We start from the raw sequence: 115,343 nt of genomic DNA, 5'->3' as shown, positions 1-115,343 counted from the left end.
TTGGGATACTCTATCTGATTGAGCACATACCTCAGGCAATTGATCCGGGCACGTTTTTTGTCGTCTGAACGAATGACCGTCCAGGGACAGGCTTTGGTGTCGGTTGCCATGAACATGGCGTTTTGTGCTTTGGTATATTCATCCCAGAGACCCAGACTTTTGACATCAATCGGACTGAGTTTCCATTGCTTCAACTTATCAGTTTCACGTGCTTTGAAACGGCGGAACTGCTCTTCCCGACTGACCGAGAACCAGAGTTTGAACAGGTGAATTCCCGAGTTGACCAGCATGTTTTCCAGCTGAGGTGCCTCCCGCAGAAAGGTGTGGTGTTCGGTGGGACGACAAAATCCCATCACCGGCTCAACGACCCCCCGGTTGTACCAGGAGCGATCAAAGAAGACCATTTCCCCACTGGTAGGCAGGTGCTCGATATAACGTTGAAAATACCACTGCCCCAGTTCTTTTTCATTTGGTTTCGGTAAAGCGACCACGCGGGCACCGCGAGGATTCAGGTGCTCCATGAAACGCTTAATAGTGCCCCCTTTGCCTGCTGCATCCCGTCCTTCAAACAACAGCACGATGCGCTCCCCATTCAGCTGCACCCAGCGTTGCAGTTTCAGCAGTTCGATTTGCAGCCGGGTGATTTCACGATCATATTTTTTTCGCTTCATTTTGGAGGGATAGGGGTAGTTTTTGCAGAGGATCTGCCCCTTCTCGGCTGACTTGACTTTTTTCTGAATCGCTTCGGGAACGATATCCTCGGGAAGTTTCAGGTGGTAGGTCACCGGTAAGAGCGAAGCGTCCTGTGATTTTTTTTCAGACTTGGAACCCATGAAATGGCCTGTGTTTGAATCGGTATTGAAGGTGTGAGGACTGTTTTAGCGGTCTTCATTATGAAGATCTGATGAGAAAAAAGAAGCCCGTTCAGTGCAGATCGAAGTGGGTTACAGGAGTAGTTGGATTACGCCAGTGATGTAAGTGTTTTTGTGGAAGAGGTTTACGGTAAATGGTTTTGGGAAGTTTTCCAGCTGTCATAAGAATTTGTATTAACTTTCTCCAGGTGTTCCCTAACTTCCTCTTGCAGCAAAACAGCCTTTTTTTTAGTCTTCCTGCCACATTTCATTAGACTGTGTCCAGTTTTACTGCAGCGTCTCCAGGTCCATTTGGACCGAGTATATTAGATTGACGGACGCTATGGTTAAATGTGATGCGCTCTAGTTCTTACCCAGATACCAGTTTCAGAATTCAACTGCCGACCGTTTTACTGTTTTCACTGTCCAGTGGAGACTCAGGTCGAATCCAGCAAATATCTCAGGAAAGCAAAGCCGATATGTGGAGATCTATTCTCATCACAGGCATGTTCGTGATTGTGTGTGGCACTGGAGACAGACTCTGTTCCGCGCAGGAATTTCGAATTCGTACCACCGTGTATCAGCATCAGCAGGAAACAGATCCGATCATCGTTTCCCGCAGTGTTTCGATTTTCCATGCTGAGAAAGTTTATGATCACGTAGACGGATTAGGTGAAGTGACGATCTTTGACCCGATCCAGAAAAAACTGATTTTATTGAATGAGTCCCGGATGCTTAAAACGGTGATCAACTTCGATGAAATCAAGCATCTGTTAAATGTGGCAAGACATCAGACTCAGGAATATATTCACGATCAAATCAAACGGGAAGAATCGACGGGGAAAGCAATTGCCTCCCGGTTAAAATTTCAGCTGGATCCCACATTTGAAACGCAATTTGACGGCAATAAAAACCAGTTGACGCTGGAGAGTAAACTGATCAATTACCGTGTGCAGTGTGTTGCCCCTGATCAGAATGCCTCGGTTGAGAATTACCTTCGATTTGCTGACTGGATGGCGCGTTTGAACTATGTACTTCATCCCTACACGTTGCCCCCTGCGTCGCGAATTGCATTGAATGAAGAACTCAGGACCAGAAATCTGATTCCGATTGAAGTGGAATTACAGACGGACCTGGAAGAAAAACTGCACCTGCGAGCCGAACACAAAATTCACTGGAAGCTGGATCACAAAGACCGTGGTCTGATCCATCATTGGGAAACGCTTCGCAAAAACAAAGAAGTGAATTCCATTACTATTCAGGAATATCTCAGAAACCAGTTTGCCAATTTGCGAAAGTGATACCTGGCTGAAACGGTATTCCGTCGAAACAGGTCGCTTGATTTTGGACCTCAGCGTCTCGCGATGCTGGAGAAAAACTGGGTACGGTCTATTTACCAATCACGGGGATGGTCGCCGGTGGTTCATACCATTCGACTTTCTCTTCCAGCAGGTGGGAGAGTCGAGCCAGGTTCTCATTGAGGTAATCAATCAGTGCCTGATCTTTGTGTGGTTTCCAGTCGTACTGCAGTAATTCCTGGTAGGCTTCTTCAGGGGATTTCTTCTGAACCAGCATGCGATAGGCGGCGATCACGCCACCCGTTCGCTGGGCACCAGCTGCACAGTGAACTAAAATCGGTTTTCCTGCTTTTTCACAGCGCATGATTTCTGCAACCGCTTCGGCGTAATCTTCGACGTTTCCTGTGCCGTCTCCGATCAGATGCAGAACCTGATGGTCAATGTGCAGTTTCTTCGCCGTTTCCACTTCGGTTTTCAGATAAGGCTTCTGCAGATCACTGCCGTTGAGGGCGATGACTTTCTCGATGTTATTTTCGCTCAGAACTGGTTCGATCAGGTAGCTGGAGATCTGGCCGCTGCGATAGATTTTGCCTGGCTCCACGACGCCAAAGCGTTTGGCCACCAATCGGTCTTCCAGCACTTCTTCCCAGATCAGGACTCCCGCCCCGATCAGGGCACAGACAAGCAGGGTGATTTTGATCAGTTTCTGCTGCCGGGGGGACTTGCTGGCGGGTTGCACAACCGCTTCCTGCTCCGCGCTGGTACTCATTTTCATCCTCGCTGAATTTAGCACAATCTCGCTGAAATCCAGGGATTCCTGACCCCGGACCGCGACATTGTAGTGGAAGACAGCGTCATCTGAACAGAGGAAAATCAGCCTCTGTTCCAGCAGGAATCAGTGGTCGTCAAACGGACTGGCATTGGCACTGGGGAAGTATTTACACATCGCAATCCCCAGTCCGTACAGAAACAGGAGAGGCACCATCATCAGCAGCATGCTCATCGGATCTGCCGGGGTCATCAGCATCGAGATGATCGAAATGATCAGAATTGCCATGCGGGTTTTTTCAATGTAATCCTGCACTGTGAAGACAGAAATGCGTTCCAGGAAGAGCATGACCAGCGGCAACTGGAAACTGAGACCAAACATCAGAGGCAGGGTAATTGCGAAGCTGATCCACTCCGAGAGTCGAATCTGCGGATTGACGCCCAGCAGCTTGTTGAAGCCCAGCAGGAAGTTGAGCACAAACGGGAAGACGGCGTAGAAGCAGAACAGTGCCCCACCCAGAAACAGGAAAATACTGATTGGCAGGTAGATGTAAACATACTTGCGTTCGTGGGGATACAGTCCGGCAGCCACGAACAGCCAGATCTGATAAATCACCCAGGGGCTGGCCATCACCAGACCGGCAACGAATGAGACCTTGAGGTAGATCGTAGTAAAGGCTTCCTGCACAGCGAGCGTGACCGGCTCGGCCATGGTATCTTCCAGGTTATTGAGCCTGTGCTGATAGTCTTCCAGAATTTTCTGCAGCGCTTTGGTTTCCGCGGTCGGATTCTGTTGTGCATTCAGGCTGGTAATCAGCTCTTCGATGCTTTTCTGCTGTTCTTCTGATTCTTCCTGAGGCAGTTTATCCAGATTGTATTCTTTCAAGGCAGAATCAATCGGGGCTCGCACGACTGCGACAATCTTATGACCTATAAACAGAGCGAGGACCACACAGATTGCCAGTCCAATCAGTGCCTTCCATAAATGAATACGAAGTGCTTCAAGGTGATCCCCGAAGCTCATGGTAGATTCATCAAATAGATCGTGAGACTGTGGTTTCATCTGACTTTGCATTCTGGAGAGACCAATACCATACAGCATCACCACGATCTGCGTTAAACGGGATGAGCGGTAACGGCATCAGTAAAATGAGCGGGTACTGTTCAGAACAAATGGAATAATGTAACTGGCTCCTGAGGAATTCACGATGTTGCAGGAATGTGAATCAGGAGTACCCACTCCATTTGCCCGCTGGATGAGCAGGAGGGAAGAGCGGTGGTAACTAATACTATTGTAAACAACCAGATCGCGCTGTCAACCAGAGGCATTCGGAAGATGCAGAAATCAGGGAGTTGCCGGTTATGCAGGACCAGCTTCCATCGCGGGATCTCCTGCAGGATCGCCAGCGGGGTCGGCGGGGGCTTCCGCTGCAGGAGGCTGGATTGCCTCATCTTCAATAATTCCATTATGAACCATTCCCAGATAGAGCAGATTTCCTGCGATGAGGAATATTGTCCAGGTCATCATAGCGGGACCCATTTCTTTGTCATCTTCCGCATAGGCCCAACCTTTGCCGTAGGCATACACCGAAATGAATAAGCCGAGCATACATTGGCCGATTCCATCCCGCTGGTTGATTTTGACCAGTGTGGTTCCAAAACAGCCGAGAATGGTTAAAGAACAGATCCCTAATAGAACGTACAGCAGCATTTCAGGCATCATGGGAACGAGGAAATAGAGTGCGGCACCCAGCCCGCCTCCTGCTACCACTCCGATGCTGGACAGTTTCCAGCGGGCTGTAGGGGCGGCAGTCTTTACCTGTTCCGCTTTAGAAACATATTTGATTTCGTCAACTTTGGTAATCAGATTCAAGTCAGGTTTACAATGTACGGCCAGTAAACCATTCACCCTTGCGTTGTAAATTAATGTCGGAGCATAGAACAGGCAGGCTACCAGCCACAAAATAGAAGGGACAATCAGAATGGTCGGGTCAAGCTCTGCGGGGGTCTTGCCTGTAAATGGACCTTCGACAAAATCGCTGATCTTGTTTTCTTCCGCGTATTCCTTGGCACCGTTGTCTCTGGCAATCGACGAGTTATAGCGGACATTCGAGAAGAATGTATCTAAACCATCTCCATAGACGGCTCCAATTGCAGCCAGACAGCCCAGCGCGGGAAGTGTGGTAACGATGAATACAAAGCACCAGAAGAGAGCGGGTTTGAACAGAGTCAGAAACGTTTTTCCCAGTTTGTGCATCAGCCAGCCGGGAGTGGGATCCGCCACTGTCATGTGCGGAATCGCGAGCGGGAACATCATAAAGGTCGGGATGAATCCGACAGCAATGAGAATCGCTCCCACTGGAACGGACCCACTGGAGATGAAATAATAACCCATGGATCCAAGAATGGCCTGTGCAGGTAAGCTGAACAGGATCACCCAGAAAATGAATTTAATTCCCAGTGCAGAACAAAGGAAAAAATCGAAGTTGATGCGTTTCAGCTTGTCTTTTTTCTGTAATGCATACCGCACAACTTCTGTCTGAATAAACCAGATCCAACCAGGGATTGCCATGATGGAAACAAAGGCAATGAATCCCCAGAATGCACGGGGAGGAGTTCGATGGCACCACATCATCATGAAGATCGAGCAGAAAAATAATGTGCTCGCGATGGATGAATACAGGAAGGTTTTAACGGCCAGTCCTTTATGGTTTCCCAGGAATGTATAAGCGTCGCCCCAGGCTTTCGAATAAAATTCTTCAATTGCAGGGCCTTTGCGTTTTCGTTTTCGGCGTGTCGCCTCGCTCATACGGCCCGTGCTGAGATCAACGCCGCAACTCGGGCATTCCGTGTCCTCTTCTCCGACGTCGTGTCCGCAGCGGGGGCAGATTTTTGCTGCTTTGTCTTCGAGTTTATCAATATCCAGAGTGGCCAGAAAATCGTCTGTATCTGCGGGTTTACTCGAACTGCTGCGTTGTTTGCTCTGTTTTGCAGCTGTGACTTTGACAGGAGCGCCGCATTCTTTACATCGTACTCGTTTCCCTTCAGCTTCGTCTCTGACGGAAAAGGAAGTATTACACTCTTTGCAGCGGACCTTGATGGGCATGTAAGACCTTTGAGATGTTTAGTGAGATCCCTCGAAATCAATCCCAGTCAGCCTGCCCCCTGAAAGGTTTTGTTGTCCGATTCCGGATCTGGGGACACTATAAAGTCTGGCTGACTCTTTGCTTCCAATTATCAACAGAGCATGGGGTATTTCGCAAGTGGACAGTCATTGATTTTCAAATGAGTCCGTTTTTCCTCATAAGTGAAATCCAGATTAATTCAATAAGGGATCATGCTGTTTCACTTTGAGCAGCTTCTGCATCTCAAGTAATCGAGAGCGCGTATTCTGTGCCAGAGTCGAATGCTGGCTTCTGGAAAAACATTTTAGCGATCGATTCAGGCACCGTGTTGCGCTGCGGAAGCGACCTGCTGTCCAGAACAATTCTCCCAGATGGACCAGATCCTGTCCCATCAGTGGCTGGTTGTCTGTCTGTTTGTGGAGTTGATATGCTTTTCGGAAACAGAAGACAGCACGTTGATGATTTCCCTTCAGCCCCTGAACGATTCCCAGGTTCCCCCAGTCCGCAGCCTGAGATTCCGGATCGCCGTACAGTATCTCGCGTGACAGTGATATGTTCAGTAGTTGCTCTGCCAGTGAGTAATCTTCCTGCAGGATTGCGTCGTTCGCACGTCCCGTCAGATCACAGGCAGCATTATCCGAGAGCTGGTCCAGCTCTTCCTCAAGGGTCTGATGGTTTGCTGATCGCAGGTCTCCCCACGCAATGGAATATTGCTGAAACTGAGCGGCTAAATCGAAAAATTTCAGGTTTCGATAGGCGACTGCCAGATTATGGCAGACGACGGATCTCAGCTGGTTGTCTCCATGCTGTTGTGCAACATCAAGTACGATTGAGAATTGTTCAATCGAATCCAGATGCTCACCGGTTTCCAGTAGAAACTGTCCCAGATGCAGTTGGCGCGCCCACTCAGGGGCGTTGAAGTCACTCGAGAAGAAGAGGGCACGTGCTTCCCCCCGTTTTCCTTCAGAGACCAGCAGATGTGCCTGTTGTACGATCTGATTTAATGTATCCAGGCCTGCTGCGCGCGGTGTAGGGGGTAATGATTCTGGCACTGCGAACTCCTCTCAAGTTTCTGATCTTGGGTTTTGTAGATATCTGAAACGAGAGAGAGTGAGTGAGATGAGAATTTTTGAGGGAACGAATCCCCCTGAGCCTGATTGAGAGTTTCAGGATTTTCGGCTGTCAGAATTAACGATATTACCTATTTTAACAATTGTGTCAATTGAAAAATGATTCAAACTCAATCAACTTTGGAAAATCGTGATATCAGACCCTCTGAAACAGCTGTTGATTTCAGATTGAGGATGCTGCCAATATGGCAGCAGGATTTCAGAGGAGAGAGACTGTCCGGCAGGATTTGTGAGAGGAATGAATCAGGTCTGAAATCGATAACATCAAGATACTATTTATCTTATGGATTATTCGTTAGTTAGGCACGGCGTTCGCAGCTAGGGAAACCACGCTCCTGTCTGCACTGCAGGTATGAGTTGAGCATGTGTTGTTGTGGATTGGCTCGACCGCCACCACAGATCATAAAATTATCCGATGTGAAGACATTCGAGTCAAAATTAAAAATCTAGGAGATCCCAATGGCGAAGAAGGCTGCCAAAGCAAGTAAAGGCGCCCGGATTGTCCCTCTTGGTGACAAAGTCGTTCTGAAAAGAGAAGTTGCAGAGTCCACCACAGCAGGGGGCATTGTCCTGCCTGACAGTGCACAGGATAAACCACAACGAGGTGAAGTGGTTGCCGTGGGAGACGGACACGTCAAATCTGATGGAACCAAACTTCCATTAACCGTCAAGGAAGGGGATCGTGTCATTTTCAGTCCTTATGGTGGGGACGAAATCAAAATTGGCGGAGAAGAGTATCTGTTGCTCCGCGAAAGTGACATTTTGGCAACTTACTAAGTCGCCCCTGTTTTGTAATTAGCGGTAATCGCTCCCGATTCAGGTGAGCTGGTTACTCTTCCTTTCAAATTTCATACTGCGTACATGGAGAGATAGTGAAATGGCAAAGATGATTGCCTTCGATCAGGAAGCTCAAGAAGCGATGCGACGCGGCATCAGCAAGCTGGCGCGAGCAGTTCGAGTCACACTGGGTCCCAAGGGGCGTAACGTTATTCTTGAAAAAAGCTTCGGTTCCCCGACTGTAACCAAAGACGGCGTATCCGTCGCCCGTGAAATCGAACTGCCTGATAAGTTCGAAGATATGGGTGCCCGTATGGTTCGCGAAGTTGCCAGCAAAACTTCTGACATCGCCGGCGATGGAACCACCACCGCGACGATTATGGCAGAAGCCATTTACAATGAAGGTCTGAAATCGGTTGTTGCCGGTGTCAGCCCGATTGCCATGAAGCGTGGCATGGATAAAGCCGTCGAAGACATTGTGGACAAACTCCACAAAATGTCGATCGAATGCAAAAACAAAAAGGCGATTTCCCAGGTTGGTAAAGTTGCTTCCAACGGCGACGAAGAAATCGGTAAGATCCTGGCAGACGCCATGGAACAGGTTGGTAAAGACGGTGTGATCACCGTTGAAGAAGGTCAGAGCCTGCAGACCAGCTTCGAAGTCGTCGAAGGGATGCAGTTTGACCGCGGTTACCTGTCTCCTTACTTCGTGACTGATCCTCAGAGCATGTCCTGCGACCTGGATGACGCTTACGTCCTGGTTCACGAAAAGAAGATTTCCAACATTAAAGACCTGGTTCCTGTTCTGGAAAAAGTCGTTAATGCCGGTAAACCCCTGCTGATCATCGCTGAAGACATCGAAGGCGAAGCCCTGTCGACTCTCGTGATCAACAAGCTGCGTGGTACTTTCCGCTGCTGTGCTGTCAAAGCACCAGGTTACGGCGATCGTCGTAAAGCCATGCTGCAGGATATCGCCATCATGGTTGGTGGCCAGGCGATCTTCGAAGATCTCGGCATTCAGCTGGAAAATCTGCAGTTGTCCGATCTGGGAACAGCCAAGAAGATTTCTGTTGATAAAGACAACGCGACCATCATCGAAGGTGGTGGAAAGCCAGGCGAAATCAAATCCCGTATCGAACAGATTCGTCGTGAACTGGAAAATTCGACCAGCGATTACGACAAAGAAAAGCTGGAAGAACGGATTGCCAAACTTTCTGGTGGTGTCGCCCAGATCAATGTGGGTGCCGCAACTGAAAGTGAAATGAAAGAAAAGAAAGCCCGCGTAGAAGATGCTCTGCATGCAGTCCGCGCTGCTGTCGCCGAAGGCATCCTGCCCGGTGGTGGTGTTGCATTACTGCGATGCTCTGCAGCCTGCAAACCTACTGGTCTTTCTCAGGAAGAAAAAGTGGGTTACGAGATCATTCTGCGAGCCTGTCGTGCACCGCTGACCTCCATTGCCAACAACGCCGGCGATGATGGCAGCGTCGTCTGCGAAAAGGTTTCCGAACTGGAAGGCAACATGGGCTACAACGCCGCAACTTCCAAGTACGAAGATCTGGTCAAAACCGGGATCATTGACCCGACCCGTGTGACTCGATCTGCTCTGCAGAATTCAGCCAGTGTTTCAACCCTGCTGCTGACCAGCGATGCTCTGATCGCTGAAAAGGGCAAGGATGACCATGGCGACGACGACCTGCACTAAGAGCAGGCTTCGTCCCGTTTTTTAATAGATGTGAAAGCACCCGTCAGATGATTCTGCCGGGTGCTTTTCTTTTATCGCCTAGACCAGGTTCGTTCAGACTGGGGAAGACCGGACGAGGTTCTGGTGGCTGACTGGCTGGTTTTCGACCTTCGGGAGCCAGAATGTTAGAATGTGCGCATTGCGGATGTGTTTGGATCATTGTACCATTTGCATCGTTCGCAGATTCCGTCGAATTCGTTTGTTTAGTCCTTCATTTCCAGAAGATTGGTAGAATTTCGTGGCAAGAGAAAAAGTAGTTCTGGCATACAGTGGCGGTCTGGATACTTCCGTCGCCGTCAAGTGGATCAATGAAAAATACGACATGGACGTGATCACTTATACCTGTGATCTCGGTCAGGGTCGCGACGTGGATGGAATTAAGGAAAAAGCGATCAAAACCGGTGCTGTAGAAGCCGTCGTCGAAGATGTGCGAAACATGTTCGTCGACTTCTTCGTCTGGCCGTCACTGATGGCAGGCACCATGTACGAAGGCAAATATCCTCTGGCGACCGCATTAGGGCGTCCGCTGATCGCCCACCGCATGGTCGAAGCAGCCAAAGAGCATGGCGCAACCGCAGTAGCACACGGCTGTACCGGAAAAGGGAACGACCAGGTCCGGTTCGACGTTTCTTTCCAGACACTGGCACCACAGCTGAAAATTATTGCTCCTGTTCGCGAGTGGAAATGGACACGGACGGAAGAACTGCAGTACGCCAAAGAGCATGGCATCGAAGTCGAAGCCACCAAAGAGAGCATCTTCAGTATCGACCAGAACCTGTGGGGCCGATCTGTGGAAGCGGGCGTGCTGGAAGATCCGTGGGTGGCTCCTCCCAAAGAAGCCTACAAGTGGACCGTGTCTCCCCAGGATGCACCGGACCAGCCTGTGGAACTGGAGATCGAGTTCGAACAGGGGCGACCGATTTCCATCGATGGTAAAGAAATGGACGGTGCCGACCTGATCGCATACTTGAATACAATCGGCGGAGAGCACGGTGTAGGCCGGATCGACCATGTCGAGAACCGTCTGGTTGGTATCAAGAGCCGCGAAATTTACGAAGCACCTGCGGCCTTGATTCTGCACAACGCTCACCGCGAACTGGAATACCTGACGCTCAGCCGCCAGTCTCTGCGATTCAAAACCTTTGTCAGCCAGACCTGCAGTGATATCATTTATGATGGCCTCTGGTACAGTTCTTTCCACCAGGATTTGATGGGATTCGTCGAAAAGAACCAGCGTTTTGTTTCCGGAACCGTCCGAGTGTCGCTGTATAAAGGAAATCATACAGTAACTGGTCTGAAGAGTGAGCACAGTCTTTACAGTCCTGAACTGGCAACTTATGAAGAGGGCGACCAGTTTCCTCATGAAACCGCCCTGGGCTTCATCAGGATCCATGGACTGGCTCAACAGACTCAGGCACGTCAACAGTTATTGAAAGGGGAGCCCAGTTCCAAGCCAACCCGGATTATGCCCCCCAGTCAATCAGACAAATCCTGAGAAAACTGGTTACAGACGCTCGATCAACCTGTATCAGAACTCATAGGCTGAAATACTTTACACAGCTATGAGTGCTGATTCGGGCTCACTTTAACATATGTGGTCGCATGATGGATCAATCGACACAGAAAGGACGGACGATCGCAATCGGTGATATTCACGGTTGCGATGTGGCGTTGGGGACGATTTTGTATCACCTCGAGTTGACTCGGGAAGATACCTTTATCTGTCTGGGTGATGCGGTTGATCGGGGACCTGGTACCAAGCATGTGATTGAGATTCTGCTGGATCTCAAAGCGACCTGTAAGCTGATCATGCTCAAAGGCAATCATGAAGAGATGATGCTGGACGGCCTGCAGGGGGGGCACTGGGAATCCATCTGGCTGCAGCATGGCGGCAAAGAAGCGATTGACTCTTATGGCGGTCGCTATGATCTCATACCGGAAGAGCATCGTATTTTCATGGCGACGGCCCTCGATTATTACGAGACAGAAACCGATATCTTCGTCCACGCGACGGCAGTCCCCGGCGTTCCCCTGGAAGACCTGACAAAGCAGGAACTCCGCTGGGACCGGATTACCGGCGAGGAAGAGCCAGACCCTTCCGGACGTCGGATTATCTGTGGGCACACGGCTCAGAAATCAGGAAAGCCGCTGGTCTTTGATGGCTGGGCCTGTCTCGACACTGCTGCCTACCGCGGAAACTATCTGACCGCGATTGATGTGCACACAAATGAACTCTTTCAGGCCAAGCAGTCAGGAAAGTACCGCGACGGCAAAACACTGGAACGTTACCTGATCAAGTAACCGTAGCGCAGAAGCAGGATATTACCTGCTTCTGCATTCGAACGGGAATTCAATCAGTTCGTCAGGTGCATGACCACCATCTTTTCTTCGCTCATTTCCTGGATCGCATACTTGGGGCCTTCTTTACCGGTCCCGCTGTGTTTCAATCCGCCGTATGGCATTGCATCGGCGCGCCACTGGCTGGACCAGTTGATATGCAGATTGCCGCTCTCCACTTCACGGGCAAATCTCATGGCGCGATCGATGTCCTGTGTGAAAATTCCAGCTGCCAGTCCGTAGGTCGTATTATTGGCCATCTGGATGGCATGCTCGATATCATCAAAGTAAGACAGCGCCACAGCCGGCCCGAAGATTTCGTCTTTTTCTACCTGCATCTCAGGGCTGGTGTTATCCAGAATCGTCGGGGTGTAGATGGCTCCCTGGCGTGTGCCTCCCGTGACGAGTCGCGCTCCCTGGCTGATTGCTTCGTTGACCCATTGTTCGACGCGGGTCGCATCGGTTTCACGAACCATGGGACCGATTTTTGTTGCCTCTTCCAATTGATTGCCGGTGTGCAGGGCATCGACTTTTGATTTTAAGAGGTCCACAAAGTCAGACTTGATCGCAGAAGAAGTCAGAATCCGCTGAGCGGAAATACAGACCTGACCGGCGTTGGCATATCCGGCCATGCTGACTGCCGTCGCCGCTTTTTCCAGATCCGCGTCATCCATGATAATGACGGGACTGTTGCTTCCGAGTTCCATCGTGACTTTCTTCAAGCCAGCCATTTCACAAATTTTCGTGCCTACTTCGTAGCTGCCTGTGAAGCTGATTTTTCGAATTCGGGAATCAGTACAGATGGCGCGGCCAATTTCCCCTCCCGGTCCGGTCACACAGGCAATCGCTTCTTTAGGCAGACCAGCTTCCAGCAGCAGCTCTGTCAACTTGAGGGCCGACAGTGGTGTATCGCTGGCCGGCTTGATGAGGATCGCGTTTCCGGCTGCAATGGCGGGACCCACTTTGTGGCAGACCAGATTTAATGGAAAGTTGAACGGAGTAATCGCGGCCACGATTCCACAGGGGACGCGAAGTGTAAACCCGAGTTTGTTCTGTCCGCCAGCGTTCCCTTCGAGGGGAATCATTTCGCCTGTCATCCGCCGGGCTTCTTCGCCTGAGAGTCGGATCACTTCGGCACTGCGACTGGCTTCGACCTGGCTCTCTGCCAGAATTTTTCCCTCTTCCAGACTGATGGTTCGCGCGAAATCATCTTTGCGCTCCAGCATCAGTTCAGATGCTTTCTGGAGAATCAGGCTGCGGTCATACGCGGTCATGGATTTCATGATGCGGGCACCCTGCTCCAGAACAGAGACCGCTTTTGCTACATCGTCGCCACTCCCCTGGGGGATGGTGTCAATCACCGATTTGTCAAAGGGGTTGATCACATCGATTGTTTTAGAAGTTTCCTGCCATTGTCCCGCGCAAAACATTTTCATATTGATCAATCCTTCAGGGAAAGTGGTCGCGAAGTCATTCACAAAGATTCAATTTCAGAATAGACGTGCCGAGAGAATCTGACAACCCAGACAGGCAGTGGATTTCATAACTGTAGTGACGAAATTTACATAAGTGTTATATCTTTATGGCTTTAAGTCTGTGGTTTCCAGACAGAGATTGATCTTGGCATAAATGCAGGGATCTGGTAGAAAACGTCTGCTCATCAGGAGGCAGTTCTGTCTCTTTTCCTCTCTCAATCATCTGCTGTGGCGGACACATCGCGGCAGTGAATTACCTTCGACAATCTTTTCTTCATTCAGGTGGATATGATCATGGCCAACCTTCGATGTGTGGCGCCGTGGATGGTATGCAGTATCGTGCTGCTTTTTGCAGGTTCCGGTTGTGAAACGCTGCCGGAATGGGATTCTGAATCAATGGCCACAACTCACAAGGCGGAAAAACGAGTCAGCCGGGCAGAAGACTATCGTATGCGGTTTCAAACCAAGCGCGATCCCAAAGCATTGAACTGGATTCTGAAGAACCGCCTGTATTCCGGAATGTCCCGGAGCAGTGTGGAAAAAGAGATCGGCGAAGAAGGCGAACTTCAGGAATCTTCCAAGTGGCTCAAAGCCACCGGTGGAACATTTCGCACGACCGACGACGCTTATCGCTGGGGACCTGACGAAAGTGGACGCAGCGTTTACCTGATCTTCCGGGATGATGTGCTGGTCAACTTTGACCCCAAAGACTTTAATCTGGATTAATCGCAGTCGTTACTGAATCTGTACCAGGTCTTTTTCTTTTTCGCGATTCAGCCTCAACTGTCCGCAGGCAGCGTCGATATCGTCTCCCTTGCGTTTGCGGACCGTCACATTGACGCCCCCTTTCGCGAGTGTCATGAAGAAGCGATCAACGTCTTCTGTCGTGGGAGTCTGATAGCCGGTCTCCTGAACCCCATTCGCGGGGATCAGATTCACATGGGCATTGCGGTGCTTCAGCAGGCGTGCCAGTTCCTGTGCATGGGCGGGGCTGTCGTTGACCCCTGCCAGTAGAATATACTCAAACGTGACTCGTCTGCCGGTCGTTACGTAATAATAGTCAGTGGCATCAAGGATTTTCTGAATACCAATTTTGTTATTCGTGGGAACGATCTGATCACGCAGCGTGTCATTGGGAGCATGCAGCGAGACGGCAAGGATGTATGACTTGTTGACGTCAGCCAGTTCCCGGATCTTAGCCGGCAGCCCGACTGTAGAAACAGTGATTTTGCGGGCTCCGATACCCATGCCCCCTTTGTGATTCAAAGTATCAAGTGCGGGGATCAAGGCGGCCAGGTTCGCCAGCGGTTCTCCAATTCCCATGACCACGATATTTGAAATGCGTTCTTCTTCTCCGATCACTCGATCCAGGCGCAAAATCTGTTCGAGGATTTCCCCCATGGTCAGGTTTCGGGTTAATCCCAGTAACCCGCTTGCGCAGAAGACACAGCCCATGGCACAGCCAACCTGAGTACTGATGCAGACGGTGTTTCGCTTGGGCTCCCGCATCAGCACGCATTCGACGTGATGTCCGTCGTGAAGTTCGAGCAGCAGTTTTTCCGTGCGATCTTTCGAAGTCTGATGCTTGACGATGCTGGTTGAAAAGAGTCGAAAGTTTTCCTTGAGCAAGTCCCGAAACTTCTTGGAGATATCATGCATCGCATCAAAGTCATTGACGCGTTTGGTGAAGATCCAACGCCGGATCTGATCCGCTCGATAGGATGATGAGTCGTGGTCGATGCACCACTGCGCAAGCTGATCGCGGGTCAAATCTGTAATCAGGGGGAGCATAGCGACTTCCGACGTAGAAGTCTGTGGAATCTCATTTTCAGAAGGCAGCATTGTGAAGCTCAGGCACGTGGGGTTCGCAGTCAATCCAAAGCGCGGCGAACAGGTTTTGCAATTCATTGCGATTTCGAAAAACGCCCGAAATCTTGTTCAGGCTCACGGATCTCTGTAGGTATCATACCGGAGACCGGACCAGATGACTACTATTTGTGTGCGTACTTTTCTAATTCCCCAGCAGCAAACGCCCTGAAACCAGCTGTTTTACGGTACATTCGTCTCTTCAGGAGGAGCAGGAAAACTGACCACGGTCCCTTTATTCTTCTTTTGCACTGCAGGTACTTCATCCGCTTCGAGATCAAAGGAGAGTGCCGGGATCGGGGGCGGAGAATTCGGAATCGCTGGTAACTCGGGAGTAGAAAGATCCGGGATTGCCAGCGTTGGCAGTTTCGGAGCGGACTGTGCCTGCAATTGCTGCTGCTCGGGATTCAGTTGTGGCTGAGGAGTGGTTTGTGACATCTGTGGTGCATCAGCAGGACGTACAGGACTCTGCCGCACAATGCGTCGGCCGTCATCTTCAATCGCATTCCTGTGAAACGCGATTGTCTGTCCCTGAATTTCTGCTCCCACGATCCGGTAATGTTGGCCGGTCGGTGCCTTTAGCGCAGTTAACAGATTCCCAGAGTCCGGCTGGCTACGATCCTGTGGCGCCGTTGACAGCATCAGTTCCAGGCTGGAGCCATCCGGATACTTTAACCGCAGCCTGGGTTGCGAGTAGGCCACATTCATCGTTCCGAGCGGGTTCCCGAATTCCGCCACGCGCTCAAAGCGGGCGTGTATTTCATTTTTGCCGGCTGCCAGTCTTGGACGCGTATAAGTTTTATTTGCCATGATTAATTCTGCATTCGACATATGCAGATGCCAGTTACCGGTCGAGGCGATCACGATATCATCTGCCCCAAAATGAAGTTGAGGGTAGACGTACAGCGAAGAGGCGATCTGAGAAGCAGCGACAGGCGGCATCCTGTCTGCTCCCAGGAACATGGCACATTGAATCAATGTCGGCACGGGAACAGCCTGCACGATTTTGGGCTGGTTCAATTGTGCCATCATTTTCGTTTTATCGTTAGTGGCATAATAGAGTGAAAGCAAAGCGACCGAACTCTGGTTTGTCTCCAGATCGACATCCAGATTCCGTAGAATCGCTTCTTCCGCTTCTTCAGGTTGCTGATACTTCTGCAGGATGCGCGAGCAGAGCAGGTTCGCTTCCCAGACATCGCTGGAGTAGGTCTGAGATTTGAGCGCCATTTTCGCGGCGTCCGGCTGTCCCAGGTAATCGCGGATGCCGGCAAGATTCGCGGTCCCTGATGCCAGCATGTCATCTCGGCGGAAGTATCCATCGCCCAGGTTTGCCAGTTCGGTGTAAGTATGCGAGGCAGCAAAGAGCTGACCCTGGGCCTGCTGCGTGCGCGCCACATAATACCAGTACGGCGGGTAATGGCTCATAAAGCGTTCCAGGCGTTTTAAAATTCGCAGCCGGACGCGCGGGTTCGGCTCCTGCATCGCCTGATCCAGGGTCTCAAGGTCGTCATCACGAATCAACCAGTCATCAGGAATCTTTTTTTCCTGGGCCAGTTTCCAGAAGGTATCCAGAAACAGAGTGGAGCGGGAAATAACCGCTTCCATCCGTTCTTTATCGACTTTCCAGACGTCCAGATCTTTCTGGGCTTCGACATTTCGATAATCCCACCAGCTGTTGGCCCCGTTACGGATGGCACTGCCGAACTGCAGCGTTAACACATCGGTTGTTAATGCGAGGGCATTGGTGGCGATTTTCTGACGTGCGTGGTACTTGTGCTTATTCTTGAAGTATTCCCGTTCCTGTTCCGCGATCTCCACCTGACCGATTTCGTCCAGAACAGCAGAGTAAAGTTTGACGACTTTCTCGTCTCCGATACCGTTCAGATTCAGATTGTTCAGAATCTTTTCCCGCTCTTCGAACATGACCTCTTTCGTGCCCGATTTTTTGATACGGTAGAATGAGGCACGGCAGTAATTGAGGGCAATCGCCGTCTTACTGGCAGTCGGGTCAGGTTCGTTGCGGGCTTCCTCTGCGCGTAACAGAGCCAGGGCAGGGCCAATGAGAATCAAGGCCACCAGCAATCGAATTGTTGTACTTCGAAATCGAGTCGGCATGTGATCTCCTTAACTGCCGATCAGAATCAGTATTATGGCAGGAGTTTGGATAATGTCGTGGATGCTTTGCACATCAATGCAGGAAATTAATTTCATCTCCTTAAATCTACACGACGAATCTCATTCAGGTGGAAATTCCCTCCCTTTTTTAATGATTTTTCGAGTGGTGCAACGACTGATTGTCCGGTTATGTAAAATAGGCTGAGTCTGGTGCCTGGTTTGAAGTCAGCGATCTCTGCTTGTCACAAGCCATAAAAAAATCCCACAGATTTCGAGATGAAACCTGTGGGATAAAGTATGAGGTTTGGTTCGTTTTTTCGGTTCAGGCCGCTTTTGAGATTTGCGGTGTATCTGAATACAGCGTGGGGAATTGCGGCGAAGAGAGCCGTCCCAGACTTTGGGCGATTCCACGAACTACTGTTTCCTGTTGAACTTCCGTTAATTCCGAGAAGATCGGCAGGGCCAGACATTCGCTGGTGACCAGTTCCGTTTGAGGAAGATCGCCTGGTTTGCAGCCCAGGTATTCAAAACACTGCTGCAAGTGCAGCGGACGCGGATAATAGATTGCACAACCGATCTGCTTTTCGCGGAGATCCTGCAGTACCTTATCCCGTTGGCCACCCTTTACCCGGACACTGTACTGGTTGTAAACGTGTCGTCGATCGGGGAGAACTGTCGGAGGTTCGACACAGTCCAGCAGCTGATAGTGCCGGAACAGGGCATTGTATCGTCTGGCGTTTTCCTGACGCTCAGTCGTCCACTGATCAAGGTGACGCAGTTTGACACGCAGCACCGCTGCCTGCAGCGCGTCCAGTCGGCTGTTGATTCCGATTTCGGCATGCTGGTAGCCGCCCAGGTCGCCGTGAACCCGTAAGCGTCGGATGCGTGTTGCCAGATCTGGATCGTCTGTTGTTACTAATCCGCCATCACCGGCCCCACCCAGATTCTTGGTCGGGAAGAAACTGAAGCAACCAACCGTACCCAGAACGCCGGCACGGCGTCCACGATATTCAGCACCAATTGCCTGGGCTGCGTCTTCAATCACGGGAATGCCGTTGCGAACGGCATTGCGCCAGATCGGTTCCATATCGGCACATTGTCCGAAGATATGGACTGGCATGATGGCTTTCGTCCGATCCGTGATTTTGCTTTCAATAGATTCCGGACAGAGATTGAAGCTGACTGGATCGATATCTGCAAACACGGGGGTGGCACCGACGCGAGCGATGCAGCTGCCCGTTGCAAAGAAGGTAAAGGGGCTGGTAATGACTTCATCACCGGGACCGATTTCCAGTGCCATCAGAGCCAGCAGTAAGGCATCTGTACCTGAGGCAACCCCGATCGCATTTCGGGAGTCGCAATATTCGGCAATATCACACTCAAACTCGGCAACTTCGTCACCCAGGACAAAGGCCTGATCATCGAATACTTTCAGGACCGCTTCCTGAACCTCCGATTTGATTCTCTGGTATTGTGCGACAAGATTGATGAAAGGGACTGGGGTGGGGGTGTTGTTTGTCATTCAGCGACTCCATTCGCTATGGGAATCCGGGGAGTTCCGTGCTCAAAAACCGGTCAAACTGGTAGTTTTGAGAGATTTGGTACACCAAATTATCAGGTTAGACATTGAGAGATCGATTCTCTTGAGGGGGGTTCCATCCTGGAATTCTCAATCGTAGATCGATATTTCGTCGGTAGATTAGGTTGAGAACCCGTTTGTGTCAATATGTGTCGAACTGAAAACTGGATCGTGTGATTCGGGGCTCAAAACGGCCTCAGACAGCGAATTCGGCAATCAGCCAATGATTGCTCCGGGGATTGCCGATAGTAGTAGCATACTCAAGATTTAGAGAGATTTTTGCAGTCTTGACACGTGATTTTGCGAGATCTAATATGAATCGAGAGTTCGAGGTTGAAACAATATTCCCAAATCGACTATATAACACTAAATACCACTCCTGCCGATCCTTTTAAAAAGGCAGTTTTTGCAGGACTGGTAGTTTTTTGATAGCAGAAGCCTATAATCTCTGAAAAGGCTTCGAGCAGTTTTTGCCTATTTTTCAGAGTAATGTCCAGAAAGGAAAACTCATGGCACACGTGGTTACAGAGGCTTGCTTCAATTGCAAATATACAGATTGTGTCGTGGTTTGCCCCGTAGAGTGTTTCTACGAAGGGGAATCAATGGTATACATCAATCCCGATGAGTGCATCGATTGTGAAGCCTGCGTGCCTGAATGCCCGGTTGAGGCGATTTTTCATGAGGACAATGTTCCAGAAAAATGGCAGGAATATACTCAGATCAATGCTGAAAAATCACAGGAACTCCCTGTGATCACCGAAAAGAAAGAGCCTCTGGCTGATTCGTGATCCGGATTGATCATTGAAAATAAAATAAAACTCCCCATTACTGGTCCGGTAATGGGGAGTTTTTGATTAATCAATGACATTGAGTCGCTGTCCCAATTCGCGCAATACTTCGATATCGCTTTCGGGTCTGGTCGGACTGTGGGGGTGAGTCTGGTTTGTTTTAATCCAGCCCCGCAAGTAGAGAAACTGCGCCGCTGAGTGCTTATAAGCAGGGGAAGGGCTGCGGAAGGTGAAGTAGCCCAGGTATTGCAGTTGATCGTTCAGTTCATAAAAGGCGGGATCGCCGGCAGCCCAGAGGGCATCGCGTCTGGCAAACAGATCAGGGGCAAAGGTGCTCAAGCCCAGCAGGTAATCGCTGCCGTACTGGATCATATCGATGCCAAAGTCGTTTCCTGTGAAAACTTTGAAATCGGGGCGTTTCGCGTCACGCAGCTGCAGGCGTTCCCATTCCGGTTCCCGATGAAAAGAGGAATGCTTGGCACCGATGCACTGGGGAATTTCCATGAGTGCTTCGTAGGTATCCAGGTCGTAAACGGAGCCGAACGCCGCCAGATCACGGGTTAATTCGAAGCCGATAAAACGGTCGGTATTTTCGGCGATGGTCTGGTAAGAGGCGATAATCTGATCGGGTGACTGTTCTACCAGACCAAAGGACTGGAAGATCACAGGTATTCCCCCATGAGACTGAATCAGATCAATCTTCCTCTGGTAACCGGCGGCGTCAAAAGCGGCGCCAGGTTGATCGGAGACAAAGGCTCCCGCAACGAACGGGCCGCCACTCAGGGTCTGTTGTGTGACCTTCAAGACCTCAATAAAGGTCGGTTCGTCGATCAGATTGACATAACCTGTATCCATATTCACAGCAGGCGTGATGCCGACGCTGGCGGTTCGTGAAATATGAGCGGAAAGTGATTCGCGGTCGATTTCACCGGATTCCAGATAGGGGAGCAGAACGGCAGAGATCCCGGTAATTTTTCGTTTCGGCCTGATCATGCTGACGGGATCATAAACTGCGGGAGGGGCTGCTTCTGGCATTTGGTCGTTCCTTGCTATATATTGAACAGGTTAAATTCGATCGATGATCAATCAACTTTCAGGATACCAGATTGACGCTCAATCTTGGAGGCATTCATGAGTTTTCGGCACAGAGATTCCTGGGCTTTATTTTTCGTACTCTGTTTTACCGCATTCACCAGCAGCCCCCTGGTTGCTGCTGAAAAACAAAATCCGAATGTCCTGTTTTTATTCACGGATGATCAACGCGCGGACACGATTCATGCTTTGGGCAATCCCCTGATCAAAACTCCCAACCTGGATCAACTGGTTCATAGTGGTTTTGTCTTCAACAACGCATATTGCCTGGGCAGTAATTCCGGCGCGGTTTGTGTCTGCAGTCGAAACATGCTGCTCAGTGGACGAACTTACTTTCGCTGGACAGGACGCTATGTTTCTGCTGATAAACCGAATTTCCCGGATTCCATGAAAGCGGCCGGGTACTACACCTACCATCATGGTAAAAAAGGGAATACGGCTGCCGAAATTCATAAACGCTTTGATCAGTCGAAATATCTGAATGATAACCAGGCGCGAATGCTGGGGCAGCCTGGTAAAGAGATCGTTGATAATGCGATTGAGTTTCTGCAGAAGAAGAACGAGCAGCCTTTTTTCATGTACCTGGCGTTTGCCTGCCCTCACGATCCCCGGGTTGCTGACCAGGAATATATGGATCTTTATCAACGTGAAGAGATTCCGTTGCCCGCAAATTATCTGCCTCTGCATCCTTTTAATAACGGAGAGCAGGTAGTGCGCGATGAACTGCTGGCAGGCTTCCCCCGCACTGAAGCGGAAATAAAAAAACATCTCCATGATTACTATGCAGATATTACTGGACTGGATGGTCATATCGGGAGACTTTTAAAAGCCTTAAAAGAGAGTGGAGAGTACGACAATACGATCATCATCTTTTCTTCCGATCACGGTCTGGCGATTGGCAGCCACGGACTGATGGGAAAGCAGAGCCTGTATGAACACAGTATGAAGTCACCACTGATTTTTTCGGGACCGGGGATTCCGCATGGCCAGAGTGATGCGCTGGTTTATCTTTACGATATTTTTCCCACGGTTTGTGAAATGGTGGGGACAGACATTCCACAGGGACTGGATTCCGAAAGCATGTGGCCTGTGCTGGCAGGTGAGAAATCGCAAATCAGGGAGACTCTGTTTACCGCTTACAAAGATGTGCAACGCTCTGTGCGTGATGATCGCTGGAAACTGATTACCTATCCGCAGATTAATAAATCACAGTTGTTCGATTTACAGAATGACCCCCAGGAAACCAGTAATTTATTTGGACAGTCTGCCTGTCAGTCTCACACGGATCGTTTATGGTCGGCGATGAAAGACTGGCAGAAGAAAACAGGCGATACCAGTTCACTTGTCTCAGAGACTCCACAGGATGCTGCTTTCAAAGCACCCACGGCTGAGGAGCTTGAGAAACTGAAAAAAAACTGGCAGCCTAAAAAGAAGAAAACGAAACAGAATCCCTCACCTGAGAAAAAGTAACGAAATGACATCAGAAGATCGTCGCCCCATTCGATTGGATCAGTTCCTGAAATTTCAGGCAGCCGTGGAAACCGGCGGGCATGCAAAAGTCGTCATCCAGGGCGGCGAAGTAACTGTGAACGGCATCGTAGAAACGCGCCGCCGCAAACAACTCGCACCGGGAGACATTGTCGGATATGCCGGTGAAGAATGGTGCGTCGAACTGATTGACGAGAACTGATTAACGTGTGCTGCTGCGGTGGATGTTAAAGATTCCACCGATGACAATCACACAGACCATCAAGAGCAGATAATCAGTCGCCGTTGCGTTCTGCCAGGCATTGAGCAGATAATCCAGCCAGCCATCTATCCAGAGTTCCATCGAACGCCCCCCCGTTGCCGGCCCGCAACTTTCTATAGACTTATTAATTCTACCCCCGGATTTTGTCCGTGCCTGATCGAGTTGAAAATAACCCATGCGGAAGCATTGATGGTTGTGTTTTAGAAACGGGGACGCTTTTTCAATGCTTCAATTTGATTCAGCATTCCCTCTGAATTCTGGCTGTCAGGTGTCAGTCCGGTCAGTTGAGAGAGTGTCTTTTCGGCATCGCTGGTCTGAGCGTAAAACAGCTGAAGCTGGAGCAGTAACCTGAGTATCTCCGGCTGGTTCGGGAACAAGGCATTCGTTTGTTCCAGCAGGCTGAGTGCTTGGCCGGGCACGCCGTATGACTGATACCAGTCAACCAGTGTCACTACGTCCTGTAGCGTTTCTGAAGTGAGCTGTTCAGATTTTGCATCATGTTTTTTTTGTGGGATTTTTAACCGATGCTCGGTTTTTTCTTCCAGCTGGAGCATGCGCAAGGTGTGGGAAGCGTCCGTTTCTCCCGCAGTAACGGCATTCTTTAACTGTTGGATGGCTTCATCTGTACGGCCTTTCGCGAGATAAACTCGCGCGAGCAGGGAGTGTAGTTTGCCTTTCACTTCCGGGTATTCCGAGGACTGCTTCAGGGCTCTGACAAGTGTCTGTTCGGCATTCGTGATTTCGGATAAACGCAGGTAATTCTCAGCCAGTTGTAAATCAGAATGCTGATTTTGCGCTACAGGCTGCTCCTCTTTTGCTCCTGCCTGATAGCTGGCTTCCAGCGTCTCATGTGCGAGGTTAATACCTCTGACGAGATCGCGACGGAGCATCTTCTGATCCGGCATCGAAAAGGCCCGTTCGAATTCACGAACTGCTTTCTGATATTGTTTCGTTTTAATATACGACCAGGCCAGCAGGTTCGTCAGTCTGACGTCGGCAATCTGCTGTTGCTGCAGTGTGTCGACATAACTGATTAATTCATCATAGTGTGCGGCAGCAAACAGTTGTTGTGTATAGGCAACCTGAAACGCCAGACGATGAGGGAACTTTTCAATGGCTGCGCGTGCCAGCTTGAGAGAGTCATCGGGATGCCAGTATTGATTGCGAATCGTACCGCTGCGGTTCGGTTCCAGCTTGAGAATCATCACCCCCTGTTCGTCATAGACCGGTGTCATGCGATAAACGAGATCCTGATCAAGAAGATGCCAGGGGAATGCCGAAACTGTATCCCGACTGAAAGTGACGAGGTAATCCGCGGGTAAATTCTGAATCTCTTTGTGTAACTTTTCCGCATTCGTAATTTCAAAAAAGTTCAGCTTTTGATAACGATGTCCTGTGGTAGCGACATCAGCACGTCGTGTAATCAGTCTTGCATCGGGGTTCGTATTTTCTCTGATCCATGTGCCGGCAGCAGTCCAGTTACTGAACTGGTTCGGAGGGAGATGATCTTTGTAGAAATTCTGAGGGTCCTGGATCATTTTCAGATTCGCGTGAATCAATGCACTATCCGTTTTCAGTTGCCAGCCAGCCAGTAGCAACAGTAACAGTGAGCAGCCGGCAACCAGTATTTTGCGAATCACAGGTCGGGAAACTTCAAAGTGATTTGAAAATGCGACCCAGCCTGCAGGTAGAAAAGCCAGCACGACAGGTAGAAGTGGCAGAGTAAACCGCTGTTGCATCCAGGGCCAGAGGGAGAGGATTCCCAGGCTGAAGACCAGGTACCAGAACGTGACGGTTCCTCCCTGGAGACGCCGTTTGAACATCCCGTAACATGAGATCGCGAGTACAAGCGCACCGAGAATCAGATAAACCCCGGCTGGTCCGGGTAGAATATTGTTTTCATCAAGTATCATGCGGGAATAACGTGGCATTGTTCCAGGCATGTCAGGAAACAGTTTCTGGCAGAAGCTGTCGAAGTGAGTCTGGCATCGCTGCAGGATGCTGAAGACCGTGCCCACAAGGCCCTGTGATTTAATTTCCTGCAGGGCTACAGAGACATAACCGCTGTTTTTCAGCGCGGAGTTACGGAACATCCAGAAACCAGTTGCAGACAGAGAACAGGCCACACCAATCAGCCACTGCCAGCGGGTTCTGCGAAAGAGGGCCCAGACTCCGACGGCCAGAACCAGAGCAATACCGATCGTTCTTAAAAACGGAAGAAAAATCAGCAGGCAGGTAAACAGTACCAGTTTCCCTTTCCCGGGCGATTCGGGTTGAACAGCCAGCAGGTACAGAATTACCAGTGTGCAGGCCATGAAGGGAATTTCACTCATGACAAGGGTAGAGAAGAACAGGGTGTAAGGATTAATGGCGACCATGCCGGCGATCAGAATGGCAGGCCAGTAAAATCGATCCTGCTCCGGATTCTGGAGACGCAGGACATAGAGATAGAGCAGTGTCAACATCACCAGTCCTGTCAGCCAGACAGTGGCTTTTGCCAGGATGACATTGTAGGGGGCAATCAGCGCGGCCGGTGATAACAGCAGGGACATTCCCGGAGGGCGATGGGCATAGAGCGGCTCGCCGGGCGTATCGATTTCACGATACCCCGTTCCGTTGACCAGCGATTTGGCCATGATGACATAGCGGGCGCTGTCAGGTGTAAAGAAATAGAGCTGGTTCCAACGTGCGATCACCATACCTGAGAACATCAATAACAGGAGCAGAATGCTGATCTGATGCGACCGTTGTAATGACTGCCAGGGACCTTTCATGAACGGAATCAACTCATCAAAAAGAGTGCAGAGATCGAGAAACAGACAACGAGAACTCTGAAATAAGCAATTGTTATACCTGTTTCTGGCTGCGGAGAGATGCGGGAGTTACTTCTTGGCGGAATCTGAAAATCGAAACGGTAATACTGGTTGGAGATACTGCTGGACTGGAAAAAATGAATGGAATCAGGACCAGAAGCGCAGATTGGGGAGGTGTTTTGACTATTGACAGGTGATTTTTTGCAACGTGGTTGTTTTTTTGCAACATTTCAGAATCTGGCACTTCAGTGCACCTGCCGTTGCAATTTGAAGCCAATTCTTTCACAATTCGGGGCGCGTAGCGCGATCAATACACGGATTGTTCCGGGCTGCATTATTATCTGTTTCGATTATTTCAAGTTTATTACAGGTATTTCTCATGGATGACGAACGCTTTCGCTCTCTTAAAAAATCACTTCAAACGGTCGCTGAAACGGAAGAACTGGTCGGTTTTCTGGAAGAACAGGGGACATTCTCTTTTCCTGCTCTGGAGAACGGCCTGTTTCCGGCAGCGATTGCTCATGAATCAACCGGTTATCAGAGTATCTGGGTGCGAGATAATATTCATGTCGCACATGCGTTAAATGCAGTGGGCAAATCCGGACCAGCGTGCAAAGCAATCTCAACTTTAACAGAGTATTTTCTCAAGCACCGGGATCGGTTTGACCAGATTATTTCCGGACAGGCAAGTCACAGGGAAGTCATGAAACGCCCTCATATTCGCTTTGATGGCAATACACTGGGCGAGATTGATGAGAAGTGGGCACATGCACAAAATGACGCGCTGGGTTACTACGTCTGGTTCTATTGCCTGATGCTGACACAGGGAAAACTGGAACCCGTGTCGGGGACACTGGACTTACTGGCGTCCTTCGTGCGGTACTTCGAATCGATTCGCTTCTGGGAAGATGCAGACAGTGGTCACTGGGAAGAGGCCCGGAAGATTGAAGCCTCAAGTATCGGCACTGTGGTCAGTGGATTGAAAATGCTGAAGCGTTATCTGGATCAGAGTGAATCCTGGAGTCAGTTTTCTTATCTCGGAACTCCTGTTTCTGCGGACGCCGTCGACTCATTGATTCAACAGGGGCAGGCTGCTCTGGATGACATCCTGCCGGCAGAGTGTATTCAGGCAGATCCTTTGCTGTCACGCAAGTATGATGGTGCGCTGCTGTTCCTGATTTTCCCGCTGGGCCTGGTACAGGGGGAACTGGCTGAAACGATTATGGAAGATGTTCGATCTCATTTAATGGGCGAGTACGGAATCCGTCGTTACCTGGGGGATTCTTACTGGTGTGCCGACTACAAAGAAATGCTGGGCGAAGACGATCGCACAGTTGATTTCAGCGACGATCAGTCCAGTCGGGATAAACTGTTGAAACCCGGACAGGAAGCGCAATGGTGCATTTTTGATTCTGTCATGTCGGTGATCTATGGTCAACGCTTTCTACAGTCAGAAAGTCAGGATGATTTTGACAAGCAGCGTTTTCACCTGGATCGTTCACTCAGTCAACTCACGACCAGTGAATCTGTGTTTGGCCCGTATAAATGTCCTGAATCGTATTACCTCGAAAAAGGCCGATACGTGCCGAACGATATTACTCCACTGTTGTGGACGCAGGGGAATCTGATGATGGCATTGCAGCAGTGGAAACAGACTCTGAAGACTCAATCAGAAAAGTAGTTCGGAAGGATCTAAGACAGTAATTGCTGAATCAGACTGGTGTAAACAGACTGGTCTGATTGATTAAGTGCCTGCAGCGCGCGATGTAAGATTTGAAGCTGACGTGAGGTGACAGGCACGGGTGAATTTTGCTCGGGAACTTCCGGAATGAGTTTTTGAATCAATCGTTTCAGCAGGAGATCAATTCCTGATTTGGTGATTGAGGAAACAGCGATGGCACCGCTGGGAAGTGGTTGTTTCCAGCGGTGTGGAAGATCCGTTTTGTGAGCGACGATAATGGCATCCGGCCATTGTGAGATGAGTCGCAGGTCGTCTGCCTGTTCCGGCTGGCTGACGTCGATCAGAACGAGATTGCAATCCGAGGAATTCATCATCTGTTCTGCACGCTTGATTCCCGTCGTTTCGAGTTCGTCAGCCTGCTCGCGAATTCCCGCAGTGTCGGAAAACTGAACCGGCCAGCCTTCAATGGCGGTCGTCGCTGTGAGTACATCCCGGGTCGTGCCAGCTTCGTTAAATACAATAGAGCGTTCATAACCAAGGATCGCATTGATCAGGCTCGATTTACCCACATTTGGACGGCCGGCGAGAACCACACGCCAGGGGGAAGTCAGGTGAATGCCGAATTGTTCCCAGTGCAGCAGTTGTTCGATTTGCGATTGATATTGTGCTGCATCAAACGCTTGGCCCTCTCCAGGCAGAAGTTTTTCGAACGCTGATTTTAACAGGCCTTCTGACTGACGCAGTAATATTTCTGCGGTTCGAAATGTCGTCGCCGCAGTCAGTCTGTCCTGCAGTTCGACAGCCAATTCGGTACTGGTGAATTTCGCCAGCTGCTCCCAGCTGTTTCGTGAGCAGCCATTGATTTCCAGATCAGAGAGGATTCGCTCAACAGCAGCCATCCCACCGTGACAGTGGATGTCGACCGTATTCTGATCGAGCCGACAGATCACCAGATCCTCATTACTGCCTTGCCCCCAGAGTCCGTAGACAATTCGATTCAGCGGTTGTGCTTCCAGTGATTTCTGATTGGCGGCATGGAAGCAGGCATTGATCGCGGCAGCGACCGAAATCAATTCTCCCGTGACGCGGATTGTCGCGACGGCACCTCGACCGCGGGGTGTTAAGAGTGCGGCTGCGCAGGAATCTGAATGTTGATTTTCAATCGATGAAGGCATATTGATTTATCTGATCCCGCTGATTTTTTGTGCGACGATCGCCAGGCCCTGCAGTGTTAATAAGGGCTCGAACCGGACCAGTTCATCCAGGTGCGGCGCCAGCAAAGAGGAGCCTCCGCCAGTGAGCAGAACCAGTGGTGATTCCTGACTGCTGTGGAACAGGGAATGGTTCTGGAACTGGTGAATCAGTTCCCGTACTGCGCCGAGTTGTCCCCAGAATAAGCCGCTGCGAATCGCGTTTGTCGTATGTTTTCCCAGAACAACGGGTTCTTCCTGACGCAGATCAGCGACGGGAATGAGTGGCAGGAGTGCCGTATAATCGTGCAGGGATTTTGCCGAAAGTTCAAAGCCAGGTAAAATCGATCCTCCCACGAAGTGACCTTCCGACGAGACGACGTCCACAGTCGTCGCGGTGCCGGTATCGACGATAATCGCACCTTGGTTTTTATGACGCAAACTATTGGCGGCGACCGCGTTTAACAACCGGTCAATCCCCACTTTGCGCGGCTCGTCTACTTCAATGACCAGAGGGAAATCTTTTGTGTTGAATACTTCGAGGGGGGACGGAAGTGGAGCCAGTGCCCAGGCCGAAACGACCTTTTTGATTCCGCGTGGATTTGAACCAGCGACGACACTCTGGCAGTCTTCCAGAGGCTGATCGCCAAACCAGTTACTGATCTGCTCCCAGGGGACCGGCTCCTCAATAGCCGTCGAGACCGCGTGCTCTACCAGAGGCAGCTGCATGGGATCCTGAACGGGAAGGTCCGTTTGCAGAATCACAAATTTGATGCGGCTATTGCCGACATCGATGGCCAGTTGTTTCAATGAATGTGTCATGAAAGTCTACTTTGTCTGATACTGTTTACCATCAGACTAAAACAAAGTTCGGTCGTTCTCATCCGAATCCTTTTTGGGGGAACTGCTTTTGCGGCGTCCTGTTTTGGCAGGTCCCTTTGTGTCGATGGAAGCCGTGCTGTCGAAATCTTCCAGTACCGGGTTGCCATCTTCATCGACGCGGGTCAGGATTTCAATTTTCTGCTCGGCTGATTCCAGAGACTGGTAACACGAACGGAGCAGTTTAACTCCGCGTTCAAAGTGTTCCATCGATTCTTCCAGACCTGCGGTTCCTTCTTCCAGGGTGGAGACGATCTCCTGCAGTTCCGCCAGTGATTCTTCGAAGAGGGGTTCTTCTGTCTGTGCTGCTTTTTTCTTTGCCATAACTAAAATCTTTAAATATCAAAATGATTTACTGAGTATAAAAGTGTCAGGAATCCATCAGTCGTCTTCCCGGGTTTCCTGTATCTGGCTGATAATTGTGCCGTCGGAGAGGCGTGTGTGAAGCACTTCGCCGGACTTTACCTCACTGATTGATTTTACGATTTGTAATTTTGCGGGTTCATTGTCTGTTTCCCTGCGTGTGATACTGTATCCCCGGTTCAGAACTTTGAGGGGACTCAATGCATCGAGCGCCGAGGCCAGATGTCGCGTTTCCATTTGAAATCGGGAAATCATTTCACGAGTGCTGCGTTTCAGTCTGCGATCCAGTTCATCGGCCTGTGCAGCCCGCTGGTGAATCATATCGAACGGGCGGGTCAAAGCAGGGCGGGCGGCAATCGCATCGAGTTGCAGACGAACCTGTCGCGCGCGTTGTTTCAGGTTGGTGACGAGTTGGTTCTGCCAGTGCGTCAACGTCGCCAGAACATCGGATTGCAGTGGAACAGAGAGTTCAGCAGCTTCACTCGGTGTTAATGCCCGACGGTCTGCGACCAGATCGGCGATGCTGATATCAATTTCGTGTCCGACTGCGCTGATGATGGGAATTGGACAGGCAAAGATGGCGCGGGCTACCACTTCTTCATTGAAGGCCCACAGGTCTTCCAGGCTGCCTCCGCCGCGTCCGGTGATAATAGTGTCTACTCCGGGAATGCGGGCGGCAGTCTCTATTCCCGCGGCAATCTGTTCGGCGGCTCCCTCACCCTGCACGGCAACGGGTACGATGATCAGGTCGGCGGCTTTCCAGCGTCGTGTGATCACCTGCAGCATGTCGCGCACAGCCGCACTGGTGGGGCTGGTTACCAGGGCAATTTTTCGCGGGAACTGCGGAATCGGTTGTTTGTGCTCGGGATTGAACAGGCCTTCCGCTGCCAGCTTTTCCTGCATCTGACGAAACGCTAATTCCAGCGCTCCCACGCCCTGCGGCAGCAGTTGTTCAATATTGAGCTGATAAGTTCCCCGCGCCTGATAGACTTCGACCGGTCCGGCTGCGACGACTTCCATGCCATCTTCGATCTGGAACTTCAATCGTGAGGCAGTCCGTTTCCAGATGACGGCTCTGAGCTGGGCAGAGTCGTCTTTCAAAGTCAGATAGACATGGCCTGAGCTGGCGAAGGTGCAGTTGGAAATTTCTCCGACCACCCATGCGTAAGGGAAGTTCGCCTCTACCAGATTTTTAATCTGGCGAGTAGTTTCGGTAACGGAAAGTATTTCAGGTTCTGCAAGTGACATAAGCTCGCGATCAATTTTGAGAATCAGAAGATCAGGGGAGCAGTGAGTTCAGATAGGAAATGCCGCTGCGACAATCTTCCAGCTTTCGTTCACCTTGGGTGCGATCCACGGTCAGCCATCCCTGATAACCGGTTTCCAGGACCAGAGGCAGGAACTGATCCCACATGACCATGCCTTTCCCAAGGGGGACTTCAGAGCCTTCTCCATCCATTTCCCGCACGGCGTCGCGCAACCGGTAAGACTTGATCCAGGTATACAGTTCACGAATCGTTTTTTCAGGATCCTGGCGCGTGTAAACCATTTCAGCAGTATCAAAGTCGATGCCGATGAACCCGGCGGTGACATGAGAGAGTAATTCCCGGATGACGTCAGAAGAGTTCCGTTCACAGGCGATGCAGAGGTCGGTACCAATGTGTGAGGCATGTCGTGCGAGATCATTCAGGACCTCACAGATCATCGGAAAATGACTGTTGTCGGTAGACTGTATTGTTCCGGGATGAATGATCAGGCAGGGTGCTTTCATCCGCCAGGCGAATTCCAAAGCAGAGCGGATTTGTGAGATGCGTTCATCAAGGAATTCAGGATCAACGAGTGTGCGACGGGCCGGTAAGCGGAGGGAGGCGACAGACAGGTTAAATTCTTCCAGCAGCTTGCAGAACTGTCGTTCTCCGGAAGGACCAAATGAAGCAGGTGAAATTTCATTTTGAACGTCGAGTTGTACTCCGCGCGCACCGATCTGAGCGGCTGTTTTAATAGCGCGTTTGATGGGCAGACCAAAGCTGCGGGTCGCGACTGCGAGTTTAAAGCGTGACATTATTTTCCTTAAAGCAAGCTGTTTACGGTCATTTTAACTGTGCGGAATAACTGCGGCAATCGGATTGACTGGCAAAGTTTATCTAACTGTCTGTGAAAAGAGAATGATCTCTCCGCGTTATCAGATCAGGATCCGGAAAATGGGCTTTCTCACTCTCTTCCTGATTGAGATTCCACCAAAAAATGGTCGATCTTGATTAAAGAGAAACAATCCCGTTCGGAAACCTTCCATGATACTGTCATCGCTTGCGACCTGCTACCTTGCATTACTCGCCGGTTTACCTGTTGAGGGTAATCTCGTGGAAGATACGTTACCCGTTCTGTCTTATTCGTTTGAAACCAGGCAGGACCAGGACTTCGACGATCTGCCGGATGACTGGTCGAGACGCAAGGGGCCCGGATACCCGGAATATGTCGATGTGAGAATCGATCGCAATCTGGGGCATACAGGTCAGCAGAGTCTGCACATTGCGGTGAACGGGGGGCATGCCACGATTTATTCCCCCCCAGAAAAAATCGACGCGGATCATGCTTATGTATTTCGCGGCTATGTGAAAACACAAAGATTAGTTCATGACGCTGCATTGATTTCGGTTTCCTTTCTGGATCATAAGCGGCAGCGCGTACAGCATTTTGTCAGCCGACCTGTTTCAGGAACCCATAAGGACTGGGTTGAAGTGACGCTGGGGCCATTGACTCCCCAGGCGAATGTCCGGTTCATCGTGCTGGGTTGTCATGTCGCGCATAACGATCAGAAAGACATTTCAGGGGATATCTGGTTTGATGATCTGTGGGTAGGCAGCTTACCCCAGTTGGATATTCTCAATAATTACCATCGCCATTTTGTGGATCATTCTGCTGAGATCCGGGTGAGCAGTCGCATCAGTGGTTTGAATCCGGATAACAAGTATCGACTGGATCTGGAACTGGTCGACAATTCGAATCGACACATTGCAGACTCTTCGCTGGCGCTCGTCACCAGACCGGAAGATGTCAAGATTGTTGAAAACAGCCGTTTACTCGATGGGAATAATCATACGGAGGTCTGGCGTTTACAGCCGATGGAGTATGGCTTTTATGAAGTCAGATCCAAACTGGTCAGGGATCAGAAGTCCATTCTGGAAAAGAAAACGACCTTTGCCGTGATTGATCTGGTCACGCCCAGGTCTACAGGTGAATTTGGCTGGACGATCTCTGAGGAAGACGAAAATTTACCTGTCAAAGAACTGCCGGAGATTGCAGCCCAGGCAGGAATTAACTGGATCAAATATCCGCTCTGGAATGTCATGGAATCCGCTGATATTCATCGCACGAGCCAGGTTGCAGAAATGCTGGACCAGTTTTCCAGTCGGGGAATTACTCCTGTGGGACTGCTGAACCATCCTCCCAAAAAACTGCGATCACAGTTTGCCAAAGACTGGCTGGGAGTGAGCGGGATCTTCACAATGCCTTCGAGTTTCTGGTCTCCTTCACTGGAAGAGGTTTTTGCCCGCTACACTTCGCTGGTGAATTACTGGCAGCTGGGAGGCGATGATGATAACAGTTTCATCGGGCTGCAGAATCTCAATGAAACATTGAAAAAGGTGAAGTCGCAGCTGGATCTGATCGGGCGGGATACCCATGTTGGGATTCACTGGGACTGGAAGACTCCCCTGCCGACAGACAGCATGCCCCAGAGTTTCGTATCCATTAATAATGCCGAACGACTCTCCCCGGGAGAACTGGCACATGAGCTTCAGAATGCCCGCTTGACTCCTGGCGGCAGCCCGCGCTGGGTGACGCTCACTCCGCTATCCAAAGATCAATACACGGCTGAAGAGCGGGGGATTGATCTTGCGAAACGCATGGTGACCGCAAAATACCTGGGTGCAGATGCCATTTTCGCGTCGTCGGTATTCGACGAACAGGTTGGATTGCTCAATCGAAATGGCTCACCCACGTTATTGTTCCTGCCTTGGAGAACAATGGCAATTGCGTTGCAGGGGGCACGGTATCAGGGTTCCTTCAATATGCCTAACAAGAGTACCAATCATGTCTTTATGCGAGACGATGAAGCAATCATCGTTGTCTGGAATGAGGAACCCACTGAAGAGGTGATTTATCTGGGGGAAGATGTGGTGGCCACTGATATCTGGGGGAAACGCATTTCTCTGGAGCGTGATTCCAGCACGCGTCGTCATACGTTACCGGTCACTTCTTCTCCCATGATTCTGCGAAAGTGTAATCAGCAGATTGCCAACTGGCGGCTGGCGGCTCAATTTGAGATCGGCAAATCTCGAAGTGAATACGGAGGCCATCCAGATGCGGTGCTGGGGAAAAATACCTTCATGCAGAGCGTGCGAGGAAAAGCGGTTTTGAATGTACCCCGGGGTTGGGAAGTGGAACCACAGGAATGGGTGTTCGATACCGGTGCCGGAGAAAAGTTCCGACTGGAAACTTTCATGACGTTGCCTTCCAATGCGAGCCTGGGCAGGAAGGATGTGTCCATCGATTTTGATATCTTTGCAGAGCGTAAATATTCGATTCGGGTCCACAGGTCTTATCATGTGGGGCTGGGCGATATTATGGTTCAGGTAACAGACCGAAAAATCGAGGGGAACGTATTGGAAATCGAACAGGTGATTGTCAACAACACTTCGCCTCTGGAGACACTCCAGTTTCGCTGCAGCCTGTTTATACCGAACATGAAGCGTATGCAACGATTTATTACCGAACTGAAACACGGGCAGGACCGTAAGTTGTATTACATTCCCAATGCGGAAGCTTTAAAGGGGAAAGAGCTCTGGCTGAGAGCCGAACAGGTGAATGGTCGGCGTATTCTTAACTACCGCTGGACCGTGGGTGAGGGCTGGGACAAGATTGATGCCATCTCCAGAAAGCACCACAGAAGAACAGAGGAATCGATACGGGTTCGATAGTTTGTCAACTCTGTGTCAGGCGGCTGAAAGATCTTCGTCTTCGTCGTCTGAAAATTCTTCCGAATCGACTTCATCAACGACCTCGTCGAGGTCTGCTTCATCCTCAGAAACAGCTTCCAGATCTGTTTCCTCTTCATTTTCTTCAGCAACTGGTTCCGGTTTTTCCGGTCTGATGCGCAGTGTTTCACCCATGGGTAAATCATCCAGATTTTTCAGACCAAAGATTTCCAGGAATTTGCGCGTCGACTCGTAAAGAAACGGGCGACCGAGCGAATCGTCTTTTCCGCCAATTCTTACCAGTCCGCGATCCATCAGCTGTTTCAGCATTTCAGCACTCTGCACACCACGGATCGATTCAATATCAGCCCGGGTGATGGGTTGCCGGTACACGACGATCGCAAGCGTTTCCATGGCGGGAGGCGAGAGTTTCAGCGCCGCCTGTCTCTGATGCAGCTTATTCAGCCAGAATGAAAACTGTGGCTGTGTCATCATCTGGTAACCCGTGGCGACTCGCTTGATATGAAATGCAGAGTGTGACTCTTCGAGCGCCGCATTGAGCTGGTCAATCAGTTCTTTGGCCTCGCTGGCATTGGCAAGGGTTGCGAGTTGTGCGATTTTTCGAGTGGAAAGTGCACTGTCGGCCACGAACAGCACTGCTTCCACCTTTGCCATTTTTAACGTCCGTCGGGTTTCTACTTCCGTGCCGGAATGAAACTGGAGCTGGTCGTTCTGCTTGGAACGGATCATAAAGTTCCAGCGAAAGGCGTTCGCGGATGTCTGCCGGGTGGAAGAAGCGAGGCTGGCAGACGCTGTGACTGTGCTGTCAAAGCAGGAATGATTTACCGGGTAGCTGTGTCGCATTGAGGTCTACCGAACCGTAAAGTTTTGAGTATAGGTCGCCACTTTCTGGCTGATTTCGTCTTCCACGGTCAGTTTCATGACATGAGGACCCAGCGAAATATTTCTGGGAATTTCAAACTTATAACTGTGGAAGTAATCTTTGCGAACATTACGGCAGAGATCTTCTGTGGTATCAAAGGGAATCTCTGCCACGAGGTCTCCGTTACTACCTGCTTTGAAAATCTGGATTTTGGATTTGAGCAGTGTGCGATACATGCCATCTGCAGTCAGTTCGCTGGTGAAGTTTTCGATTTCGGAATAGACAAGTACCGGACGCCCGGGCGTGTACTCGTCGCGTTCAAAGCGTTCGTAACTTCCAAAACTGTTAATCTTATGACAGAAGGCAACGTTTTTCAGTGAGAGGTTGGCTTTCTCCTGCAGTCTTGCGGTTGCCTGACGCAGTTGTGTCACCGTCTGTGTTGCCCTGTCCGCCTGATCGGGGATCGCTTCCTGGTCAAAATAATTGGCAACGGCCCAGAATGTCTGTTGCCAGAATTCCTGGTCAGCGGGATCAATTCCCGGGATGGCCTCGAGTGCACGTTCATGCTGATTTGCCATGAGGTAGAGCATGCGAATATACACGTGCCGTTCAATGTAATTCTGTTTTTCAGGCGGAGTGGACCCTGGTTGCAGCTGTGAGATTTCTGCTTCGGCTACAGAGATCAGCTGCTGTAACTGATCTGCGGAAGTCAGGTTTGATAAATTCTGGTTTGCATAGCCGGCATTCGCTGCCAGTTCAACCGTCTGTGGAACGGCAGGTTGCATTGGTTGATTGGCAGAGGGTAACGTTTGCGGGGCATTGTCCTGCTGTCCGATGATCGCCGTGCTCGTTCGAGAGATTCCGCTTTGTAAAGCAGACGTTCCCTGTTGAAATGCGGTCGACAGGCGATTTTTCAAGGGACCTACAACGGGAATATGATTGAGTCCCTGACTGATGGTTTGTGATGCCGAATAAGCCTGGGCCTGATTGGGGCCCATGGCAGGCATTCCGTTTTCAGGACTGGCACCGATTCCTTCCAGATTTCCAAGTTGAACCGGATTGGATGACATGGCCGGCTGGTTCACACCAGGTGCAATCTGCCCGGGGGGCGGTAGTTGCTGAACACTGGCCTGGATGATGGGGGCTTCAGCATCGCCTGGCTCACTATGTCCCAGTCCGGGGAGCGAAACCTGTGCAAGAGAAGCAGTGTCACTCTTCGCAAGTTGCTCCTGCTGTATGCTGTTTACCATTCTCCGGGTACGGAGAATGTTCTTGATCATTTCCGGATCGACGCCTTTAAAGCTGCTCAGGTATTGATTCCGTTCCTGAGGAGATGCGTCTTTCAGTTCTTCATTGATGTAAGCAAGCAGTTCCGCATTATGGGTGACGACTTTGGCGGGTGCCTTGTCATCGGCGGCGAGTTCAATTTTTAAGACTGGCTTGCTTTCCTCTGATTGTTCGGCGTCAGCGACCGTTGTTTCTGTTTCTTCGGGCTCTTTACTTTTCGGCTTTGATGTAAATGACTTTCCCCACTTCCACGGCGTAGCGGGAGCTTTCCAGGCCATCGTCTGTTTGCCTGGTGCAGAGCTGCAGCCATTGAGTGATAAAAAGATTAATACAGCAGGGAAAACCATGCTGAACCGAAAATACTTCATTTTTTTGCCCGGATCATTGAGGTAAAGGGCTCAATTAATGGAGGAGCACGATATTTGTGCCAAACGTTGAATCAGGTGAAGGGGGTTTGTGAATCAGGCTGAGACTGATTCCGTAACGAGTATTTGAAAAGACAGGACACGCGTTTTATGAAAAATCATAAAATGAAGCAAGATCGATTCAAGAATCAATCGATGACAACCGGGAGTATGAGACTGCCTGGGTCCATTCTCGTTTGAACTGAAAGGGAACTTTGAATGGATATGTTTGTAAGGCTATTGTTCGTAGTAGGTTATGGTGATTAGAGAAGCAGGTTTTGGGCAGAAAACGTACCTTTACAGACCGTGATTGATGTCAATTCACTCCGAAGATGTTAGTAGATCAGGCAGTCCGCGCAGCCCCCAATCAAAAAATATCATCAGATTTCTGTCAGGACGACACCGTGATAACGCTGGTTCAGGGTAAATCCCAGTTGCTGTCAAACAGTTCTGCCCAGACGGTTTCATTTTTAAAGGTGCCGTCTTTCTGTTTTTGAAATTGAATGACGGCGATGTCACCCAGTTTGGGGAAGAGCCAGGAATTGGAAGCCAGGAAGTCTTTCTCATGCATCGTGTGACCAGAATTGATCACAACATAGCGATTGGGGTTTAACGGATTGGGATAGATCAAGGCAACGCCATGATTTTTAGTATCATACTTTTTACCATTCACCGTAATCTGATCTTTGGTCCATTCGACTGGCAGGTCTTCGAGCACTTTGGCGATGACGGCATTGGAGCCCGGATCGCCAAACAGAATCAGATTTTTATCCTGAATTACCTGATCGGTGACTTCTGTATCTTTGATGACGGGAACTTCAGCTCTCAGCCATTTATCAAATTCTTTTTCAAAGAGAGATAATACCGAAGTTGACCACTCATTGAGTTGTGGAGTCCAGGGGGTGCCGGTTCCCTTGACGCAAACGAAAGGCAGGGTGAATGCATCATCGATCGGGCCTTGCAGATTGTGGCGTTTTCTCTGGTTGGGGTTTTCGATGAACGTCTTCGAATCTTCGTACTTCAAAACATCCCAGCCGTTATTGCTCTTCACAAAATAGACTTGTGGCAGCAGGCCATTGGCCGCTGATTCGAGTGGCAGCATATTTCCATCCAGTTCCACCTTGGGGGCAATACTGCGAGCGATGGAAAGTGCCGCTACGTTTTCTGTGGTCAGAATCAGGTTACCAGTTTCTTCATCCACGCCCCCTTCAACGAGGGTCGGCTCATACATCTCGTCAAGTTCTTCGATCGTAACCCATTCGCATTCATTAAATTTAGGCGTGTAGGTAATAAATCGAATCTGTTTTTTGCCAGGCCAGGCGGGACGACCTTCCTTTGAGTGTTCCAGAAGTTTGGCGAGGAAATTCTGGTAAGTGGGCATGCGCGACTGGTGACCTGCATCGGGGCTGATATACAGGGGGATTTCAATATCTTCTGATTTTGCTTTCTCGACCATGCGGGTGCTGGAAACCAGCTGTTTGTCTTTGCCGCCGCCATAAGTCACCACAGGAACGTTTGCTGCATTGAGGGCATAATCAATCGAATCGTAAATATGCAGTGTCTTATCCTGGTAGTGGGGAAGTTTGTCTTTGTAGTTCTGATATTGATAAAAGTCGACAAAGCCCGCACCAGGTCCGACGCCGCACCAGAGTGAAGGATAATGCAGGCCGATGTGCCACGTACCGGCACCTCCCATTGAGAAGCCACGCAGCGTAATCCGCTGCTTGTCAATCAGGTATCTTCGCTTGACGTCGGCAATGGCTTCATGGACATCTTCTTCTCCACTCCAGCGCCAGCCGTTGTCCGTACGACCGAAGGGATCGAGGTGTAACCAGTCATGATCTTTCCGGGGACCTTTTCCGTTGGGATGAGCAATGAAAAAGACTTCATTGCGTTTGCCGCCACGACCGTGCAGTTCGACATGGAGCGGCCAGCGGTGACTGGACTTTTCTTTATAGTCAGCTGGAAACGTTAATGCATAAGGTTGAACGGAACCATCGATCTTGGAGTAGTACCCAAAAATGACCGTACCCGTCTGCTCAGTCCATTCCGGTTTTCCTGCTTTGAGCTGTTCCGCTCTCTGTTGTCCGGTTTTCAAAACCTGGAATGTATCTTTCACATATTGCGGTTTATAAAACTCATTATGTCGTAAGATCCATTCGGCGGCTTTCGCATACACTTCGACATCCGCCAGGAGTTCCCGTTTGATTTCCGGATTCTGTTTCAGTTCGCTGATCTGTTTCTGCAATTCATTCAGCTGTTTTTCGAGCTGTTCCTGATCTTCCGGACTGGGGGACTGCGCCTGCAGACTGGCAGAGTTTGAAAAGAACGCGAAACAGAAGAGCAGCAGGCATAAAACGGGAGCGGTGACGAGGCGATTCATATTTAAACCCTGAAAAATAAGGGAAACGAGTTCATGCCTGGAGGCGGGACCAGACTCACAGAATGAGTTTCACATTCCTGCTGGAGAGTCCTTCACCGAATCAATTCCTATCCAGTGATGCCTCTTTTCAGACGTGAATGAAACCATCAATTACAGTATCACGGATTGAAGGGCCAGGCAAGAGGTACAATGATCACAGTCATCAGCCAGACGATCAAAGTTAAGGGGCCACCAATGCGAAGGTAGTCGGCATATTTGTATCCCCCTGGGCCGAAGACCATCAGGTTGGTCTGGTAGCCAATTGGCGTTGCAAAACAGGCTGCTGCGGAAATGGTGATCGTAATGACAAAAGGCATCACGTCGGCATTCAAAGTTGCCGCCGCCGCAACAGCAATCGGGAAGATTAAAGTGGCTGTCGCTTTCGCCGTGATCAGGTTGGTAAGGACCAGGGTAATCAGGGAGAGGATGGCCAGTACGACCACCGGACTGTTATTGGCCATCCCGGTAAAGCTGGATGCGATCAAAGAGGCTGCACCGGAGTTCTCAATCGCCCGGCCGATGCCCAGACCGGCTGCGATGGTGATCAGCACGCCCCAGTCGATCGACCGCTTGGCTTCCGTCGCGCTACAGCAGCGCGTCGCCGTCATCAGCCCGGCGGCAACCATGGCGGCGACGATCATTTTGACATTCCAGAAAGCCACCATCACAATCATGCCGAGTAAAATCGTGCGGGCAATCCAGGCGCGTTCATGACGCGGAGGAGTGGAATCTTCGACCTGGCTGACGAGAAAGAATTCACGCGAATTTCTCTGCTGATCAATGAAGGAAGGATGTGCTTCGATCAACAGGGTATCCCCGCGCTGGAGTTCAATGTCACCAATTTTCTTATTGATGCGTTGTCCATTACGGGCCACCGCAATGACGGCAGCATTGTAATTCGATCGAAATTTGGCGGTGCGAATTGACATGTTGATGAATCGAAAGCTGTCGGAAACAACTGCTTCGATCAGACAACGTTCGGAACGGGGGCCTGAGAGTTTAAACAACTGATCTGTTGCCGGTTTCAGTCCAGGGATTTTCTGCAGATCGATTACGGATTCCACAATTCCCACGAACACCAGCTGGTCATTGGCGGCCAGTCGCTCATTGGAGGAAACAGCGGCGATGACATCATCCTTGCGGTCGATTTCCATCAGATACATTCCCGGCAGATGACGCAGGCCCGCCTGTTCGATGGTTTTTCCAATCAGGGGACAACCGGGTTCAACAATCATCTCCACGGTATATTCACGGGGATCATCCATGGGAGTGATCGCCGGTTTGCGTTCGGGCAGGAGCCAGCGAGAGAAGATCAGCAGATAAATCAAGCCGACGATCATAATGGGAACGCCAATCCAGGCGATTTCAAACATGGTTAATCCGGGGCGATGAGCCTGGCGCTGGAGCAGACCGTCCACGACCAGTGTGGTACTGGTTCCCACCAGAGTACACAGCCCACCCAGGATGGCCGCATAGCTTAAAGGCAGCATCAGATGCGACACTGAGATCCGCATCTTCTTGGCCCAGTCGGAAATGATGGGCATCATCATGGCGACGACGGGAGTATTATTGAGAAAGGCGCTCAGAATGGCTGACGGGACCATCACCCGCGCTTGCGCATCGGTCAGAGAGTTGGGACGCCCCAGCATCTGCTGTCCTGTGAAGGCGAATCCACCCGTCTGTCTGATTCCTTCGCTGACAACGAACAGGAATGCAACGGCAATCAAACCTTCATTGGCAAAACCGGCGATGGCTTCTTCTGCCTGGATCACCCCGGTAATGACCAGAACCGTGAGGCCACCCATCAAGATGGTGTCGGCACCGGCACGCAGAAACGTCAGGGAGCAGATCACTCCACTCAAAACCAGAAACGTAACTACAATATGCCAGTCCATGTGGATCAAGAATTCATCATCAAAAAATGTGTCAAATAGAGTTTCACGATTGGCTGATGCCCAGTTCGCTTAGAGTCTGGATCAGTTTTGGATGTAACGGGCCATTTGTAACAATCACGCCCTGGTTATTTGCCAGTTCATAGCCCTGGTTAAACTCGAGTGGTTTTCCGTGGATGTCTGTCACGGTGCCCCCCGCTTCCTCAACCAGTAAAACTCCTGCAGCATGATCCCAGATCTTTTCACGATAGCCGGGACGTGTCGGCAGTCGCATGTAAATGTCTGCTTCACCTTGTCCCACAACGGCGTACTTTGCCTGGCTGTCGAGTCGTCTGGGATCTTTTTTGATTCCCAGTTGATCTGCGATCTGTTGTGAATGTCCGTGAGAGCTATGACCGGACTCGACTGATTCACAAAAACGGGATTCGGAGAAGTCCTGTGTTGTTGTCACCTGAACTGGAGATGCAGCCTGGCTGCTGTCCGATTCAAGTGGCACGGCGAAGGCGCCCTGGCCGGCGACGGCGTAATAAATGGTTCCGGTGACAGATCCATCTGCGGGGCAGGGAAGGTTCGGGCAGCCTAAAACGCCAACGACAATTTTTCCGTCTACGATCAGCGCGAGGGAAACGGCGTATTGTTCTTTTCGCAGGAAACCTTTCGTGCCATCAATGGGGTCGAGTGTCCAGAAACGGTCACTGTAAGTTTTGGCGCCCCCATGATCAATCCATGCACAGACCTGGTCCGGCGTGCTGTCTGGAATGCCTGCTGACTGAAGTTCGGAGACGATCTTTTCCAGAAACTCCTGGTTTTCAGACTCCTTCAGTTCGGCGGCATCTTCTTCACCGATGACCGGATCTGCGGGAAATGCCTGGAGCAATTCTCGACAGACCACGGCCTGACTGCTGAAATCGGCGATGGTGACCGGACTTTTATCTTTCTTTTCCAGCACTTCATCCGTGATCGCTGATTGAACAGAGCGACAAATCAGAGAAGCCTGTTTGACGGCAGTGAGGGCGACTTGTAATTCCCTCTCATACGATTTCGTCATATTTCGTGCGATTCTTCGATCTGTTAACTAACCAGAAAGTATGTTTCGACTGATCTGGTATCATTGTCTTCAGGTTTTACAGAGGCAGTGATACCGGTTGATTCTGTTCGCAACTCATGGCGACAGCTTCAGTGAATTCCATATATTTCACGCCTGAAGCAAAGTCGGTGTGATGGATAATTTCTTCGCCGCGAATGGCGCCGATAAATTCGGCTTCGACACGCCAGCCACCCTGGTCTGCCTTGGGGACCTGAATTTCTTTTAATTCCGTTTCACCCATATGACCTACGAAGATTTTTTCTTCCGGAGTGAAATGTACCTTAATCGTTCCGTGGCTTCCATACATGTGAATCTGCAGACCCGGGCCAAACAGGATCGAACCACTCAGGTGGTACATGGCATTGGCTCCGCCCTGCAGTCTGGTTACGATCTGTAGACTGTCGGGGATGGTCACATCCGCGTATCCAGCCCCTTTTGCTGAGGGCCGTTGAGGTTCAAAAATAGAACCTTGTGCGAAGACCTGTTCAACAGGCGGAACCCAGCGACTGAGGGTCTCGTGCAGGATTCCCATCGTGAGAATGTTGTTCCCGCTGATTTCCCTGTCCTGTCGCCAGTGTAATTTTTTACTGTAGTCCCAGAATGAGTCATCAGCTCCCAGTACCACTACTTCCCGTAAGTCACCCAGGTATTTCTGAGAGATTAGTTTGATGACTTCCGGATTGTATTTCAGGCCAAACGGACTGGGGACAATCTGGGCGATCAGGTCGGGTCTTGCCTGAGAAACCTGAAGCATCTGTTTCGCTTCGGCCAGATTTCGGGCCATTCTGGCTTCCGTCAGAACATGCTTGCCAGCTTCCAGAGCCATACAGGTGACTTCGCAATGGAGATCCGGCCAGGTCCCGATCATCACGGCGTCGATTTCCGGGTCTTCAACCAGTTCTTTCCAATGAGAGTAAGTTTGTGGGATCGCATATTTGCGAGCCACTTTCTCGGTCGAAGCGGGAGACGAGTTAACAACTCCCACAATTTCGACATCCTCAATTGCTTGAAATCCTGGAATGTGGCGGGCTTTCGTATTCGCCCCTGCACCCACTATTCCGATACGGATCGTTTTTTTACCCATTAGTGTACGTAGTCCCGATGATCCAAGATGCGTGATTCGAAGTGAAATATATTCAGTTGACCAGTGTCACAATTCTGGCTGTGATCTGCCTGATTCGACGTATGAGACGATTCTAACGAGCTGAATTCTGGAGGACCATTCACACAAAACAAACAATTAAAGGTTCCCCAAATTCTAAGGGGAAAATGGTTGTTTTATTCCCGATTCCACACAGAATTGCAGTCAGGAGTTGTCTGCATGTATACTATGCTGCTGATTTCTGCTGAGGTGCAGGCTCAATCTTGCTCAAGATAGCGAGAGCAGCCTGAGCGGACGCTCCAGGAATGACCGTTTCATCGTAAAGTGAGGAGAGTTTACGTCGGGCTCTTTCCAGGGAGAGCGGGGTGCAGAGCCAGTCACTGAGAATGGTTGTGATTTTCGCCACGTCTCTGGCGGGCGAGCCCACCGAAGGGAATTCCGGCATCAGTTCTCTGTCCGCAATCAGATTCGGCAGTGACATGTACTTGCAGGTGATTAACAGTTGTGCCAGGAAGTACATGCCCCAATGGCTGCGGTAGAGGACCACGGCAGGGGTTTTTCGAGCCAGCATTTCCAGGCTGACAGATCCCGATACCATCAGGCAGCAATCGGCAGATTCGATAATTTCAGATGTCTTTTTGAGATATAGCTGAATCGGTAAGTGGCTGAGTTTTGCTTCCTCAATAAACTGCTCACAGAGTTTGAGGTGTGCTTCTCTGTAGCAGGCGACCGGGAAGGTTGCTTGCGGAAACTGTGTTGCGAGCTGGCTGACAATCTGCAGCATTACTGGAAAGTTGCGTGTGACTTCATTGGTACGTGAACCAGGCAGAACCCCGACGATTTTCTCTGATTGTTTCAGTTCGCTCAGAAGATTGTTATCCAGTTCTTTCGACGCAACTTCATCAAAAAACGGGTGTCCGATGTAATCGACTTTGATGCCCCTCGATTCGTACCAGGCTTTTTCGAATTTTAAACCCGACAAAATATAATCGACGTTTTTACGAACACGGCGAATGCGCCAGGGAGCCCAGGCCCAGAGCTGCGGGGGGAGGTAATAAAACACGGGGATGCCCAGTGATTTAGCTTTCCGGGCAACCCACCAGTTGAAGCCCGGGAAGTCGACGAGAATGACAGCGTCGGGACGATGGGCTTCAAGGTAAGCTCCCGCCTGCCTGATCAACTGGATGAATTTAAAAATGAGCGGGAGCACGTTGAGGATTCCCATGACGGCATAGTCAGTCAGTCTGACTTCCACATGACAGCCTGCTGCCTGCATTTCGGGCCCTCCAAATGCAGAAAAGGTGGCATCCGGATTCCGTTTGCGAATTTCTTCAATCAGGTGTGCTGTATGCTGGTCGCCACTTGGCTCGCCGACAGAAAAAAACAGGTGCATCAGAGTTACCTCTTCCAGTATCAGAATCGATTCGCGTCGAGTAGTTCACTCGGCACAATTTATAAGAGCAGGTTCAGAGCCGGGCTCAGGCTCTGCAACCAGATTGGGAGGACGTTCTCCTCGCAAACCTCGTAAAGTTATGCTGAATAAAGGTTTTTGGTCAACCCCGATTTACAGCAACTCTGATGTGCCAAGGGGTTATTCGGAAGAGGGACGGGAAATGAAAACAGCTCCCTGAAAATGAATTCAGGGAGCTGTTATCTATGATCATCGTGTCGTTGAACTCGACTGCAAAAAACAGTTCAAGTACTGCAGGCGGAAGGATTAACCTTCTGCTGTGGCAGGCTCTGTTTCTTCAGCAGCTGCGGATTCAACAACTTCCAGTCCAGGAACGTTGATGGTTTTGATCTGGACTGTGGTATATTTCTGGCGGTGACCTGTGTGTCGACGAGAATTTTTGCGGCGACGGAACTTTTGAACTTCGAGTTTTACACCCTTCAGTTCGGGCTGCACGACTTCTGCTTCTACAGAAGCGCCTTCAATGGTAGGGGTGCCAATAGAACTGGCTCCACCGCCGTTGGCCAGCAGCACGTTTTCAAAAGTAATGGGATCGCCTGCTTTTGCTGTAGCACGGTAGTCGATTGTCAGGGTTTCGCCTTCCTGAATCGTATATTGACGGTTGCCATCTTCGATTACTACAAACATCCTCAAACCTTCTTTTCTTCTTACACTTTGATCAATAATTTGCTGAAGACGGATTGATGTATCAAAGTCAATCCGATTTGTATTCAGAATCAATCGCGCAATGCCATTGATAGTATATAGTTAAGCAATCATGCGTTTCAGCGGCAGTTCGTCTCGGAACGCCTGCTTTGCGCAGACCCTGTACCAATCACACGAATAGCGAGCAGGGCATTGTAAGGTGTCACTTTTGAAATTTCGAGTCAGAAACCACTAGAAATTTACTTCATTTCCAATATCGTCATAACATCGCGCCATTAAATGCTCTGGCTCGACGTCTGTACGAGCGTTTATGATTATAGATGTCTGAGCGGTTTCTTCCAGCTGGGTGATGTCTTTTCGCCGTTTATTGTTGAGATAGTTGGCGACATTTTCGTGTACATTCAGAACCAGTCGTGAGATATTTTTCTTATTCACGGTGGTCATCAGGGTTCGCATGACTTCAATCGCCATACTTTCCGCTGTTTTGACCTGACCGGTTCCGCGACAGGAAGGACAGTCTTCGTACATGCTTCTGCGCAGAGAAGGACGAATTCGCTGACGCGTCATTTCAATCAGACCAAAGGGGCTGATGCGGAGCACTTTGGTGCGGGCACGGTCCCGTTTGACGAGCTCTCTTAATCTGCGTTCGACGGAACGACGATGTTTCTCTTCCCGCATGTCGATGAAGTCAATCACGATCACGCCACCAAGGTCACGCAGTCTGATCTGGCGGCTGATTTCTTCTGCCGCCTTCATGTTGACTTTGAACGCGGTTTTTTCTGCATTGTCATCTGCGCGATAGTTTCCACTGTTCACGTCAATCGCGACGAGTGCTTCCGTCTGATCGATGACAATGGAGCCGCCCCCCTTCATGGGGACATGGCGATTCTGGATGCTGCAGATTTCGTCATCCAGCTTGCTGTTGTAGAAAATGGGGTCGTTGCCGGTGTAGTGTTTGACTCGATTGACGTGCTTGGGAAGCACGACTTTCATAAAGTCTCGCGCTCTCTGATACGCCGTCGGTTCATCGATGTAGAGCGTGTCGATTTCGCTGTTATAGATGTCGCGGATTGTTCGGATCATCATATCGCTCTCGGAGTAAATCTCGACGGGAGCGGGCAGTTTTTTGATGCGACCGACAATGGTTCCCCAGAGCCTTAACAGATAGTTCAAGTCGCGCTTGAGGTCATCGGCAGTTCTGTCGATACCGGCAGTACGTACGATAAACCCGAGACCCGGTGGCGGCGCCAGTTGCGTGAGGATGGTTCGCAGTTCTTTGCGAACATCTTCATCGGCAATTTTGCGGCTGATGCCAACCCGTTGCAGTCCGGGCATGATGACCAGGTAGCGTCCGGGGATACTGATGTAAGTTGAAAGGGTCGGACCTTTGTTGCCGATACCTTCCTTGATGACCTGGACCAGAACTTCGCTGCCTCGTTTCAGGATCTCCTGAATGGGAGGCTTGTTGGCAACGCTGCGTTCGTTGATGCGGCGGCCTTTCTGGTTACGGCCGCGTCCTGGTTTACCGTTACCATCACCCTGGTCGGTCAGGTGTTTGTAATACTGGTGCTCAATATCACTGACGTGCAGGAAGCCGTTGCGGCCGACACCGAAGTCAACAAACGCAGCCTGGATGCTGGGTTCGATGTTGACCACTTTTCCCTTGTAGATATTGCCTACCAGGTTTTCGAGACTGTTTCGTTCAACATAAAGTTCTTCGAGAATGCCATCTTCAACGATTGCAATTCGGCTTTCCTCCGGTTGGAGGACATTAATCAGCATTTCCTTTTTCATGGAATACCCTTTGTCGTGTTACACGACGAAAATTGTATTCCTCATCAGCCACGGAGACGGCGGACCTGCTACCCATTGAATGTATCAGTACGGTAGTGGAGTCGGCCAGTTGCCTGCAGAGATACCGGAAAATTCCAGTGGAGGCAGGCCCCGTTAAATGAAATGTGCAGCGGGGAAATAAATTCCGCTGAACACAATCAAAGAGAGGTTTCGTGATGCGACTGCTGAGTCGAATCATTTCCTGTATGACGTCGCGAAAGGTCAGCTTCAGATACTTCTCTGACTGCTCTCTGACATCGGTTGCGGTATTCGAAACAGGCAGACTGCGATCTTGCATGAATTGCCAGTCGGATATCAATAACTGATGTGGCGGTGAGAACAGAGCGGCAACCTGGTTGGACCTTTGTTGGCTCTGAAACTGTGTTGCGAAAGCTGCAGCATAACCCTTTAAGGCGGCAAGCGCCGTCTCTTGAATGATTTCCCGGAGGTAGTCTGATGGTTTGCTCATGCTGTCTTTGAAAACAGAAACAGGACGCAGGAAATTCCCTCAGACTGATAAAACATATCAGGGTTGATGATGAGGAACTTCCATATTGTTCGCAGTTCTGTCCACTCGATTTCGTTTCAGGGTCAGGAAATGATGTTGAAATACATTTCGTCTAATTGGAATTTGTTTGTACGCGATCCATTCACCACCGAGGTGAAGTGGACGGCCGCTGGCTGATTGATTGAATTTCAGATTCAGACGACGGCAAGTTGTAAACGTATAAATGGGGTGAGAGATACCGGCGGTCAGGCAGGCATCAATCAGAAATCTGTTGCTTACTGACAGGCTGACGTGATGAGAAAACCAGCTGTTGATGACACAAGAAGGTCACAGTGGCAGTTCTTCATCAAACAGGTCAGGGCAGATTTTGTACAGTTCTCCTCTTAAATAACTTTCTACGTCCCGGGCTACGTCGATGGTCATTGCATGGGCTGCAATCTCTTCTGCCCGGGCGATTGTCAGGTGTCTGATTACTTCTTTTACTTCCGGAATCGCCAGGGGAGTGGCACTGATCTGTCTGATTCCCAAACCTGCGAGCAGGGGAATCGATTTCAGGTCAGAACTCATCTGTCCACAAACGGTTACCGGTATATTTTTTTTGTTTGCTGCATCTACAACCATTTTAATCAGCCTTAAAATCGAAGGATCTGATGAGTTGTAGAGTGGTGAGACCGCAGGGTCGGAGCGGTCCACTGCCAGAGTATACTGAATTAAGTCGTTTGTCCCAATGGAAAAAAAGTCAACTTCTTCCGCAAACTCTTCAGCCAGAAGGGCCGCGGCTGGAACTTCGACCATCATCCCAATCGGGATATTGGAGTTAAACTCAACTCCCCGCTCTTCGAGATCCTCAAGGACGTCCCCGACGATCATTTTGGCCTGTCTCCATTCCAGCAGAGTCGAAATCAGGGGAAACATAATCCGGACGTCGCCATGGACGGCAGCCCTGAAAATGGCCCGGAGCTGAGTTTTGAAGAGTGGCAGGTCCCGCAGACTCAGTCGCACGCTTCTTAAGCCCAGCGCAGGATTCATCCCTTCTTTCGCCAGATGCCGGTATCCCCTGGGGATCTTATCGGCTCCCAGATCGAGTGTCCTGATCACAATTGGTCGATTCTGGGCAGCCTGCACGACTTTGCAATAAGCTTCGTAGTGGATTTCCTCAGTGGGTTCCGTATTGGACTGCAGGTAGAGGAATTCTGTCCGGTACAGACCAATTCCATCGGCGCCCCGTTCTGCACAGTGTTCGACTTCATTGGGGAACTCAATATTTCCCATCACATGAATTCGGGTTCCGTCTTTCGTTTCGGAGCGGATTTTCCGACGGGAGGCCAGGCGGGCGGCCATGGATCGCTGTCGTTCGCCGGTATCTTTGTATTTGGCGAGCGTTTCCTCGTCCGGATCGATGATGACTTCGCCGTTGTTGCCATCAACAATGACCATGTCACCACCGGAAATGTCAGAAAGAAACTCACCCAGGCCTACGACGGCGGGGATTTCCAGTGCCCCGGCCAGAATCGAGGTATGGCTGGTGCGCCCACCGACTTCCGTGGCAAAGCCTAAGACAAATTCCTTCGCCAGCCCTGCCGTTTCGCTGGGAGTGAGGTTGTTTGCCAGGACAATAATGGGGGTTGTCAGGTTCGAAAGCTCTTCGCGTTTCTCGCCCAGCAGTTGTTTCAGCAGACGTTTTTCGAGATCGATGATATCACTGGCACGCTCTGCCAGATAATTGTCACCCAGATGCTGAACGAGTTTGGTGTAACGTCGGAAGACCCGGCTGGAGGCATGCTCTGGTGAATAGCATTTTTCACGGATCAGCGTCTCGATCTCTTCGCGTAACCGGGGAGAACTGACCATCTGCAGGTGGGCTGCAAAGATTGCCCCGTATTGCTCGCCTAATTTATCGGAAGCCAGCCTTTCGTTTTCTGCGATTTCTTCACAGACGGCATCCAGCGCTGATCTCAGGCGGGCGATTTCGGTATCGATGACATTGACACTGACGAACTGACGTGGGATACGAAAATCCTCCGCACCCAGAATGAGTGCGGGACCGAAATTGACTCCCGGAGAAACAGCGATTCCACGTTTAACAAGCATTCATTCAGAGCCTAATTTGGCGCTTTCAACAGACAGGCAACTGGCGGTGTACCACGCAGTCGAATAGTACGGGGGTTAATCTGGCAGATCAGACAATTCTTCGAACTTCTTGTATCCTGACTCAAAAAACTGAACAATTTCTTCCATCAGTTTGCTGGCGTCGTCACCATTTGCTTCCAGGACAAGTTGAGTATCGGGCATCGCCTTCAACTCAAGGAGGTCGTATACCTCCTTCGCATTTCCAGACTGATCCCCGTTCGAAATTTTCAAATCGCAAGTGTAGTCACGGGCGATTCGTACTATTTCTGAAATAGGACGAAGGTGGAGCCCTTGTTTCATTTTGACAGTGACAATCTGACGGCAAACAGATTCTTGCATGGCACTAACTGATAACTACTCAAGCAACCTGAAAGCAATTACTCACATGGAGATAACGACCGCTGCTTTCAGTGAGTTTCGTAATTACCCCTTTCCACTTAGTTCAATCAACCAGGAGCCACAGCGAAGCATGTGTTCTGAATTTCAGAAATATGGTTAACTTAGGCAGGAAATAGTCAGTCTTTTCGAACAGGGTTTACTCTGACAACACTATTACTCACCTTAATCGAGTTGATTACTGTCAGCCTCATTCAGCAGTTCTACAATGTCTTCTACGCTTTTGGACTGACGTAAAAACTTACAGAAATTCTGGTTTCTCAGGTGGCGGGAAATGTTTTCCAGTCCGCGTAAATGGTCCCCTGGACGATCCAGAGGCGAAATCAGCAGAAACAGGATGAAGACGTCTTCCCCATCCAGGCTGGCGAAATCGACGCCATCGGAGGACAAGGCGACAGCAGCTGTCAGATTTTCCACTGAGGAATGCTTGGTATGAGGAACGGCAACACCGTTTCCAATTCCCGTTGATCCCAGCTCTTCACGTTTGAGGATTGCTGAGACGATACCTTCCTCGTCATCTGCTGAAATGCTGCCTGCGTTCTTCAGGCCGGCAACCATTGTGCGGATCGCTTCTTCTTTGGTAGTGACATTCAATTCCGGAATGATCGCGTCCGAAACCACGAAGTCTGTTAACTTCATGTATTCTTTCCTTCTAACTAACTACATCTGCAAAAAAAATCAGTGTTTGCGGTTTAAATGCAAAACTAATGTTGTGAATTATGACACCCGGCATTGGCTGAAATTGATCACCACGCCGCGGGTCACACTATAAGTATTGTAAGCGAGTTTTCTTCAACACTCAGTAAAAAACAGTCTGAGGTTAAGAAATTATTCAGATTCCGGTTCCACTTCAGCTTCGGCTTCCGCTTCTGCCAGTCCATTTTCCGCAATTTCGTTCAGTGGGAGATCGCGGCGGTGATCCTGAATCTTTTGTTTATATTTTTTAATCTGTTGCTCCATCTTACTTAGCGCAGAATGGAAGTTTGGTTTCACTTCATCTCCTTCCGCGTGGGCAACAAAATTATGTTTATGCTCTGCATCTACGAGAATCTCGACCCGGTTCTGATTTTCGCCCTGGTCGATCGTGATTTGGATTGCAGTTACCCGCTCAAAGTACGTCAGTAACTTCTCAGATTTTTCAGTAATATAATCACGGAGACTATCTGAAACGCTACCATGCCGACAAGTAATCGCAACTTGCACTGACTGTTCTCCTGTTAAAAAATACTACCCACGTTGTGTATACGTATGTGAGTCGATCTGGGTCTAGCAATAGATGATGCTAACAGATTCTAGCTGGCCGGGTCCAGATATACCAGTCACTAATTCATAAGCTTGAGCTGCAAATATCAGGACCTTTTCCGCTTATGAGGGATCAGATATGATTATAGTAATGCTGAATGAGGATTCGTTTGTTTATATGTCGTTCTCGAGGGGCGGGTCAGGTGACTTGCAGGCAGGGACGGGCAATGTAATTCGCAGGTGAATTTAAGCTTTTTTTCAGCGAACAACGTGAATCAAGCTGACAAACGGTATTTGAACTGGCTGACGACTGTTATCTGTGATCGGTTTCGTTATTCTGAGAGCACTGTATTATCATTCTGGTATACGTATTCCGGCTCAGAGCTGAAGTTCGGTTCACAATATAGATTCAGACCAGTTCCAGTAAAAGTCTGTTTAATTGAGAGGTAAATCACTAGCCTATGCCTACTTATGTTTATGAAGTCGTGCTCCCGGATGGTTCAGCGGGAGAACGGTTTGAAGTCATACAGAGAATGAGTGATCCCGTACTGACGACTCACCCGGAGACAGGGGAACCGGTCCGTAAAGTGATCACAGCCGCCTATTTTTCCGGTAAGTGGTCGGACGCGGAAGCAAAACGGACGCTCAACGATGATAAGCGTCTGGGCGAACTCGGGTTTACCAAATATGTGAAGTCATCCAAAGGCACTTATGAAAAAAGAGCGGGTGACGGCCCGGATCTCATTTCTGCAGATTAATCCCTGCAGGAAATGAAAACCCGAATTTCGGACAATGTTACAGCACCATCAGATTGTGCAGGCAGAGAGAAACAGAGGTTGAAGAGGAGCAGCTTGTCATGAAATCACAAAATCAGCATTTGATTCCAGGATTGGTTTTATTAGCCGGAATGATTCTGTCATTCAGTGGAGAGACCCTGTCTGCAGCAGCAGTGGAAACGTCTGCCTATTCCAATACTCAATGTGAGGGAACCTATCCCCATCACCTGCAGGGAATCTGTGTCGATGGGCAGGGAAATATTTTCTGGAGCTTCACAACCGAACTGGTGAAAACCAACTCCTCCGGTAAAGTCCTGGTAAAAATCCCCGTGGGAAATCACCACGGCGATCTCTGTTATCATGAAGGGAAAGTTTTTGTCGCGGTTAATTTCGGAGCGTTTAACAATCCCGAAGGCAAAGCGGATTCCTGGGTTTATGTGTATGATGCAGAAAAACTGTTATTAAAAGCCAAGCATCAGACTCCCGAAGTGACTTTTGGAGCAGGGGGAATTGCCTGCCATGCCGGAAAGTTTATTGTCGTGGGAGGCTTGCCCAAAGGTGTGAACGAGAATTATCTCTATGAATATGATGCGAACTTTAAATTCATCAAGAAGCATGTTCTGAAAAGCGGTTATACGCTGATGGGAATTCAGACGGCAACCTTTGCGGATAACAAATGGTGGTTCGGTTGTTATGGTTCCGAACTGCTGACTGCCGATGTTAATTTCAATTTCATAGCGAAATATGATCTGGATTGCGCATTAGGAATTGATCGCGTCAATGATAAGCTGCTGTTGATCGGCCGCAATACGAAGAACGGCAAGCAGTACACAGGTGAGGCACTGCTGGCAGTTCCTGATGCTGCTAAAGGTTTCGTTATCCGTAAATAACCGGGTATAATGGAAACCCCAAAGTAGCACAGCAATCAGAGAAACTAGCGATTGCTTCCCCCACCCTGCAGATTCGATGCTGCCAGCCCAAACAGGGCACCCTCAAGCAGATGCTTCTCAATGAAGGCACCGATGGCCTCGGATTTGGTGTATTGCAGAATGACGTAGTCACCGGGCTGAATTAATACCCGCTGACTGGGTGTACGCACCGCTTCGTAGAGATCCACTTTGATGGGGAGTTGTGTTCCATTAGGCAATTGTCTGAGGATGATGGCGTTACTGGCACTGATAGTGACATCCTGGTTCAAAGCCGACGGACCTCCCGCGGATTTGCTGCTTCCCCCATTTCTTGAGGCCTGCGCAATGGAGATGGCACCCAGGATATCCAAATCGTAATCGCGGGGGAGTGTATATTGTCCGCCTCCCAGTAAGCCGCCCGTGTAAAAGATTTCCGTATCTCGCGACTCGATGAATACGACGTCGCCGTCATGCAGAATGATATCCTCGCGTGTGAGGTGGACCTGTTCTCCGGGACTCAGGCGAATGGGAATTTTGATGATCCCCGAGCGCTGCATCGTGGAGTCGTTGATGATGGTCGGTGCCATGTAATCATCGGTATAAATACTACCGTCGCTGGAATAGAGAGGCTGCCCGACCTGGAATTCCGGGTCTTCAGGAGTTGGCGAATAGTGCGGAATCGGTGTGTAGGAATCAGATACCTGCTGAATGTTCTGGTTCGCTTGGGAGTTGTCTGAAGTATGTGTGCCTGTCTGCACCGGTTGTGGACACAATGGCTGATTCATTCCATGCGCCCCGCCTCGGATGATGTAGATGGAGTTTTCTGCGTCCAGTCCGGGCAGACCTCCTGTTTCTGCGAGTGCATGCAGTACATCGTTATTATAAGCGGGCAGGTTGATCACCCGGCCGGTACCCCGTTTTGATCTGCCAACATTCAGATTTCCGATGGTGGTGCCTACCGTATCATTCGAGTTTTCCTGGCGTATGACGAGGACTCGATACGACCTGGGTTTCTGCAGGCTGATCAGGATGCGGTCGCGACCTTCCCGCAGGATACTCTTTTCGGTGGTGTATTTTCGTCGTATTGTTTCTTCGAGTTGTGTCAGTGTTAAGCCACGCGCAAAGACGGTTCCGATCAGGGGGAGGGAGATGGTCCCATCTTCACGAATCGGGATCGGGTAACCTAGCGAGGGGGCAACCTCTTGTGTCTGAGGGAAATGAACGGGAGGAGCATCTTTGACCTGGCCCAGCACCCCTTCAATGTAGACGCCGAGAACGTCTCCCGAATCCAGGAGATAATGCTTGGGAGCGGGCTGACGCAGCAGAGAGAGGTCGATGGTTTCTTTTCCGGATCTGACTTCCCCTTTGTATTCAGTAGGCAGGTATTGAGCGGGAACCCCTTTCAGGGGATGAATCGCAGCGCAACCATTCCACATCACGGTCAGACTGAGAACACAATAAATGTGCCACTTAAATGCGTTCATTCGGTTTCGATACGTTTGCATCCTGCTCGAACCTTTTACTTCGACTTCTGCTTTTTTTAATTCAAACGACATTCTGTCGGTCATGTCCTTACTCAGATTTCTGGGAAACAAGCTTCTGATTGCTTTGCAGAAACATGTTTCACCTTCTGTCTCGGTAGTCTGGAAGTGTCTCACTGGTCGAAAAACGACTTAAGTCCGAGTGATTGATTTGTTCTATCTGACCTGAACCTGGAGCCGCCGTGGAAGCTGGTGTGCCAGGCAAGGGAGTGTAAGGGTATGACTGTAATGTATAAGGGCTCGGAGGCGGATCATCATTGATGTAAGGTGGCAGTGCAGGCTGCTTAATTACAGGAGCAGGGGGGTGAACTGCCGGTGTCTGTATGACTGAAGGAGGCTTGGGTACCGTAACCGGTGGTTGCTTGCGTAATTCTGGTTGAGGCAGCACGGGTTTGACTGGCGCGGAATCACCTTGCGGAGCTGGTGGTGGCGGCAAAGGCTGATGCTGCGGAACAGTCTGCAGGGGTTGTCTCGGTTGAGTTGCCTCTGGTTTTGGTGTCGGGAGTTCGTGGGGTTGCGGTCGTGGAGGTGGATTAATGATTGACGCCGGTGGTGCAGTTTGTGGTTCTGTATGAACCTCGGACTGCGGTTGGGCATAATAGACGTCGCCGGCATCCCACTGTTCTTCAGCCGACTGATTCCATCCGCTTAAAGAATAGGGTGTCGCAATTTTATTATAATCATAGCGTCCCCCAGCGAGGGCATGCTCTGCCCCGAGTTTATAGCCGGTAAACCATTCCTGAATTTCCAGATATCCTTCGGGAGTCCGGTAATGCGCGGCCCAGTACTCCTCAGGGGGTACGGGTGGGACTTCCCCGGATTCGCCCAGTGCGATATCAATATAGGCCTGCTGATATCCTTTTCGGAACGGCTTCGAAGGTTTCTCTTTACAATTGCAGGAAATCGTTTTGAGGGATTCTCGCGCGCATTTTTTAGCCGCATGTTTGACGACTAGCTTGTCGAGATCAGCCTGGTATCCATCCGGCGCATAGTAAGGGTGAGGAGAACATTTATCTTTATGAAACAGAAAGCATTTCTTCACCCGGTTGTAGGCGGGTGAGCAGACGCCGTACTCTTCACAATCTGTATGTGCACAACCCGTTAAGCCACACAGAGTCACAAGGAGAACCGTGAAGCAAACATCCCGGACTTCAAACCGGAAGGCTGTGTAAAAAGAATGTGTAGTGAATGATTTTAAAGCCACTATGGAGACCACCGTGCGCAGATTAATTGTGAATCGATACGCATGGTTTATCGGATTCCTGTTAAACCGCTGTGTACGGTTTTTCGCATCTTGACGATTATGCGGGGGTGTATGACAGATAAAATCGTTGGATATTCAAGATTTGACTCAGTCTGCGTGTCCCGAAAAGCTGGTGTAGATTACCTGTTTTGCAGGGCGAGGGGAGTTGAAGGGGGCAACCAGTGTCAATCGGCAGGATCTGCCGTTCAATGACAGTGAAATCATTCGGCTGCGAAGTAATCTTTCAACAGACGGAAGACACGTCCTGCCCGCTGTTGAAACACTTCAGGTTGTTTGATCCATCCCAGCGGGGTAATGCGAGTCGCGATTTCAACCTGCGAGGAAGCCTGACGTCGGTTGCCGTTCGATTTCTTAGTTGACGAACCGAAGACGACTTCGATTTCTACCGGTTTTCGATCGTCGGTTTTGCCCCAGAATGGAAGTAATCCCGACTTCCCCAGTCGCATTACGGCCCGGTTGGTGCTGACCTCGGTCAGTCGCGCCTGGTTATCGTTAACGAAACCACCCAGTTTGTAGACGATAAAGTCTGACGAAATCAGCGCATTGAAAGTGCTTTCAAATTTCATGGCCTCTGAAGGGGATTTTTCAGGCATCTCGTCAGGCAGTATCTCGCCTGACTTCATCTGTTCGCAGGTGAGAGTGCGAACTTTATTTCGTCCCGTTTCTTTCGCCTGGTATAATGCGGTATCTGCACGATGAAACAGACTTTCCAATGAATCGCCTGGCTCATACTGTGCGACCCCAAATGAAGCGGTGAGCCTGATGTTCGGCTGGCTTTCCATTTTCAGATTAGAAACGGCCAGTCGTAAACGTTCTGCTTTTTTGAAAGCATATTCCAGCCCCGTTTCAGGACAGAGGATGACAAACTCTTCTCCGCCATAACGGCCGACCAGTTCTCCAGAGTAGGTTTCATGCTGGAATAACCGTGCCATCTCTACCAGAACTTCATCGCCGGTCGAATGGCCATAGCTGTCGTTGATGTCTTTGAAATGATCTGCATCGATGAAGATCAGGCTCAGTGGCTCCGAATTCTGTTGTTTCTGGATTCGGGACAGCATGATTGCCAGCTGTGTTTCCAGTTCACCCCGGTTGGCAACTGAGGTTAACGCATCCAGGCTGGCAGCCAGTTTGAGATCATTGTATTCTTTCGGGCGTTTCAGGCTGCGGGACAGATCCCGGAAAATTTCGGTGACGCCAATCAGTCGACCGTCGTCGCTGAACATCGGGACGGACTGTACTTCGATATTAATCAGACGCCCGCCCGGTCGCTCCAGCATGAATTCGGTCGTCATCGGTTTGCCGTTGGCAATCACCCGGTTCATGGAGCATTCTGCGGAGCTGAGATTTGTGCCTTCCTTATTAGTGAGAGGCAGGCTGCTGCTGGTCCATGATTCTCCCAGCATATCAATAGCACGGAGGTCGGCCAGCTTTTCCAGTCCGGGGCTGAAAAGAACAAACTGAAAATCTGCATTGACGATATAAAAGCCGTCATACAGACTTTCGATCTGAAACAGATACGAGAAAATGTTACTGATCAGGTTTGCTTCCACAGCTTCCCGTTCTGTGAAATCTTTAGGCTGAAACAGACGATTCACTTCCAGTAATGCATCATGGAAGGCCTGCTTTTCATTCTGTTCCCAGCGTGAAAGTGCACAGACGATATTTCCGTCGAATTGTGTTCCCGCTGCTTCCATGAGAATCGACATGATTTCCTCATGTTTTTTCCCCGTGCGATAGACCTGGTCTGTCGCCAGCGAGTCGTAAGCGTCAGCAATTGCCAGGATGCGTGCTCCCTGATTGACTTCGCTGCCGATGAACTGATAACCGTTCGTGGCACCACTGAAGTGATAACGGGTCTGCGACAGGATCGTTAATACTTCGTGATCCGTACGGCAGGCTTGCAGGACGTCGATACCAATGTTGTGGTAATGCGACATCAGCTCAATTTCTTCGGACGTCAGTTTGCCTGGCTTGAAGATGATATGATCGGGGACGCCGATTTTTCCAATGTCGTGTAAGAGGGCGGCCACTTCGAGTCGTTTAAGATGGATTCCTTCCCAGCCCAGGTTTGTCGCGATACCTTTTGCCAGAAAAGCAACCCGTCTTGAATGACAGAGTGTGGCCGCATCGCGTGCCTGTAATGCTGAGAGCAGCTTGCGCAGGTGTTTCCGGGAAATCACCTGATCGATCATGTCGCTGTTGTCGGACTCCAGGGAATATTCTTCGAAGTCTTCCGAGAGTGAGATCAGCTGTCTGAGAATCTTTGAAGAGCCCATATTATAGCTGCCATGTACCGAGGATGAACTCGGCATGGAGTTATTCGATGCTATGAGGGGGCTGTTCATCGTGTGACCTTTGGTTTATCGAGCAGAGCTCTTACACAAGTTGTTCTGCTGGAACGCTTGTGTCTTGCATATCACAAAAAATTCTCTTTTTGCAATATCTGTGTTTCACAACGGAATGGAGAATGATTCAGCAGTCAGTTTTAAAACAGAGACATGGCAGAGTGTACTGGTTTCAGATGTGCATGTCTGTTTTAAGTTCAAAAGACATTTCAACGATACATCAAATCCATCCAGTTAAACTAAAGCTAGGTTGCGAATGCAGGATGTCAAATTGCAACACGCTTATGGAGGGATCAACTGCTTCGTCTGCGGGTTGGAATTCCGAGTGGGGCAATTATCGGGAAATGACAAGTTGAATCAGTTGAAATAATCGTGGCAACTGTGCTGATTGTATGGCCGCGGAGCGCGGGTTTCCGCTCGTGTTTAGCGATTGCAGGCGGCAGTGACGGCATCGGCCCGGGATTGAACGACCTGCCCCAGCGATTCGTATTCATCCTGGGGAATCCGTTCGGCAGGGCCTGTGATCGTGAACGCAGCGATACCAATGCCGTTCCGATCCAGAATGGGTGCCGCGATACAGCGGATTCCCACCAGACCTTCTTCATGATCGATGGCATAGCCGCGCTGACGGATCAGATCCAGTTCATTGAGGAATGCTTTTTTGGATGTAATGGTATGAGGCGTGAAGCGTTTAAAGTGAAGGCGGTTCACCAGATCATCGCGTTCATTCTCCGGCAGAAACGCCGCGATCGCTTTTCCGGGAGCGCAGCTGTAACACGGGGCGCGGGCTCCGATCTCGGCAGAGTACTTGAAGGCATGTCGCGCCAGCATCTGTTCCAGGATGACAATCTCCCGGTCGATCAGACAGCAGAGTTGAGTGGTTTCACCTGTAGTATCACGCAGTTCTCGCATCGGACCGATGGCACATTCCATCAGCGGACGATCCTGGACGGTCGGAGGGATCAACTGCAGGAACCGATTCGTCAGATAATATTTTTTGGAAGTGACATCGCGTGTGACATAGCCGAGTTCTTCCAGTGCTTTACCGATCCGCAATAACGAAGCCTGGGGAATGGAGAGTTCTTCGCTGAGTGCGCTCAACGTGCAGCCATGCGAATGTCGGGCGAGGTGCTCCAGCAGCGCGATTCCCCGCTGCAGACTGGGGGAAGCGGCTGCTTCCGATTTCCGTTTTGTGTCGGGAACGCTCATTGTTGTTGACTTCATATATGAAATAGGTTTCAATAGTGAAATATGATATGGCTCCAACAGAGGCATGTCAACCTCCACAGCCGGGGAACAGGAGTTCGGTAGCATCACAATACTCTTTTGAATGTCAGCAGAAAGATTTTGCCATGCGAGCAGGTGGTCCCGGATTGAGCTTTTTGACAGTCATAATCTGGCTGACTCTGTTTGTTTCCACGCAGGCAGAAGAACCGTTTCAAAATCCCAGGACTGCCGGTACTGATTTTGACCGTTTGATTGCTCCGTTAATCGCCGGGCATTGTCTGGACTGTCACGCCGGTTTGGACCCTAAAGCGGGATTTGATTTTTCCCGTCGCGCAGCTGCATTGCGAGGCGGCGAAACAGGACCGGCCCTGCAGGCGGGTCAGCCGGAAGAGAGTCTGGTGTGGCAATATATTGAATCGGATGCTATGCCGCCCGAACACCCGCTCACCGCAGCACAAAAACAGCTGTTCAAGCAGTGGATCGCAGCGGGTGCTCCCTGGGGAACCGATCCGATCGATGCCTTCAGTAAAACCACAGAGAAGCGAGGCGGTTATGACTGGTGGTCCCTTCAGCCTCTACAGGATCCTGCTGTTCCCTCTCTTTCCGATGATAACTGGGTACAAAATCCGATCGATGCTTTTATTCTGCGAAAGCTGCGCGAGCAGGGACTGAAGCCTCAGCCTGACGCCGATCGTCGTGCTTTAATTCGACGTCTTTCTTATTCGGTCACCGGATTGCCTCCCGAACCGGAAGAAGTGGAAGCCTTCCTGAAAAATGAGTCCCCTGACGCTTATGAGAAACTCGTTGATCGCCTGCTTGCGTCTCCCCACTATGGAGAGCACTGGGCAAGGCACTGGCTGGATGTCGTCCGCTTTGGCGAGAGTAACGGCTTTGAGCGAGATCAACCGCGATTGAATGCCTGGCCTTATCGTAACTGGGTGATTGAAGCGCTGAATCAGGATCTGCCCTATAATCAGTTTGCAAAGTTACAACTGGCCGGTGATCTGCTGAAGCCGGACGATCCGCAGGCGGTGAAAGCCACCGGTTTCCTGGTGGCAGGTCCGCATGATGTGGTGATTCCCGTCAGTCAGACGATGCGAGCGACAATGAAACAGGACGAACTGGAAGACATCGTCGGCGTTGTAGGTCAGACGTTTTTAGGTTTAACGGTCAATTGTGCCCGTTGTCACGATCACAAATTCGATCCCATCAGCCAGCAGGAATACTATCAGTTCGCAGCGGCACTTTCCGGAGCAGGGCACGGGGAACGGGTTCTGCCAGATCCCGTGTATGAAAAGGCGCAACAGGAACTGGCACAGACGAAGAAGACGCTTCGCGAAACTCAGGATGCGCTGTCTGAATTAGAGTCCCTGGCCCGGAAGCGGATTCTGGCTTCCCGAACAGCGCAGGAAAAGATGAACTTGCCACCGGCGTTCACTTCACCAATTGCCGCCTGGGATTTTCGGAAGAGCACACAGGACGTGGTGGGTGGATTGCAGGGAACTCTGCATGGTTCTGCCAGACAAACAGACGAGGGACTGCTGCTGGATGGAAACAAAGCCTATCTGAAAACAGAGCCTCTCAAGCAGGGATTGACCGAAAAAACACTGGAAGCCTGGGTGAAGCTGTCTAATCTTGAACAGCGCGGCGGGGGTGTGTTGAGCGTGCAGACTCTGGATGGCAATCTGTTTGATGCGATCGTGTTTGGCGAACAGCAGCCGGGACACTGGCTGGCGGGCAGCGATCATTTTCACCGTACAAAATCGTTTCAGGGTCCGCAGGAACAGGATGCCGTGGAAAAGGAAGTCCAGCTTGCGATTGTGTATGCTGCGGATGGCAGGATCACCGCCTATCGCAACGGTCAGCGTTATGGAAAGCCTTACCAGTCAGTCGGCCTGCAGTCGTTTTCAGCAGAGAAATCAGAGGTCCTCTTTGGTTTGCGACACGGTTCGCCCGCTGGAAATCGACTCTTGAAGGGAGTCATCACGAAAGCCCGTTTATATGACCGTGCCTTGACTTCCATGGAAATTCAGGAGTCTGCAAAAGGAGGGGGCACTTTTTTCTCTGAGGAAGAACTGGTTGCCGTACTTTCATCGTCAGAGCAGGCAAAACGAAAAAAACTGCGGCGAGAACGGGCTGAGCTGCAGACCAGAATGAAACAGCTGCAGTCCGTTCAACCCAAAAAAGTTTATGCGGCTGTTTCGCGTGATCCTGGTGAAATGCATCTTTTGAAACGAGGCAGCGTTGCAGCACCAGCGGGAGTTGTCAGTCCGGGGGGCTTGAAAGCAATTCAGGGAATCAATGCAGATCTGAAGCTGGCGACGGATTGTTCTGACCATGATCGCAGGATTAAATTTGCGAACTGGGTCACCAGCTCTGATAATCCGCTCTTCGCGCGCGTCATCGTGAATCGCGTCTGGCACTATCATTTTGGCCGGGGACTTGTGAATACTCCCAATGATTTCGGGTTTAATGGCGGACGCTGCAGCCATCCGGAATTACTCGACTGGCTGGCGTGCAGACTGATTCAGGAGAACTGGAGTCTGAAGTCATTGCACCGTTTGATTCTGCTCTCCGCCGTCTATCAGCAGTCAGCGCAGTTCAATGCTGAGGCTATGAAAGTCGATGCCGATAATCAATGGTTATGGCGCAAGAGTCCGCAGCGCATTGAAGCGGAATCGATACGCGATTCCATTCTGAAAATTTCCGGTCAGTTGAATCCCGAGGTTGGGGGGCAGGGGTACCAGGATGTGAAATCCTATTTCTTCAAAGGGACTCAATTTTATGAACCCCTCGATCCCGTAGGCGAAGAGTTTAATCGCCGGTCCATCTATCGATTTTCCGCCAGAGGCGGGAGACATCCCTTGCTGGAAACGTTCGACTGTCCGGACCCCTCGACGACGACACCAGATCGCGCTTCGACGACAACACCCCTCCAGGCACTCTCGCTGATGAATGCGTCTTTTATTTTACGAATGTCAGACCGACTGGCGGAACGTGTGCAGCAGCGTGTGGGAACCGGGGTGGAGAGCCAAGTGACAGAACTGTTTTTACTGGCCTATCAACGTCCGCCACAACCTGCTGAGTTATCATCGGCCAGCGCGTTCTGTGAGAAACATGGACTGGCTGCTTTGTGTCGGGTCGTATTGAACAGCAATGAATTTTTATATGTGAATTGAGAACAGAATGTCATTTCAAAATAAAGATCATGCGATGTCGCGTCGTGAATTCTTTTCCTGGGCCAAGACTGGTCTGGCAGGAACGGCGCTGATGGATCTGCTGTTACATCAGAAATCTGTAAGAGGAAAATCGCCAGACAAACAGGTTTCGCCGGCACCTCATTTTCCCCCTCGGGTAAAACGGGTGGTTCATATCTGTCTTATTGGCGGTCTGAGTCATCTGGATTCCTTTGACTATAAGCCCTCGCTCAAAGCCCTGCATGGGAAGGCGATGCCCACGGATAAAACTCCGGAAACGTTTTTTGGAAAGGTGGGGCTGTTACGCAAAAACGATTTTGAATTCCGCCAGCGCGGGGAGAGTGGCCTCTGGATTTCCGATCTGTTTCCGCACATCGCGGCCCAGGCGGACGAGCTCACTTTGTTGCGGTCAATGAAAGCGGATTCCGCCAATCACACACCGGCAACGTTCCAGGAGAATACCGGATTTCGTTTGAATGGTTTTCCGGTTCTCGGTTCCTGGCTTTCGTACGGTCTGGGATGTGAAACCGATGAACTTCCTTCGTTCGTTGTGCTGCCTGATGTACGTGGCTATCCCGCTGCGGGAACGATCAACTGGTCGAATGGGTTTTTACCCGCTTTGCATCAGGGAGTGCCATTTCAATCTCAGGGGCCAGCGATCCGCGATTTATTCCCGGAGCGTGAGATCTCGAAAACCACGGAACAGGCCAGTCGTCAATTATTAAACCAGTTCAATCAGGGGCACCTGGAGCGGATGGGGGCGAACAGTGATCTCGAAGCCCGGATTCGCAGCCATGAGCTGGCTGCCAAAATGCAGCTGGCAGTGCCCCGGGTGACGGATTTGTCCGCCGAAACTGCGGCAACTCAGTCCCTGTATGGATTTGATTCCGAAGTGACGGCACCTTTTGCCCGTAACTGTCTATTGGCGCGACGCTTACTGGAGCAGGGAGTTCGATTTGTACAACTGTTTTCCGGGGGCCCGTTTGGTTCACCACGCATCAACTGGGACGGCCATGAAAATGTGAAGGGGAACCATCTTCGCGAAGCAGCCCGGATCGATCAGCCTGTTGCGGCTTTAGTTCAGGATTTGAGGCAGCGGGGCATGTTGGATGACACTCTGGTGCTCTTTTCCACGGAGTTTGGGCGGACCCCGTTTACACAATCAGCTTCCGATCAGGTCGGTACGGGCCGCGATCACAATATGAATGGTTTTTCGGTCTGGATGGCGGGGGGCGGGCTCAAGCATGGCTTCAGTTATGGTGCCACTGACGAATTCGGCTGGAAATCCGTCGAAAAACCGATTGCCTGGCACGATTATCACGCCACCGTGCTGCATCTACTGGGGATTGATCACACCCGTCTCACCTGGTACCACAACGGAATCGAACGCCGCCTGACGAACGTGCATGGCGAAGTGATTCATGAGATTCTTGCCTGAAATTCACTTGAAATTGTTGTTTCCGGTCAGATCGCCTCGATTTTTCAAGAAGATATTTTGTGTGTATGGACGAATCGACTAGAATGGCTATAGTGTGTTTTCTTAATCGGCATTAAAAGGGGCGCTTACTTCTGTCTGATTGAATAGATCGTCCTGTCTAACAAATTTAGTGAAATGAATACTATACAGAACCCTCGAAGCAAGTCCGATTCCAGACGGGTACTGATCATCGGCGGTGGTTTTGCCGGATTGAACGCGGCACTGGAACTGGGGGGAGTAGCCGGAGTGGACGTCACTCTGGTGGATCGCCATAACTACCACTTGTTTCAACCACTGCTCTATCAGGTTGCGATGGCCGGTCTCAGTCCGGCGGACATTGCCACCCCTATTCGCAGCCTGCTCTCAGCCTATCGCAACACCAGCGTGCTCCTGGGGGAAGCGGAATCAATTGACCTTCCCGCGCAGAAAGTCAAATTTGATTTCGGTGAGCTCGAATATGACTATCTGGTTCTGGCCTGCGGTGCGACACACAGTTATTTCGGCCATAATGAATGGGAAAAATATGCACCCGGCCTGAAGACGATCTCGCAGGCGACGGAAATTCGCAAGCGGGTACTCTCTGCCTTCGAGCATGCAGAACGCATTACCGATCCCGATGAACAGAAGAAGTATCTGACATACGTCATCGTCGGTGGTGGTCCTACCGGTGTTGAACTGGCAGGCGCCATCGGGGAGATGAGTCGCTTTACTCTGTCCCGTGATTTTCGCCGAATCAATCCGAGTCATACCCGTGTGATTCTCGTGGAAGCAGGACCGCGAATTCTGCCTATGTTTTCTGAGCAACAATCCAACCGGGCCGCACGTGACCTGGAGAATCTGGGAGTTCAGATCTGGACTTCCTCTGTGGTCACCGATATCAACGATGAGGGTGTGCAGCTGGGGGATGAGCGAATTCGAGCAGCGACTGTATTGTGGGCTGCGGGAGTCGAGGCTTCTGAGCTCGGACAGTCAGGGGGCATGCACGTTGATAATCGAGGCCGAGTCCTCGTCGAACCGGATTTGAGCCTGGAAGGATATCCGAATGTCTTTGTGGCTGGCGACCAGGCTAGTTTTACACATCAGACAGGAAGTCCGCTGCCGGGAACAGCCCCCGTTGCATTACAGCAGGGGCGATTTATCGGCAAAACAATCCGCCATGAAGTCAAAGGCAAGCCACGCAGCAAGTTCCATTTTCGGGACAAAGGCCAGATGGCAACCATCGGCCGCAGTCGCGCCATTGTGGAAATGGGACGGCTCAAGCTGACCGGTTTTTTTGCCTGGGTGGTCTGGCTGGTCGTGCACGTCTTTTATCTCACCGGATTTAAAAACCGCGTACTGGTCGTGATGCAGTGGGCCTGGTCCTATCTCAGTTTCCGACGCGGAGCACGACTGATCGTCGATCGTGGCTGGGTTCCTGCAGATGAACAGGAATCGGCAAAGGAGCCAGAAGAAGAGGAAGTCACTGTTCCTCCAGAGCATTAACCACGAAAAAAGGGTGTAAGTCTCGTTTTTGCATGCTATTCCTCATATGCTGAATGACAGAATCTGTCTTTGATCAGTTGAGGAAACCATGAAACTGCAGATTGCCGCTTTTCGATTTGATGTCACGCCTCCCCTCGGCCATTCTTTGTGTGGTGGTTGGATTCCGTCTGCTGCGAACATAGAAGATCCCCTGGAAGCGATCGGGTTTGCTGATGCAGGGAATTCAGACGCCGATGCAAGGATAAGCTCAGAGCAAGTTTCAGATCAGCCCGGCAATCGGTTTTCCGTGGGGCAGAATGGGAATGGGGCGTCCCTGATGGTCGACCAGGGATTGGGTGTAATCGATGCCCAGGTGTTGGTAGATGGTGGCCAGCATATCCTGTGGCGTGCAGGGGTTGTGTGTCGGGTACTCTGCTTTGGAATTGGTGGCACCGACGACTTGTCCCATTTTAAGATTGCCGCCTGAAAAGAGTGCGGTGTATGCCTGGGGCCAGTGGTTACGACCGGTTCCCGAGTTATTCGATGAGAGTCGGGGGGTGCGTCCGAATTCACCAACCGCTACGACCATGATTTTTTTCTCCAGATTTCGTTCGTGAATGTCTTCGATGAGTGTCGCCAGTGCCTGGTCCATATAAGGCAGACGGACTTTCATGTATTTGGCGAAATGTCCCGGGCGGCCCGCGTTGAGAACGTGGTCATCCCAGTTCGTGAATTCCTGTCCGTTTTTCGGAGTGTTGAAGTACAGGGAGACCACACCGCAACCGGCTTCGGCGAGTCGGCGTGCCAGCAGACAGCCCTGTCCCCACATGTTGCGTCCGTAACGTTCACGCAGGTCATCCGGTTCACGGTCAATTTCAAACGATCTGGCTGCTGCGGGGCTGGTCAGCATTTGAAAAGCCAGGTCGCGAAATTTGTCATTGCCTTCCAGGTCGCCGGAGAGATCAAGGTCATTCCGCAACTGGTCGAACTGCCTTAACAGCTGACGACGTTCCAGCAGATGCTGGCCATCCAGTCCGGCCTGCAGTTTCAGGGAAGGGGGACGATAGTTTGAAGATGACGGGTCCGTGGATTCAAAAGGTCCGTGCTGCATGCCGAGGTAAGTCGGTTGTACCATGTAGATCTTCGAAGGAATCGAGACATAAGGGGGCGTTCCCTTATCCGATAATCCCCGCATGACGCTGGTGATAGAACCAAAATCGGGGTGTTCGCTTTTTGAGCCTGACGTCGGATCAAGCTTGGTGGGACGTTTGCCCGTCAGCACGATGATGCCACCATCACTGTGGATTCCCACATCATGGTGCAAGGATCGAACCAGAGAAAACTTATCGGCGATTTTGGCCTGGCGGGGGAAGAGTTCGCAGATATCCATTCCCGGTACATTGGTCGAGATCGGATTGAAGAGGGAGCGATAGTCCGAGGGGGCTTCCGGTTTGAGATCGTAAGTCTCCAACTGGGAAGGACCGCCATGCAGAAAGAGAAGGATTACCGAGGTGTCCTGGCGCGTCTGACCTGCTTCACTGCGCAATGACAGCAATTGCGAGAGCGACAACCCGCCCAGGCATAAGGAACCAACGCGCATGAATTCCCGACGATTCACCGGTCCGTTACATGGCTTGTCCGCCATTTCGTTTTATCCTGTTCTGGAACCCCTGGAGGCGTATCAGGCAAAGTGATAAATATCAACGAACGATTATATGAATGCGCGCGAGTAAATACCAGAGGAGCCTGAATCTCTTAGCGAAACGGACTCAAGGTGTCTGATCTTCGGGGGGGATCGGACTGCCATGCGGGTCCTGATCGGTCTCGATGGTATCCTCATTCAGTTTTTCCCGTAACTGGCGATCGGTGAAATGTTCCAGTCGTTCGGCCTGTCTGTGAATGGTTTCTGCCGACATGCCCGCGTGCTCGACCAGGTAATGTTCCCAGAGACGATGTGAGCGAACCAGTTGACGTGCCTGATCCCGACCGGTTTCTGTCAGTCTATAATAGCCGTTTGTGCCTGTAATCTGTCCCCGGCTGGTCAGAAAACGGAGCAAGAGGCTGGTGGGCAGGGCACGGGAGAACAGGATCTCGCGCAGGTAACGTGCATCAGGTTTCCGGTCCGGGTCACGCTCTTCAATACGATACATCAAAGCGATAATATCTTCTGCGAGAATTTTCCAGGCCAGGAACTGTCGTCGAATAAAAACGATCAGAATGCCGTGCCGGGGACCAAACAGAGCTGCTAGAACAAACAGCAGACCCGCCGTCACTGCCATCATGCCGGCTGTGGAAGTGCTGCCATAACCAAACCAGTGAGGCACGGTAATGGCGCTGATGTGTCCCGTTACCGCTGCGATGATCGCCAGGATCACACTGAGAACGATCATGCGTCCCAGTTGATCGGTGAGCATGTACGCTGCAGCGGGAGGTACTACAAACATGGCCACGACCAGAATATTGCCTACCGTTTCGAAACTGGCGACAGCGGTGATCGCGACCAGTGTCATCAGGGTATAGTGAATCAGTGTGGCGTTAAATCCTGTGGTTGTCGCCAGCGCGGGATCGAATGAACTGAGTTTGAGTTCTTTCAGAAAGCAGACCACAAACAGCAGGTTGATCAACAGGACGATGGAGAGCACAACGACCACGCGGGGGATTTCCCAGCCGTTGATCAGGACTGTGTCGAGGGGAGTCAGCTCAATGGCACCGTACAGCACGCAGCCGGGGTCCAGGTCAACATGGTCGGCCGCCTGGACAATCATGACCAGACCCAGTGCGAACAGAGACGTGAAGACCACTCCCATGGAAGCGCCTTCGTCCACTTTCCCGAAGCCGCGAATCCATTCTGTGAACAGTGCTGTCAGGATACCTGCGATGACGGCTCCCACAAACATGGGCAGACTGCTGCGGCTCTCGCTGATAAAAAACGCAGCAGCGAGACCGGGGAGAATTGCATGCGTGATCGCATCCCCGAGCATGCTCATTTTTCGCAGGACCAGAAAATTCCCCAGCAGCGCGGTTGCGACAGAACACAGAATTCCGGCGACAATGATCCAGCCATCCAGATACCAGTTCCACTGGCTCAAAGCTTCTGTCAGCACGTTCATGAACCAGACCTCCGGGATTCGGGGTCTGATGAATCGGAATTGCCCGGTTTGATCTGGAGGGTATGAGGGCTTGCCAGGATTTCTGTAGACGACTGTTGAGTCAGCAATGTTTCCAGTTCGGAAATGACTTCCGGTTCCAGGACATGTTCGATGGCATCGGCGTCCCGATCGACTTTGCTGGAAGCAACGTCGGCATAAGTGATGAGATACAGTTCCCAGAGCCGATGCTCGTGAACGATTCGCGCGGCTTCGGTCAGTCCCAGGTCTGTGAAGCGAACCTGGTCCCCGTCTACTGTCTGCAGCAGGTCTTCCTGGCGGGCACGTTGAATGATATTCTGGAGTGCGGCCAGCGACCAGCTGCGCATCTGATAAAGGTCTGCGATGGGGACGGGATGTTTCGTGTCGTCTGTCAGCATGTGGTGTGCTTCCAGGTATTCATAGATGCTGCGCAGCAGGTGTTGTCGATCTACTTTTCGATTCAGCTGATAGCGTCTGAGTTTGCGGATCAAAATTCCCCGGGGAACGCCGAAAATCATACTGACCAGAAACATGCTGGTGGCGACAAGGACAATCATTGCACCGGAAGGGAGATTCGGAAAAATCGCACTCATGGCGGAACCAATCATCCCACTGAGCGCACCAAGGATCGTGGCAACGAGCGAGAGATAAAAGATCTTTTCTGTCCAGAATCGGGCGGCGGCAGGGGGAATCACCAGGAGTGAAATCATCAGAATCAAACCGACAGCCTGCAGACCGATGATGGTCACGACAACAACCAGTCCCATCAGAATCATGTCGAGCAGGACGACGGGAAAGCCACGCGAGTGGGCAAAGCCTTCATCAAAACAGAGCAGGGTGAGTTCTTTATACAGACAGATTGAAATCAGCATACAGGTCAGGCCGGCGCTACCGATCAGCCAGGCGTCGCTGGCGACCATTGATGCTGTTTTACCATAGATAAACGATTCCAGCCCCGCTGCGTGTCCGGTCTGCATCTGCTGGACGATTCCCAGTAAGGCGACTCCCGCTCCAAAAAATACGCTGAGGACGATGCCCAGCGCGGCGTCTTCTTTCAAGCGAGTCAAATTGCGAATCAGCAGAATCGATGCGATTCCCAGCAGTCCGCTGATGGCAGCGCCTGACAACAGCACAGGCAGAGTCTTGCCATTCATGCCGAATGAGGTTGCGAGAATAAATGCCAGCGCGATACCGGGCAGCGTGGCATGACTTAACGCATCTCCCATCAGAGCCCGTTTTCTGAGCAGGGCAAAACTGCCGATCATGCCGGCGGACATTCCCAGGAGTGTCGTTCCCAGAATGACAATGCGCGTGTTGTAGTCTTCCAGAAAGAAAACGCGTTTCCAGTCTTTCCACTCGGGTAGAGAAATGCTGCGGTCTGTAATGGATTTCTGTGAAGCGGGCGCGCCTGCGCTGTCGGCTGCGCATAGTGTCGTGAAAGGGCAGAGGCTCATCAGCAGGAATACCATTACGAACAGTCTCATAAAGACTGCTCCCGACGTCGCATTGTTTCGGTCGCTTCTTCGAGCAGCGTCAGTCTGCCGCCATACGTTTTCTGCAGATTTTCCGGCGTGAAAACATCCGCGGTCAAGCCGTGATCGATCACCCGCATGTTGAGCAGGATGACATAGTCAAAATATTCGGGGACGGTCTGCAGGTCATGGTGGATTACGAGTGCAGTCTTGCCGGCTTCTTTCATTTCCTGCAGAATCTGGACGATGGCTTTTTCGGTGGCTGCATCGACGGCGGCAAAAGGTTCGTCCATCAGATACAGATCGGCATTTTGGACCAGCGCGCGGGCCAGAAAGGTTCGCTGCTGCTGTCCACCTGACAGCTGGCTGATCTGGCGGCGGGCATAGTCGGCGATTCCCACGCGCTCCAGCGCTTCCATGGCGCGGGCTTTGTGTTTCTTGCGAACAGGCAGGCACCAGCCGATCTCTTTGTAGAGCCCCATAGTCACCACATCGAGGGCATCCACGGGAAAATCCCAGTCGACACTTTCCCGCTGGGGAACGTAGCCTACGCGTTGCCGGTTTTTCTGATAGGGTTTGCCGAAGATCTGAACCCGCCCGGATGCTTTAGGGATCAGATCCATAATCGCTTTGAGCAGCGTACTTTTTCCCGCGCCGTTCGGTCCGATAATGCCGATCAGCTTTCCGGGAGGGATATCAAAACTGACATCCCAGATCACCGGTTTTCGATGGTAGGCGACTGTGAGATCATAGACAGAGAGTGGTATGTCAGCAGTTGAAGCAGCATTGTGCCGATCTGATAAAGAACTCTCGCTGATATTCATAAGTTTGAAATTATTTCATTGAATGAAAGAGAAAAAAGTCTGTTGCGCTCGAGAAGTGGGTTGGCTGGATTGCGTCAGGGGGTTAGTTTGTCCTGCATGCCTTTTTCCGGGGCGGTGCCGCCAAGTGCTCTGGCAACGGTTGTGAAGTTATGGTCCAGCATCCCGATGTAACTCCCTTCATAGGTGCCGGCTTCACCCATGGCGTCTGAAAACAGTTCGCCGCCAATCACAATTTCATGGCCTTGTGCTTTAGCACCGTCGATTAATGCTGTGATGTTCTTTTTAGAAACACTGCTCTCCACAAAGACGGCTTTAACATTTTTAGAGACCAGCAGATCGACGAGTTCATTAATCCGTTTCAGGCCTGCTTCCGATTCGGTTGAGATTCCCTGGACGCCGAGCACTTCCAGACCATAGGCGCGTCCAAAGTAATTAAAGGCATCGTGTGATGTAATTAAAATGCGACTGTCTTCCGGGATGGACTTGATGGTTTTCAAACCGTATTCATGCAGGGTTGCCAGTTGCAGTTTGTATTCGTAGGCGTTTTTCTGATAGACCGCGGCATGTTTGGGATCAAACTGGCTCAAGGCATCTTTCACCGCATCAATGCAGAGCGACCAGGTTGCGACATCCATCCAGACGTGGGGGTCGTAGTGCCCGTTGAAATCGTCGGGCTCCAGCAGAGTTTTCGGATTAATCAGTTCGGTGACCGCGAAGACCGGCTTGCTCCGCGCGACCTTGACCAGGGTGTCCGCCATCTTGCCTTCCAGCATCAGGCCGGAATAGAAGACCATGTCGGAATTCATGATGGTCTGCACATCGTCCCGGCTGGCTTTGTGCATGTGCGGGTCGACGCCCGAACCCATGATTTGCGTTACGGCCACATATTCACGTCCCACATTTTTGACGAGATCTGCCACCATGCCGACCGTCGCTGCGACCGGAATCGGATAATTCGGCTGTTTCTGTGACTGCTGCTGGTCAGGAGACTTTTCGGGAACCGAATCCTGTTTCGACTGACAACCTGCCAGCAGACCCAGTATGAGACTGAAAGCGAGAAGCTTTCGCATTGATTAACTCCAGAAATTCTGGTGGGTGTAAATTAACCGCTAAATGTAGCCTTGGCTACATTTGGTTTTATTTTAGCAGAGTCCGGGGTTGTGTCAACTCCAGTGGGATGCGTTGTGCTCAGGGTTTCAGGTGGCGATCGAAGAAACCGATCACGGCAGGTCTGAGATCCTGCTGGCTGGGTTGCAGATGGAAACTGTGTGGGGCACCCTCAATAATCAGCAGTTCAGAAGGCATATTCTCTTTCTGAAGGGCTGCCTGCAGCAGTTTTGACTGTTCTACAGGAACGGTTGTATCCTTGGTTCCATGTAAGATCAGGAACGGGGGATCGTCTTTTGTGAGGTGCGAGACGGCAGAAGCCTGTCTGCTGAGTGCTTTCTCCTCATCCGTGAACGAGTCCAGCAGATCGCGTGATTTTGCCAGGGTAATCAGGTCGTGTGCGCCGTACATGGGAACGACGGCCTGAATCTTTGTTGAATAATCGGCATAGGGGCCTTTCGGATCGAGTTCGGGATCATCGCCGGTCACGGCCAGCATGGCGACCAGATGTCCTCCTGCTGATCCGCCAATCGCGCCAATGTGGTCGGTGTCAATCTGGTACTGTTTCGCATGTTTTCTTAAATAGCGGACCGCTGTTTTGCAGTCCTGCAGATTGCCAGGCCAGACCTGTCTGAGATTGTCCGTAAACCGGGAATGCTTTTTGGCAAGTTGATAGTTGATACTGGCACAGACATAGCCGGCTTTTGCCAGATTGTTTCCGATATTCAACTCGCGGCGGGCTGCCTTATCACCGCCGTGCCAGCCACCACCGTGAATGATGACCACCGCGGGATAGGGGCCACTGCGAAATTGAGGATCGGGCAGATACAGGTCCAGTTTTTCGCTGCGTCCTGCGCCGAGATAATCAACGTCTTTTTTTACCTGGACCTGAGAGAGTTCCTGTTTCACACGTTCGCTGGGATCAATAAATTTGACGTTCTCTTTTCCAGCCAGCGCGACGAGGTCTTTAATGTCGAACTGTTTCAGTAATCCAAAACAGAAGAGCTCGGGGGCCTGGTTGACAGACTGGTCCTGCTCAATCACTTCTTTCAGCGAGCCCAGTGAGCCCTGCAGTTCCACGCTGGAAAAGCTCTCGGGACTGATGGCGGCTGCAACGAGTGTGAACAGGCTGCTGCGAGGGCCGGTAGACTGGATTTTGACGGATGTCTGTTTTTTCTGTTCGCGCAACCAGTGTGCAATCGATGTTAACTGGCTGGCCTGGATAGCCAGTGGCCGTTCTCCGACAGCGGCGACCAGCAGACCATACAGAAAGTCGCGCTGGCTGATTTTTGATTCACCGAAGTAGAAGGGGTCTACCGCCAGAACGGTTTCACCCTGTGCCAGCAGTTTCTGAACCTGCTCGGTCATGTCTTTACGACCTGCGTCAGCCACGAGGATCGTTGTGGACTCAGAAGGACCATTGGAGAATTCGACTGCGGGCACAGTCCAGTTTTGATCGATCTTGAGTTTCCAGAAGCTGACAGTTGTTTTGCCGGTTGTTGCCTGACTGGTTTGTGTGGCATCAACTGGCGTCTCTGCGGGTTTGAAGTGCACGATCTTTTTCAGAGCCGCCCGCTGTTTCTCAGGAGAGGCTTTCGTACGTCGCGGTAGACTCCGGCTGAGCTTGAGCGCCAGCGTGTGGAAGTCGGCGTTGTCTTCGGGTAACTCGACTTTGAGTTCCTCTGCGGTTTTGAGTTCGGCGTTACATTCCATTTCTTTTACCGGCAGCGGTTTTCCCGGTTCGGAAAAGTGAGCCGATAGCATGCGGTACAGGGCCTCGCGATTGTCTTTCAGAAAATTGTGATCGCCGGGATCATCGTTGACGTGTTTCTGCAGATTATTTTCTTTTTCGTAGAGTTTAAAGATCGGGAAAGCGGCCTTTAACAGTGGTGGCTGTGCATAGCCGGATTCAAAACAGCAGTTATCTTTGGAATTGTTGGTGAGCAGGGTGGGGCGGGGTGCCCGCATGGCTGTTAAATGGGTGTAGTCAGCATAGACGGCCAGATCGTTGGGGGTCTGTTCGGAGTCTCCCAGGTCTTTGGTGTGATAAACGCGCGTCAGGAAGCTGGAATAGCCGGCCACCGGGTTGGACAGAGTCACCCGTTCGTCGAGCGAACTGATGAAGATAGTCTGCCAGCCACCACCGGAAAGTCCGGCGACCGCAACCCGCTGGGGATCGGCATGGGGATGCGATAAGAGGACATCGAGGCCGCGTTTCATTGACAGGTAAAAGGGAGCCAGTCCGCTGGTGCCACACAGGTCTAGTTGGTTCATCTTGTAATGTGTGAAACCGGGAACGTTCAGCTGGCCCATGCCCAGCCATTCGATGTTGAGTGCCAGCATGCCCCGCTTTGCCTGGTTGATGCAGCGGACCTGTTTGTAGTCGGCTGCTTTCCCGTTGCGATCGTGACCATTCACGTTCATGACGACAGGAACTTTGCCTGTCAGGTTGTTGGGAATATACAACAGCGCGGGCACCCACAGGCCGGGCAACGCTTCAAAGCGTAATTTCTGGATTTTGTATTCGGGGCCCCCTTCGATGGTTTCCAGCCAGACGACTTTCAATGGGGAGTCCCGCCATTTTGCTGCTTCTCCGCGATAGACCACTTTATTCAAAACGTTGCTGCGGACCTGTGAGATGTATTTTTCCCATTCCTCAACAGAGCTGATGTCAGGCATACCGGGAACACGCGGAGCAATGAAGGCCTGCACTTCTTTCCAGGGAAGATCTTTCTCCAGGATCGGCTGAGATAAAAGACTCTTCAAATCGGGTTCTGCTGCCTGTGATGTGGTGGGACTGATCAATAACAGGCAGGAGAGTAACAGGGTGGCACGAACAGACTGGGTCAGCATGGTTGTATCTCCCGGTGGATGCAGGCGGGGTGATTCGAGGCGTTGATTCGGGTGTTGTCAGGTCCTCTGGGATTAATCATCAAACGAAAGTTCTGGCGAACTGCCGGAACAAGTTCACTGAAACTGTGCAGGGACCTCTCTTTATTTTGAGAGATGGACTCAGTCAGCACAAGCGGGTTAAATCAATTAAAGATCGTCTGGTCACAAAAAACGCGGACGTGTATTCAGGGACTTTATTTGCCTTTACCGAGTTCCATGGAGCGATTTGTGGCGGCGCTGACGGCGTTCATCAGACTGTTTCTCAGGCCGCCTGCTTCCAGCGCATGGATCCCGGCGATCGTCGTTCCCCCCGGGCTGGTGACGGCGTCTTTGAGTGTGCCTGGGTGTTCGCCTGTCTGCAGGACCATCTCTGCGGCCCCTTTGACGGTCTGGGCTGCGAGTTGCGTGGCGATATGTCGTGGCAGGCCGACGCGGACGCCGCCATCACTGAGGGCTTCGATGACCTGGTAGATATAGGCAGGGCCGCTGCCTGACAGTCCGGTGACGGCGTCAAGTTGAGACTCGGGGACTTCGAACGCGATGCCTACGGTGGAGAGTAACGACTCCACCAGCTGCGCATCTTCTGTCGATGCCTGTCCGCCACGCGCGAAAGCCGAGGCTCCCTGTTTAACCAGACAGGGAGTGTTGGGCATCACGCGGATCATGCGAGTGAATTCTCCCAGAGTGTCCAGGAAGAGTGACAGCGGGCAGCCGGCGGCGATGGAGATCAGGAGATGCTGGCTGGTCACCGAGGATTTGATTTCGTGCAGGACGTCGGGAATCTGCTGTGGTTTGACCGAGAGAATGATGATCTCTGACTGTTCCATGACCTGCTGATTCGATTCTACAGAGCGTGCGCCGGTCTCCTGGACGAACTTTTCCCGGGCGGCTGCATAGGTGTCGCTGGCGCAGACATGGTCTTTTGTTGTGAATCCGGATGAAATCAATCCGCCTGCGAGAGCGGTTGCCATACGACCAGCTCCGATAAAGCCAACCTGAGAGAGGCTCTGTTCTGTCATGCTAATGCTGCTTTCTGCTGCCTGTAGTTGTGGAAATCATCTGCAGAAGGACGCCAAATTTGGTCTGTCCTTGAATTTTCAAGTGGATATTCGCTGATTGAGGGGGCATAAACTGCTAGAATAAGATAATGTATGCCAAGTTACTTACGGAATTGTAACACCTACAGTCAGAATGTGCACCAGAGTACGTTCTCTGGATGAATTACCATAGTGTGAGCTGATTGCGAGATGAAGATTGCTGGCTATAATAAGTTGGACAAACCAACCGGAAATGAAAGCCAAACGATAATGTCTGACTTGATTCCACCCCCGATTCGTGTGGGGGCGGTCTCCTATCTCAACTCGAAGCCCTTGATTGAAGATCTGGAAGAGCTCGCCGATAATGCTGAACTGATGTTGGATTATCCCAGCCTGCTGGCAGATGATCTGGCGGCCGGGCGGATTGACGTGGGATTAATCCCTTCGATTGAAGTGATCCGGAGTTCCGAATACGAAATCATTTCCAATGCCTGTGTCGCAACGCAGGGACCGGTCTTGAGTGTCAAGATGTATAGCAGGGTTCCTCTGGGGCAAATCAAAAGACTTGCGCTGGATATGGGATCACGGACGAGCGCGACCCTGGTTCGCATCATGCTGGCAGAACAGTATGGCGTTTATCCGGAAGTGGAGCCGTTGCCTCTCGACAAGACCATCGAGTCCAGTACGGCGGATGCGATCTTACTGATTGGCGATCGTGCGATCCACACGCCGGAATCCAGCTTTGCAGCGACATGGGATCTGGGAGAAGAGTGGTTACGGTGGACGGGGCTCCCGTTTGTGTTTGCGATGTGGGCAGTGCGACGCGATCAGGAAACCGGTTCGCTGGAAACTGCGCTGTGTCAGGCACGCGATAAAGGTGTGACGCTGCTGGACGAGATTGCCCGCCGGGAAGCGCCGAAGCTGGGCATTGACGAATCGCTTGCTGAAAGCTATCTGAAGAATAATTTGAGTTTTTATCTGGGACCCGCAGAGTGTTGCGGGTTACGACTGTTTCAAGAATTAGCCATAAAAACGGGACTAGCGCCCGAGGGGGTTCCTCTTGTCTTCCGAAATTGCATCTCTGCTGGATAAAGCTGTTGCCGGCGAACGTCTGAATCGAGAAGAGGGACTCAAACTGATGGAGTCTCACGATCTGGTCGCGCTGGGCAAGGCAGCCAACGAAGTCACGAAGCGACTGCACCCCGAGCCTTACCGGACCTACAACATCGACCGGAATATCAACTATTCGAATTCCTGTTCGGCGGTCTGTGATTTTTGCGCCTTCTATCGTAATCCCAAGTCTCCGGAAGTCTACGTGCTCAAACCCGAGCAGCTGTATGAAAAGATTGAAGAGACGATCGAACTGGGCGGCGATCAGATCCTGCTGCAGGGGGGCCTGCATCCGACGCTGAAGCTGGAATGGTATGAAGATCTGCTGCGGGATCTGCGCGAACGTTATCCGACGGTGAACGTGCACGGCTTCAGTCCTCCTGAAATTCATCACTTCACGAAAGTCAATAAGCTCTCTTTGCGCGAAGTGCTCGTACGCCTCAAAGACGCTGGTCTGGGAAGTCTGCCTGGTGGAGGGGGTGAAATTCTCGTCGATCGGGTTCGTAAAGAGATCACGCGCGGCAAAGCGCTGACCGATGAGTGGCTGGAAGTGAATCGCGTCTGGCATGAACTGGGGGGCATTTCGAGCGCCACGATGATGTTCGGTCATATCGAAACACTGGCAGAACGGATCGAGCATCTGGATCGATTGCGGGAACTGCAGGACGAAACGCATGGCTTTTCGGCATTCATCTGCTGGACTCTGCAACCGGAACACACGGACATGGATTATGTTCCGCCCGCGGGAGCATTTGAATATCTCAAGACGCAGGCGGTGAGCCGACTGTACCTGGATAACTTCCAGAACATTCAGTCTTCCTGGGTGACTCAAGGCGAAAAGACGGGACAGATGGCACTCTTTTTTGGTGCGAATGACATGGGCAGTCTGATGATCGAGGAAAACGTGGTCTCTCAGGCGGGGACGACTCATCATCTGACAGTTGAGACAATTCGCCGCTGTATTACGGAATCGGGATACATTCCCAGGCAGCGGAATGTCTTTTATGACTATATCGATGATCCTGATTCCAGCGGTCCTGCCAAAGGAGCAGGTCACGTTCCTCTCCCTGTGCTCAACTGACAGAAAATTGATCATACAATCAGCTTAGAGCAGCCGATCCGCGGTGATAGGCTATGCTTACCTGTAATAATAACGTATAAGTAGGCCTCTCTCATCAGTTGATTGGTGCGATGCTGATCGTCTGAATAACGCGGGCATTGGGGATATTGGACGGATATGATTCACGTCGAAGGTCTGAGCAAAAGTTTCGATGATTTGCGTCGTGGCAGTATAGTCGCGCTCGACTCAGTGAGCTTTGAAGTTCAGGCGGGAGAAATCTTCGGCTTACTCGGGCCCAATGGAGCTGGCAAGACGACCTGTCTGCGCATGCTGAGTACAGTCCTGAAGCCGACAGGCGGTTCGGCGACTGTTGCCGGCTTCGATGTCGCAACCCATCCTCAGGAGGTACGAAGCCAGATTGGTTTCATGTCCTGCAATACCGGTATCTATGATCGAATGACTGCCTGGGAAATGGTGGAATATTTTGGTCGACTCTATGGCATCGAAGAGCAGGAGTTGCAGCAGAGACTGGATCGTATTTTTACAACGCTGCAGATGCAGGATATCAGAGACATGCTCGGTTCGAAAATGTCGACCGGCATGAAGCAGAAGGTCTCCATTGCACGCACCATCATTCACGATCCCCCCGTCTTGATCTTTGATGAACCTACAACGGGACTTGATGTTCTGGTGGCACGCGCTGTATTGAAAACGATTGAAGCGCTGCGTGAAGAAGGCAAGTGCATTATTTTTTCGACTCATATCATGCGGGAAGTCGAAAAATTATGCGATCGCGTCGCGGTGATTTACAAAGGGAAAATTCTGGCGATCGGTAGTATCCCGGAACTGGAAGAACAATATCACGAGTCGGATATGGAAGAGTTGTTCTTCAGTTTAATCCAACAGCATGAAGACCAGCTGGCGATGAAGGCTCAATAATTCAGATGATACAGTGGAAGAACATCAGGCTGATCTTAATGCGTGAATTGCGCGACCAGATGCGCGACCGCCGCACCCTGTTTATGGTGGCAATTCTTCCGTTGCTGCTTTACCCGGCAATGGGGATCGGCATGGTGCAGATGACCGTGTTGTTCTCGGAGCAGCCTCGGAATGTCGTGCTGCTCGGGGCGAAAGATCTGCCTCAGCATCCGCAGTTGCTGGATGGGGACCGATTTGTTTCCAACTGGTTTATGAATCCCACCGACGCGGAAAAATTGCGGGTGATTACCGATGCACAGGTTGCCGATGAAAATCTGCCCGACCTGGATAAAGAAGAGCGGGAAAAACTGCTGGAGCAGGCCCGGAAACTGGAAGTGGATCTGAAACTGCATCAACAGCTGCTGGACAACTGGGATCAGTTGCAGGTGAGATTAACTGAATTCGAGACGAAGATAGATCAATATCAGAAACAGAATCAAAAAAAATCGACTGAGGGCGGCCCAAAGTCAGAAGAAAAGCAGCAGCTGATTCAGGAGCAGAAACAACTCGATGCCGAGAAGAGCGAGCTGGCTGAACAGATTACCCTGAGCAACGCACGCCTGAGTAAGCAGTTTGCCGAGAGCCAGATTCAGGTTTTAATCCTGTTCCCGCCGAATCTCTCCAAAGAACTGGAACTGGTCAGCGAGAAACTGGCGCGGCACGAACTGATCGAATTTGATCCGGCCGTCTCTTTAAGACCACTGGTGCTGGAAAATACCGCAGATGAGAAATCGCGACTGGCATTCACTCGCGTTCAGGAAGTGCTCGAAGCCTGGGAAAATGCAATTCTGCGAGACCGTTTGAGCCGTGCCCGGTTACCGGAAACTCTGCCGAATCCGATCAATCCGGATGTGATCGACCTGGCACAGGATGATCAGCTGGCTGCGAACCTGTGGAGCAAGTTGTTTCCGGCATTGTTGATTATCATGGCAGCGACCGGTGCTTTTTATCCGGCGATCGACCTGGGGGCTGGTGAAAAAGAGCGCGGTACGATGGAGACGCTGCTGATTTCACCCGCGCGACGAACAGAGATCGTGCTGGGTAAATTCCTGACAGTAATGATCTTCAGTGTGTCCACGGCATTATTGAACCTGGCGAGCATGGGTTTCACCGGCAAGCATATGGTGAATGTGGCCGGAAGTGGTGCGTTATCGAAGATCGGTGATCTGTCATTTCCTTCGGCTTCTGCACTGTTCTGGATTGTGATTCTGCTGATTCCGCTCTCGGCGTTATTCAGTGCCTTGTGTCTGTCACTGGCGACCTTTGCCCGCAGTAGTAAAGAGGGACAATATTATTTAACACCGCTGTTAATGGTGACGCTGGGCTTAACCGTATTTTGCCTGTCTCCTGCTGTGGAGATCAATGCGTTTTACAGCATGATGCCGATCGTGGGAGTGGCGCTCCTGCTGAAAGGGATGCTGCTCTCTGCGGTGAATGCGGGGGCTTTGTATGTGTATGCGATTCCGGTGCTGGTATCGAGCATCGGATACAGTCTGCTGGCACTCTGGTGGGCCATCGATCAGTTCCAGCGGGAAGACGTGCTCTTCCGCGAAGCAGAGCGGTTTGAAGTCGGTTTGTGGCTGAAGCATCTGATGCGGACTAAAGATGTGTTACCCAGTTTTGCAGAGGCAGGCTTCTGTTTCGTGATCATCATGTTGCTGCAGTTTGCGGTGATGAATTCGATGCGGGATGCGATTCTGACTGCACCGGAATCAATGCGAGCAGTGCGGAGCATGCAGTTGCTGATGATCCAGCAGCTGGCAATCATTGCGACACCGGCGTTGATCATGGGGATCATGCTGACGACCAGTGTGCGGAAGACGTTTCGTCTCTTTTTACCCAGCTGGGGTTTCTGGGGCGTGGGACTTCTGTTGCCTTTCATGCTGCATCCGTTGTCGCTGGAGTTGTCTGCAAGTCTGCAGTGGTTCTTTCCGAAATTGCCAGCGGGGGCCGCGGCAATCATCAAGGAAATGTCTGACCCCAATCAGTCTTTGTGGTTGATTCTGCTGGCCTTTGCGGTCGCACCGGGGATCTGCGAAGAAATCGCTTTCCGTGGATTTATGCTGAGCGGGTTTGGTCGCCGGGGTCGGGTCTGGCTCGCTGTGATTCTCTCCAGTGTCACGTTTGGCGTGATGCACCAGATTCCACAACAGGTGTTTAATGCGACCCTGATGGGGCTGGCTCTGGGGCTGATCGCGGTGCATAGTCGAAGTCTGTTTCCGGGAATCCTGTTTCACTTTATCTATAACTCCCTTTCGATCTTCCGTGGACGGGTGCCTGAAACATGGGTTCCCGAAAATGGCCTGCAGCATTTCGTCACAATGGGACCAGACGGGTTACGGTATTCCTGGCCTTTGCTGCTGATTTGCGGCGTGACAGCATTCGTACTGCTGCGATGGGTGATCCTTCAGTCTCGACCTGCTCCCGGTGAGCCGATGGAGTCGTTGACAGAGTCTTCTTATGATCGCAGGCTTACTGATTCCAAATGAGCTTTGATCTGATATAATTTACGCCAGATGTGATTTCACCTGCCAGCAACGTTTATGAGATGAAGTGATATTTTGGAACGTCAGATTTTAGCAGCCCGCTGGGTATTCCCTGTGGAAGGACCTCCGCTGGAAGGGGCTGTGGTAGAAATAGAAGGTTCCCGGATTGCCGCCGTGTATCAGGGGGAACATCCTCGCGCGGTCGACCTGGGGAATGCTGCGTTGATTCCCGGGCTGGTGAATGCACACACCCATCTGGAATTCAGTCAGCTGGAACAGCCTCTGGGACCGGCAAAGCCATTTACCGAGTGGATTCGATCGATCATGAAGTCGCGATTCACCTGTACTGTCCCGGCAGATCAGCGAATCCGACAGGGAATCGAAGAGAGCTTGAATTCCGGGACAACCTGTCTGGGTGAAATTGCCACCAGCTCTGAGAGCCTGCAGCTCTTATCAGTCGATGAACGCAAGCCGTCCGCAGTGGTTTTCCGCGAGTGCCTGGGGTTCACTCCAGATCGGATCGCAGAACAGCAACAGACTGCCGCTGATTTCCTGCAGTTGGGGACCGACCTGGAGTTGAATCGTGAGGTGGGTCTGGGCTTAAGCCCGCATGCGCCCTACAGTGTGAATCCCGATTTGTATCTGAATCTGGTCCAGCAGGCACGTGATCAGGGGGTGCCCGCCGCCGTCCATCTGGCGGAGACCGAGGAAGAGCTGGAGTTTCTAAGTCAAAAGTCGGGACCCTTTGTGGATCTGTTGTCCGAGCTGGGACTGTGGGATCCGCAAATATTGCGCGACGGGATGCGGTTGTATGATTACCTTGTCCCGCTGGCAGAACTCACTTCTGCACTCGCCGTGCATGGAAATTATTTTGGTGAAGCCGAAATAGAATTTCTGAAGCAGGCACCACAGATCTCCGTCGTTTACTGTCCGCGCACTCATCATTATTTTGGGCATCGTTTACATCCCTGGTTGACCCTGATCAGTCAGGGTATCAATGTGGCTCTGGGGACAGACAGCCGGGCTTCCAATCCCGATCTCAGTCTCTGGAAAGAGCTGCTGTTTCTGCGGGAAACTTTTCCTGACGTCGCAACCGATTTAATCCTGGAATGTGGCACTTTAGCGGGCGCCCGTGCACTGGAACGGTCGGATGAACTCGGATCGCTGTCTGAAGGGAAACGGGCGGATCTGGCTCTCATCTGTCTGCCCGATGATGCTGTGACAGATTCAGGCAGTGATCTTTTGTTGAATTCCCGGTCTTATGTTGCCAGAGTCATGTTGAATGGCGTCTGGATCAATTGATTTCGGGGGAAATCACGTTACCCTATTATCACCAGTCCGCGCATTTTGATTCTTCTCAGTTCGGTGATGCGCCAAATCGGATCTGAAGTTTCACTGTTGAGGGTGAAAATCTCAGTTGTTGTTGGGGAACCATATTAATGGAAATAACAATGTCAATCGAATTTGGTCAATCTGTACCACAGCAGCTGTTTGCCGTTTCCGATGAAGAATTTCTGCAGTCCCTCCAGTGGAAATCAAAGCCGACCGGCGACCTGATGAAAGGGGCGCAGGCGGGCGATTTGAAACGTTTCTGTAAAGGCCTGTCTTCCCAGTTGAAATCCATCGCGAAACAGAAGCGTGCGGGAAAACAGGCTGCGGGAATGTTATGGTCGACTCTCTGGTCGGATGAGTCGGTCGATGAAACCTGTCGCACTTCCGATTTGATCAACCTGATCCGCTCCGCCAGTTCACAACTGGTTCCCGGCAAAAAAAAATCGAAAGCTTCCAAAGGGAAAAAATCTCCCGAGTTGAGCTGGGATGAAATCAGTCGCCTGCTGACAGGCTGGATCGATCAGATTTCCGCCGCCGATCCGTTACAGCCTTATGAATTGTTACTGTTAATTGAACTGCTGGAAAATCTTGGTTCTCGATTAGCGCCTGCTACGCTGATCAGCGTCTGGAGGACCTGCCTGTTTTCAGCAGTGACACTTTGCTTCAAACTGGAAGAAACTGATTTTTCAGAACTCCTTGAAGATCAGGTCGCATTGATTTCCGGAGAGCTCCCCTGGCGTGCCGGTTTACTGTTCTCGGATATTTCCGGAGCAAAGAACTTCCGTCAACTGGGACAACAGAATTTACGAGACAGCTTTTTTGATCGGACAGACACCGATGGAACTCCGCATGCCGACTTCTTCCCTCGACTGGATTACTGGCTGATTACCCTGACGCGGGCGACTTATGCAGGCCAGATCTGGGGCAAACAATTATGGGACCGGGAAGCACACGAGCGTTTCCAGTATTCCGTTGAGAAAATTGTTGCGGCCTGCGATGCCCGTGGGCAGATCGCGGTTTGCCCGACACACGCTGTTTCGCATCTGGAGTTACTCTCTGCTGCAGCCGCTGTTTCCGGTCTGCCGTCCCGCAGTGCAGAGCGTTTATATTTAAAGTCCCTGCAGGCGGTCAAAAAACGAACCGGATTTTTTATCCAGGCCGAAGGTTGTCCTTCCAGTCAGTCTGACTGGGCAGCGCAGGCTTTGATGAGAAACTACTGGTCTGACAGTTCCAATCTCCTGGTTGTCAGCTGGAACGCGGAACTTCCAGTGATCAGTCTGACAGCGTTGGGGAAAAAACTGTTACAGGGAGTCTGGGATTTCTCACTGACAGTAAACGGTGAGACCGTGACCGGGGATGGCGAGTGGAGTTGTGTCTGCTGGAATTCCGATGAAGATGCGGATTATCTCGAACTGTCGATGGAACTGGATTCCGGTTTCCGCCTCGAACGTCAGTTGCTGCTGCCTCGCAACCAGCACTTTGCTTTTCTCTCTGACATTGTGACCGTCACAGAAGCGGCCAGCATTGAATATCGTTCGATCCTGCCTGTCTCTGCGGAACTGGCGGGAATGGTCGACAGTGAAACGCACGAGTTGACGCTCAAAACCAAAGGGCTGACGGCCCGGGTCTTTCCGATCGGATTACCTCAGGAGCGGGATTTCTTTCAACCGGGCAGTCTGACGTATAATGAACAGCATCAGCTGATCTTACAGCAGCAGGCTGCGGAAGCAACGGCTCTGTATGTGCCTTTGATTATCGACTGGGAACCCGATTTGAAACGTAAGGCGGCGGACTGGACGCGACTGACCGTCAGCGAATCGGGAAAAATTTCCTCCCGGGATGAAGCAGCCGGACATCGCTTACGGATTGGGTCTCACCAGTTGCTGGTATATCGCAGTCTGAAAAAAGCGGAACATGCACGTGCTGTGCTGGGGCATCATACCAGTTACGAATCCGTCATCGGTCGCTTCGACACAAATGGCGATCTGAATCCTCTGCTGTTTGTCGAGTAAAGCGATCGAAACCGTGCGATTCCGCTCTTTCTGGAGTAGCAGGGTACTCAGGGAGCCTCGAAACCCGTACAATATCTGTTTCGGAAAGGGGATCTGCACGCCAGATTCCGCTTTCTGGCAGAGTTCTGACGTGCGCTCAGTGAGATGACTCAGACTGATTAAGGACTGTTTTTCTCGTGACTCATTCGTTAGTCTTACCTATACGCTCTAGACTGTGGATGGATTGAAATCGGTTGTTTTCAATGGATATCAATTGATCATGGAAATCCGGGAATTTGAACTGAGAGATCAGGCTGCTGTCATTGCGTTGTGGAATGAGTGTCAGCTGGTGGTTCCCTGGAATGACCCGGCGCGGGACATTCAGAGAAAACTGGCAGTCGATCCGGATCTGTTTCTGGTGGGAGAATATTCGGGTTCCCTCGTCGCCACCGTCATGGGAGGTTACGAAGGACACCGTGGCTGGATTAATTATCTTGCGGTTTCTCCTGCCTGGCAGCGAAGGGGCTTTGGTCGGAAAATCATGCAATATGTAGAGGTTCTCATCCGGGAGAAAGGGTGTCCGAAAATCAATCTGCAGGTTCGCGAAACGAATCAGGCAGTGGTCTCATTTTATGAATCACTGGGATATCAATGTGATCATGTGATCGGACTGGGAAAACGGCTGGTTTCCGATGACGGATCTTAGTGTCTGATCAGACCTGGAATGGCACGCCTGACAATGACCGCCTGTCAATACAGGATTGGCGGAGCGTAATACATCACGCCGAACGGATATATCATCAAAACTATCGAATTATGGTTTCACTTATTCTGAAACGATCAAGGACAAGAGAAGAATCATGTCAGTAGACGCTTTTGCAGCTTTGGAAGAATTACAGCAGCAGTCACCGCAGGCCGTTCTGAATCAACTGGTGGAAACTCTGACTGCGCAGAAGAATTATCACCGTCTGTTTGATGCCCTGTTGATGCAGAAAAAACTTGCCCTGGGGACTGGCCTGTTGCAGCCCACGAGTTTTGACAATGTACCTGAAGATCAGAAGAAAGAATTCGAGGAAGCGTACATTGATGCGGCCCGCCAGGTCGGTAATTTATTCCTCGAAGATAAAAAGTATTCCGATGCCTGGCTCTATTTCCAGACGATTCAGGAGCCTGAACCGGTTGCGGAAGCATTAAAGAAAATCAATCCGCGAACCGTCCCCGAAGATAAAGTGGAAGAACTGATTCAGGTTTGTGTTTATGAAGGGGCCAATCCGGGCAAAGGGTTTGAAATCATGTTGCAGACGAACGGAATCTGTAACACGATTACCGTGTTTGACCAGATGAATGCCCAGCTGAGTCCGGAAGGGCGACAGCAGGTGGCCCGTCTGCTGGTCGACCAGTTGTATGCCGATCTCGTTCAGTCGCTGCAGTACCACGTACAACAGAAGGTGCCCATGGCTCCGCCGACGGACAATTTGCGGGAGCTGATGGCCGGCCGAGACTGGATGTTTGAATCCGGCAGCTATCATATCGATGTTTCGCATTTGAATTCCGTGGTTCGCTTTGCCCGCCTGCTGCCTGATAAAGATCCTCACTTGTCAAAGGTGATTGAATTATGTGAATACGGTTCCCGGCTGGACAATCAGTTTCAATATCCGGGAGAAACGCCGTTTGAGGACTTTTATCCGGCGCATCTGCACTTTTTCAAAGCCCTGGTGGGAAATGAGAATGATCAGAAAATGGGGATCGCCTATTTCGAAAGCAAGCTGGAGCAGGAGCCGGATGAAGACGACAAGCAGATGATTGCTTATGCAATGATTGATCTGTTAACACGCGTGGGCAAGAATAATCGGGCCATCGAACTGGCAGAAAAATATCTCAGTCAGTTTGAAGATCCGAATACGTTTTCCTTTACCGATCTGTGCCTCAAAACAGACCACCTGGATGTACTGCAGCGCGTTGCCCGGGGTAAAGGTGATCTCGTTACCTTTGCCGGCGCGTTACTGGATGCGGCACAAGCGCAATCGCAGCCTCAGGAATCCTGATTGATACGGTTTGAAATCGAGATTTCCGCATGTCCCACCTGTCCCATAACCGTGCTGCCTGGAATCGACTGGCGGAGGTTCGCAGTCAGTTTACCAAAGTCGCGACCGATGAAGAGTGCCGCGCTCCGCTGAAAACGCTTGATTCGCGCGGCTGGCTGCCTGAATCGGTGTCGGGCAAGCAGGTGCTCTGTCTGGCATCCGGTGGGGGCTGGCAGTCGATTCTGTATGCCTCCGCAGGAGCGCAGGTAACGGTCGTCGATCTCAGTAATAAAATGCTGCAGCTGGATGAACAGGAAGCCCGCAGGCGGGGGCTGCAGGTGAAGATCGTGGAGGCATCCATGGATAATTTATCCGATTTGCGGGACGCGCAGTTTGACATTGTGCATCAGCCTGTAAGTACCTGTTATGTTCCCGATGTGGAAGCCGTTTACCGGGAAGTGGCTCGGGTGCTGCGCCCCGGCGGACTGTATATCAGCCAGCATAAAACTCCCACGAGTCTGCAGATTACCAGTCGCAATCAGCAGAATGAATATGTGGTCGGTCTGGAGTATTATCAGCAGGGCCCACTGCCGAAAACCGATGACCGCTCTTACCGGGAAGATGGCGCAACAGAATACCTGCATCGCTGGGACCAGCTCGTCGGCGGGCTGTGCCGACAGGGGTTCGTCATCGAAGACCTGCGCGAGCCAGTGCGTGCCGATCCCAGTGCGCCGGTAGGACATTTTCGTCACAGAGGCCGATTCGTCGCGCCTTACGTGCGCATTAAGGCGCGGCGAATAGAACAGAACTCACAGACGGAAACGAAGGCGGCGATCTGGGTTCCCTAATCTATTCTGCATCGTACTGAATGAGTGAGTAAACATCACAGCCATTCATTTTTTCCCGACCGTTGAGAAAGGAGAGTTCGATCAGAAATGCACAGCTGACGACTTCTGCCTGTGAATGTTTTGCCAGCTCAATACAGGCGGAGATCGTTCCCCCGGTTGCCAGCAGGTCATCCACGATTAACACACGGTCATCCGAGTGAATGGAATCGGTGTGCATTTCCAGTGAGTCGGAACCGTATTCGAGTTCGTAGTGAAAGGCTTTTGTTTCGAAGGGGAGTTTTCCGGGCTTACGAATCGGGATGAAGCGGGCGCCTAACGCCAGTGCCAGGGGGGCAGCGAAGATAAAACCGCGTGCTTCGGCGGCGAGGACTGCTGTGATCTGTTTATCGCGATAGTAAGCAGTCAGACGGTCAACCACTTCCTGAAACGCTTTGGGTTCCGCGAGCAGGGGGGTGATGTCTCGAAACAGAATTCCCGGTTTGGGAAAGTCGGGGATTTCACGAATATAATTTTTCAAGTCGAGTGTTTCATTCATTACTGGTGTTCTCTTTCTGAGAGTCTGATTCCGTTTGTGCTGCCTGTTTCAGTTCGGGCAGCGATTCAAGTTTCTGTCTGGCTTTCCTGACCATGTCCCGGGCGACTTCCGCCTGGTCTTGTTCGTAGAGTATGATCAGCGCTTTCCAGACGCGGGCGGCTTCGTCAAATTTCTTTTCGTTGACGAGCGCATCTGCATTTGCCATGGATTGCGTGAGCATAATGAATCGTTCCGCAGTGCGCGAAGGGTCATTCTGCAGTTCATTTAACATCTGTTGTGCGAGGTCTCGCATTTCGTCCTGTTTGGTGTTCTCGGAGTTATCAGAATGCTCGTTGAGCAGATCAACCAGAGCGGTGAGTATGACTTCGGCCTGTGCCAGATCACCTGCTTCGAAGTAATGTTGTGCAAGCAGCATGAACCTCTGCGCTTCATTTTGCGGACCGGTCCGCGATCTGCGTCGCGCGGTCATCCCTGCGCGCGAGCGGATTTCATAGACTTTAATTCTTTCCAGGAGCGGCTGAACATCTTTTTCCCATCGCTGCGGGTCTGAATCCAGCAGAGGCAGCAGAAACTTATCGCGCGCCGTGTACCATTCCGGGCTTTCGGGTTGCTGCATGATGAGCCGACCCTGTTCGAACATTTCCTGAGGAGTCAGTTCCCGTTCCTGAAACCAGAAGTAACCGCCGGCAATCAGAACCGCCAGCAGTGCCAGCAGGAAGTAAGTATTATCGAAGATCTGGCTCAGTTTTGAACCGGTGTTCTCTGATTCAAGCTGCGCCCGCATCAGGCCCTGCATCAATGTGCCCGCGCCGGCTTCGGGTTCGGATGAGGATTGTACGACCGTCGGAGTTCCGGAAGGATCGTTGTTACCTGAAAGTGCATAGGTATCGCCGGACGTTGACATCTCATGTTTGTTGAGAACATCCTGTAGCCTGCGGGAAAGTACGTAGGCATCCGGAAATCGTTTCTGAGGATCTTTTTCGAGCAACTTACAAACGATTTCTTCAAGCCAGATGGGGAGATCGTCCACGTATCTGCCGGGTTTATCGAACTGGCCGTATTTCTGTTTCTGAATGATGGCCAGCATGGTATTCCCGCTGAAGGGGGGCCGGCCGGTGAGCATGACATACATCACCGCGCCCAGGGAATACAAGTCACTTTGCCGGGTAACGCGTTTGCCTTCCGCCTGTTCTGGTGACATGTATTCTGCCGTGCCGATAATGCCGCCGGTCACAGTCAGTTTTTCGGTGGCGAATAATTGAGCGACACCAAAGTCAGCCAGTTTGACTGTGTCGTCATCTTTCAGAATCAGGTTTGAAGGCTTGAGGTCGCGGTGAATAATGCCGGCGTCATGTGAAGCTTTGAGAGCGGAACAGATCTGGATGGAGATCTGAATCACCGTTTTCCAGTCGATGCGTTTTTCGCGCCTTAGACGTTTGGTTAAGGTTTCGCCTTCAACGTATTCCATCACGTAATAGTAGATCTCGTTTTCCACGCCGCTGTCATAGAACTCAATGACATACGGATTGTGCATTTTTTTCAGCGCTTCAATTTCGCGGTGAAAGCGTTCGACAAAGCCGGGTTCCCGGGCCAGGGCGCTGGGGAGAATTTTGATGGCTACCTGTTGATCGGTGTGGATGTTTGTTGCCAGGTAGACCGAACCCATACCGCCGGCGCCGATTTTTTTACCGATCAGATACTCGCCTAATCTGTCCGGGGCGGATTCATGTTCGTGAGTGTTCAAGGTCGTTGCTCGATATTGGAATGAACCAGTGGCCGCTGATTCGAGAAGTTCTGTTTGTGAAAAACAAGAGTTACTTGTACAGTGTCTGAAGTGAGGTAGAAGTCTATAATCTCAGGAACATTTTCGTAAGCTTATTTCTTTCTATTATGGTTGAATCCATGTCTGATGCAAGAACGAAGGCAGTTCTGTTGATCGCCCACGGCAGTCGTCGTGACGAAGCAAACCAGGATCTTGTGAAACTGGCGGAAATGTTACGCGCACGCTCAGAATTTCCGGTAGTAGAATATGCTTACCTGGAACTGGCAGAACCCACCATTCCCGCAGGTGCAGCCCGTTGTGTTCAGGCTGGTGCGGATGACGTATTCATGTTGCCTTACTTTCTGTCAGCCGGTGTGCATGTTCAGAATGATCTGGAAGAGTTTCGCAGTGAATTCGCAGAGGCGTATCCCGAAACCCGGTTTCATCTCTGTGCGCATCTGGGCCTGCATCCATTGATGCTGGAAATTGTTCTGGATCGATTGCAGGCCTCCGCGGATGAGAGTGCCTAATAAAAAAAGGACGTCCCGAAGAACGCCCTTTTCTCGCAATGAAAAATCAGTTTTTAATCTTAGTTGGTTTTGGTTTCAGAAATCTTACCGAATGCCTTGAAGGTGATTGGTTCACCCCGGCCGGCGATAGTTACGGTGAATTCTTCTGAGTAGTCACCGGGTTTGTTCGGTGGAACAATTGTCAGTGGTAAAACGTGAATGGGTTGAGTGGTTTTAGGCATCCGGATTTTGAATGCTTCGTCGTTGGATTCGCATTCAATTTTATTGATCTCGAATGGCTTTTTACCACGCAGTACGACGTTCACCGTTTTTTCCTGACCAGGAACCATCATGCCCAGTGAAACTATTTCGGGAGTGATGGTGATATCAGATTCTACTCTAGCTTCTACCAGCAGAGGTACAGTGGTGAAATTGACATCATTAGTTTTAAGCATGATCTGTTCGCGAATGGGGCCCAATGGTGTTTTGGGAGACAATGTCAGAACCAGGTTGTAGTTAACCCGTCCACCGCCGCGAGCTGTTTCGACTGCTTTCACTGTCAGAGAAGGATCTTTAGATTGAATCCCGGTAATGGCCCAGTCATCACGTCCGGCGTAAGCGAGTGCGACAGTGGTTTCTGCACCCTTACCGACTTCGACAGAACCAAAGTTAGCGGCACCTGGTGTGAAGACAACGTCGGTTCTGATGTATGCGGTGATCGGAATCCGAATTTCTGCATACTGAGGAGCATCGATGGTGACGATGACGTTGGAATCTTTACGTCGTTGAAAACGTGCGGTATCCATTTTGACCTGAATGTAACCTTCTTCGCCGCTTTCCAGAATGCTCTTGGAAGGTTCAGCAGCGGAACAGCCACAGGTGGTGCGTACATTGGAAATGTGTACGGGATCAGGATAAATATTTTTAATTTTCAGACGGTATTGAGCGTCTGACCCCCGGGCAATCACCCCGAAGTCGATCTTGTCTTTTTCGAACATTTTCTCAGCCCATTCCTGACCGAATGAACTTGAAGTGCTCAACATAAACAGACAGGCACTCAAAAAACCAAATCGGAAACTGCTCTTACTTAACATTATTGAATCTCACTTCTGCAAAAAAAGTATTAACTTCGATGTATTAATTAAGTCGAGGCACTGAGATTGGTTAATTTGGTAGGAACGCTTACCGACTTTCAGCACGCCACTTTACATCGTCTAGTGCAGAATCCATTCACAGAGACGTTTCACACTAATTGTAAAATCGGGCTGTCACAAACTTTTACAAATTCAGAAGCGCAGAAAATGCAATCGCTTATCGAGCCTGGATCAAATCGCCAGCATTATACTGAGTTCATGTGTCCGAGATCAAATTTGATATTCAGAGACTTCAGTTATACTGGCTTGTGTGACAAATACATCAGTCGGCATCGACACTTTGGTGGTGGCAATTTAGTTCTCATTAGTTGAAAAGTCAATGTTGTCTCATTCTGGAGACGTTCGCTATCCCCCAGCGGAGGAAACGGTGTAATCCAACCTGGTAACTTCGGTCTGACTGCGCTGTTCAGGATGTCGCAAACAGTTTCTGTAACTGGGTTTGTGGGAATACTATCTGTACCTGGATTATTCATTACAACAGGTGAAAATTCATTCAAATGGAATGTTTTACCACCCCTGATCGGACAACTTTATCATGCTTGTCCAGACAGGCTGAACGGGATTTCTTTCCGGTTCGGAAGGACTCGTCGAGCCGTTCAGCTCCCTTTCGCATTTTCCGAGATTCTCTGTTTTCTCTCCGACCGCTTAAAAGGCGCGTGATACGCTTTGGCTAAGAGTGGCTTTCCCAGGAAAACATTCTGACAAATACATCATGCTGACAACCGGACAACAATGTGTGCCCGGTTCCATGATAAGGAAGCGAGGAATGCTTTCATTATCAGACTGGCAGGGTTTTCAATGTGGAGATCGGCTGGTTCGTTTCACACAAAAAAAAAACAGAGTGCAATAGATTTTGAGTTATTGTTGATGAGAAACTCGCTGGATACACAGTGATGTAGAGAACATGAGTTCGATCTCATTATTACAGGGAGCAACGGGTTAATATGATAAACAAATTCACTGCCAGGGCAGGTCTGACCGGAATCATGGTTCTGGGTCTGATCTGCCTGGCGATACCAGGCCAGCTGGAAGCTGGACATAAATGCGGACATGGTCACTGTAAAGGAGGCGGGCTGTCACTGTTTCATTCCGGAAAGTGCTGCAGTCCCTGGAAGCTGGGCCATAAACACAAATGTAATTCCGGTTGCGGGGGCGGTTCCTGTGGCTGTGGATCAATAGTCGATCACTACTATCAGGGAGCAGTCTATGGTATGGGAAACAGTTCGCGCGGCGGTTGCCAGTCGTGCCAGTCTGGAAGTGGTCTTGCTGATTTTGATGGGATGCCAGCCGGTGAAATGCCGCCGCAGGTAGGCTTACAGCCGATGCCCATGCAGCCGGTACCGGTGCAACATCGGATCCTGCACTATCCGGGAACAATGGGGACTGCTTATATGCGACCCACCAGGATGATGCCCGCCGACGGTCCGGAAGGACATCCACGTGATGCCGGTCTGGATGTCTATGCACCCGGTGCCACCGATATTCGAGTTGTGGCTTTGAATCGTCAACGAGATGAGATGATCGGTTACCGTGATCCTGCGAATGAAGACATCTGGGAGTTTGTTACCAAGCGTCCTCTGATTCCCGGCATCCCGCATGTCTATCAGGTCTATGCCATTTTCCCGGAAACCGGCGATGTTCCGCAGACGCAGCGCGTCAGACTGATCATGGGACGAATCGTAGAAATCAGCTATAAGAAGTATGTTTCAGGCCAGACTGGTCCTCGTTGAGAAAGAGTTTCTACCTGAAATAATCAACTGCCAACTCTGGAAGCGGCAGGATTGATCGAACTCAATCACGCCCTGTTGAGAGCAAGATAGTGTCTTATCAGACTTGGAATGGCACGTTGGCCAAAATGGTCCGCACGCTCGGTGGCGTGCTCACCTGACATTGGCCATCTGTCTATACAGGAATGATGGACTATCAGTAGATTGTGTCACTAAGTCAGGCTGCTGATTAGCCAGACGGAAACGACTCAGCTATCATGTTCTGAACAGGGCGTGTTCTTTGTATGGTCAACGCCGACTCATTTCATTCAGTTGTGTTAGCAGACAGGCTGATTCGTGAACGAATTGGAATATCTGAGAATCATCTCGGGTCAGAGACAGGACTGGCGTGCCCGTCTGCTTTATCAACCCTGCCTGCGTTTTCTGAGTCTGCTGTATCGCGTTGGCGTCGGTTTTCGTAATCGGATGTTTGACTGGCGGCTTCGCAGTGTCAGAACCGTTGATGTGCCCGTGGTCAGTCTGGGAAATCTTACGACAGGCGGTACCGGGAAGACTCCATTCGTCGCCTGGCTCACGCAATGGTTTCAGAATCAGCACAAGCAGGTGGCTCTACTGAGTCGTGGTTATCGGGCCTTACCCGGTGAAGTGAATGATGAAAAACTGTTGCTCGATCGGCTGTGTCCCGGCGTGCCTCACTTTCAGAATCCGGACCGTTGCAGTTCCGCTGATAAGGCGATCGAAGCAGGAGCACAGGTTCTGATTCTGGACGACGGGTTCCAGCATCGAAAACTGGGGCGCACCATTGATCTGGTTTTAATCGACGCTGTCTGTCCCTGGGGGCATGGCTATCTTCTGCCTCGAGGATTAATGCGCGAACCAGCAGCATCTCTCCGGCGCGCTGACTTCGTTATTGTGACACGCGTTGATCAATGTTCTGCGACAGAACTCGATCAGCTGAAACAGGAGTTGGTCAAGCTGGTCCCCGCCGATCGAATGGCGACGGCCGTGTTTCAGCCCCATGCTCTCATCAATGTGACCGACGAGACGGTGCCTCTGGAATCTGTTCAAGGAAAGCGGGTCTGGGCGTTTTGTGCGATAGGAAATCCCGCTGGTTTTCGACTGACACTCGAGCAGGCGGGATTTGATGTCGCCGGGCTGCTGGTATTCGCAGATCATCACCATTATTCCCGTGACGATGTGCAGGAAATCGGGAGCCGGGCAAAAGAGGCCGAAGTCGATCTGATTCTGACGACGTGTAAAGACCTGGTCAAACTAAGTGAACCGATGTTTTGTGGGATTCCGGTCTGGGGGCTCGAAATTGGTGTTCAGTTTCGGGATGGACGGGAATTACTGGAAAGAATGCTGCAGGGTCTTGTAGATTAAATGTCTTGCGCAGGCGTGCAGGCTGTGCCAGGAACGGTTTTCAGAGCCGGTTTTCCTGCAGTATTTCCTGAGAATTTCGGTATTTCAGCCCCTTTTGATCTGAAAAATTGCTGTAATCCTGTTTCATAGATACTTGATTTTGGTGGTTTGTTGTGTCATCCTGAGTATAGATAACATTCACACAAAGCGGGTGTTTTGTAGAGAATACGGATCTCGCTTGACTTACTACCTTCCCATGGTGCGGCTCTCCCGGTTTGAAGTAACAGTCTCAGCCAGGGTATCCGTGCTCCTTCCCCACGATGGTCTGATCAATCATATTCAAATAGACGAGGTATTTTAATTATGCGAAAGTTAAATCTCAGCCAGATATTTAGCGCGGCTCTCCTGATTTCTGGTATCTGTTTCCTCTCACCCGTATCTGCTTCTGCAGCAGAATGGGGATCGGTAACAGGCCGGTTTGTTTATGATGGCGAGGCTCCCAAGCCAGTCGTACAGCGTCAGAAAGGTGACCCTGCTGTCAAAGATCCGACCGTCTGTGCAGCCATGGAACATTTCAATAACGATCTGGTCGTCAATCCGGAGAACAATGGGCTTGCCAACGTCTTCATGTATATGAGACGGGCAAAAGACGTTCATCCTGATTTGAAAGAATCAAAAAACAAAACCATCGTCTTCGATCAGCAGGGTTGTACTTTTGAACCACACGCGCTGGTCGTGCGAACCGATCAGAAAGTGATCGTCAAGTCAGGTGATCCTGTCGCTCACAACACTCATACCTTCCCGCTCAAAAATCAGGCTGTGAATTTCATCCTGGCTCCCAATGATCGTGAAGGCAAAGAAGTCGCAAACGTCATTCCGGAAATTCTACCCATGCAGGTGAAATGCGACATCCATCCCTGGATGACGGCTTACTGGTTTGTTGTTGATCATCCTTATGCCGTCGTTTCTGACAAAGACGGAAGGTTCACGATTGAGAATCTGCCTGCAGGAAAGAATGAATTCCGAATCTGGCAGGAAAAAGCAGGTTACCTGGATCGTAAGTTTGTTGTAAACATCAAGCCGGGTGAAACCATTGATCTGGGTGAAGTCAAATTCAATCCATCTCAGTTTAAAGACAAATAAGAACTCTCTGAATTTCAGAGGTTTTAAATACGGACACGCCTGCTCGGGCGTGTCCTTTTTAGTGCCTGCAGACCGTTATTGAATGGTGAGGAATTCAGGACCATGCAAATACCTCGCGGTTGCCTTCCTCTATTAGTATGGGGAGCATTCAGTTTCTCTGCTGAGATCGCTCTGGCGCAACCGGAACCGCAGGTCAACGCATCCCGCTTTCGAGAGTCGGTCTCGCTGGATGTGAATAACACGGTACTCAAGAAGATGGGTTCCGTGCGAGATTATCTCACCGAACAGCAATGGGAAGATGCGGTCAAGATTCTCATTCAGATTTCGGATGAGTATGGCGACTCGCTCTACCCTGAAACCCCCGGCCGCTATTTGCGTGTTTCCGAATATTGCCAGAATCTGCTGGCAGGGTTTCCTCCGGAAGCGATTGCCATTTATCGGGAGAAAGTCGATCCCCGCGCCAAACGCTGGTATGAGGAGGCGATCGCCGATTCGAGTCAGCAGCCTCTGATCAATATTACCGAACAGGCTCTGATGAGCAGTTACGGTGACGATGCGCTGAACCTGCTGGGCGAACGCGCGTGGGAACAGGGGCAACTGGCAGAAGCACGGTCTCTCTGGCGTAAGCTGATTCCGCGCACTGCTTCTGATTCGCCCGTTTATGATGCCGGTTTGTTTCATTATCCCGATACGGACTTGCCGGTTCCTGAAATTCTGGCGCGACTGATTCTCGTCAGTTTTTTCCAGGGGAATTTTCGTCAGGCTGATTTTGAATTCAACCAGTTCCGCACAAAGTTTCCGGAGGCAACCGGTAAGCTGGCGGGAAAAGAAGGGAATCTGTCGGAGCTGCTGGCTGAGATTCTGGCCGATCACAGCCGGGTTTCGTTTTCCGATCAGCAGGGAGAGTTCAAAACATTTGCCGGACATCAGACACGGAATTTCAGAGCAGCGGAACAGCTTGATGTGGGTGCGATTGCCTGGAGCTTTCCCGTTCCGATGGTCTGGAGCCAGGAATATACAGCGAAACCTGCATTTGGCTTACGCGTTCCTCCGGGACTGTTTCCGGTCGTGCATGGGGAGCACGTTTTCTTCAATGACTCTGAACGAATCTATGGCTTAAACTGGAAGACGGGTTTGCCAGCCTGGTCCCAGGACCAGAAGTCCAGTCCGATCCTCTATCCTTCAGCCAGTCATCTTGTGAGCAGGCTCCCGTTTCGCCCCGTGGTAGGCGTCCCCCGCTATACCTCTACGATTGCAGGCGGTCGCCTTTATGCCCGGATGGGGTCGCCGGTCACGTCTGTTGCCAAAGACGAGCGGCTGGGACTGTTTTCTGATCTGGTCTGTCTCGATCTCGATCAGGGGCAGGGCAAACTGTTATGGAAAATCTCATCCTCCCAGCTGCGAGAGCAGAATTTTGTCTGGTCTTTTGAAGGGGCACCTGTTGTTTCAGGCAACAGGCTGTACGTGGTGTTACACCGCGGGTTTCCCGAAGTGCAGACGAATGTGGCCTGCTTTTCAGCAGATACCGGCGAGATGATCTGGAATCAGAAAATCTGTCTGGCATTAAGAAGTATCGAGGAAGGGGTCAACTATATCAGTCACCTGCTGCTGACCCTGGGAGAAGATCACCTGTATCTTTCGACTGATATGGGGGCCATCGCTTCGCTGGATACAGCCGATGGAAAGTTGAACTGGCTGGTGACCTATGCTTCCCAGGATAAGACAGATCGGGATGAGTTGAGTAATCATATGAAAATGGGACTGGTTCCCTGCTTGTATGATCGGGGGATTCTGTTTGCAGCTCCCCAGGATTCCTCCCAGCTGATGGCCTTTGATGCGGAATCCGGCTTACTGCTCTGGCAGCGTCCCTGGCCGGAACAGATCCGAAATCTGCTGGGAGTGACCCAGTCCACCCTGGTTGTCAGTGGCAACAGACTGTTTGGACTGGATCGAGAAACAGGCAGAATCACCTGGAAAACCGGTTACCACGACCCAGAAGGCTATGGTTACGGCAGAGGGATCCTGGCCGGCAAATCTGTTTACTGGCCTTTACGGGAGGAAATTCTCGTTGTTGATACAGAGCAGGGTTACCTGAAACAGAAAATATCTCTGCGGAAACAGTATGGCGCGACTGGCGGCAATTTAGTGATTGCCGGTAATCAGTTGCTGGTCGCACAACCGCGGCGGTTGACGTCCTTTGGTATTGAGGGGCATGTCCCGGTCAATGAATCAAATGAAAAAATATCTGCGTTAAGTAGAAAACCATAATCAAGAGTACTGTTTACAAAACACGATTTTATTCTTTTTAGACAAGGTGAATGACATGAAGTTTTCGTATCGTGAATTCCTCGGTTCGATGTTGAGTATTGCCTGCCTGTGCGGTCTGACTGCGAATGCATCCGGTCAGGTCAATGCACCTCCAGGAAAACTGGAAGTAGGCGACAGTGCACCTGCTTTTACCGCCAAGGATGACCAGGGCAATGGCTGGAAATCGACTGACTATGTTGGCAAAAAGATTCTGGTCGTCTATTTCTATCCTGCTGATTTAACGGGCGGCTGCACCAAGCAGGCCTGTGGATTTCGTGATGATATGAAAAAGCTGCAGGGCGAAAATGTGGAAGTGATCGGCGTGAGTGGTGATTCAGTACGCAATCATCAACTCTTCAAAAAAGAGCACGATTTGAATTTCACTCTGCTGGCTGATGAAGATGGCGGCGTTGCCAAGAAGTTTGGTGTCCCTCTGAAAGCCGGTGGTTCCATCAAACGTACTATCGATGGTAAGGAAGAAACCTTGACCCGGGGCGTGACCGCAGCACGCTGGACTTTTGTGATTGACAAAAACGGCAAAGTCGTGATGAAAAACACCAAAGTCAAAGCAGCTGATGACAGTAAAGCGATTCTGGATGTGGTCAACCAGCTGAAATCGTAATCTCGGATTTGCCTGAAATCTTCGTGGGAGATTTCAACTGCAGACGACAGACTCACCCGCAAAAATCAGTTTTCGTACTCGACAGATAATGCGTCGACGACGTACAATTGATGCTGCGGGTGAGGTGTTTATTATCGTTTTCGAGAGAGGAATGTAGTCGTGCCTGCTGTCCGTTTCACCAGAAATCTATGGGCTGTCATGTTTTTTGCTTCCCTCGGAGCAGGAATGTTTGTGACAGGCTGTGGAACATCCGGGCAAACACCTCCGTCAGCGGCCAGTGATGCTGGTAGCGGGGCAGAAACTGCTGCGACTGATGGTTCCGTTGTCGAAAAAACTGAGAGTGATTCGAATCCGAGTCAGACAGAACGGGTGGCCTATCAGTCGGGAATGGAGATTGGTGAGATCCCAATGCCATTTGAAGTGGCTGATGTGACCGGCCCGAATAAGGGAAAAACATTGTGTTATCGCTGCCTGTATGGCGAGCGGCCTGTCGTGGGGATCTTTGTCAGAGAATTGGATGAACCGACGACAAAGTTGATTCAGAAAATCGATTCGGAAGTCGCCGCTCACCAGGATGAGAAACTGGCAGCTTTTGTGGTGATGCTGACTGATACACCCGCTGAAGTAAAACAGGAGCTGGAGAAGGTTGCCAGTGAAAACCAGATCAAGCATGTTCCGTTGACTATTTATGAAGGGACAGCGGGGCCGGCGGGATACAATATTAAGCAGGACGCCAGTCTGAATGTGATGATGTGGGAAGGTGTTGTCAAAGCGAACCGGGCCTGGCAGACAGGACAGTTGAAACCGGAAGAGCTCAGTGAAGTGATTGCCGATACAAAATTGATCATTCAGTAGCGCTGCTGAAGTTAACCCAGGCGGGACCGCTGGTTTCGATGCACGCCTGGGACCTGTGTTTATTTAAATCAGATTTATGGAAAGTTGAATCTCGTCATTTGCCTATGGTTTCTCAATATTTACCATTCCGACTTTCCAGAAAATGCCATCTCTACATTGCTGTGTTGACGGTGGTCCTGGTGCAATCATGCCTGTTCAATGCGTCCTGTCCTGCGCAGCCTTTGCGAAATGACGGGCTGGGAGACGGGATTTTAGAAGGAGATCCCCATGGGCTCTTTCCGACCAGTCGACTTTATTCCAAAAGTTTCGATGATGCCAGACAACTGCTCAATGAGCAGAAATATTCGGTCGTCGTTCCGGAGCTGCAGTCGATCCTGGATGCTCCTGAAGATTATCTGAAAACGGATGCGCCGAACAACGGGTATGAGAGTCTGAAAGAGGCGACGCTCCGGTTGATTGCAACGCTGCCTGATGCAGGCCGACGTTATTATTCTCTGCAGTATGGCCCTGCCGCCGATCAGATGCTGCAGCAGTCAGAAGCGCTGGATGATATCAATCTGCTCCGCGAAATTGTGCGTCGCTATTTCTTTACCAAAGCAGGTGCAGAAGCAGCGTATGCCTTGGGAGGATACTACTTCGAGCGTGGTGATTTCCTGGCAGCAACCCAGATCTGGGAGATGCTTCTGACTCAGCATGAACAGGGGCTTTCCAAAGAGCCGCATCTGACCTTTAAACTGGCTGTGGCCTGGTACCAGCTTGGGAATCTGGGGAAATGTCGACAGGCATTAATGCAGCTTGCGCGTTTGACGGACGGGGGCGTTTACCAGTTTCCGAATGGTATGAAAGTCTCACTGTTTACTGCAGAAGAAAATCCGGTGGAGTGGCTGTCGCATCTGACAGGCAGGCTCGATCTGCGTGCCGCACGAGAACAGGAAAACTGGACCATGTACCGAGGCAGTCCTGCCCGTACTGCCTCTGCAGAATTTGCGGTCCCCTCTGCGAAACCGCTCTGGCAATTCTCGACGATTCAGGATCCCTTTCTGCAACTGCTCAAGGACCCGCCACCAGTAGAAGAGATGCTGCGAAAACTGGGCGAGCATCGCCGATTTCACCTGACAGGGGTTCTACCAGCAGCCAGTCCTCTGGTCATACGAGATCAGGTGATTTTCCGGACCCATCGTAACCTCAAATCAGTTTCGTTGAAGACAGGCAAACTGAGCTGGGAGACAACACTTTCGGATGAGCTGTATCAGGAATTGCTCAAAGATCCCCAGAACATGGATGAAGAATTTACCGGCTCACCACAAACGCCGCTGGAAAAATATCTGACCCAGCGCGCCTGGCAGGATTATACGGCGGGACATTTAAGTACGGACGGTAAGCTTGTGTTCTGTGTGGAAAATCTGGGATTCATTGCCGGCTTTTATCACTTCAGCAGGCTCGACCGTGAGAATGTGCTGGTGCCCAATTCGTTTAATCGGCTGATGGCATTTGAGGCAGATACCGGTAAGTTCGTCTGGGAACTGGGAGGGCCGCGACTGCAGAATCCCATTAACTATTCGGGACATTATTTTCTGGGGCCCCCTTTACCCCTGGATGGGAAGTTATATTGCCTGGCAGAGGAAGGGCGTGAATTTCGTCTCCTGGTCCTGGATGCAGAAACCGGGAAGACCCTCTGGACGCAATCACTGTACCGGAGCGACTATCCGATCGCCCGCGATTACACCACCGATCGCCGTCCCCTCGATCATGTTCGCCGTCGGATCGGGCTGAGTCCCTCTTCTGCACATGGAGTTCTGGTCTGTCCCACGGGAGCCGGTTGCACGATCGGCATTGATCTCATTCAACGCAAACTGCTCTGGCGGCAGGTCGATACCGGCGGGAAAGAGATTTCGATGTTTGCTGCATTTGCCCGCGATGCCAGTGAAAATATGGAAGGCTGGGCTGAGTTCACTCCCGTCATTGTCGGAGACCGCGTCCTCATAGAATCAAGAAAGTCACAGACTCTGCAATGCCTGAATCTGTTCGACGGTCGTCTGCTCTGGTCGCGTCCCAGACGCGATAATCTGTTTATCGCTGCGATCCATGATGGAAAAATTCTGCTTGTGGGAAATGACCGCATTGAGGCATTGAAGTTGAGTGACGGCTCTCTCGCCTGGCCAAAACCACAAACTATTGGGGCTCCCAGTGGTCGGGGTATTGTGGTCAAAAATACTTATTACCAGCCGGTTGAGTCGGGAGAAATCTTAAGCATTCGTCTGGATGATGGACTGATCCTGGCCAGGACCCGCGTGGAAACGGAAACGCTCATCGGTAATCTGGCAGCAGCGGACGGCATGCTGGTCGCGCAGAATGAATCGGAAGTGGTCGGGTTCCAGTCCGTCACAGCGATTGAAGAACAGATTCGACTGGCGAGTCAGTCGCAGCAGCCGAAAGACCAGGCGATTGCACAGTTACTGAAGGGCGAATTGAAACTGTTTGCCGGAGATGTCTCACAGGCAATGCAGTTCATCGACCGTTCGATTCAGATTCAACCGACTCTGCGTGCCCGGCGTCTGTATGCAGATATGTTCCTGGAAAGCCTGGATCATGATTTCTCACAGAATGAGAAGCTGATTTCCAAAATGGAGAGCCTGCTGGTAGACGAGGGACAGCGCCGACGATTCTTTCAGATTCTGGCAGTAAATTATCAGCAGCGTGGAAATCTGCAGGCAGCGCTGGAAAATTATCTCAGACTGTCTGAACAGCAGGACCTGCTCGTAGCGGAGCCCGTCACGGGGGGAGGCTTTCTCCGAACCGATCGCTGGATCCGGGCTCAACTGGAACTGCTTGTCCTGCGGTCCTCTGAGGAAGATCGAAAAAAGATCGCCGCATTCTTTGCGCGATATTATTCCGAAAAACTGGCTCGTGCGGATCGTGAAACGCTGGAACGGTTTCTGCAATGTTGCGGGAATCTGCCTGAAACACAGCAGGCCCGGATGATGCTGGTGACCAGACTGGAGCGGGAGATCGATTCTGCTTCGCCCGACGAACAGGCATTTCTGCAGAGCAGACTGATGCGACAGCTGGAGCATCTGCGATCTTCGAAGCAGTCCGTTGTGGCCGCTTACGCGACGGCAAAACTGACCGAAATATATCTGGCCGCGAACCGCATTGTTCAGGCGGAAGAATATATTGAAACGCTGCGCACGCGCTGGCCGGACGTGGTTTGCATGGACGGGAAAACCGCCTCACAACTGGCAGAGCAGTGGGAAAAGCGTCTGGCTGCCTCGCGGGCACAGAAAGCAACTCCCTGGCAGGGAGAGTCGGTTCAGGTCTATCGAGGGGAGCAGGAGAAAGGGCAGAACACGTCACTGACAGTGGAGATTACCGGCCTGTCCAATGCCTTGTTTAATAACTATCGATTCGAAGTCGGTCCTGCGAAAGAGTGGCTTTTCGCCTACGATGGACAGGGGCAACTGCAATGGTCGTTCTCGCTGTTGAAAGCGGAAATTGAAGTTCCCCAGCAGCCTTATTTTTCAGCGCGTGTCTTTCAGCAGTATCTCGTTGTCAATTTTGGTTCGGAATTTTTTGTACTGGATACATTGAATTGTGATCCGGAGGGGCATCCGCTGCTGCTCTGGAAACAGCGTCTGATGCCTGATCCTCCCAGTGTGCGAGATTATATCACGATTGAACGCACCGGTGTGGCACCTGTGTTGCGTGAGTATATTACGCGTAACATGGACCGTGAACTGTTAGGACGGATCGGAACCATCAATGAAGAGTTTATCTGTTATCAGATCGGTTCTGATCTGATCGCCGCGGATCTGCTGACCGGGAAAGTCTTATGGAAAAGGCAGGGAACTGGTATCAGCAGCAGACATTACGGCGATGCCGAGCGTGTGATTGTGATTGCAGGCCAGGAACAGTCAGAGCTGCGTTATAATATTTTAAGTGGTCAGAATGGAAAAGAGATTACCACATTCAGGTTGAATGTGGGTGAGTCGCCGATCTTTGCCTTTGAGCGATATCTGCTGACCTTAACGGTCGAACCAGACAATACCCGGCTCCTGCAGTTAAAGGATCTGACAAAGAATGAGGGGATCTGGAGTCTGAGGTTGAGTGAGAATTCCACTTATACGCTGGGGCAGAATGATGAGCTGGTCGTGATGCAGGCGGATGGAACGATTGCGTTTCTGGATTTAATGACAGGCGAACAGAAATTTGAAGTCAAAGGGCAGCCGGCTGAGAAAATTATCAACCTGCTGGTCCTGCGAAATTCGCATCAATATCTGGTCTTTGTGAGCCTGCCTTATGTTCCCCCTGACAGAGTTGATGGCAATAGGAACAGGGTTGTATTTCGATCGCTGAGTCTGACTTCCTATCTGTTTAATGGAATGGTCTATTCCGTCGACCGACAGACGGGGGAATTAATGTGGTCACTTCCTCTGGATGCGCAGGGAATCGATTTTTCCCAGTTTTTAGATTTACCGGTGATCACCTTTGGCATTCGCAAGATCAGAGGAATTACCACTACCGATGGCACGCAGGTGGATTTGCAGGTGGTTGACCTGCGCAATGGAGATGTGGTCCTCAAGGAGACCACAACCAGCAATCGTCTGCGGATCTGGGTGGTACCCGATATCGAGCGCAACGATATTCTGATTGAACCGTTTCAGATCCGTCTGAGTTTTGAAGAACCGCCGCTCGCCGCCAGAAAACCGCAGTAGAATTGAGTATGCCCCGGTAGTTACCGGTTAATACTGATCCTGGTCATCGTCGTCTTCGTAGTCCAGATCATCGAAGTCGTCGTCATCATCTTCATCACGATCCGGATGCAACGGGTTATCCGGGGCAAAGAAGAAATCGCCCAGCCCCATCGGCATCATGTTTCCGCCCAGATTCTGCGTGCGTTTTTCAGAAAGCGATTCGAGATCCAGGGCATCTTCACCCAGACAGGCTTTGAGGGCTTCGAGCCAGACGACATCTTTACTGAGGGGATGATCTTTATCCTGGGCGGCTCGTTTCAATGCCAGCCTGAGTACGTTAATGCCGTCACGTGTCGAGAAATCGAGTTTCAGGCTGTGAGACTGCTGCAGAAAGTCCACCGTCAGATCCAGCATATGTTCGTCTGCAAACGGGAGATGATAATGCAGGATCATTTTTTCATCTTCCCGATTGGGATGTTCGAGAGTGATGCTGGGCTGCAGTCGACTTAAGATATAGTCGGGAATCTCGAACGTGGATTCGTCTTCATTCATGGTGACGGCACAGCGGAATTCCGGGTGCGCAGGAATCGTCACGCCGGCCACAATCGATTCAATATACCGACGATGATCCAGGAGCGGAGCCAGGCTGGCCCAGGACTTCTCGTTCATCCGGTTGCCTTCATCCAGCACACAAATGCCGCCACGAATCATGGCAGTCACCAGGGGGGAGGCATGGTAGGCAATCTTGCCGCTCTCTGCCAGCACGGGAGTCACCAGCAGGTCTTCCGGTCGGGTATCAGCCGTGCATTGAAAGATGTAAAGCTCCTGGTCGCGTGTGCGCGCACCTGCGATCGCGAGCGACGTTTTACCAATACCCGGAGTCCCCACCAGTCGCGGCGTCAGAGGCATGTCTTTTTCGTCGATCACCAGCCAGCAGGCAAGGAGTTGCTTCAGCGCTTCATGTTGACCAATCCAGTCACTTGTAGTCTGATCAGCACGCCCCAGATGCAGTCCTACTCCGTCAATTTCTACGCTTCGCGACATTCGATTAATTTCTCTTTGTTAGACAGTCTGTGTCAGATGTAATGCGGATTCAGAATTATAAACTAACTCAATTTATACATACTTCCTGATTATAGGCGTCTCATGTCGTTTCTGATAAGTCTGGTCTTCCTTCTCTTCGAAGATGAGTGACAAATTTGATCGTCCTTCCCCGGAAAGGTTTTTTGCAGAATTCTTTAAGTTGTTAATTCAGAAGAAGATATCGCCGTTTATTCTTAGTGAACCAGTAGGTGATCAGCCGAAATGTTTTTGAGAATCCGGTTGCAGGCTGGTAGAATAATCAGGTTTCCCAAACACAATGTCTCTGACGCAGTCGCGTTAATTCATATCTGAAGTGAGTATGCACATCCTCAGCAGTTTTGAATCATTTCTATCGAAGTGTGGCTCATTTAACTTGTGTTTCTAAACGCCAATTTAGAAGAGGGGAGGAGTGATGGATAAACCAATTCTCGCTAAGGACATCATGATCACGAAGTTAATTACATTAACTCCGGATATGGATGTTCTGGATGCGATCGGGATGCTGCTGAATCATCGAATATCAGGAGCACCTGTTATAGACGCCGATCATCGAATGCTGGGCGTCTTTTCTGAAAAATGCTGCATGGATGTGCTGATTAAAGCCAGCTATGAGCAACTGCCTTCGTCACAGATCTTTCCATTCATGGATACAGAGGCCCGCTGCATATCGGAAGATACCGATCTGTTGACCATTGCCCAGATCTTTCTCAGCACGCCGACACGCCGTTTACCGGTGGTCAGCGAAGACCGAACGTTACTCGGTCAGATCAGCCGTCGTGATGTGCTGCAGGCAGGTAATAAGAGCCTGCAGTTTCGTACAAACCTTCCACAGGAGAAAAATCTGCTGTATCTGAGTGGAATTATGAACCGGGAAGAATCCCCCATATCCTGATTTGATAAGCACTTATGTTATCGATGGGGATCTTCACAAAGTAAATTAAAGTAAATTGCCGAGAAAAACCAGCTGGACCTGATTCAGCTGGTTTTTCTCGTTCCTGACGGTTTGATTTTATCAGCCCGTCAACTAAAATCAGGGCCACTCCTGTTTCCCGGTGTCGAACAGACCAGTCGTCTGAATTCTGCGCCGCAGGGGGTATCACGATGAATTGACGAATCTACTCAGGTAAAGCTATCTAATCGAAGGACTTGCAGCATGGACCAGGCAGAAATTTTACTCGACGCGGAAGAGAGAATGGACAAGGCGGTTCACGTGTTCCAGGGACAATTGCAGGGCATTCGAACCGGTCGCGCGACTCCGGGTCTGGTCGATTCCATCCGTGTTGACTACTACGGCTCTCCGACCCCGCTGAAACAGATGGCTAACGTCAGTGTACCCGAACCACAGCAGATCCTGATTCGCCCCTTCGACGCCGGAATGGTCGGGGAAATTGCCAAAGCGATTACCGCCAGCGATATGGGACTGGCTCCCAACACCGATGGTCGTGTCGTGCGGTTGAATATTCCCCCATTGTCGACAGAACGACGTCGGCAGATGGTATCACGGGTCAAAGAACTGGCTGAAGAAGCACGCATTTCGATCCGAAATATCCGCCGCGACGCCAACAAACACGCCGATCAGTCAGAAAAAGACAAAGTGATGGGTGAAGATGAACGTGATGATACCAAAGATCAGGTTCAGGACCTGACCAAAAAGTTCGAAGGCAAAGTCAACAGCATGGCCGATGCCAAAGAAAAGGACGTGATGGACGAATAGTCGCCATCGCTCCAGATTCACTGTTGAGACACAAATAAATTCGGGGAATGCTTCAAGACGGTTTGAGGCATTCCTGTTTCGTAAACAACAATTCCAAACACTATCTAATCAGAGACTGGTTCAAGTTTCCATGGCTAAGAAGACAATCGAAAACGTAGACGTTGCAGGTAAGACCGTTTTAATGCGGGTGGATTTCAATGTTCCATTGAATGATGAGCTTAAGATTACCGATGACCGTCGGGTGCGTATGGCTTTGCCTTCCATTAAATCTGTCGTTGATCGTGGCGGCCGCTTGATTCTGATGAGCCACCTGGGACGTCCTACGGGAGAAGCCAGTGATTCCAAATACAGTCTGAAACCGACGGCTGCCTGTCTGAGCGAACTACTGGGTCAGGATGTGGCCTTCGCTGCCGATACTGTTGGTGACGATGCCAAAGCCAAAGTCGCTGCCCTTGAGGATGGCCAGGTGCTGATTCTGGAAAACCTGCGGTTCAATGCCGGCGAGAAAAAAGGGGACGCTGCCTTTGCAGGCGAGCTGGCGGCTTTCGCAGATATCTACTGTAACGATGCCTTCGGAACCTGCCACCGCACAGACGCTTCGATGGTCGCAGTTCCCGAAGCGATGGCCGGAAAACCCAAGGTGGTCGGCTTCCTGGTTGCCAAGGAAATTCAATATCTGACCGATGTGATCGCCAGCCCCGAACGTCCTTTCGTGGCGATTCTGGGGGGAGCAAAGGTCTCCGACAAGATCAAAGTCATCGATAACCTGCTGGGAATCTGCGACAAGGTGCTCATCGGTGGTGCGATGGCTTATACATTTTCGCTGGCCCAGGGTGGAAAGGTCGGGGACAGTCTCGTTGAGAAAGATAAAGTCGATCTCGCGAAGGAATTAATGGCCAAAGGGGGCGACAAACTGATGCTGCCCGTCGACACGCACTGCGGCGATGACTTCAACAGCAACTGCAACAAAGTGGTTGTCAAAGCGGGCGAAATTCCCGACGGATTCGAAGGCCTGGATATCGGACCTGAGACCGCCAAAATCTATGCAGACACTGTCAAGTCAGCAAAAACAGTGGTCTGGAACGGACCGATGGGTGTGTTCGAGATGTCTCCCTTCGATGAAGGAACCAAAGCGGTTGCCCAGGCAATTGCAGACAGCGATTCCACCAGTATCATCGGCGGAGGAGACAGTGCCGCCGCGATTCAGCAGCTGGGTTTTGCAGACCAGGTCTCGCATGTCAGTACCGGCGGTGGTGCCAGCCTGGCAATGCTGGAAGGTCAGGAGTTTGCCGCCGTCAATCTGCTGGACGAAGCCTGATTCGATTCCCGCTACGAGAAATAACAAGGCACAGTCCGTCTTCTGGCGGGCTGTGTTTTTGTATTGAGGATGGGAGAATGCTCGAAATCCGTAAGTAAACAGGTTAAAGTGGAGGTAATGTTTCCTTCGGAGAGAAACTGTGACCTGATAAAAATCGAGGGTGGCACTGTCGGCTTGTCCGACAGTGTGAATTGTTTGGAGACTTTCAATGGGGTCGGCACTGTTGGGCAAGCCAACAGTGACACCCGTCAGTCGAATCAATTCTGTGAGATTATCTTTTATGTGAGCTGAGAAGCACTGTTGATGCTTGTCAGCTGCAGCTCTCCTCAATCCTTCGATTTGAAATCAGCTTCCTTGATACATGAATGCAAGTCCTGATTGAAAATAGGGGGAAGTGAGATGAGCACGGCCTTGTTTACTGCGGAGCAGCTCGCTGCGTTTCAGCAGGACGGTTATCTGATTGTGGATTCGCTGTTCAGTCAGGAAGAAGTGACGCTGTTGGGACAGATTGGTCGTGCCGACCTGGCAATGCAGCAGTCGACTTTCAGCCGCGCCGATGGAGAAGGGGGCGCTGTCAAACTGAATGTTGAAAATGAGGTCGGCGAAGATATCTATGGTGCGATTGCTTCCTGCCATCGTGTTGTGGACCGCATGGAAGCGCTGCTGGGCGACGAAGTCTATCACTATCATCACAAGATGATTCAGAAGGAAGCGAAGGTCGGCGGTGCCTGGGCCTGGCATCAGGATTACGGCTACTGGTACAACAATGGTTGCCTCTCACCCGATATGGGCAGCTGTATGATTGCCGTCGATCGTGCCACGGTGGAAAACGGCTGCCTGCAGGTTCTCAAAGGGAGCCACCTCCTGGGCCGCATCGATCACGGAAAAGTCGGCGATCAGACCGGTGCCGATCCCGAGCGGGTCGCAGCAGCACGCGAACGGCTGGAACTCGTCTACTGCACCCTGGAGCCGGGCTCTGCTATCTTTTTTCATTCGAATCTGCTGCATCGTTCCGATCAGAATAAAAGCGATCATCCGCGGTGGGGTTTCATCTGCTGCTACAATACGCGGCACAACGACCCCTATAAAGAATCGCGACATCCCCGCTATACCCCGCTGGAAAAACGGGACGACGCTGATGTGCTGAGCGTGGGACGCGCTCAGTGGGAACAGATGCAGGCCCATCCGTCGCTTTAAAATCAGTCGGCATTTGAGAACACTATGGGAGCAGCAACAGAGTCCGCAGCCGATGAACAGAGTCGAAAATCGGCTTTGATCAAACAGATGGCCTTCGATTGTGGCTTCGATCTGGCTGGCCTGGCGCCGGCGATCACGCCCGCGGGATATCATCATTTTCTGGAATGGCTCAATCAGGGTTACGCCGGGGAGATGAGCTATCTCGAACGCCGCAAAGACGCGTACCAGCATCCCGAACATGTGATGAGTTCGGTACGCAGCGTGCTGATGCTGACGCTGAATTACCGGACGGAAGATCCCCCGCCGGTGACGGGAACCGAGGCCCGCGTGTCGCGGTATGCCTGGGGGACCACTGACTATCACAAAGTGATCCGAAAAAAACTGAAGCAGCTCTCGCGCCTGATACGTGAAGCGTACCCGGATTGTGAAACGCGGGGAGTCGTGGATACGGCGCCCCTGCTGGAACGGGATTTCGCGCAACTGGCGGGCCTGGGCTGGATCGGAAAAAATACGCTGCTGCTCAACAAGTCGGAGGGGAGCTGGTTCTTTCTGGCCGGGCTGCTGCTGAGTGATGAACTTGATTATGACGAGCCGCATCAGTCTTCCCATTGTGGCACCTGCACGCGCTGTCTGGATGCCTGCCCCACGGATGCTTTTGTCGAAGGGGGCACACTCGATGCGCGGAAATGCATTTCTTATCTGACGATCGAATTGCGCGATCAACCGATCCCACACGCGTTACGCCCTGGTTTAGAGTACTGGGCGTTTGGCTGTGACGTCTGTCAGGATGTCTGCCCGTGGAATCGCAAAACGCCGTTGAGTCGCGAGGTAGCGTTTCAACCTGTGGAAACGTATTCGCCCCTGGATGCCTGTGAATTACTGACGCTGGATGAGACTCAGTTCCGGGAACGGTTTCAAAGCACGCCGATGTCTCGCGCGGGCAGAGCCGGTTTATTGCGGAATGCTGCCATTGTGCTGGGGAACCGGGGGGATGCGAGTGCCGTGCCCGCGTTGAACAACGTCCTCAACGATGCTGAACCATTGATCCGCGGAGCAGCCGCCTGGGCACTGGGACAGTTGGGCGCTACGGAAACGCTGGTGAACCTGAATGCACAATTGTCTGTCGAACAGGACTCAACCGTCAGGCGGGAGCTGCAGCAGGCGCTGGCTGAAATTGAGAAGCGGAGTAAATAAACTGAAAAATGGCGGGGGAATGTAGCAGACGCTAATGGAAAAATGGGATGTCGTATATTACGATCTCCTACAGCAGCGATGATCAAAAACGCGAACAGATTCATTATATAAAAGAGAACGGGAGTCAGAGATGGGTGATCAATTACTCGTAGGCGTCAATGGAGCCGCTGGTCGCATGGGGCAGCGGGTGGCAGTTCTGGTCTATCAGGATCCCGATTTAAAACTGGGAGCTGCTCTGGAATCTGCAAATTCACCGGCTCTGGGGAAAGATGTCGGCGAAGTGGCCGGCATCGGACCGATCGGGCTTGAGATCCAGTCGGAACTGACAGATCGCGTGGATGTGATCATCGACTTCTCCCTGCCTGCGGGACTGATCAAAATTGCCGGAGTCTGTGCCGAACGACAGATTGGCCTCGTCGCTGCGACAACAGGCCTGACGCCCGAACAGCGGAATGAAGTCCTGACCGCATCGCAGACCACGCCGATGATTCTGGCCCCCAACATGAGTCTGGCGGTAAACCTGATGATGAAACTGGTTCGCGAAGCCTCGCATTCGCTGAAAAACTCTCCCGGCGGCGTCGATGTGGAAATCATTGAACGGCACCACCGGTTCAAAGAAGATGCCCCCAGTGGTACCGCCTTGCATTTCGGTGAAATCGTCGCCGATGAAATGGGGCAGACGGAACACGTGCATGGTCGGGCAGGACGTCCCGGGCCACGACCTGTCTGCGAGATTGGCTACCATGCCCTGCGCACCGGCGATAATGTGGGCGAGCACACCATCGTGTTCGGCATGATGGGCGAAACGATTGACCTGACTGTCCGCGGGCATACCCGTGACAGCTATGTTTACGGTGCCCTGGCAGCCGCGAAATTCCTGGCCGCCCAGAGACCCGGTCTGTACACAATGGCGGATGTCCTCGGGCTGAATTAGCCCGGAAGCAGGTTGCCTGTCGCAGCGTAAAGGCATTCGAGCGGGGTAGTCTGGTGCAGAGCCGCCTGGGAATTGGCGTGCGCAAAGAGGCCCTGTTTTAGCAGGTCTTCCCGTTTTACCAAGTCCGTTAAATGGTCAAGAGTCCTACACTCCGCAACCGATACAAGAAGAGCGCTGACTGCGTCTCTTTATAGAGCAGATATATGTGGAACTGGTGATTTAAAACCGACTCTCAGAGACTCACGGAATGAGTTTTTATCTGCAATTATCAGGTTATTCAGCTCTCGAAGGAACGAGTGATGAGTTGGCTTAAGTCCCTCAATTTTAAACGTGTTCTGCAATTCATCTCGAAAAGAAACCCTGCGACAGCATCACGGTTTCCGTTTCGCTGGAACCAGACGACCAAGGTGTTGACCGGTCTTCTGGCGAGCGTCTGTTCGATGATGTTCCTGTTATCATTTTTCGGGTCACTGGAAGAACCGGAAGCAGAACAGCCTGAATCGCTCTCTCCCGTTCTGGGGGCCAGTGATGAGCTCTCGATGGAATTTGGTCTGGACGCGGAACTGCCTCTGCAGGATGCCCCCTTCCCGGAACCTGGCGAGCAGGTCCCGGTTCAGCAGAAAGCGCAGATTCAAACGGTCTCCGTTGAACAGGACGCTTCAGCTGGAACCGATCAGACCGCCGTTTATCATGCGGTGGGACAGACTTCAGGAAACACCAGTGGTCACATTCAGCAGGTGGGCGGCGATCATCCGATCTATGTGACACCCAGAAGATCAGCAGGAAGTCAGTCCGTTTTACCAGATAATGAAGCTGCCTGGCTGACAGGCGAAATCGAATCGCTGGAGTAATTTCCGGTTAACAAATTGAATTATTGTTCGAGTATCAATCAATCGAGTGTCAGTGCAATCATTCGACACTGAAATATATGCGGGAAACAGAGTTTATGTATCAGAGCTACTGGAATCTGAATTGTGGTCCCTTTGAAGAAAAGATGGATGCCTCTTTTTTTTACGACAGCAACCCGCATCAGGCCGGCTTGTTAAAGCTCGAATATCTGATTGAAAACAGCAAAGGGGCTGGACTGCTGGTGGGGGGATCGGGCATCGGCAAGTCTTATCTTTGTCATGTCCTGAAAAGCCGACTGGATGAGATCTATCAGCCGTTCGTGCATCTGGTCTTTCCTCAGTTGTCGCCGATCGAACTGATTTCGTATCTGGCAGTCGAACTGGGAGCGGAAGAGGCCGGCATTGAACCGATCGTGCCGGGCAAAGACCGGATCGTCCGGGCCCTGCATCGACAGCTGCAGTTATTATGCGAACAGGGATATAAGCCGGTCATCGTGATTGACGAAGCGCATCTGATTGTCGATCAGCGGATCTTCGAAACGCTGCATCAACTGCTCAACTTCCAGCAGACTTCCGATATCGATTTCACACTGCTGCTGGTAGGCGATCAGTTACTGCTCAGTCACCTGCAACGTTCATCTCAACTGGATAATCGCATTGCCGTGCGTTGCCTGTTGAAACCGTTTTCCGAAGAAGAGACACAGAGCTACGTCGAACATCGACTGCAGGTCGCAGGCCGCAGCGAACCGGTCTTTACACCGGAAGCATTTCAAACGCTGTTTGAGCTGACCCAGGGAAATCCACGCAAGATCAACCGACTGTGTGACCTGGGGCTCCTGGTCGGTTACGCGGATGAATTACCCCTGATTACTCCGGACGTACTGGAAGCGGTCGCCGAAGAACTGGTGACATCGATTCCAGATTAGCAAACATCCGCCACTCGTTCACAGTAGTATCATCTCAATCAGCCGCAGAGCATTAGCCCCGGTTGAAAGAACGGCTGCTGGAACAATGGCAGATAATGTTTACAGATATAAAAAGGAAGCAGGTCTCAGTAAAAAAGAGGCCTGCTTTTTTTTGTTTCTTTAAGTAATTGGGGGAATAGTGAATTGATTCACCTCCTTTTTTACTTCAACGTGAAACCACAGTTCACGACAACACAGCAATTCCCAACAGGTTCCGCAGTTTCCTGGAAAAAATCAAAATTAACGCGTTTCACATAACCATAGAGAGTCGCTGAAGATATGCGAAAATGTTTCTTTTTCAGCTTAAAATTCAACAAAATGCAGCTGGAAAGATGTTGACATATTGATTTAATCTTTTTTAATGGGGTGTACCTTTTCAAATTAGTCTAAGTGGCTTTCGCCAAAAAACTGAGAGACCAACTCTACCGATTCCGGTAGTTGATTTTGTCGTGATCCTTTTAAAATTTCAAAACTCTGATCTGAACTCAAACTAATTCTTTATTTCTGCTGAATGAAAATGTCTGCGCGCAGATCTTATGTCTGCAGCGAGGGTGAAGTCTTGCGCAGAGTGTGTTTTCATTTCGCTTCAGGGCCAGATGAGAGTGAGGAGTGTTTTATATTTCTCTTATTTTCTCTTTGTAAGACTGGAGGCTTAGATGAAACGGCTCGCTTCAAAACGGGGCTTTACCCTGATCGAACTTCTTGTGGTCATCGCCATCATCGCGATTCTGATTGCATTACTCTTACCCGCAGTACAACAGGCGCGTGAAGCAGCACGCCGAAGTACCTGTAAAAACAATATGAAGCAACTCGGTCTTGCTTTACACAACTATCACGAGACCCATAAATCTTTCCCTCAGATGCACGTCGAGTACGTGAGAAACACAAATTACGACCCTGCTGGTGTGGAGAGCTTTCTTCCCTGGAGTGTCATGCTGCTGCCCTTTATGGACCAGGCTCCGCTGTATAACAAAATCAATATGAACGCTGCCTGGCGTGATTCGTCAAACTCGAATACGGTTCTGCAGCCGACTCTCGTCAA

At 51.0% G+C, this 115,343-nt stretch carries 88 protein-coding genes (1 of these 88 running past the window's edge); 42 read left to right on the top strand and 46 right to left on the bottom strand.

Features of this window, described 5'->3' with window-relative positions; all coding sequences use genetic code 11:
• A protein-coding gene (gene ppk2, locus ACN0YN_RS16445; protein ID WP_417386116.1) for a polyphosphate kinase 2 crosses the window boundary here: on the bottom strand, positions 1-833 show its 5' portion. It extends 82 nt beyond the left edge of the window; 833 of the gene's 915 nt are visible here — the first part of the coding sequence; the start codon lies at positions 831-833; its stop codon lies off the left edge, out of view.
• Between the two features lie 497 nt (positions 834-1,330).
• Between ppk2 and ACN0YN_RS16440 the strand changes: the two genes are divergently transcribed.
• Positions 1,331-2,152 (top strand): hypothetical protein, encoded by an 822-nt coding sequence (locus tag ACN0YN_RS16440; protein ID WP_417386115.1) that lies wholly within the window; start codon positions 1,331-1,333, stop codon positions 2,150-2,152.
• 88 nt (positions 2,153-2,240) lie between these two features.
• Here ACN0YN_RS16440 and ACN0YN_RS16435 read toward each other — a convergent pair whose 3' ends face one another.
• From ACN0YN_RS16435 to ACN0YN_RS16420, 4 genes are all read right to left on the bottom strand, one after another.
• Complete coding sequence (locus ACN0YN_RS16435; protein ID WP_417386114.1) at positions 2,241-2,918, bottom strand: dual specificity protein phosphatase family protein; 678 nt, start codon at positions 2,916-2,918, stop codon at positions 2,241-2,243.
• A gap of 126 nt (positions 2,919-3,044) precedes the next feature.
• A complete protein-coding gene (gene tatC / locus ACN0YN_RS16430; protein WP_417386113.1) occupies positions 3,045-3,980 on the bottom strand; it encodes a twin-arginine translocase subunit TatC in 936 nt (311 codons plus the stop codon).
• Between the two features lie 297 nt (positions 3,981-4,277).
• A complete protein-coding gene (locus ACN0YN_RS16425) occupies positions 4,278-6,023 on the bottom strand; it encodes a hypothetical protein (RefSeq protein WP_417386112.1) in 1,746 nt (581 codons plus the stop codon).
• Positions 6,024-6,236: 213 nt separating this feature from the next.
• Positions 6,237-7,094 (bottom strand): hypothetical protein, encoded by an 858-nt coding sequence (locus ACN0YN_RS16420; protein WP_417386111.1) that lies wholly within the window; start codon positions 7,092-7,094, stop codon positions 6,237-6,239.
• Between the two features lie 537 nt (positions 7,095-7,631).
• Here ACN0YN_RS16420 and groES point away from each other — a divergent pair.
• The 4 genes from groES to ACN0YN_RS16400 all read left to right on the top strand — a co-directional run bounded on the left by groES (position 7,632) and on the right by ACN0YN_RS16400 (position 11,991).
• Positions 7,632-7,949: a co-chaperone GroES gene (gene groES, locus ACN0YN_RS16415; RefSeq protein ID WP_002647314.1), complete on the top strand. Its 318-nt coding sequence runs from the start codon at positions 7,632-7,634 to the stop codon at positions 7,947-7,949.
• 100 nt (positions 7,950-8,049) lie between these two features.
• On the top strand, positions 8,050-9,651 hold the full coding sequence (gene groL / locus ACN0YN_RS16410; RefSeq protein ID WP_417386110.1) for a chaperonin GroEL: 1,602 nt from the start codon (positions 8,050-8,052) through the stop codon (positions 9,649-9,651).
• Between the two features lie 277 nt (positions 9,652-9,928).
• Complete coding sequence (locus tag ACN0YN_RS16405) at positions 9,929-11,185, top strand: argininosuccinate synthase (protein WP_417386109.1); 1,257 nt, start codon at positions 9,929-9,931, stop codon at positions 11,183-11,185.
• A gap of 107 nt (positions 11,186-11,292) precedes the next feature.
• Positions 11,293-11,991 carry a metallophosphoesterase family protein gene (locus tag ACN0YN_RS16400; protein ID WP_417386108.1) on the top strand — a complete coding sequence of 233 codons (699 nt, stop codon included), beginning with the start codon at positions 11,293-11,295 and terminating at the stop codon, positions 11,989-11,991.
• Between the two features lie 53 nt (positions 11,992-12,044).
• Here ACN0YN_RS16400 and ACN0YN_RS16395 read toward each other — a convergent pair whose 3' ends face one another.
• Positions 12,045-13,463: an aldehyde dehydrogenase family protein gene (locus ACN0YN_RS16395; RefSeq protein WP_417386107.1), complete on the bottom strand. Its 1,419-nt coding sequence runs from the start codon at positions 13,461-13,463 to the stop codon at positions 12,045-12,047.
• Between the two features lie 333 nt (positions 13,464-13,796).
• On the opposite strand from ACN0YN_RS16395, the gene ACN0YN_RS16390 reads away from it, so the two are divergent.
• The gene (locus tag ACN0YN_RS16390) at positions 13,797-14,228 is read left to right on the top strand and encodes a hypothetical protein (protein WP_417386106.1); all 432 of its coding nucleotides are present in this window, start codon (positions 13,797-13,799) and stop codon (positions 14,226-14,228) included.
• 9 nt (positions 14,229-14,237) lie between these two features.
• Here ACN0YN_RS16390 and rlmN read toward each other — a convergent pair whose 3' ends face one another.
• The 3 genes from rlmN to ACN0YN_RS16375 all read right to left on the bottom strand — a co-directional run bounded on the left by rlmN (position 14,238) and on the right by ACN0YN_RS16375 (position 19,005).
• The gene (gene rlmN / locus ACN0YN_RS16385; protein ID WP_417386105.1) at positions 14,238-15,344 is read right to left on the bottom strand and encodes a 23S rRNA (adenine(2503)-C(2))-methyltransferase RlmN; all 1,107 of its coding nucleotides are present in this window, start codon (positions 15,342-15,344) and stop codon (positions 14,238-14,240) included.
• 207 nt (positions 15,345-15,551) lie between these two features.
• Complete coding sequence (locus tag ACN0YN_RS16380; RefSeq protein ID WP_417386104.1) at positions 15,552-17,483, bottom strand: hypothetical protein; 1,932 nt, start codon at positions 17,481-17,483, stop codon at positions 15,552-15,554.
• 322 nt (positions 17,484-17,805) lie between these two features.
• Entirely contained in the window at positions 17,806-19,005 is a 1,200-nt protein-coding gene (locus tag ACN0YN_RS16375; RefSeq protein WP_417386103.1) for a DegT/DnrJ/EryC1/StrS family aminotransferase, read from the bottom strand.
• Positions 19,006-19,571: 566 nt separating this feature from the next.
• Between ACN0YN_RS16375 and ACN0YN_RS16370 the strand changes: the two genes are divergently transcribed.
• On the top strand, positions 19,572-19,850 hold the full coding sequence (locus tag ACN0YN_RS16370; protein ID WP_417386102.1) for a ferredoxin family protein: 279 nt from the start codon (positions 19,572-19,574) through the stop codon (positions 19,848-19,850).
• Between the two features lie 66 nt (positions 19,851-19,916).
• Here the strand turns inward: ACN0YN_RS16370 and ACN0YN_RS16365 are convergent, their stop codons facing one another.
• A complete protein-coding gene (locus ACN0YN_RS16365; protein ID WP_417386101.1) occupies positions 19,917-20,885 on the bottom strand; it encodes a dihydrodipicolinate synthase family protein in 969 nt (322 codons plus the stop codon).
• A gap of 96 nt (positions 20,886-20,981) precedes the next feature.
• Here ACN0YN_RS16365 and ACN0YN_RS16360 point away from each other — a divergent pair, with 96 nt between their 5' ends.
• Positions 20,982-22,412, top strand: a complete 1,431-nt coding sequence (locus tag ACN0YN_RS16360) for a sulfatase-like hydrolase/transferase (protein WP_417386100.1) — start codon at positions 20,982-20,984, stop codon at positions 22,410-22,412.
• A gap of 4 nt (positions 22,413-22,416) precedes the next feature.
• Positions 22,417-22,632, top strand: coding sequence for an RNA-binding S4 domain-containing protein (locus tag ACN0YN_RS16355; protein ID WP_417386099.1), 216 nt, complete (start codon positions 22,417-22,419; stop codon positions 22,630-22,632).
• Here ACN0YN_RS16355 and ACN0YN_RS16350 read toward each other — a convergent pair whose 3' ends face one another.
• Positions 22,633-22,773: a hypothetical protein gene (locus ACN0YN_RS16350; RefSeq protein ID WP_417386098.1), complete on the bottom strand. Its 141-nt coding sequence runs from the start codon at positions 22,771-22,773 to the stop codon at positions 22,633-22,635. It lies immediately after the preceding gene.
• 119 nt (positions 22,774-22,892) lie between these two features.
• Positions 22,893-25,466, bottom strand: coding sequence for a hypothetical protein (locus ACN0YN_RS16345; protein WP_417386097.1), 2,574 nt, complete (start codon positions 25,464-25,466; stop codon positions 22,893-22,895).
• Between the two features lie 418 nt (positions 25,467-25,884).
• Here ACN0YN_RS16345 and ACN0YN_RS16340 point away from each other — a divergent pair, with 418 nt between their 5' ends.
• Positions 25,885-27,186 carry a glycoside hydrolase family 15 protein gene (locus tag ACN0YN_RS16340; protein WP_417386096.1) on the top strand — a complete coding sequence of 434 codons (1,302 nt, stop codon included), beginning with the start codon at positions 25,885-25,887 and terminating at the stop codon, positions 27,184-27,186.
• A gap of 11 nt (positions 27,187-27,197) precedes the next feature.
• Here the strand turns inward: ACN0YN_RS16340 and ACN0YN_RS16335 are convergent, their stop codons facing one another.
• Genes ACN0YN_RS16335 through ACN0YN_RS16315 form a run of 5 tightly spaced genes read right to left on the bottom strand, consistent with a single transcriptional unit; the run spans position 27,198 to position 31,680 of the window.
• A complete protein-coding gene (locus tag ACN0YN_RS16335; RefSeq protein WP_417386095.1) occupies positions 27,198-28,361 on the bottom strand; it encodes a GTPase in 1,164 nt (387 codons plus the stop codon).
• A 6-nt stretch (positions 28,362-28,367) separates the two neighbouring features.
• Positions 28,368-29,198, bottom strand: coding sequence for a type III pantothenate kinase (locus ACN0YN_RS16330; protein ID WP_417386094.1), 831 nt, complete (start codon positions 29,196-29,198; stop codon positions 28,368-28,370).
• A 36-nt stretch (positions 29,199-29,234) separates the two neighbouring features.
• Positions 29,235-29,579: an exodeoxyribonuclease VII small subunit gene (locus ACN0YN_RS16325; RefSeq protein ID WP_417386093.1), complete on the bottom strand. Its 345-nt coding sequence runs from the start codon at positions 29,577-29,579 to the stop codon at positions 29,235-29,237.
• Between the two features lie 57 nt (positions 29,580-29,636).
• Positions 29,637-30,866: an exodeoxyribonuclease VII large subunit gene (xseA, locus tag ACN0YN_RS16320; protein WP_417386092.1), complete on the bottom strand. Its 1,230-nt coding sequence runs from the start codon at positions 30,864-30,866 to the stop codon at positions 29,637-29,639.
• Between the two features lie 31 nt (positions 30,867-30,897).
• The gene (locus ACN0YN_RS16315) at positions 30,898-31,680 is read right to left on the bottom strand and encodes a sugar phosphate isomerase/epimerase family protein (RefSeq protein WP_417386091.1); all 783 of its coding nucleotides are present in this window, start codon (positions 31,678-31,680) and stop codon (positions 30,898-30,900) included.
• Positions 31,681-31,909: 229 nt separating this feature from the next.
• Between ACN0YN_RS16315 and ACN0YN_RS16310 the strand changes: the two genes are divergently transcribed.
• Positions 31,910-34,597 (top strand): hypothetical protein, encoded by a 2,688-nt coding sequence (locus tag ACN0YN_RS16310; protein ID WP_417386090.1) that lies wholly within the window; start codon positions 31,910-31,912, stop codon positions 34,595-34,597.
• Between the two features lie 15 nt (positions 34,598-34,612).
• On the opposite strand, the gene scpB is transcribed toward ACN0YN_RS16310, so the two are convergent.
• The 14 genes from scpB to hpf form a co-directional block, all read right to left on the bottom strand.
• A complete protein-coding gene (scpB, locus tag ACN0YN_RS16305) occupies positions 34,613-35,458 on the bottom strand; it encodes an SMC-Scp complex subunit ScpB (RefSeq protein WP_417386089.1) in 846 nt (281 codons plus the stop codon).
• A 6-nt stretch (positions 35,459-35,464) separates the two neighbouring features.
• Positions 35,465-37,132 (bottom strand): hypothetical protein, encoded by a 1,668-nt coding sequence (locus tag ACN0YN_RS16300; RefSeq protein ID WP_417386088.1) that lies wholly within the window; start codon positions 37,130-37,132, stop codon positions 35,465-35,467.
• A gap of 454 nt (positions 37,133-37,586) precedes the next feature.
• The gene (locus ACN0YN_RS16295; RefSeq protein WP_417386087.1) at positions 37,587-39,551 is read right to left on the bottom strand and encodes a prolyl oligopeptidase family serine peptidase; all 1,965 of its coding nucleotides are present in this window, start codon (positions 39,549-39,551) and stop codon (positions 37,587-37,589) included.
• A gap of 158 nt (positions 39,552-39,709) precedes the next feature.
• Positions 39,710-41,485 (bottom strand): SLC13 family permease, encoded by a 1,776-nt coding sequence (locus tag ACN0YN_RS16290; protein WP_417386086.1) that lies wholly within the window; start codon positions 41,483-41,485, stop codon positions 39,710-39,712.
• 43 nt (positions 41,486-41,528) lie between these two features.
• Positions 41,529-42,530, bottom strand: a complete 1,002-nt coding sequence (locus tag ACN0YN_RS16285; RefSeq protein WP_417386085.1) for a 3'(2'),5'-bisphosphate nucleotidase — start codon at positions 42,528-42,530, stop codon at positions 41,529-41,531.
• Between the two features lie 76 nt (positions 42,531-42,606).
• Complete coding sequence (locus tag ACN0YN_RS16280) at positions 42,607-43,653, bottom strand: Gfo/Idh/MocA family protein (protein WP_417386084.1); 1,047 nt, start codon at positions 43,651-43,653, stop codon at positions 42,607-42,609.
• A gap of 244 nt (positions 43,654-43,897) precedes the next feature.
• Positions 43,898-45,064, bottom strand: coding sequence for a lipid-A-disaccharide synthase (gene lpxB, locus ACN0YN_RS16275; RefSeq protein ID WP_417386083.1), 1,167 nt, complete (start codon positions 45,062-45,064; stop codon positions 43,898-43,900).
• A gap of 324 nt (positions 45,065-45,388) precedes the next feature.
• A complete protein-coding gene (gene rplU / locus ACN0YN_RS16270; RefSeq protein ID WP_417386082.1) occupies positions 45,389-45,862 on the bottom strand; it encodes a 50S ribosomal protein L21 in 474 nt (157 codons plus the stop codon).
• A 156-nt stretch (positions 45,863-46,018) separates the two neighbouring features.
• The gene (locus ACN0YN_RS16265; protein ID WP_417386081.1) at positions 46,019-47,581 is read right to left on the bottom strand and encodes an Rne/Rng family ribonuclease; all 1,563 of its coding nucleotides are present in this window, start codon (positions 47,579-47,581) and stop codon (positions 46,019-46,021) included.
• A complete protein-coding gene (locus ACN0YN_RS16260; RefSeq protein WP_417386080.1) occupies positions 47,559-48,089 on the bottom strand; it encodes a hypothetical protein in 531 nt (176 codons plus the stop codon). Before ACN0YN_RS16260 ends, ACN0YN_RS16265 begins: the two co-directional genes overlap by 23 nt.
• Before the next feature lie 366 nt (positions 48,090-48,455).
• Entirely contained in the window at positions 48,456-50,219 is a 1,764-nt protein-coding gene (ptsP, locus tag ACN0YN_RS16255; RefSeq protein ID WP_417386079.1) for a phosphoenolpyruvate--protein phosphotransferase, read from the bottom strand.
• Positions 50,220-50,294: 75 nt separating this feature from the next.
• Entirely contained in the window at positions 50,295-50,597 is a 303-nt protein-coding gene (locus ACN0YN_RS16250) for an HPr family phosphocarrier protein (RefSeq protein ID WP_417386078.1), read from the bottom strand.
• 222 nt (positions 50,598-50,819) lie between these two features.
• Positions 50,820-51,293, bottom strand: coding sequence for a PTS sugar transporter subunit IIA (locus ACN0YN_RS16245; RefSeq protein WP_417386077.1), 474 nt, complete (start codon positions 51,291-51,293; stop codon positions 50,820-50,822).
• A 189-nt stretch (positions 51,294-51,482) separates the two neighbouring features.
• Positions 51,483-51,857, bottom strand: coding sequence for a ribosome hibernation-promoting factor, HPF/YfiA family (hpf, locus tag ACN0YN_RS16240; RefSeq protein WP_417386076.1), 375 nt, complete (start codon positions 51,855-51,857; stop codon positions 51,483-51,485).
• Between the two features lie 500 nt (positions 51,858-52,357).
• Here hpf and ACN0YN_RS16235 point away from each other — a divergent pair, with 500 nt between their 5' ends.
• Both ACN0YN_RS16235 and ACN0YN_RS16230 read left to right on the top strand, forming a co-directional pair.
• On the top strand, positions 52,358-52,654 hold the full coding sequence (locus ACN0YN_RS16235) for an FmdB family zinc ribbon protein (protein WP_417386075.1): 297 nt from the start codon (positions 52,358-52,360) through the stop codon (positions 52,652-52,654).
• A 98-nt stretch (positions 52,655-52,752) separates the two neighbouring features.
• Positions 52,753-53,562, top strand: a complete 810-nt coding sequence (locus ACN0YN_RS16230; RefSeq protein WP_417386074.1) for a hypothetical protein — start codon at positions 52,753-52,755, stop codon at positions 53,560-53,562.
• A 44-nt stretch (positions 53,563-53,606) separates the two neighbouring features.
• Here the strand turns inward: ACN0YN_RS16230 and ACN0YN_RS16225 are convergent, their stop codons facing one another.
• The 4 genes from ACN0YN_RS16225 to ACN0YN_RS16210 form a co-directional block, all read right to left on the bottom strand.
• Entirely contained in the window at positions 53,607-55,136 is a 1,530-nt protein-coding gene (locus ACN0YN_RS16225; protein ID WP_417386073.1) for a polysaccharide biosynthesis/export family protein, read from the bottom strand.
• A 67-nt stretch (positions 55,137-55,203) separates the two neighbouring features.
• Positions 55,204-56,325 carry a hypothetical protein gene (locus ACN0YN_RS16220; protein WP_417386072.1) on the bottom strand — a complete coding sequence of 374 codons (1,122 nt, stop codon included), beginning with the start codon at positions 56,323-56,325 and terminating at the stop codon, positions 55,204-55,206.
• Positions 56,326-56,585: 260 nt separating this feature from the next.
• Complete coding sequence (locus ACN0YN_RS16215) at positions 56,586-58,697, bottom strand: diguanylate cyclase (protein WP_417386071.1); 2,112 nt, start codon at positions 58,695-58,697, stop codon at positions 56,586-56,588.
• Between the two features lie 456 nt (positions 58,698-59,153).
• A complete protein-coding gene (locus ACN0YN_RS16210; protein WP_417386070.1) occupies positions 59,154-59,939 on the bottom strand; it encodes an IclR family transcriptional regulator in 786 nt (261 codons plus the stop codon).
• Positions 59,940-60,112: 173 nt separating this feature from the next.
• On the opposite strand from ACN0YN_RS16210, the gene ACN0YN_RS16205 reads away from it, so the two are divergent.
• From ACN0YN_RS16205 to ACN0YN_RS16195, 3 genes are all read left to right on the top strand, one after another.
• Entirely contained in the window at positions 60,113-63,136 is a 3,024-nt protein-coding gene (locus tag ACN0YN_RS16205) for a DUF1553 domain-containing protein (RefSeq protein WP_417386069.1), read from the top strand.
• Positions 63,137-63,143: 7 nt separating this feature from the next.
• Positions 63,144-64,592 carry a DUF1501 domain-containing protein gene (locus tag ACN0YN_RS16200; protein ID WP_417386068.1) on the top strand — a complete coding sequence of 483 codons (1,449 nt, stop codon included), beginning with the start codon at positions 63,144-63,146 and terminating at the stop codon, positions 64,590-64,592.
• Between the two features lie 174 nt (positions 64,593-64,766).
• Positions 64,767-66,113: an NAD(P)/FAD-dependent oxidoreductase gene (locus ACN0YN_RS16195; RefSeq protein WP_417386067.1), complete on the top strand. Its 1,347-nt coding sequence runs from the start codon at positions 64,767-64,769 to the stop codon at positions 66,111-66,113.
• Between the two features lie 259 nt (positions 66,114-66,372).
• On the opposite strand, the gene ACN0YN_RS16190 is transcribed toward ACN0YN_RS16195, so the two are convergent.
• The 7 genes from ACN0YN_RS16190 to proC all read right to left on the bottom strand — a co-directional run bounded on the left by ACN0YN_RS16190 (position 66,373) and on the right by proC (position 76,534).
• On the bottom strand, positions 66,373-67,737 hold the full coding sequence (locus ACN0YN_RS16190; protein WP_417386066.1) for a DUF1501 domain-containing protein: 1,365 nt from the start codon (positions 67,735-67,737) through the stop codon (positions 66,373-66,375).
• A gap of 124 nt (positions 67,738-67,861) precedes the next feature.
• A complete protein-coding gene (locus tag ACN0YN_RS16185; RefSeq protein WP_417386065.1) occupies positions 67,862-69,202 on the bottom strand; it encodes a metal ABC transporter permease in 1,341 nt (446 codons plus the stop codon).
• Positions 69,199-70,704 (bottom strand): iron chelate uptake ABC transporter family permease subunit, encoded by a 1,506-nt coding sequence (locus ACN0YN_RS16180; RefSeq protein ID WP_417386064.1) that lies wholly within the window; start codon positions 70,702-70,704, stop codon positions 69,199-69,201. Before ACN0YN_RS16180 ends, ACN0YN_RS16185 begins: the two co-directional genes overlap by 4 nt.
• Entirely contained in the window at positions 70,701-71,516 is an 816-nt protein-coding gene (locus ACN0YN_RS16175) for a metal ABC transporter ATP-binding protein (RefSeq protein WP_417386063.1), read from the bottom strand. The genes ACN0YN_RS16180 and ACN0YN_RS16175 overlap by 4 nt, the downstream gene beginning before the upstream one ends.
• Positions 71,517-71,590: 74 nt before the next feature.
• Positions 71,591-72,586, bottom strand: a complete 996-nt coding sequence (locus ACN0YN_RS16170; protein ID WP_417386062.1) for a metal ABC transporter solute-binding protein, Zn/Mn family — start codon at positions 72,584-72,586, stop codon at positions 71,591-71,593.
• 118 nt (positions 72,587-72,704) lie between these two features.
• Positions 72,705-75,476: a prolyl oligopeptidase family serine peptidase gene (locus ACN0YN_RS16165; protein WP_417386061.1), complete on the bottom strand. Its 2,772-nt coding sequence runs from the start codon at positions 75,474-75,476 to the stop codon at positions 72,705-72,707.
• 233 nt (positions 75,477-75,709) lie between these two features.
• Positions 75,710-76,534: a pyrroline-5-carboxylate reductase gene (gene proC, locus ACN0YN_RS16160; protein ID WP_417386060.1), complete on the bottom strand. Its 825-nt coding sequence runs from the start codon at positions 76,532-76,534 to the stop codon at positions 75,710-75,712.
• A 288-nt stretch (positions 76,535-76,822) separates the two neighbouring features.
• Here proC and ACN0YN_RS16155 point away from each other — a divergent pair, with 288 nt between their 5' ends.
• The 9 genes from ACN0YN_RS16155 to ACN0YN_RS16115 all read left to right on the top strand — a co-directional run bounded on the left by ACN0YN_RS16155 (position 76,823) and on the right by ACN0YN_RS16115 (position 88,381).
• The gene (locus ACN0YN_RS16155) at positions 76,823-77,644 is read left to right on the top strand and encodes a menaquinone biosynthetic enzyme MqnA/MqnD family protein (RefSeq protein WP_417386059.1); all 822 of its coding nucleotides are present in this window, start codon (positions 76,823-76,825) and stop codon (positions 77,642-77,644) included.
• Complete coding sequence (mqnC, locus tag ACN0YN_RS16150) at positions 77,613-78,743, top strand: cyclic dehypoxanthinyl futalosine synthase (RefSeq protein ID WP_417386058.1); 1,131 nt, start codon at positions 77,613-77,615, stop codon at positions 78,741-78,743. Before ACN0YN_RS16155 ends, mqnC begins: the two co-directional genes overlap by 32 nt.
• A 156-nt stretch (positions 78,744-78,899) precedes the next feature.
• Positions 78,900-79,661 (top strand): ATP-binding cassette domain-containing protein, encoded by a 762-nt coding sequence (locus tag ACN0YN_RS16145; RefSeq protein WP_417386057.1) that lies wholly within the window; start codon positions 78,900-78,902, stop codon positions 79,659-79,661.
• 38 nt (positions 79,662-79,699) lie between these two features.
• Complete coding sequence (locus tag ACN0YN_RS16140; RefSeq protein ID WP_417386056.1) at positions 79,700-82,189, top strand: ABC transporter permease subunit/CPBP intramembrane protease; 2,490 nt, start codon at positions 79,700-79,702, stop codon at positions 82,187-82,189.
• 72 nt (positions 82,190-82,261) lie between these two features.
• The gene (locus tag ACN0YN_RS16135; RefSeq protein WP_417386055.1) at positions 82,262-83,488 is read left to right on the top strand and encodes an amidohydrolase family protein; all 1,227 of its coding nucleotides are present in this window, start codon (positions 82,262-82,264) and stop codon (positions 83,486-83,488) included.
• 149 nt (positions 83,489-83,637) lie between these two features.
• On the top strand, positions 83,638-85,530 hold the full coding sequence (locus ACN0YN_RS16130) for a hypothetical protein (RefSeq protein WP_417386054.1): 1,893 nt from the start codon (positions 83,638-83,640) through the stop codon (positions 85,528-85,530).
• 259 nt (positions 85,531-85,789) lie between these two features.
• Entirely contained in the window at positions 85,790-86,215 is a 426-nt protein-coding gene (locus ACN0YN_RS16125) for a GNAT family acetyltransferase (RefSeq protein ID WP_417386053.1), read from the top strand.
• A gap of 154 nt (positions 86,216-86,369) precedes the next feature.
• Complete coding sequence (locus tag ACN0YN_RS16120) at positions 86,370-87,554, top strand: hypothetical protein (protein WP_417386052.1); 1,185 nt, start codon at positions 86,370-86,372, stop codon at positions 87,552-87,554.
• A gap of 29 nt (positions 87,555-87,583) precedes the next feature.
• Positions 87,584-88,381 (top strand): class I SAM-dependent methyltransferase, encoded by a 798-nt coding sequence (locus ACN0YN_RS16115; RefSeq protein WP_417386051.1) that lies wholly within the window; start codon positions 87,584-87,586, stop codon positions 88,379-88,381.
• A gap of 1 nt (position 88,382) precedes the next feature.
• Here ACN0YN_RS16115 and ACN0YN_RS16110 read toward each other — a convergent pair whose 3' ends face one another.
• Entirely contained in the window at positions 88,383-88,916 is a 534-nt protein-coding gene (locus ACN0YN_RS16110) for an adenine phosphoribosyltransferase (protein WP_417386050.1), read from the bottom strand.
• Positions 88,909-90,660, bottom strand: coding sequence for a protein kinase domain-containing protein (locus ACN0YN_RS16105; RefSeq protein WP_417386049.1), 1,752 nt, complete (start codon positions 90,658-90,660; stop codon positions 88,909-88,911). The genes ACN0YN_RS16110 and ACN0YN_RS16105 overlap by 8 nt, the downstream gene beginning before the upstream one ends.
• Before the next feature lie 146 nt (positions 90,661-90,806).
• On the opposite strand from ACN0YN_RS16105, the gene ACN0YN_RS16100 reads away from it, so the two are divergent.
• Positions 90,807-91,208: a sirohydrochlorin chelatase gene (locus tag ACN0YN_RS16100; RefSeq protein ID WP_417386048.1), complete on the top strand. Its 402-nt coding sequence runs from the start codon at positions 90,807-90,809 to the stop codon at positions 91,206-91,208.
• 59 nt (positions 91,209-91,267) lie between these two features.
• On the opposite strand, the gene ACN0YN_RS16095 is transcribed toward ACN0YN_RS16100, so the two are convergent.
• Positions 91,268-92,281 carry a DUF1573 domain-containing protein gene (locus ACN0YN_RS16095; RefSeq protein ID WP_417386047.1) on the bottom strand — a complete coding sequence of 338 codons (1,014 nt, stop codon included), beginning with the start codon at positions 92,279-92,281 and terminating at the stop codon, positions 91,268-91,270.
• A gap of 1,004 nt (positions 92,282-93,285) precedes the next feature.
• Between ACN0YN_RS16095 and ACN0YN_RS16090 the strand changes: the two genes are divergently transcribed.
• From ACN0YN_RS16090 to ACN0YN_RS16060, 7 genes are all read left to right on the top strand, one after another.
• The gene (locus tag ACN0YN_RS16090) at positions 93,286-94,071 is read left to right on the top strand and encodes a hypothetical protein (RefSeq protein ID WP_417386046.1); all 786 of its coding nucleotides are present in this window, start codon (positions 93,286-93,288) and stop codon (positions 94,069-94,071) included.
• A 333-nt stretch (positions 94,072-94,404) separates the two neighbouring features.
• On the top strand, positions 94,405-95,451 hold the full coding sequence (gene lpxK, locus ACN0YN_RS16085; RefSeq protein WP_417386045.1) for a tetraacyldisaccharide 4'-kinase: 1,047 nt from the start codon (positions 94,405-94,407) through the stop codon (positions 95,449-95,451).
• Positions 95,452-95,793: 342 nt separating this feature from the next.
• Positions 95,794-96,573: a hypothetical protein gene (locus ACN0YN_RS16080; protein WP_417386044.1), complete on the top strand. Its 780-nt coding sequence runs from the start codon at positions 95,794-95,796 to the stop codon at positions 96,571-96,573.
• 102 nt (positions 96,574-96,675) lie between these two features.
• Positions 96,676-98,841: a PQQ-binding-like beta-propeller repeat protein gene (locus ACN0YN_RS16075; RefSeq protein ID WP_417386043.1), complete on the top strand. Its 2,166-nt coding sequence runs from the start codon at positions 96,676-96,678 to the stop codon at positions 98,839-98,841.
• 55 nt (positions 98,842-98,896) lie between these two features.
• Positions 98,897-99,502, top strand: coding sequence for a peroxiredoxin (locus ACN0YN_RS16070; protein WP_417386042.1), 606 nt, complete (start codon positions 98,897-98,899; stop codon positions 99,500-99,502).
• A 159-nt stretch (positions 99,503-99,661) separates the two neighbouring features.
• Positions 99,662-100,357 (top strand): hypothetical protein, encoded by a 696-nt coding sequence (locus ACN0YN_RS16065; protein WP_417386041.1) that lies wholly within the window; start codon positions 99,662-99,664, stop codon positions 100,355-100,357.
• A gap of 179 nt (positions 100,358-100,536) precedes the next feature.
• Entirely contained in the window at positions 100,537-105,069 is a 4,533-nt protein-coding gene (locus ACN0YN_RS16060) for a PQQ-binding-like beta-propeller repeat protein (RefSeq protein ID WP_417386040.1), read from the top strand.
• A gap of 27 nt (positions 105,070-105,096) precedes the next feature.
• Here the strand turns inward: ACN0YN_RS16060 and ACN0YN_RS16055 are convergent, their stop codons facing one another.
• A complete protein-coding gene (locus ACN0YN_RS16055; RefSeq protein ID WP_417386039.1) occupies positions 105,097-106,092 on the bottom strand; it encodes an AAA family ATPase in 996 nt (331 codons plus the stop codon).
• Between the two features lie 451 nt (positions 106,093-106,543).
• Between ACN0YN_RS16055 and ACN0YN_RS16050 the strand changes: the two genes are divergently transcribed.
• The 9 genes from ACN0YN_RS16050 to ACN0YN_RS16010 form a co-directional block, all read left to right on the top strand.
• Positions 106,544-107,023 carry a CBS domain-containing protein gene (locus ACN0YN_RS16050; protein ID WP_417386038.1) on the top strand — a complete coding sequence of 160 codons (480 nt, stop codon included), beginning with the start codon at positions 106,544-106,546 and terminating at the stop codon, positions 107,021-107,023.
• A gap of 261 nt (positions 107,024-107,284) precedes the next feature.
• The gene (gene frr / locus ACN0YN_RS16045; protein ID WP_417386037.1) at positions 107,285-107,845 is read left to right on the top strand and encodes a ribosome recycling factor; all 561 of its coding nucleotides are present in this window, start codon (positions 107,285-107,287) and stop codon (positions 107,843-107,845) included.
• A 130-nt stretch (positions 107,846-107,975) separates the two neighbouring features.
• Entirely contained in the window at positions 107,976-109,163 is a 1,188-nt protein-coding gene (locus tag ACN0YN_RS16040; protein WP_417386036.1) for a phosphoglycerate kinase, read from the top strand.
• Positions 109,164-109,562: 399 nt separating this feature from the next.
• Positions 109,563-110,360: a phytanoyl-CoA dioxygenase family protein gene (locus tag ACN0YN_RS16035; protein WP_417386035.1), complete on the top strand. Its 798-nt coding sequence runs from the start codon at positions 109,563-109,565 to the stop codon at positions 110,358-110,360.
• Between the two features lie 24 nt (positions 110,361-110,384).
• Positions 110,385-111,554, top strand: coding sequence for a tRNA epoxyqueuosine(34) reductase QueG (queG, locus tag ACN0YN_RS16030; RefSeq protein WP_417386034.1), 1,170 nt, complete (start codon positions 110,385-110,387; stop codon positions 111,552-111,554).
• A 130-nt stretch (positions 111,555-111,684) separates the two neighbouring features.
• A complete protein-coding gene (dapB, locus tag ACN0YN_RS16025) occupies positions 111,685-112,488 on the top strand; it encodes a 4-hydroxy-tetrahydrodipicolinate reductase (RefSeq protein ID WP_417386033.1) in 804 nt (267 codons plus the stop codon).
• A 299-nt stretch (positions 112,489-112,787) separates the two neighbouring features.
• Positions 112,788-113,339: a hypothetical protein gene (locus ACN0YN_RS16020; RefSeq protein WP_417386032.1), complete on the top strand. Its 552-nt coding sequence runs from the start codon at positions 112,788-112,790 to the stop codon at positions 113,337-113,339.
• Positions 113,340-113,434: 95 nt separating this feature from the next.
• The gene (locus ACN0YN_RS16015; protein WP_417386031.1) at positions 113,435-114,262 is read left to right on the top strand and encodes an ExeA family protein; all 828 of its coding nucleotides are present in this window, start codon (positions 113,435-113,437) and stop codon (positions 114,260-114,262) included.
• Between the two features lie 695 nt (positions 114,263-114,957).
• The coding region (locus ACN0YN_RS16010) for a DUF1559 domain-containing protein (protein ID WP_417386030.1) at positions 114,958-115,343 on the top strand (386 nt) is incomplete at its 3' end.

Origin of the sequence: Gimesia sp., from assembly GCF_048260065.1 — a bacterium.
GTDB lineage: Bacteria > Planctomycetota > Planctomycetia > Planctomycetales > Planctomycetaceae > Gimesia.
Note: the sequence above shows the minus strand (reverse complement) of the source record. Positions and strands in the feature narration are given on the sequence as shown.

Excerpts from the sequence above, each read along its gene's own strand:
- ACN0YN_RS16140 (WP_417386056.1), top strand. The coding sequence starts at position 79,700 with ATGCGTGAATTGCGCGACCAGATGCGCGACCGCCGCACCCTGTTTATG.
- ACN0YN_RS16225 (WP_417386073.1), bottom strand. The coding sequence starts at position 55,136 with ATGTCGTTTGAATTAAAAAAAGCAGAAGTCGAAGTAAAAGGTTCGAGC.
- ACN0YN_RS16245 (WP_417386077.1), bottom strand. The coding sequence starts at position 51,293 with ATGAAGTTAACAGACTTCGTGGTTTCGGACGCGATCATTCCGGAATTG.
- ACN0YN_RS16350 (WP_417386098.1), bottom strand. The coding sequence starts at position 22,773 with ATGGAACTCTGGATAGATGGCTGGCTGGATTATCTGCTCAATGCCTGG.
- ptsP (WP_417386079.1), bottom strand. The coding sequence starts at position 50,219 with ATGCTTGTTAAACGTGGAATCGCTGTTTCTCCGGGAGTCAATTTCGGT.
- ACN0YN_RS16235 (WP_417386075.1), top strand. The coding sequence starts at position 52,358 with ATGCCTACTTATGTTTATGAAGTCGTGCTCCCGGATGGTTCAGCGGGA.
- ACN0YN_RS16130 (WP_417386054.1), top strand. The coding sequence starts at position 83,638 with ATGTCAATCGAATTTGGTCAATCTGTACCACAGCAGCTGTTTGCCGTT.
- ACN0YN_RS16265 (WP_417386081.1), bottom strand. The coding sequence starts at position 47,581 with ATGAAAAAGGAAATGCTGATTAATGTCCTCCAACCGGAGGAAAGCCGA.
- ACN0YN_RS16120 (WP_417386052.1), top strand. The coding sequence starts at position 86,370 with ATGTCAGTAGACGCTTTTGCAGCTTTGGAAGAATTACAGCAGCAGTCA.
- ACN0YN_RS16285 (WP_417386085.1), bottom strand. The coding sequence starts at position 42,530 with ATGACGAAATCGTATGAGAGGGAATTACAAGTCGCCCTCACTGCCGTC.
- ACN0YN_RS16300 (WP_417386088.1), bottom strand. The coding sequence starts at position 37,132 with ATGAAGTATTTTCGGTTCAGCATGGTTTTCCCTGCTGTATTAATCTTT.
- ACN0YN_RS16365 (WP_417386101.1), bottom strand. The coding sequence starts at position 20,885 with ATGCCAGAAGCAGCCCCTCCCGCAGTTTATGATCCCGTCAGCATGATC.
- ACN0YN_RS16040 (WP_417386036.1), top strand. The coding sequence starts at position 107,976 with ATGGCTAAGAAGACAATCGAAAACGTAGACGTTGCAGGTAAGACCGTT.
- ACN0YN_RS16395 (WP_417386107.1), bottom strand. The coding sequence starts at position 13,463 with ATGAAAATGTTTTGCGCGGGACAATGGCAGGAAACTTCTAAAACAATC.
- ACN0YN_RS16280 (WP_417386084.1), bottom strand. The coding sequence starts at position 43,653 with ATGGGTAAAAAAACGATCCGTATCGGAATAGTGGGTGCAGGGGCGAAT.
- ACN0YN_RS16355 (WP_417386099.1), top strand. The coding sequence starts at position 22,417 with ATGACATCAGAAGATCGTCGCCCCATTCGATTGGATCAGTTCCTGAAA.
- ACN0YN_RS16035 (WP_417386035.1), top strand. The coding sequence starts at position 109,563 with ATGAGCACGGCCTTGTTTACTGCGGAGCAGCTCGCTGCGTTTCAGCAG.
- ACN0YN_RS16185 (WP_417386065.1), bottom strand. The coding sequence starts at position 69,202 with ATGAACGTGCTGACAGAAGCTTTGAGCCAGTGGAACTGGTATCTGGAT.
- queG (WP_417386034.1), top strand. The coding sequence starts at position 110,385 with ATGGGAGCAGCAACAGAGTCCGCAGCCGATGAACAGAGTCGAAAATCG.
- ACN0YN_RS16050 (WP_417386038.1), top strand. The coding sequence starts at position 106,544 with ATGGATAAACCAATTCTCGCTAAGGACATCATGATCACGAAGTTAATT.
- ACN0YN_RS16210 (WP_417386070.1), bottom strand. The coding sequence starts at position 59,939 with ATGAGCGTTCCCGACACAAAACGGAAATCGGAAGCAGCCGCTTCCCCC.
- ACN0YN_RS16015 (WP_417386031.1), top strand. The coding sequence starts at position 113,435 with ATGTATCAGAGCTACTGGAATCTGAATTGTGGTCCCTTTGAAGAAAAG.
- ACN0YN_RS16155 (WP_417386059.1), top strand. The coding sequence starts at position 76,823 with ATGTCTGACTTGATTCCACCCCCGATTCGTGTGGGGGCGGTCTCCTAT.
- ACN0YN_RS16080 (WP_417386044.1), top strand. The coding sequence starts at position 95,794 with ATGCGAAAGTTAAATCTCAGCCAGATATTTAGCGCGGCTCTCCTGATT.
- ACN0YN_RS16380 (WP_417386104.1), bottom strand. The coding sequence starts at position 17,483 with ATGCCGACTCGATTTCGAAGTACAACAATTCGATTGCTGGTGGCCTTG.
- ACN0YN_RS16440 (WP_417386115.1), top strand. The coding sequence starts at position 1,331 with ATGTGGAGATCTATTCTCATCACAGGCATGTTCGTGATTGTGTGTGGC.
- ACN0YN_RS16360 (WP_417386100.1), top strand. The coding sequence starts at position 20,982 with ATGAGTTTTCGGCACAGAGATTCCTGGGCTTTATTTTTCGTACTCTGT.
- proC (WP_417386060.1), bottom strand. The coding sequence starts at position 76,534 with ATGACAGAACAGAGCCTCTCTCAGGTTGGCTTTATCGGAGCTGGTCGT.
- ACN0YN_RS16400 (WP_417386108.1), top strand. The coding sequence starts at position 11,293 with ATGATGGATCAATCGACACAGAAAGGACGGACGATCGCAATCGGTGAT.
- frr (WP_417386037.1), top strand. The coding sequence starts at position 107,285 with ATGGACCAGGCAGAAATTTTACTCGACGCGGAAGAGAGAATGGACAAG.
- ACN0YN_RS16070 (WP_417386042.1), top strand. The coding sequence starts at position 98,897 with ATGAAGTTTTCGTATCGTGAATTCCTCGGTTCGATGTTGAGTATTGCC.
- rlmN (WP_417386105.1), bottom strand. The coding sequence starts at position 15,344 with ATGCTGCCTTCTGAAAATGAGATTCCACAGACTTCTACGTCGGAAGTC.
- ACN0YN_RS16125 (WP_417386053.1), top strand. The coding sequence starts at position 85,790 with ATGGAAATCCGGGAATTTGAACTGAGAGATCAGGCTGCTGTCATTGCG.
- ACN0YN_RS16180 (WP_417386064.1), bottom strand. The coding sequence starts at position 70,704 with ATGAGACTGTTCGTAATGGTATTCCTGCTGATGAGCCTCTGCCCTTTC.
- ACN0YN_RS16020 (WP_417386032.1), top strand. The coding sequence starts at position 112,788 with ATGAGTTGGCTTAAGTCCCTCAATTTTAAACGTGTTCTGCAATTCATC.
- groES (WP_002647314.1), top strand. The coding sequence starts at position 7,632 with ATGGCGAAGAAGGCTGCCAAAGCAAGTAAAGGCGCCCGGATTGTCCCT.
- ACN0YN_RS16325 (WP_417386093.1), bottom strand. The coding sequence starts at position 29,579 with ATGGCAAAGAAAAAAGCAGCACAGACAGAAGAACCCCTCTTCGAAGAA.
- ACN0YN_RS16175 (WP_417386063.1), bottom strand. The coding sequence starts at position 71,516 with ATGAATATCAGCGAGAGTTCTTTATCAGATCGGCACAATGCTGCTTCA.
- ACN0YN_RS16375 (WP_417386103.1), bottom strand. The coding sequence starts at position 19,005 with ATGACAAACAACACCCCCACCCCAGTCCCTTTCATCAATCTTGTCGCA.
- ACN0YN_RS16370 (WP_417386102.1), top strand. The coding sequence starts at position 19,572 with ATGGCACACGTGGTTACAGAGGCTTGCTTCAATTGCAAATATACAGAT.
- ACN0YN_RS16390 (WP_417386106.1), top strand. The coding sequence starts at position 13,797 with ATGGCCAACCTTCGATGTGTGGCGCCGTGGATGGTATGCAGTATCGTG.
- ACN0YN_RS16190 (WP_417386066.1), bottom strand. The coding sequence starts at position 67,737 with ATGGCGGACAAGCCATGTAACGGACCGGTGAATCGTCGGGAATTCATG.
- ACN0YN_RS16435 (WP_417386114.1), bottom strand. The coding sequence starts at position 2,918 with ATGAGTACCAGCGCGGAGCAGGAAGCGGTTGTGCAACCCGCCAGCAAG.
- ACN0YN_RS16260 (WP_417386080.1), bottom strand. The coding sequence starts at position 48,089 with ATGAGCAAACCATCAGACTACCTCCGGGAAATCATTCAAGAGACGGCG.
- ACN0YN_RS16170 (WP_417386062.1), bottom strand. The coding sequence starts at position 72,586 with ATGCGAAAGCTTCTCGCTTTCAGTCTCATACTGGGTCTGCTGGCAGGT.
- ACN0YN_RS16290 (WP_417386086.1), bottom strand. The coding sequence starts at position 41,485 with ATGGACTGGCATATTGTAGTTACGTTTCTGGTTTTGAGTGGAGTGATC.
- groL (WP_417386110.1), top strand. The coding sequence starts at position 8,050 with ATGGCAAAGATGATTGCCTTCGATCAGGAAGCTCAAGAAGCGATGCGA.
- dapB (WP_417386033.1), top strand. The coding sequence starts at position 111,685 with ATGGGTGATCAATTACTCGTAGGCGTCAATGGAGCCGCTGGTCGCATG.
- ACN0YN_RS16165 (WP_417386061.1), bottom strand. The coding sequence starts at position 75,476 with ATGCTGACCCAGTCTGTTCGTGCCACCCTGTTACTCTCCTGCCTGTTA.
- ACN0YN_RS16335 (WP_417386095.1), bottom strand. The coding sequence starts at position 28,361 with ATGCCTTCATCGATTGAAAATCAACATTCAGATTCCTGCGCAGCCGCA.
- ACN0YN_RS16230 (WP_417386074.1), top strand. The coding sequence starts at position 52,753 with ATGAAATCACAAAATCAGCATTTGATTCCAGGATTGGTTTTATTAGCC.
- ACN0YN_RS16195 (WP_417386067.1), top strand. The coding sequence starts at position 64,767 with ATGAATACTATACAGAACCCTCGAAGCAAGTCCGATTCCAGACGGGTA.
- ACN0YN_RS16095 (WP_417386047.1), bottom strand. The coding sequence starts at position 92,281 with ATGTTAAGTAAGAGCAGTTTCCGATTTGGTTTTTTGAGTGCCTGTCTG.
- ACN0YN_RS16425 (WP_417386112.1), bottom strand. The coding sequence starts at position 6,023 with ATGCCCATCAAGGTCCGCTGCAAAGAGTGTAATACTTCCTTTTCCGTC.
- scpB (WP_417386089.1), bottom strand. The coding sequence starts at position 35,458 with ATGCGACACAGCTACCCGGTAAATCATTCCTGCTTTGACAGCACAGTC.
- lpxB (WP_417386083.1), bottom strand. The coding sequence starts at position 45,064 with ATGCACCTGTTTTTTTCTGTCGGCGAGCCAAGTGGCGACCAGCATACA.
- ACN0YN_RS16110 (WP_417386050.1), bottom strand. The coding sequence starts at position 88,916 with ATGAATGAAACACTCGACTTGAAAAATTATATTCGTGAAATCCCCGAC.
- tatC (WP_417386113.1), bottom strand. The coding sequence starts at position 3,980 with ATGAAACCACAGTCTCACGATCTATTTGATGAATCTACCATGAGCTTC.
- ACN0YN_RS16115 (WP_417386051.1), top strand. The coding sequence starts at position 87,584 with ATGTCCCACCTGTCCCATAACCGTGCTGCCTGGAATCGACTGGCGGAG.
- xseA (WP_417386092.1), bottom strand. The coding sequence starts at position 30,866 with ATGTCACTTGCAGAACCTGAAATACTTTCCGTTACCGAAACTACTCGC.
- ACN0YN_RS16215 (WP_417386071.1), bottom strand. The coding sequence starts at position 58,697 with ATGCCGAGTTCATCCTCGGTACATGGCAGCTATAATATGGGCTCTTCA.
- ACN0YN_RS16200 (WP_417386068.1), top strand. The coding sequence starts at position 63,144 with ATGTCATTTCAAAATAAAGATCATGCGATGTCGCGTCGTGAATTCTTT.
- ACN0YN_RS16145 (WP_417386057.1), top strand. The coding sequence starts at position 78,900 with ATGATTCACGTCGAAGGTCTGAGCAAAAGTTTCGATGATTTGCGTCGT.
- ACN0YN_RS16310 (WP_417386090.1), top strand. The coding sequence starts at position 31,910 with ATGATACTGTCATCGCTTGCGACCTGCTACCTTGCATTACTCGCCGGT.
- ACN0YN_RS16295 (WP_417386087.1), bottom strand. The coding sequence starts at position 39,551 with ATGAATCGCCTCGTCACCGCTCCCGTTTTATGCCTGCTGCTCTTCTGT.
- ACN0YN_RS16075 (WP_417386043.1), top strand. The coding sequence starts at position 96,676 with ATGCAAATACCTCGCGGTTGCCTTCCTCTATTAGTATGGGGAGCATTC.
- ACN0YN_RS16250 (WP_417386078.1), bottom strand. The coding sequence starts at position 50,597 with ATGCAAGAATCTGTTTGCCGTCAGATTGTCACTGTCAAAATGAAACAA.
- ACN0YN_RS16315 (WP_417386091.1), bottom strand. The coding sequence starts at position 31,680 with ATGTCACGCTTTAAACTCGCAGTCGCGACCCGCAGCTTTGGTCTGCCC.
- ACN0YN_RS16090 (WP_417386046.1), top strand. The coding sequence starts at position 93,286 with ATGATAAACAAATTCACTGCCAGGGCAGGTCTGACCGGAATCATGGTT.
- ACN0YN_RS16340 (WP_417386096.1), top strand. The coding sequence starts at position 25,885 with ATGGATGACGAACGCTTTCGCTCTCTTAAAAAATCACTTCAAACGGTC.
- ACN0YN_RS16330 (WP_417386094.1), bottom strand. The coding sequence starts at position 29,198 with ATGACACATTCATTGAAACAACTGGCCATCGATGTCGGCAATAGCCGC.
- ACN0YN_RS16100 (WP_417386048.1), top strand. The coding sequence starts at position 90,807 with ATGGTTGAATCCATGTCTGATGCAAGAACGAAGGCAGTTCTGTTGATC.
- ACN0YN_RS16055 (WP_417386039.1), bottom strand. The coding sequence starts at position 106,092 with ATGTCGCGAAGCGTAGAAATTGACGGAGTAGGACTGCATCTGGGGCGT.
- ACN0YN_RS16345 (WP_417386097.1), bottom strand. The coding sequence starts at position 25,466 with ATGAAAGGTCCCTGGCAGTCATTACAACGGTCGCATCAGATCAGCATT.